The sequence below is a fragment of the Paenibacillus glycanilyticus genome (assembly GCF_023715145.1).
GTDB lineage: Bacteria > Bacillota > Bacilli > Paenibacillales > Paenibacillaceae > Pristimantibacillus > Pristimantibacillus glycanilyticus_A.
In genome coordinates this window covers 459,398-574,740 of sequence record NZ_JAMBNP010000001.1, presented here as the reverse complement: position 1 = coordinate 574,740, position 115,343 = coordinate 459,398, and the positions used below count along the sequence as shown (strand labels likewise).

The window sequence follows — 115,343 nt, the reverse complement described above, 5'->3', positions numbered from 1 at the left end:
AAAGTGACATCTGATGATGCAGAGAATACGGGAAATGACAATAAACCATACAGAAAGTGTCATTTTGATCATACAAAAGCCCCGAAAAGGGGCTTTTTGTATGATCAAAATATAATACAGCTCACACAAGGATGATGATCAGTCACATGAGTTCCAGCGCTTGAAGACCTTGATGAGTGATCGAGAATTTTGGGTGACGAATAGTGTACGGCTGCAGTCTAGACTTAGATCAAAGACTTCTGCCTATTTGTTCTATTTACTTGTGAATGCATGTGGAAACGCTAGACTAGCGCCTACCCCATCTTTCGAAACCAGGCATGGTGAGTGGAGGAACGTGGCAGGGATATGCATGAGATAGGGAGCGTATTATTCGCACACTTGAGACGAAATGGTAAAAAAATGATAACGATCTAAAAAAGTGAAAGCATAGGGATATGGCATGGAGTAAAGAGATGATAATGAAGTAACAAATTGAAGATATACGATTAGTAAAAAATAAAATAGAATTTTAAATGTGTTAGTATTCACACTATATGAGAGGGGTTTTAAGGTGAAGAATAATCAACCGTCTTCAAAAGCAATACTTCTTCTGATATCGCTCATGCTTACAACTGGCTTTATTTCAGCATGCAGCTCCAATTCACCCGAGAAACAAACGAATGCTCCAACTCAAAGTCCTGCCAACAACAGTAGTACGGGCAACGATGAACCGAAGGAAGCGGTTTCCGGAGATGCTGATCCGTTCGGCAAGTATGAAACGCCGCTTGCGATTCGCTTTACTCGTGATGTTGACAATGACACGCAAGATAATATCATACCTAAAACTCCTGGAGAAACGATTGAAGACAACAGATGGTTGAAAGCGTTTACCGAAAAGCTGGGCATTAATGTTACGTATGACTGGACAGTTAGCACCGGTGATGCTTATACCCAAAAAATGAACGTTACGCTTACGTCTGGCGACTTGCCAGATATGCTTCGCGTAACGCCTGCGCAAATGAAGCAGCTAGCCGAAGCGGATTTAATCGAGGATTTAACGCCATATTGGGAGCAGTATGCATCGGATGATCTAAAGGAGCTATATGCTGAACAAGGACCAGCGGTGCTTAATTCTGCCGAAGTTAATGGAAAGATTATGGGGATCGGCAAGGCAGACGTTTACGGTGACGGTGTTTACTTATGGATTCGTAAGGATTGGTTAGACAAATTAAACCTTCCTGAGCCAACTTCCTTGCAGGATGTGTTGAAAATATCGGAAGCGTTTACAACCCAGGATCCGGACGGGAACAAGGTGAATGACACGTATGGCTTAGCCTTGACAAAGGATTTGTACGGCGGTGCCATGGGCTTGGAAGGATTTTTTGCGGGCTACCATGCGTATCCGAATATGTGGATTGATGATGGCTCGGGAAATTTAGTTTGGGGTAGCACGCTCCCTGAAGTTAAGGAATCCTTGAAAGCGCTGTCTGAGATGTATAAGGCTGGTCAGCTGGATAAAGAGTTCGGTGTTAAAGATGGCGGTAAGGTAGCTGAAAGTGTTGCCGCTGGTAAAATTGGCATCGATTTTGGCGCACAATGGAATCCCATGTATCCGTTAATCAGCAATTATCAAAATGATCCAAATGCGAACTGGGTAGGTTATTCCCTTGTTTCGGTAGACGGCAAACCAGCCCTTTCTCCGCAAAGATTCCAAGCCGACAGCTATTGGGTAGTAAGAAAGGGATTCTCTAATCCCGAGGCGCTTATCAAAATGTTCAATTTGCATGTGGAGCTTAACTGGGGCAAAACAGGAGATTTTGACTACTATTACATGCCGGCAGCCAATGATAGTGTAGGGGTGTGGAAGTACTCCCCTGTACAGCCGGCGTCAGCATTTAAAAACATTCGAGCTTTCCAGGAAATCGAAGAGGCTAGAAAAAATAATAGTTTTGACAGCTTAACGGGTGAAGCATTAGCGATTTATCGCAATATTAAGGCATTCGAAGAAGGGGATGCTTCTCAATGGGGCTGGCCTAAGATCTACGGAGCAGAAGGGGTTTACAGGCATGGCGTCAATTATATGGATAATGAACGATTCATGTATGAGAAGTTTGCCGGTCCTCCGACAGAAACGATGGCTGAAAGAAAATCTACATTAGAAGCCTTGGAAAAAGAAACATTCGTCAAAATTATTATGGGTGCAGCGCCTTTGGATGATTTTGATAAATTCGTGGACAACTGGTATAAAGTTGGTGGAACAGACATCACGAAGGAAGTCAATGAGTGGTATGCCACAACCAAATAACACGTTATGGAAAGCAAGGAGCATCCTTGCTTTCCATTTTCTTAATCCATAGGAGAAGGTGATTGAACTGAATATCAAAAAGTTAAAGAGAGAATTGCCGTTAAATCTCATGATTTTACCGGGCTTTATATTCATCATCTTATTTAGCTATGTTCCTATGGCTGGCATTATTATAGCGTTTCAGCGCTTTATTCCAGCTAAAAGGCTCTTTGGCGACCAACAATGGGTTGGTCTTAAGAACTTTAAATATGTGATGAGCCTGCCTAATTTCGACAATATTTTGTGGAATACGTTTTATATTGCTTCTTTAAAGGTCATATTGGGCTTGGTTGTTCCCATCGTAATTGCTTTGCTGTTAAACGAAATGAAGCATGTCCTATTGAAACGCAGCATTCAAACCGCGATCTACTTGCCGCACTTCCTCTCATGGGTCGTATTAGGCGGCATCTTTATCGATATCCTGTCACCTACAAACGGACTTGTTAATACCCTTTTAAATAAGCTTGGCTTGAATTCTATCTTCTTTTTGGGTGACAATAAGTGGTTCCCGTATACGATGATCCTAACCGATACGTGGAAGGATTTCGGTTACGGAACGATTATTTATCTTGCGGCGCTAACCGGGATTAACCCGAATCTGTACGAGGCGGCTCAAATGGATGGAGCGAACCGTTGGAAGCAGACGATACACATTAGTTTACCCGGCATTCAGATGGTCATCGTATTATTGATGGTCTTGAGCTTAGGGAATCTTCTGAACGCGGGCTTTGATCAAATCTTTAATATGTACAGCCCGATGGTCTATGAGAGTGGAGACATACTAGATACGTTTGTCTATCGGATAGGACTATTAGATGCGCAGTTTGGTGTAGCTACGGCAGTTGGTCTGTTTAAATCCGTCATTGCGTTGATCCTTGTCTCAACATCCTATTATTTTGCTTATAAATTTGCGGATTATCGAATCTTTTAGGAGGTATGGGAGTGCGAATCAAAAAAAGGCTGGATTGGTTTATAATGATGAACAATATTTTTCTCATTTTGGTTGCCGCGGTTTGCGTGCTTCCGATGATTCATATTTTAGCGATATCCTTATCATCAAGTGCGATTGCAGCTACCGGTACGGTAACCTTTTGGCCGAAAGAGTTTTCCTTAACCTCTTATGAATTTGTTGCCCAACGCAAAGCATTCTGGGACTCCATGCTTATCTCCTTGCAGCGCATCGCTCTTGGCGGCGCAATTAATGTATTGTTAGCCACGACGATTGCCTACCCGTTATCCAAGGAAAAGAAAGACTTTAGTCTGCGAGCCTTCTACGCATGGGCTTTTTTCATTACGATGATTTTTGGTGCCGGTTTAATCCCAACCTACATGCTGGTGAAGGAATTAGGGCTTATCGATTCGGTTTGGGCATTAATATTACCTGGCGCTGTGCCTGTATTTAGTGTCATCGTCCTTTTGAATTTCTTTAGACAAACGCCAAAGGAATTAAGTGAATCCGCATTTATGGATGGAGCTGGACATTGGAGAACATTATGGAGCATTTATATTCCGATATCTATGCCGGCTATTGCAACGATTTTATTGTTTTCATTGGTTGGTCATTGGAATAGCTGGTTTGATGGGCTGATTTATATGAATAATCCAAGTAATTATCCGCTGCAAAGCTATATGCAAACGGTTGTAGTGCAAAAATCATTTACGACATTAACGCCTGAAGAGGCGAAAGTAATGGCCAAAATTTCCGATAAAACATTAAAGTCTGCACAAATCTTTTTAGGTGCTCTGCCCATTATTTGCGCATATCCTTTTTTACAGAAATATTTTGTAAAGGGAATGGTTTTAGGCAGTGTTAAAGGCTGATGGCGATCAGCCGTCCAAGAGGCCGCTAGCGATGAAACAAATAGTCATGTTTTATGCTATGATTTTTTGTTAATATGTAGGAAAAGAAAAAAAGGAGGGGGTGGCAATTAAATCTAGCATTTTTGTTAGATTAATGGCTACATTTTTAGCCGCAATCTTGGTCATTGTCGCTTTAGGTATTTATATGTACAACTGGAGCCTAAAGACGGTTAAAGATGAGATTTACAAATCAACGACGGCTCAGGTCACCTTTTATTTAGAGGGGCTGGAGGCAGAAATTGATCGAATAAAAATATTGCAATATGATGTTTTAAATGACGAGGATTTAAATAAGCTTGCGATACGATATACGATTATGGACGATTACGAAAAGATGGAGAGTATGAGAAAGCTGCATCATCGCCTGGTATCCATACAAAATAGCAATGCTTATATTTCAAATGTTAGCGCTCATATCTACCCTATACAAAAGACCATTTCCTCCAAGAAATCAGTGGGCGCTTTGAATAGGGACAAATTTGAAGCATTGAGAATTCCGGAAGGGATGAAGGGCGCCCAATTATTAATGTATAATGGGAACCTTCATCTCAGTACATTTCTATCGGGCAACATGGGGTTAAGCCCTTTGTTTATGATCGAAATCGAATTAAATACGGAAGTATTCCGGGAAGCATTAAAGCAGTTCGATACTTATCCCGACAGTCGGTCGATTTTGCTGGATCTAACAAACGGGTTAACGATATATAGCGACGAGGATCACATGTTCGACGATGTCGTTCATTCGTTCGCAAGAAATGAAAGCGAATTCAAAATTGGCGAAGTGGTTAGTCATGGCGACACGTTCATCATCGCGGAGAAATCCGAATACTTAAATATGGTGCTGTTTCGATTCATACCTAAAGATGCTGTACTGGTTCCGACAAAAGGATTTTACGTGTGGCTATGGGTGTTTACAGGTGTGGTACTCATCCTTGTCACGTTTATCTATGCTTACACCTACCAGTTAATTCAACGTCCGATGAAGGAGCTTGTGAAATCGTTCCGCAGTGTTGAGAAGGGTAATTTCAATGTCAAAGTGGAAGTGAATCACAACAATGAATTTGATTACTTAAACAAGGGCTTTAATTCCATGGTTCAAAACGTCTCGAATCTCATTGATCAAGTGTATAAACACAAAATTCTTGAACAAAAAGCCGAGTTAAAGCATCTTCAATCTCAAATCAGCCCCCACTTCTTATACAATAGCTTTTTCTTAATGAACATGATGGCGAAAGTAAAGGATGAGAATTTGATTCCTTTCACCAAGCTATTAGGGGAGTATTTTCAGTTTATTACGAAAAATGATTCCGACTTTATTTCTTTGTATGAGGAAATTGAGCATGCGAGAACCTATGCTGATATTCAGTTAATGCGTTACCCAAGCAAGCTGACGATTGAATTTGAAGACTGTCCGCATTCCTTTAAGGAAATCAGCGTCCCTAGATTAATCGTGCAGCCAATTATCGAAAATGCTTTTAAATATGCGGTAGAGCATTCAAAGGGCCCTGTCACCATTCGGGTTTATTTTCAAACGATAGATGATAAGCTATCGATTTTTGTCGAGGATAATGGAAAGCAATTAACCGATGATAAATTGCTAGATCTAGAAAAACAATTCATGGAAGCAAACAGCAGTGAATCGTCTGGGCTGAACAATATTCATCGAAGATTGCAACTGATCTATGGCGAGGAGCATGGGCTGCAGGTAGCAAGAAGTGAGCTGGGCGGATTATTAGTCAGATTGCAAATTAATGCTAAGCTGAGGGAGTAGCCATGTTAAGACTTTTGATTGTAGATAACGAGGAAATTATAGTTAATCATTTATTTGAGGTATTTAGAGGGATGGACCACTTGTCGCTTGATGTGTATAAGGCATATAGCGGTGAAGAAGCGATAGAGTGGCTGCATCGCACCCGTATGGATATTGTGTTAACGGATATCGATATGCCTAATATTAACGGGCTTCAACTGATGGATGAAATATTTAAGCAGTGGCCGCAATGCAAAATCATCTTTTTAACGGGTCACAGCGAGTTTAGCTATATCTATAAAGCGATCCAGCATCCCGATGTAAGCTATATTCTGAAACTGGAGGATATTGACAAGGTCATACAAGCTGTTGAGGAGACGGTGTTCAAAATCCGTAAGGAAATTAAAACCGGTGATCTCATCAGAGAAGCCAAAGAGAAAATTCACATAGCATTGGAACTATTTCAGGAAGGTTATCTGCTTAACTTATTAAAGGGGAGCACCATGGTAAAGGCAACGAAGGAGCAATTTGACCAGCTTTCTCTGCCCATTACGGATGAAGCCCCGGTTATCCTTGTTGTAGGTAAATTAGATGATCTATCCCTCCAAGACAATAACTATTTAGAGAAAATACAGCAAATTTACTCTGTTCGTCAAATGATAAAGCGATATCTTACCTCAAATTTGAAATGCGTCATCATTTTAGACGATCATTTCAGATTTACGATACTGATACAACCAAAGGAAAATGTAAGTCCGGCAACGGAGGATTATGTTCATACTTTGCACTACATAAAGGGAATGCTTGAGTCCGTCCAGCAAAGCTGTCAGGATAAGCTCAATCATTCTATCAGCTTTGCCGTTGGCAGTAAGCCGGCAACATGGAACGATATCTCGCAACAATATCATGCCTTGCATTCCCTTTTGAATTACCGAATTGGAACAGAGAATACGGTATTATTAGTAGATAATGAAGTGCCCTCTACTGCTCCAGCGGAGAATAAAGCGGAATGCTCTAATGATGAGGAATTTGAAGCAGAGCAAAAATTACTGTCACTTACAACTACGAATTTGTTTACTTTCATAGAGCAATATTTAGAATCGGGGCTGAAGGATAAGTATTTTGAAGAGCTGGAGCAAATTTTGCTGCCTTTAAGCTTGATAAAAAATAAAAATAATCTGGTTGCCCAGCAAGTGTATTGCTCTATTTCGATGTGCTTGCTGTCCTATATGAATCGTTGGGGATTGCGTGACAAGGTTATCGGCAAAATAGGTGAAATCCGGTTTGTTAATCATTATTGTAGTTGGGGCGATGCTGTTACTTATATAAGAAAGCTTTCCGTATGTGTTTTTGAACTTCAAAAGCTAGAGCAAAAAAGAAGGGCTGATAATGTAATCTCGTTTATTCAAAATTTTATAGTTTCACATCTCGGCGAGGATTTGTCTCTTGTTAGATTATCTGAGCAAGTGTATTTAAACCCATCTTATTTATCAAGAATATTTAAGCAAGAAACGAAAAAAAACCTAACGGAATTCATTGATGCAGCCAGGATTCAAAGAGCCAAAGAATTGTTAGTGAATGAAAACATTAAAATACATGAGATTGCCAGACAAGTAGGTTATGAATCAGCTACCTCCTTTACAAGGTTCTTCAAAAGCTCAACAGGCTGCTCACCGCAAGAATATAGAGATTCATACGTGATGAGGGTTAAGTGAGCTCATGCAGATTGGCGGTAAAGCAGCTGAGGTAATTGAGATTCTTGAACTCCATTCAAACGCAGAGTCGCTAAGCGAAAAGGGCAGTTTAGCGTGGAGGCCAACCAACTAAGTGGACGCTTCTCTCAATTGTTGGAAGGAAAGTTCTATTCTTACGCGAATTCATTAGACATGCCGAAGTTACGAATTTCGCAAAAATCGCGGTAGAGAATTGGAAAGAGCATTTTAGTTTTCTATATCTTTATAGAAAGGTGATTACACATGAACCAAAGACCGTCTGAAGAAGAATACGCCGGGGACGTCGGCGAGTATATCCGGTTGGTGCCGGAAGGCAACATCATCGACATTCTGCTCGCCCAGGAAAAGCAAATGACCGAGCTGCTGGCATCGTTGACCGAAAGTCAGGGCGCCTATCGGTATGAGGAAGGAAAATGGACGCTGAAAGAAGTCGTGGGCCACATCGCAGACAGTGAACGCGTCATGACCTACCGCCTGCTCCGATTTGCAAGAGGGGATCAGACGCCTCTGCCCGGTTTCGACCAGGAATTGTTCACTCCTCCTTTCGGAAGCTGGACAACCGCGCAATTGGCCGAAGACTACCGGGCCGTACGGCAATCGACGATCACACTGCTACACGGGTTGCCGGCCGAGGCGTGGTCTAACAAGGGCACAGCCAACAACGTTAGCATTACGGCGCGCGCCCTCGCTTACGGCATCGCAGGACACGAGCTTCATCACATGGGGATCATCCGAAATCGTTACTTGAGTTAGTCGTCCTTAGTTTATGGCCCCCTTCCCGCCCCGCTGACAAAAAAAGATATATTAACACTTATTTGTATTTAATTTGTGGTGGAGAGAGTCGTCAAACAAAGCAATAGACAGCACCAAGAAAAAAAAGGTAAAATTGACATTATAGAATATGGTTCTATAATATCAAACTTGAAGGAAGGCAGAACTCATGCCGATCATCCAGTCGCTCGATCGGGCGCTGTCCATTCTGGACCTGTTCGACGAGCGAAACAGAGAGCTGAAAATCACCGAAATCAGCGCAAAAATGCAGCTTCACAAGAGCACTGTTCATTCGCTGCTCAAGACCCTTCAACTACACCGGTATATCGAGCAGGACGCAGAGTCGGGCAAATATAGGCTGGGCATGCGTCTACTGGAAAAGGGGCAGCTGCTGCTTCAGAGCTTCGACATCCGTGAGATTGCGCGCCCACATCTGATGCAGCTGTCGCAGGAGACGGGGCAAACCGCGCATCTTGTCGTCCTGGACGGCTCGGAAGGCGTATATATCGATAAGGTAGAAGGGGCGAAAGCCGCCATTCGTTATTCCCGAATCGGCGGACGCGTCCCTCTCCACAGCAGTGCGGTCGGCAAAATACTTGCTTCCTATTTGCCTGAGCCCGAACTAGCTCGTATACTTGCCTCTTATCACTATCAAGTCCAGACACCGCATACGATTACGAACGAAGCCGATTTGCGCGCCGAGCTTGAGCTCGTGCGATATAAGGGGGTTTCATACGACTGCGAGGAGAACGAACCGGGAGTGCGCTGCACGGCCGCCCCGGTGTATGATCACAGCGGTCAAGTATCCGCGGCCGTCAGCATCTCTACAATGGTATCCACTGTAAACGATGAGGAATTCGCCAAGTTCGCCGCGCTTGTCGTACGAACGGCTGACAGTATTTCCAAATCGCTTGGCCGATTGTAAGACCGCGTTCTCACGCACATGTGCATGGCATGTGCGGATTTTTGTCCTAATATGAGAACGTAGTTTTATAATATAAAACAATGATGGAGTTGAATGTATGCGTATCGTTCGTTACATGGAATCATCGTTATCCCGATTAGGCGCTTTGACAGATGAAGGGGCCGTCTACCGACTGGAAACGTCGGGCCTCTTGGAATTGGTTGCCGAAGCGAGAGCTAAGGGCTTGTCTCCCGCCGAGCATGTATCCAACCAGATCGCTGGGAAGACGGCAATCGCTTTCTCGCTCGAAGAACTCGAACTGCTGACGCCCGTAGACGCGCCGGAGATATGGGCGGCAGGCGTTACTTATTTGCGAAGCAAAGAAGCGCGGAATTATGAGGCAACGGGAGGAAAGCTGGATGCCACGACGTTCTACGACAAAGTGTATGACGCAGAGCGGCCGGAGTTATTCCTCAAATCGACCCTTGCGCGTACCGTAGGACCAGGACAGCAAGTCTGTCTCCGTAGCGATTCGAATTGGCAGGTTCCTGAGGCCGAGCTGGGTCTCGTGCTGGATCGCGAAGGAACGATCATCGGTTATACAGCCGGCAACGACATGAGCTGCAGAGACATTGAGGGCGAGAATCCGCTGTACTTGCCACAGGCCAAGGTATGGAGCCGTTCCTGCTCGATTGGGCCAACGGTCAGACTGGCCGAAACGGTGACGGATCCCTATGCGCTGCAGATCGTGTGCCGGATTTACCGCAACGGGGAGAAGCTCGTTGACGAGCAGGCAAGCACGGGCTTGCTGAAACGCAGGCTTGAGGAATTGGTATCGTTCCTGAAACGCGACAACGAGCTCTATGATGGAACCGTACTTCTTACCGGTACCTGCCTTGTTCCCCCTAATCAATTTACCCTCGATTCGGGCGACCACATTGAGATCGAGATCGAGGGTATCGGCATTCTGGCCAATACGGCTGTCTATAAGCATGAGCTGAAGCAGCAGTCCTATCAGACCAATTAGGAAAGGGAGAGTGTTCATGAGCGAACAATCCAGAACAATTGACAATTATATTAACGGAGAATGGACGGCTCCACTGTCCGGCAAACGGATTCCGAGCATCAACCCCGCAAAGAAACAAGAAGTAGTGGGCCATGTGTCCGATTCGATTGAGGCCGATCTGGACAATGCCGTAGCCGCTGCCGAAGCGGCTCGAGCTTCCTGGCGGAAGCTGACCGGCGCGCAGCGGGGAGCCTTGCTGTTCAAGGCGGCGGACCTGTTCGAGGCCAGGCAGGAAGAGATCGGAAGAATGATGACGCGCGAGATGGGAAAGACGTTGCCCGAAGCCAAAGGCGAAACGGTGCGCGGCGCAGCGATCTTGCGCTATTATGCTGGCGAAGGCATGCGCAAGATTGGAGACGTCATCCCTTCAACCGACCCCGAGGCGCTCATGTTCACGACACGGGTACCGCTTGGCGTCGTTGGTGTCATCTCGCCTTGGAACTTTCCGGTTGCCATTCCCGTATGGAAAATGGCTCCCGCGCTTATTTTCGGCAACACGGTGGTCTGGAAGCCGGCTACAGAAACCGCTGTCACGGCGTCACTTATTATGCAATGCTTCCATGATGCTGGATTCCCGGCCGGGGTGGTGAACATGATTGTTGGCAGCGGCAGCGTAATCGGCAGCGGTATCGCGTCGCACAATGGCGTTCACGGCGTCACATTCACCGGCTCCAATGCGGTTGGCAAGCGGGTCGGGCAGGCAGCGCTCGCGCGTGGGGCGAAATACCAGCTAGAGATGGGGGGGAAGAACCCTGTCATCGTGGCTGCGGATGCCGACCTTGAGCTTGCCGCGGAAGCCACGATCAGCGGCGGGCTTCGCTCCACCGGCCAGAAATGCACGGCGACCAGCCGCGTCATTGTCGTTAGCGACGTTTATGAAGCTTTCAGGGAAAAGCTGGTGGCCAAGGTAGCGGAGCTGCGGGTCGGCGACGGACTTGAGGAAGGCACCTGGCTCGGCCCATGCGCTAACGAGAACCAGCTCGATACGGTCATGTCCTATATCGGCAAAGGGAAAGAAGAAGGAGCTCGGCTTCTTATCGGCGGTGAACGGCCAAGCCAGCCTGAGCTCGTTGACGGCTTCTATGTAACACCTGCCGTGTTTGACGAAGTGAAGCCGGATATGGCCATTGCAAAAGACGAAATCTTTGGCCCCGTACTATCGCTCATCCGGGTGGGTAGTCTGGAAGAAGCCATCCGAGTCGCCAACGATACCGAATTCGGTCTCAGCGCCTCTATCTATACACGTAATATCGGCAATTTACTGACTTTCGTTCAGGATATGGAAGCTGGGCTGGTCAGGGTCAATGCCGAAACGGCTGGCGTGGAGCTTCAGGCACCGTTCGGCGGGATGAAGCAGTCCAGCTCGCATTCACGCGAGCAGGGGCAGGCTGCGATTGAATTCTTCACCTCCATCAAGACCGTATTCATTAAGCCATAGCCTTCGAGAGGGGCAATTCGGGATGAACGAGCAGATAAGAACCATAATGGGCGGAGACGAAGGGACCTTCTTCTCCGTGAAGACACATGCGCCTGGACCGGAAGGCAAGCTCCCGCTGACGTCGGACCTATTGCTTCATGCGCCGAGTGGCGATCTCTTCGGATTGACACAAAATGTCGGCATGGGCTGGAGCCCAAGCCGTCTCGGCGGGAAACAGGTACTGATCATGGGAACGATGGGAGGCATTCGGAACGAGGATGGGAGTCCCGCGGCGCTGGGCTATCATACCGGACATTGGGAAATAGGGATGCTCATGAAGGCAGCCGCGGACGAACTGACCCGTGCAGGCCATATTCCTTTCGCCGGCTATGTCAGTGATCCTTGTGACGGGCGCAGCCAGGGAACAACGGGGATGTTTGACTCGCTGCCATATCGTAACGATGCGGCGATCGTGGTTCGGAGGCTGGTGCGCTCGTTGCCTACCCGTTCCGCCGTTATCGGAGTGGCGACCTGCGACAAGGGACTGCCTGCCATGATGCAGGCTCTGGCCAGCATGCGCGATCTCCCCGTTATCATCGTACCCGGCGGCGTAACGCTGCCGCCGACATCCGGGGAGGATGCGGGCAAGATCCAGACGATCGGCGCCCGGTATGCCCATGGGGAAATCAGCCTGGAGGAAGCGGCGGACCTCGGCTGCCGCGCCTGTGCTACACCGGGCGGCGGCTGCCAATTCCTCGGAACCGCGGGAACGGCGCAGGTGGTGGCCGAGGCGTTGGGCTTGACGGTGCCCCACGCGGCACTCGCTCCTTCCGGTCAACCTGTCTGGGAAGAGATGGCGCGCCAATCCGCGCGCGCCGCGGCGGCTATGGCGGAGCAGGGCATCACGTCGGCCCATGTGCTGACCGATGCCGCTATCCGGAATGCGATGGCGGTCCACGCCGCATTCGGCGGTTCCACGAATCTGCTGCTCCATATCCCGGCGATCGCGCACGCCGCAGGCCTGTCGATTCCAGATGCAGGTGACTGGACCGAGATCAACCGCAGCGTTCCGCGACTTGTCAGCGTGTTGCCGAACGGGCCGATACCCCATCCAACCGTCCGCGTGTTTCTAGCAGGCGGTGTTCCGGAAGTCATGCTTCATCTGAGGCGTCTCGGTGTCATTGACGATCGGGTACTCACTGTGACGGGATCAACACTGGGCGAAGTGCTCGATTGGTGGGAAGGCTCGGAGCGCCGCCGTCAGATGCGGAGCTATCTGCTGGAGCAGGACGGGATCGATCCGGACAGTGTCATCTACAGCCCGGAACTAGCCAAAGAGGCAGGACTGACCTCAACGGTGACGTTCCCGACCGGTAATCTGGCGCCGGAAGGGGCGGTCATCAAATCGACGGCCATTGACCCGGCCGTCATCGACGGGAACGGCATTTTCCGACATGTTGGGCGAGCCAAAGTATTCACAACCGAGCGTTCGGCCATCCGCGCCATCAAGATGGGCGGGATCGCAGCGGGCGACGTGCTGGTGCTGATCGGCCGCGGACCGTCCGGAACGGGCATGGAAGAAACTTACCAGCTGACATCGGCGCTGAAGCATCTGCCTTACGGCAAGCAGGTATCCCTTCTAACCGATGCCAGGTTCTCGGGCGTATCCACCGGCGCCTGTATCGGTCATATCGGACCGGAGGCGCTGGCTGGAGGACCAGTAGGTCGGCTGCGCACCGGAGACTGGATCGACATCCGGATCGATACGCGCCGGCTGGACGGCACCATCCATATGGTCGGCTGCGGCGACAAACCGGAGACCGAGCTGGTGGGAACCGGGATACTGGCCTCTAGGCCGCAGCATCCCGAATTGGCTGAGGATCCCGCCCTGCCGGACGATACCCGGCTGTGGGCTGCGCTTCAGGCTGTAAGCGGAGGTACCTGGAAGGGCTGCGTATATGATGTGGACAGGATCCTCGAGGTCCTCTCGGCCGGCATGAATGCGCTTTCCCGGGAATAACTCGGCGCCGCATGCGGATTCACGCCATAGACGACATTGGTTTCATTGAAGGCTGCCGTAGTCGGACATGCAGAGGTAACGCAGATTTTTATTGAGATAGTGAAAAGTCAGATTGATACGAACGGGAAACGATAGTTCCATTAATAAAGCTGCAGCCGATCAGAGATCAGTTGCAGCTTTATTGAAGTAAAGGGCAGGTTACGCTAATGATAAATGATATAATTGAAGTAAATGCATGCAAGCGATAATGAGGGAATTATGGATTACAAGGAAGGTGTAAATATGAAACTAGATGAAAATCTAGCCACCCTAAAATTAAATAGATTTATGAGAACAGAATCGGAAATTTTATTATTTGAGAAAGCGTTAAAAGAAATATATAAAGCTAATGATTACCGTATTATTGGTCAATTAATCGATGTTCTAGAAGATGAAACGGAACACTTTGAAGTCATGTGGGGGATAATTCATACAATAGAGTATTTAAGTACAAATTCACCTTACGACGCCTTAAAGATCCAGGTTAATTCGATCCCAGATAACAATGAAAATTGTAGAGAATGGATTGATATAATTCATTACAGGATACTGAATCACGATGAATACAGAGTAACATTTGCAACAGTATTAAAAGATGTGAACAAAGAAGTTCAAAAAAGAGAAATTGCAATATTAAATGATATTAAGAATGAGGACCCTGAAAAATTCGAGAAAAAAGTTAAAGAGGTATTAACAATCTGTATAGCCGAGTAAAAGGCAGACTGATATACGGATTTATTAAGTTAACGGTTAACATTAGGTTAATCCCAAAAGGCTGGCAGCAGGATCCAAGATCTGCTGCCAGTCTTTTGTTGAAGTAACGGGCAGATTACATTAATGAACAGATGCTTAAAAGGATATATTTGGCATGTCACGAATAAGAGATACATAAGACATGCGAGGTGAAATTAATGTATTACTACATTAGTATCCATTCTGATGACTACACGAAAAAAGTAAAGTCAAAGATTCTAGAGCAATACCTAGTCCACATTTTGGAGTTCGAAAAGGAAAGTCACCTAACATTTTCTAAAGAAATCAATGGAGAGCGTATCAAGATAAGAGGGATACCTGCTGATAACGATGGTAACTATGGGTTCGATACACTGGAGGGAATAGAAGAAGTTAATTTAATTGAGATTGATTTGCCCAAATACATTGATGATATTCTGGAGCAGACCATAGCTGAGATTGCTACCGCCATTGCAAAAGAGTTCTCATGGATAATTGACGAAGACCATGGACTAAGCTGACGGAGAACGTTAGTTCAGCCTTCATGTAGCAGTTTGTCACAACGGCAGCTGCTCTTTTTTATTGAAGTAACGGGCAGGATACTTCCAATATCTGTAGAATATGATTTTAGTCTAAATTAAACTGAAATGAGATCTGAATTGAGTTAAAACATTGTTCATATTCTCTTGTATAGGAGTGAGTTTAATATGCCTAAAATTATTAATCTTTTTATTGGGTTTATTGTTGGAGTAATTCTGATGCTTCTACCTCAACCGCATATCTTTATTGTAAGTGAAGTGTTAAATGCATTGAGCGGAGGAGACTTGATAGATGGTCTTATCCATAAAATACTGGGAACAATAGGACTCGTACTTGTATGCCTTTTTGGATATAGAATAGTCAAATTAGTCATGCGAGAAAAATAACTGTAAGTTTTATTACGTTAACTGGGAACTTTAGTGCAATCAAAAAGAGCTGCAGCGGATCGAAGGATCTACTGCAGCTTTTGTTCAAGTAAAGGGCAGGATACTTCCAATATCTGTAGAATATGATTTTAGTCTAAATTAAACTGAAACGAGGTCTGAATAGAGTTTAAACATTGTTAAATTCTCTTGTATAGGAGTGAGTTTAGTTATGCCTAAAATTATAAATCTTTTTATTGGGTTTATTGTTGGAGTAATTCTAATGCTTCTTCCCCAACCGCATATTTTTATTGTAAGTGAAGTATTAGATGCATTGAGCGGAGGAGACTTGATAGATGGTCTTATCCATAACATACTGGGAACAATAGGACTCGTACTTGTATGCCTTTTTGGATATAGAATAGTCAAGTTAGCTATGCGAGAAAAATAACTTAAGTTAAGTAAGTTTTATTAAGTTCAGTTAATGGGTCAGATGTCAGGGGTTATTTTTCTAATTGATGCGGAGGGTCTAATGAAACGTAAAACTAAGCTAAGCGTTGCTTTTATCGGAGTAGCTGCTGTAGTATTTTTATATTACTGGCTGGTCGGTTTTCCAGCTGCATGGACGATGCAAATGGCGGATATCGCAAATAACACGGAGAAGTTTACGGATAAAAACGGTTATGCCGTTCCCGGGGAGTATTCCGTTTCCGTCGATTTGGCAGATTTGGAGAGCAACGTGGGGAAAGAACTGTACAATGACGGGGCGCACCGCATTTTTGTGAGTTGGCTTGATAACGTCGGTTTGCAAGGTGGAGGCTATCGGATTGGCTTTCGAGCAGTCGGAACTTATTCGCGAAACGGAGCTTCATTAATTTCGGGCACACAATACAAGACACAAGGCGAAAATAATTTTTCGATAGAAATGGTAGCGAAAATGAAGTCCGAATATAAGGGAAGCATTTATGAAAGCGCCACATACGGCGGCGGTGGACTTAATTTCAAGGATGGGGATGAATTTTCTTTTTATCTTTTTCCGAATAATGTCTATGAGAAGGATGGAATCACGCTAAATGAAAATGGGATTGTCCGCCTGACAGTTACGGGATTGTATCAAAATCTATGGTCCAGGAAATAGAAATAAGAGTTCGATTTATTCGGCAACCGATTAAGCTAACGTAAGAACGTTAGTTGAATTTTGATAACGAATAAATTAGACATCACAAAAAGGGGAGAAAGTAGAAATGTCCTCTTATTTACCAGTTTATAATAAGTTATTCAAATGCTCTGACGTTTACTCAACAAGACCATTTAAGGCAGGAATTGAAGCTGCTTTTGATTATTCATGTGCTTTGTTACGAGGGGAGATTAAGCCTTCTGAAACACTAGAGGCTAGACATTTGAGGGGGACTCATACACCCTCACTTGTCATCTATACTGGCTTTTCTTTATTGCTACACGATTCAATTATTGAAACGTTCATTCAACAACAAATAACTGGATGGGAATCTTTTTCAGTAACCCTTTATGGAAAAAAAGATGAACTTATTCCCAATTATTCTGGGATTTCCAATACAGGCAGATGCAATCCAGTAGATTATTACCGTAGCGAAATTGTAATAAAGGAACACCCTGGAGTTATCCGTTTTCACCAATGTTTTAAGGGCACATATTTTAAGGATGACGTTTGGGATGGGACGGATTTGTTCATGGATAACGCTGACAAAAGAGGATATACCTTGGATCAGTATGTTTCAGAGAGAGTAAAGAACATTTTTGACAACAATAAAATTAAAAATTTGGAATTTACGAATCTGACAGAGACCGAGACTGATGTAATGCTCATTCCAAAAGAAAGAAGACCAGAACACTTGAAATAATATCTATGTAAGGGCAAACTTACGCTAACGGAGAACATTAGCTCAATAAAGACAGGACGGCAGCTCACAAATTATGAGTTGCCGTTTTCTCAACTAATGGGCGGTGTAACACAACTTAAAGAGCTAGGAGAGATATTGAAGTGCGTCCGACGGAACAGCATAAATCCATCGCTAAAACGATTGCAAAGGTATTCGGTGGAACACCAAAAGTAATTCGATACTACGACGATAACAAAGAAAATTCTGTTGAGGTTTTATCTTGTACGGATAGACCTTGGAATGATGTGGATTCATATTCAACCATACGGTTGTCGGACCATTCTATGGATTTGACAGTAGGCGATGTGTCTTTACGTGTAGAACTTATCGGAGCGTGTAGCAAGGAATTCGATATATTTCCCAACATCCTTGCAAGCTGTGCCTTTAATGTGATCAACACTAGTTTCCCTTGTCATCCTGGAACAATTTATCCCAATGTCGTTCGTTTTTACTTACCTGAAAGTCCATTACGGGACATCATGCTGGTTTCACCGTTTCTATGGGAAGAGAAGCTAACAAGCATCCAGTTCACAGACAAAACGGTTTCATGGCTAATGATTATTCCGATTTCAGAAGAAGAAAGTGCTTATGCAAACAAACACGGTTCTGATGCTTTAGAGGAGTTATTCGAAAAACACCAAATCGACGTATTTGATTTAATGCGGGCATCAACTGTCTGCTAAAACAATTACTCAATCGAGCCCATTGTTCAACTACCATGAAAATTCATTGAAGTAACATCAAAAAAAGACAAAACTAAATAAGGGTGCAGTTCTTTAAATTTTTAAAGTCTAGCACCTGGTACATACTTTTCAAAATAAGGATCAGGAGACATCCGAAATAGAAACGGAATATCCCAAGCTTTCAAGTCTACGCACCGAATTTCTAACCACTGCAGCATGTTTATGTCGTTCAAAATAGTCTTCGCCCAAATCCACGTACATTTCTTTTCGGGTTAGTAAGTAATAAGCGATTCTAAGCATGGCATGAGCGACTACAATAGCCGCACGTTTTCTACCTTTCTTAGCGAGTGCTCGTCGATACATGGCACCAAGATAGTTCTTGGATGCGCCTACTGAATGTGCTGCTTCTGTTAAAGCAGCTTTCAAGTATTTGTTTCCTTTCTTACCTTTAGCCGATTTGCGTTTGCCAGCACTCTCGTTATGCCCAGGAACTAATGCTGCCCAAGAACACAAATGAGCTGCGCTAGGAAACTGGTTCTCAATGTTTGTTCCAAGCTCAGCTAATATCTGTTCCGCCATGCGTGGGGCAATACCAGGAATGGAATCTAATCGCTCTATGTCTTCCTGAAAAGAGCTCACTCTCTGGGCTATCTCTTGATCTAACAGCTCAATTTGTTCTGTCAGAAAATCGATGTGGTTTAGAATTGTCTTGATCATTAAACGCTGATGAGGGTTCACATAACCACGCAGAGCAAGTTCTAGTTCCGCTTTTTTCTTTTTCAGTGTACGCTGGGCTAAGTTTGCTAGTGTTTCAGGATCCTCTTCACCTTCTGCAATGGCACGAAGCATATTCTTAGAAGAAACGCCCATAATGTCTGAAACAACGGAACCGAGCTTAATATTTGCTCCTTCTAGAACTTTTTGAATTCGGTTGTGTTGTCTAGCACGCTCTTCAATTATGCTGCGACGGTAACGAACCAACTCTCTAAGTTCTCGTTGGGCGCGGTTTGGAATAAAACTAGCTGTGAGAAGCCCATGACGTAGAAGCTGGGCAATCCATTCTGCATCTTTGACATCGGTTTTACGTCCCGGAAGTGCTTTCATATGTTGAGCATTCACGACTAAAAACGTAATGTCTTCCGATTCTAAGAGGTTTACAATTGGTTTCCAAAATACACCTGTACTTTCCATCGTTACATGCGTACAGCCATGGTCTTTAATCCAGTCTATTAATTGCAATAAAAAGACTGTCTTAGTAGGGAAAGTACAAATCTCCTTTCCTTCGGGAGTCATTACACAAGCAGTGATAGAGTCTTTATGAACATCCATTCCGCATGCACGTTCAATGAGAACATCCATTAAAAATTTCCTCTCTACGGCTCATTTATGGAGCTGGTGCAACAACCAAATTAGGATTAATCTACCATGAGTGCTTCCCGAGGGAGCGACATTCTGTGATGCACCGTGATCGTTGGAGTCAGACTAACGGATGGGCTCTAACGCACCATAGTTTATCGACCTTCTTCTCCCAGCCGTAGTAGCATTATTAACGGCATTTCTATTTTCATTCTCTGTGGTGCAGCGCTGTTTGTGCGCTGCATGGATGGCTAACGGGCAGTATTGCGTAGGTGTTGACAGCGAGCATGAATGAGAGAGTGAAGTAAAATTTGATCATACGGTGTAATGCAAAGAGCAGGAACGCGTTCATTCCTGCTCACTTATTTCGAATCGTACGGCACATTCACTTTATCGCTGGGCGAAGCTTCTGCAATGTAATTCGCCAACACACGTCAGCCATTATCCATACTGCGAATCCGATTAATCCTCCTAGGACGTTCAAGATGAGATCGTCTACGTCAAAGGAGCCGAGCCGCGTACCTAGCTGGGTCAGTTCGATGGTGAGGCTGACCAGTATCGTCCAGACGATGGTCGTTGAGAAACGCCGCGCCTTAGCGAACAGGATTGGCAGCAGAAACCCAAGTGGAACGAAGAGTAGCACGTTGCCGAAGAGATTAAAGAACCAAGTATCAAAATTGTAATTCGGATAACCGTTGGCGTATTGCAGAATGCTTTGGAACGGAATCAAGTTGGGATGAGGCTGTTCCATGCTGTGTTGTATAAGTCGCGTTTGAGTCAAGAATAGTTGGTAAACAGCTATCAGCGCATAAGACGTGAAGACGAACCACACCAAGGCTTGTATCCATTTTCGATTCTGTGATATTGCCTTGTTAATTAAGCCTCCCACAAGCTCCGAATGTCCGAAATCGGAGATAGCCAACTTAATCGCATGCGCATCTTGCACACCATCAGTGACATAGCTCTTCCGCAATTGTTCCAGATGATCAAGAAACTCTTCGTACAATTCCCTCTTGGTTTCATCTGAGGCATCGATGTTTTGCAGGATTTGGTTTAAATACTCTTCAAAGGAATTCATGCTAAACCCGCCTTCTGCACGATTGAATCAGTGCGTGTACTTGATCCCACGCGTCCAGCTTGTCGTGCAACTCCGCACTACCGGTTTCCGTGAGGCTGTAGAATTTCCTCCGACCACTTGCTTCGTTTTCGATCCAGTAGGAACGAAGTAACCTTTTGGTTTCGAGCCGTTTTAGCGCTGGATAGAGCGTCCCTTGGCTCATTTGGTACGAATCTTGGCTCAACTCCTTCAACTGTTGGACAATCTCGTAGCCGTATGTATCCTTGCGTGCGATGATGGAGAGCAGAAGGATGTCGATGCTGCCTTTTAAAATCTCTTTGTCCATGCAATTCACCTCTTACAAATATTGTATAGCGACATATGTCGCTATACAAGTATACATTTAAAATTTTTTTGTGCTATACGGTCGTAATGCTAACGGGTAACTTTAGTTGAATAAGAAAAGGGCAGCTGATCAGCTGCAATTTGTCATTAATCCTTGCATGATATACTAATGTAGTTTAGTTCTAATATGTCCATTTAGTTTCCCCCACACATATTCTATGGATTCCACCGCCGTTTACTGCGGGTCCTACGAAACTTAGTACTGCTTCTCACATGAACTTCCTGATACACTCGAAGAAACTGTAGGAGTAACTCGTGGGGGGATTATTTTGACTCAGGCAGACGTAACTCAGATGCTTGTTCGCAAACTAGTAGCCGCTTATTTTACTTCTTGGGCAATTTCCCTTTGGTTGTCCTTTCCTAACATAGTTTTTAGAGGAGCCAACTGGAACGCAGCAGATTATTTGCTTTCGGTTCAAGTGATTGCTTTGTACGCAAGTCCCGTCATCTTTATTTATGGAGTCCTAGTTTCTTCAATCCTTGAAGCAATAGCTGTGAGCTTAAAGGTAAAAGGTCTGGTTGCGGTATTAGTATCCGGTTTACTCCATGTCACTTTTGGTCATTGTTTTGGCCTTCTGATTCATTCTCCACAATTAAGCCTCATTGGGGGAGTCGCGTCGTTCCTTTTCTTCAGTTTAGATTTACTCATCGTTCGTTACATCCTGAGTCTTAGATTAAAGACAGGATTAATTTTCTTCGCCTTGCCTATTTTTTCTTTATTGCTTATTGCGGGTACTATCAATGCGATATCGCCTCCGTCGCCTCCGATGCCCCCATTTACGGCAGATGATGCTTTACATTTTGCCACAGCCGGTAAAGGCACATCTATTGACGTTTTCCCTAAGGAAGAGGGAAAAGTTAAGCTGAAAATTGAAAACTATTACATTGAGAGGGAAACGAAAGTTGAGAAATCCTCTCGAAAGGATACTTATAATGTGGTATTCACCGAACGTTGGCGTAAAGGTGAAGAGAATGGTCAATATCAGATGGTTTATGAGGTCAGTCGAGGGAGCATGGAGCTCAAAAGAAGCACTCGACCGAAACCTCCGTATTTGTGATTTAACTATAGCCATCCCAGTAATGATTGTTACTTAATCTATAACGGGCTTAGAGTAGCGCTTAGCAGCTTCGCTTTCGCAACTAAGGTTCAGATGCCCTCTACAATACGTTTTGAACTTACGCGTTGAACTATCGGGAGACTATAGTTCAATGACGGTACGGCAGCTGGTCAAACAATCAGCTGCCGTTTTCATTGAAGTAACGGGCAGCAGTTTAGTTTCAATATGTGGTATTATAATATGGAAATTAGATCCAATGACTGAGGTGAAAAATGACTCCCAAAGAAATGTTTAAAAGAATGTTAACCGAAGATATAGCTCCTCTTTTTAAAGTGAGAGGATATAGAAAGAAAAATGCTACCTTTGTAAGAGAATCTAAAGAGGTTATTCAGATTATAAACTTCAGGGCATCAAGCTATAATTTACCGGATTATTATACCTTTTCAATTGAAATTGCTTTATTTTCAGAATCATATTTTTCAGCATTAAATTTGAATAAACCAACAAGCTGGTTTTCCTATCAGAGTTACAGACCCATCATTGAAACCAGCTTGATGTATCTTAATCATAAGAAAGAAGGAACGCACTTTCCTGATTGTCACATCACAGAAAGTACTGAGATATCCGCTTTATCGGAGAAGATAAAATCCAAGCTAGAGACACTTGTTTTTCCGTATGTTGAAAATATAAATAGTACAAACGATATAATTGTTGAAATCGAGAGACAAGTGTCAGAGGAAGATACAGGGACAAGAGTTGCGCAATATGATTTAATACCTCTTTACTGTATTATTGGAAACCGATCTAAAGCTGAAGAAGCTTTGGTCTACGCATGGAATAGAAAAATATCAAACCCCCATTACACAAAATTATTAAAAGATTTTACTCAGAAATTAGGTTTAAGTGTTTTGCCAGATTAACCGGATTCGGTCGCTCTAATTGTCCTAACGGTAAACTATAGCTGAATTAAGAAGCACGGCCGCCGGCAACATTAATTGACGGCCTTTTCTCAATGGGAGGATAGTTCAAATGATTCTCGTGATTAGAACGTATTATGCAACTACTTCAAAACATGATATTTGGAGGAATGACGATGAAGTTAAATTTCAAATACTCTGAAAGAGAATTTATCAGGGGGATGAATCAGTCAAATGGTGATTCCAAACGTTTGTTAGTAGATTTCATTATTACATTAGCTCTTCTCGGTTTTGGGATTTATCTATACGTGAATGGTTCAAACGGGCTCTTAGTAGCATTTTTAATTGTTATTTCAATTGTATCTATGTTCATCATGTTTGCCCGATTGATTATAGTTCCTAGAGTGATATTTAGGAAAGAACCGAAGTACAAAGAGGAGTATGAACTTGAGTTTCTCGAAGAAGAAATAAGGTTTACAGCTGGAGCACTAAAATCATCAATACCATGGAGCTTTTATAAAAAAATTAAAGAGACAAAAGAGTTTATTTACCTAGTCTATAGTAAAAGAGGATTTGCAATCATTCCTAAGCGGGTGTTTGATACCCCTGAAGGAATGAAAAATTTTTTAAGTCTAATAAGTTCGAAGATAAAGAATTAGGTTCAGCCGATACATTTCAGGATTAAGCTATCGGGAGACGTTAGTAAAATTGAGGAGCGAAGCAAGGAGTAGAGCAATGAAGAGGATTGGTTTTGATTTTCTCATAGCATTCATTTTCATTGGAATTTACATTATTATTAAGCAATTAGGTTGGTTACCTGATCGTGATACTATTTATTCAAATGGTTGGACTATGTTTATTTATATAGGTTTAATACTTACTTTTTTATTATTATCTTGGATAAGAAGAAGGCATAAGAAATAAATTGCCAGTATACCTACATTTACTAATCGTTATAGAGTAACGTTGCGCTAACTGGGAACGTTAGTTCGATAAGACAATCAGACGAGGCGGCTGGTAAAGTTAGCAGCCTCTTTTAGTAATGGCAGGATAGCTTGGTACTAACATTGAATTCATTGGGAGAAAATAATTTAATTGTGAGGTTAATCTAATGACCATTGAGTATCGGACCCCTATGCTGCTTCAACAAATAATGCTTTGGGAGAGAGGGTTTTCCCGAGAAGTAGAGTATTTGGAGACTCTTACGGGGCTTTTCCTAGGCATTGATTTTAATGAGAAGGAAGGGTATTTCTGTACGCCAGTGGATTCTTTTCCGTTTGCTCGTACTGGAGTAGATGGTATACACTACGCCTTGTTAACTGATTTTGGCCTTGTCAAAGACTTGGATGAAGCACCAGTGATACAGGTATCACCAATGGATTTAGATCGCATACAGCTTGTTGCTCGAAATCTGCACGACTTTTTTTCGCTACACATATTTGACGAACAGGCATTACTTAACGATTATCCGAGTGAAGAAGCGTATCTTGAGAGTGTTCGTAAGGGAGAGGCTCAAGATCTGAATTCAAAATGGTTTGATCATGATCGATGGAAACGAGAGAAACAGAAGGTGTTGAACGAAGTTCAAGAAAGATTCAACCTGAAACCAATTCCGAACCCTGTCCAATACCTGCAAGAGATTAGATTTGAACGGAGTCAACAGATAACAACTTTGACGGAAGATTCCCTGGGCATATTGGCCCCGCCCGCAGGAGCAAAGGAGAAAGAAGAATTTTTTGCTTCAGTTCGGAACTTGCAGCATACATTCTCTTCTAACAAGACTATAATTGAGCGCCATGCGAATGAACTTCTTAAAATGGGAAGAACCCATGAGGCGGAGTCGTTGCTCGCTCGATTGTTAAACTAACGGTTGAACGATAGTGGAATAAACAGGAGCTGTTTGTCGCGGCTGAACTGCTCCCTGTTTTCATTAATGAGCGGTTATTAAGTTAGAAGGGTCTAATAAGTACTTATCGAATATGTAACTAACCAAATAGTGGAAGGATGCTGATTCGTGTATAGAGTTGATGTTGCATATTCACTGATTACAAATGAGGAGCAAAACAAGGTATTAATCGTTAGAAATATTCACTCCTCAAGTTGGTCATTGCCTGGTGGTGCAGTAGAGGCCGACGAATCATGGTCATCTGCGGCGATAAGAGAGGCAAGAGAGGAAACTGGTATTGAAGTTGAATTATTAGGTATTAGTGCAGTAAACGAATGCTTTTTTGAAGATAAAGGTGAACATGTAGTCTTTGTAACGTTTAAAGCAAAACCAAAGAATACAGACATAATGATTACGCGACCACATGAAATAGCCGAGTTAAAGTGGGTTGGTTTTGAAGAGGCTGATCAGAAAATGCCGTATTATAAACACGGAATAAGAATACTAGTTGAATCAGATGTAATTCTGTACGATTTTCAAGGGAAACAAACTATAAAAACATACAACTCATTGAAGTAACGGTGAACTATAGATCAATCAAAATAAGCTACAGAAGCTCTACCGCAGTTCAAAGTGTACCTTCGAGAGCGGGAACACCGCCGCCTTAGCCGAGGAACACATTCGATTTAAGTAAGGGAAGCATTACTTTTGGCCTTTGCGCATGAAAAAAGTCATGTGCAATGACCGAAGGCGATGCTTTTTTTTGTGTATACTCATGACCTTTAACAGGTTTTGTACTCCGTTATCCTTGGTAAGATCTAGGTGTAAGAACTAACGTACACTTCGGCTCGCGTACATTTAGCGATTCAATATCAAAAGTGATGGCGGAGAAAAAGGGTTGCACGAACTCCGCACCGCAGTTAGGGGGATGGAAAGACAGCGATTGATTCAAAATGAGGATGTGCGTTGAATAGGCGACTCTGTTCAGCCCAACCATAAAATGTACATAGGAGTGAATGTGATGTTAGGGAACCAATCGAGATGGCCGGCTAAGAGCACGGCGATACTGCTCATTGCGTCATTTATGCTTGTTTTGCTTTCGGCCTGCGGGCAGAACGGCAATCAGCAAGTCAGCGAAAGCGCCGCGGATATCAATCCTAAGAAAGTGGCCTTAACCACTGCAGGCAAGCCAGCCTCAGATAAGCCGAATTCCGACGAAGAGCTGGTCAAAGAGCTTCCAGGCTTCAAGAACGTCTACAAGGAAGCGAATGGCGTCAAGCTTCACTATGTCGAGGGCGGGAAGGGCGAGCCGCTGTTTATCCTGCCGGGCTGGCCCGTTACCTGGTATTCGTTCTCCAAAATGATGCCGGAGCTGGCCAAGAACTATCATGTTTATGTCGTGGAATACCGTGGCATGGGCAGCTCGGACAAACCGCAATCGGGCTATGACAAGAAGACAATGGCAAAGGATATTTATGAACTGGCCAAAGCGCTAGGCTACAAGAGCATTAACATCGCCGGACATGATATTGGCGCGACAATCGCGTACGCTTATGCTGCGAATTACCCGCAAGCCACGAAGAAAGTCGTGTTGATGGATGCCTCCCATCCGAATGAGAACTTTTTGAAAATCCCGATTTTGCCACCGGCGGGAGTGTACGACGAGAGTGATCCCGAACGCGCGAAGTTCTACTGGTGGTTTGCCACTAATACCATCCCGGGCTTATCGGAGCAAATGCTGCAGGGCAAACAGCTGGATCTCGTTTATAATTGGATTTACGATTATATGGGCTACACCAAGAATGCTCTCAGCAAAAAGGAACGTGAGGTTTACCTCGCGGCCTATTCTCAGCCCGATGCGCTCCGAGCCGGGAACGAATGGTACAAATCGTTCAGAGACGATATCGAAACATTTAAATCGTACAAACCTCTGTCCGTGCCCGCGCTTGGCATCGCCGGCGTGTCCGGTTACGGCATGCTGGAGCAGTTCTTAAACGAACATGCGCCGAATTCAAAGACGGTGAAGCTAGAAAAAACCGGACATTGGATTATGGAGGAGAATCCTAAAGCGGCCATTAAGCTATTCAGAGAGTTTTTCCAGTAGATCGGATTCAGCAACTTTTCAGACTTTAAAGTGGAATGGAATGGTTCGATGGGGCATTAGCAGCGGGCGTTCCCTTACGGGACATGCTCATGGTGATGCCTTTTCGGAATGGCTCCAGGATGAACGAAATTCTGCCAGCAACAACTAGTGCTGAGCCCTCATATTGGGAGAACGACAAGAAAGCCAGTCCCGCAGCTAGTTGTTCGACACGAGTTTAGGAACTCGTTAGGGTCGAATTCAATCCCAGAATGGGGAAGTTCAGTACAGATTAGTGGTCGGATTCTGTATTTCCCGATTTAGAACCTTGATAAATCAAGGTTCTTTTTCATTGGTACGTATTTTTATGTCGTATTTTTTGGACGTGAAAATCCCTCTATACTGGGCTGACGACAAGAATAACACGTTATTAAGGGTTATTTGAGCAGGTTGCGTTGAGAAAATGAAGTGTTAGCCAGTCAATACTTCATTACGACTAAAGGGCAGTTTACTTCCGATAATTACATTACTTTTCAATAATACTTTCCTTTGCAAAGTACGTATTAATCGAGCCAAATGGAGTGTGAATAAGGAAATACAATCGCTCTCAAAATAAATCCGAAAATTTGGCAAGAGAGAGCTCCCTCCTTGATTGCCGTGATTACAACCAGTATGGTTATAATGGCATTTGGTATAAAAAATCGCATTCTATTACTCGTAAGTTAAGTATATAAGAGGCCGGTCACTGGTACATGAAACGAAGTGATTGAGAGCTTGAGAATAAATACCATAAGAATTTTTAAAAGAAAAATGAACTTTTGATACCCCAGTATTCTCTTATCTATGAAAGGGGGGAGAACATGTTTGTAAACCGTTTAGTAAGACAAGCCAAAAAAGGAAACAAGGAAGCACTGCTGCAGCTGATCATGGCTGATCAGGACGCCTACTACCGTCTAGCCTATTCCTACATGGGGAACGAGCATGACGCGCTGGATGCGATGGAGGATATGATCGTCACGCTATATGAGAAGATCGATCAATTGCAAAAGGGCGAAGCCTTCTATAGCTGGAGCAAAACGATTCTGGTTAACCGATGTAAGACGATGCTCCGCAGGAAAGAGAAGTATCAGCCGCTCGAGGAGGAGCAGGAAATGACTCTGCCAGCATTAACGGAAGAAAATCCGTATCGCAGCATGGAATCCGAAATGGACATGCAGACGCTTCTGTCACACTTAAATGCTGGACAGAGGGAGGCTATCGAGCTCCGTTATGTCCATGACTTTCCTTATCAGACGATCGCAGATATGACAGGCGTACCGCTCGGCACGATCAAATCAAGAATTTCGCAAGGCATTCAGAAATTGAAAAACATCATCGGAGGTGATCGTTATGAATACGATTGAGGAGAAATTTCAAAGGCACAAACATAATTTGAATCAGATGAAAGCTCCCGCTCAGCTTGAAGATCGGCTGCGTCAAGCCCTTCACCGGCTTCCAGACAAAAAACAGAAGCGAAGCCGAGCTTTTACTTGGACCGTATCGACAGCTGCAGCGCTTATTCTTATTATTACAACGTATCAATATCCCGCTTTGGCTTATTATGGAGGGAAGCTGCTTAGTGGAAGAGATCTGACTTCACTTAATTTCACCGAAGTTGCTGAGCATGGTTATGGTCAAACGATTAACAAAAGCAAGACACTTAAGGACGGCACAGTCATTACGATCGACGGCGTGATCGCTGATGATAATGCCTTTCTCATGTATTACACCATCGATCTTCCTGAGGAGCAAACCTTTACTCCCGGAGAATTTATTAATTATGATGTCTATCGGATAAAAGGATTTCTGACGGATTCTGATAGGATAGAAGGCGGAGGTAATTATAGCGAGGATTGGAAACAGTTTCATGGTATGCAAAAATTCAAGCCAGTAAGTCCTTTCGCACGGACATTAACGGCTCAATTTGGTGAGCGTATGGACAATGGGCAACAAGCCTTATATCCGATCTCCTTTAAATTTGATGCTAATAAGGCTATGAAGAGCATCATTAAAGAGGATATATCGAAATCTGTACCTGTTGATGAAGGAACCGTTGTGTACGACTCAATCACCGCTTCTCCAACTGCAACGGTCATCCGAGGGCACTATGAAATGAACAATGGAGAACATCCGTATTTTCCGGGTACAACAAAGCTTATTATAAATGGTTCCGAAGTCGAATCCTTTGGATATCGATCAGATGGACTCAGTACCAAAGATAAGCCTACGTTTGAGTATAATTATGATGTCCTTCCAACGTCACATATTGAAACTATGGCAATAGTAATGGAGAGCTCAACCGGCTATGAGAAAGTAATGGAGCCGATTCCGTTAACGGCGCCTTCCGATCGTTCCGTCAAGATCAACAATGAAAAGCTATGGATTCGAAGCGTCACCAAGACCGAGACCGGTTATGATATCGTAATTGCAAGAAAAGAATTCACTATCCTGAACACTGAGAATTTAGCTGTACAAGCTGGCGGCAAGCGAGTGCCTGTCACCTCGATCACCTCGTCTCGTCCGTGGGATTTGGGAAATGGGAACATATTAAGGGAGCAGACTTATTCTGTCCAAACAACTGACAAACCCGAGTATCTTCTGTTAGATGGTTTCAAATATCTTAAGAAATATAATAAGACGATTTCTATTCCTGTTACCGAAAAATAAGCGACGAAGAAGTTCCTTCGGATATCCAACAATTAAGAATGGATCGAGCTCCATAGCGATGTTATTGCTTCTCTTGATTCTGTAGCCCCGCCTCGGCATCGAGTGCGTCTTCCATGGTTACGCACTCGACTGTTGCGACCGTTACAAAGGGAAAAGTAGATCAGACTCGCGACGAGGACAAGTATTCGGTGTGCGAGCAATTGCGGTTCAGAATTGCGTAGTTATATTTCAAAGATACAGGTTTCTTCGATCTACATGAGTATTCTTTATTTTATCTCAACACTTCCTTCAAAAGAGATGTGATACGATCTTTTTACTCTCACATATAAGGAGGCGCCGCAGACATGAATCCTAATAGTATAGCTAACGATATTTCTAAAACACATATTGCATTTATCGAATTTGGTTCTTATCCAGTAAGGAACGGTAATAAGATTCGCCCTTTAGTTGATAGTGCCCCTACCTTCAGGCGCATTTGTGAAGCTATTGCTGAAGCGCAGCATAGTGTTTGGTTAACGATCACATTCATGGACCCTGATTTCCAGATGCCAGGAGATCGCGGCACGCTGTTCGATGTGTTGGATCGTGCGGTAGAGAGAGGGTTGGACGTTCGAATTATTTTCTGGCGTCCAAATCCGGAGAGCAGCGGGTATGGTCAAGCTTTCCTGGGATCTGATGCTGACCGTGAAATGCTCGCAGCACGGGGATCGCGCTTTCGCATCCGCTGGGACCGGACTAACAGTAAATATTGCCAACACCAAAAAGCTTGGCTCATGGATGCTGGACATGAATCCGAGACGTCATTCGTCGGTGGGATCAATCCGACGTTTAAGGCTTTTGAACCCGGCCATATCGGTGAGGGACATCGGCATGATGTCTTTGTCGAGGTGACAGGTCCTTCAGCGACCGATGTACATCACAATTTCGTTCAGAGATGGAATGAGGCCAGCGAACGTCTGGTAGTTGATGGCGTATGGGGACATAATGGAGAGGATGAGTTGTTGTTTCCGACGCGCGTATCCACTCTACGGGGACATACCCAAATGCAGATACAAAGACAAGTATCTCCGGGTCGTTACAGCGATAGTTATCCTACCCCAGGAGGATCTCCTTACGATATAGCTACTGGGGAACGATCTGTTTTAGAGCAATACAAACAGGCAATTGATGCAGCTCAACGCACCATTTATCTTGAAAATCAGGCATTACCGGTTCCGGAGATCATAGCGAAAATAGAGGAAGCTCTAAAGCGAGGCGTGGATATTGTTCTCCTGGTCCCCGATCCCGAATCCTATGTTCTTGCATTCCATGGGATGGATGTAAAAAAGTTCTTCGACCAAATGGAGACACTCTGTCGATATGAGAATTTTACTCTTGTCGGTATTGCAGGGCCAAATGGACAGGGAGGGCGAAGTAATATTTACATACATGGAAAGATCATGCTCATCGACGACTCTTGGGCAACGATCGGTTCCTGCAATCTGCACTCGAATTCACTTTATGGTCATACTGAGATGAACGCATCGTTCTGGGACCCTAAAGAAGTGAGGTCAATTCGCTGTCAACTTCTGGACGAACATTTAGGTCAAGACACTCGGCAGCTGGACGATCGTGAGGCGCTTAGACTTTACCGAAACATAGCCCGTAAAAATCAGCTTAGACGAGAAAACGGTGACTTCGATTGGCAGGGTCTTGCTTATCGCATGGACTCCACGAATTATGGAGAAATCAAAAGGGAAGTTACTTGATGAAGTAAGAAATTAAGACCCGATAAATTTACATTTTACATAAAACCACCGAAATCAAGATATGATTCGGTGGTTTTCCATTTTTCTGGGTATTTATAGCGTTAGTTTTACAATTCCTTAGGCTGGGTTTAACGCAGAAGAAACATCCGCTCCTTAATCTATACCTATGGGAACGGTCCCATGTGGGAACGGTCTCACAGCAGTGAAAGGGAGTGCATCGTGGATAATCCGACTATCAAAGAGATCGCCCGGCGCGCCGGGGTGTCCAAATCTACCGTTTCGCGGATCATTTCCGGGAATGGATATTCCAGCCCGGAAGCGCGCAATAAGGTACTTGGGCTGATCGAGGAATTGCAATATAAACCAAACGCAGTTGCAAGAGCGATGGTGTCGCAAAGGACTCATAACATCGGGGTGCTCTTATATAGACGAGATCTTCCGATTGCCTCACATCCCTTCTACGGAAAAATCGTCGATGCCGTCTTGTTGGAAGCAGCACGGTTAAACTACTCGATATTTGTTACTACGGATCACGATATGTCTTATCGTTCGGCCGACTTCATGATCGAGAAGCGGGTGGACGGGCTTATTCTCATCAGCCGGCTGCAGCAAAACGTCATTGACCACATAACAAACTTCGGCATCCCATTCGTTATGGTGAACGGTTCGACGGACGTTGATGGCGTTATCCATATCGTCAATCAGGACGAGGAAGGCGGCAGGATGGTCGCCGAGCATTTGACGCAGACCGGGCATAAGCGAATATTCGTCATCGCCGGGCCGCAGAGCCATCGCAGTCACCATTTGCGCCTGAGGGGATTCCTGACATCTATAAGGCAGTCTGGTATTCAAGAATCCAATGCGTCAATTCAATCTGCGGGGACTTCGACCTTTGGAGAAGGATACGAGATCATGAGACGAGAGTGGAATCAATTTCGGGAGGGCGGGTATACGGCACTTTTCGCCACCAATGACATGCTCGCCATGGGCGCGATGAAATTTCTGCTGGAACAGTCTGTCCGGATTCCCGAGCAAGTATCGGTAGTAGGATTTGATGATGTTGATTTCGCGGCGATGTTCTCGCCATCCTTGACGACGATCAAGGTGGATGCCGGTGATATGGGCACGAAGTCCGTCCATCTGTTAGATCAACTGATCCGGCAGGAACAAAACGTTGAGCATCCCAGTCAATTGGTCCCCCGGCTGATCGTCAGACAGTCAACCAAATAACGATATATGCATACCGAAAGGAGCGATAACCCTTCATGCGCTGGTATTTCAAGGCACTTGGAACAAGGAAAATCATTGAATTTATTGTGCTTGTTATCTTCGTTATCTTCTTTCTAGGACCTCTGCTGAACTTGGCTATTCTAGCTTTCACGGGGAAATGGAACTATCCGGACGTTATGCCAACTGAATGGTCCATGAAATGGTGGGCTTTCGTCTTCAAACAGGAGGACATCCCGCAATCCATCGGTTTATCCTTCATGATCGCTGCTATTGTAACAGGGCTGTCTATCGTGCTGTGCATCCCGGCAGCCTATGCGTTCGCACGCATTCGGTTCCCGTTCAGCCGTTTCTTCCTGTTCTCGTTTCTACTGACTCACGCGTTTCCGAAGATGGGGCTGTATGTCTCGATCGCGGTGCTTTTCTACAAGCTTGGTTTGATGAATACGCTGCTTGGCGTTGTCCTGATCCATATGATCAACGTGCTTATGTTTATGACGTGGATTCCAACTGCAGCCTTCCGGAATGTGCATCAAGCACAGGAAGAATCGGCAAGAGACGTGGGAGCGGGTCCGTTCCGGGTATTTCTCAAAATCACCTTGCCAATGGCACTGCCGGGTATCATCGTAGCTTCTATTTTCACATTCCTTAACTCACTCGATGAAGCGCAGGGCACGTTTCTGGTCGGTATCCCGAATTACAAAACGATGCCAATTGTCATGTATTCCATTATTAGCGATTATCCAGCTTTTGCTGGCGCGGTGTTCTCGATCATTCTAACGGCGCCAACGATTATTCTGCTGCTCGCCGCTAAGCGTTTCGTAAGCGCGGATGTCATGTCCAGCGGGTTTACTTTGAAGTAATGAGGCAACTATTGCAAGACAAAGGAGGCCATTAGGGTATGGTTCAGGGCATTCAAGTCATTCAGGACAAGCAACAAATTCACCAAGTACAGGACAGTCGGGAGATTCAACTCTCCGTTCAACAGTTATCGAAACGTTACCGCACCGGCGAAGGTGTCACCTCGATCTCTCTTGATGTGCATAAGGGTGAGCTCATTACGCTGCTTGGACCTTCCGGCTGCGGCAAAACGACAGTGCTGCGGAGCATCGGAGGGTTTCTCGAGCCGGACTCCGGCGACATTCTCATTGAAGGCGTGAGCGTGCTTAAGTCACCGCCGGAGAAACGTCCAACCTCGATGGTGTTCCAAGGCTACAATCTATGGCCGCATATGACAGTGTTCGATAACCTGGCATTTGGTCTTAAAATACGCAAGATGAAGAAAGCCGAAATCAGTCAACAGGTCAAAGATGTTCTGAAGCTCGTACGATTGCCGGATGCCGAAAATAAATTTCCAGGTCAGTTGTCCGGCGGTCAACAACAGCGCATTGCGCTAGCCAGGTCATTGCTCTTGAAGCCTGCCGTTCTTCTGCTCGATGAGCCGTTCTCGGCGCTTGACGCCAAGCTTCGGCATGAGATGCGGGAGGAATTACGGGAGATTCAGGCGGAAACCGGCCTAACGATGGTATTCGTCACGCATGACCAGGAAGAGGCGTTGTCTATCTCCGACCGCATCGTCGTTATGAATCACGGCAACATCGAACAGATCGCTTCGCCGCAAGAAATATACGATCAGCCAAACACGCTTTATGTCGCCCAATTTATTGGCAAAATGAACTTTTTGAAAGGGGTGGTTTCGGAGGGCCAAGTACTGGTAGGGAAATTGAAGTTTCCAAATTCGAAATCGTTGTCCGGCGGGGTATGGCTGGCAATCCGACCTGAGGATGTCATCTTATCGAATCAAGAACAAGAGGGTCTACCCGGCGTCGTCAAACAGATCATGGTTCTAGGCCATTATGCCGAAGTATCGATTCAATTACCGGAGTATGGCGTTATCCGGGCGTTTCAGCCGCGTGATGCCGTCAAGGAGCTTCATTCAGGCGACCAAATTTATGTCAGCTTCAAGAAAGTCATCACGTATCCGGAAGTCTAAGCAGACTAAATCTCAAACGCGACCAAAAAAACCTAATGCCAAGGAGGCAATTAGCATGTTAAGCAAAAAATCCACCCTAACATTACTGACCGTAACAACCGTTACCGCAGCTCTTCTCGCCGGTTGCGGAAACTCGAATAATTCGGATACTGCGAACGCTGGGGCATCTAACGCCAGCACGACGAATGCGGGAAGCAATGCGGCCTCGGCGGATCCGACGGCACAACAAGTCGAGTTCAGCTTCTACTTCACAGGCTCCGAGAACGTAAAGAATCTTTGGGATACAGTTATCCCCATGTTCGAAAAGGATCATCCGAACATCAAGGTTAAAGAGGTGTATATTCCATCAGGTACCGGCGCGCAACCGACGTACGACCGCATTCTTGCAGCGAAGCAGGCTGGCAAAGGCTCCGGCGGGATCGATCTGTACGAGGACGGGCTAAGCAACGTAACCCAAGGACAAAAGGATGATCTCTGGGAAACGCTTGATCCTGCCAAAATCAGCAACCTCGCTTCCGTTGACGCCAATACGATGAAGGATGTATCCAATCTGGCCATTCCGTATCGTTCGTCCGCCGTGGTACTTGCTTACAACAGCGAGAAGGTGCCAACTCCTCCGAAGACGCTTGACGAGTTGTTCGCTTGGATTAAGTCGAATCCGGAACGCTTCGCGTACAACGATCCTTCCACCGGCGGCGCCGGCAGTTCGTTTGTCACAACAGCGCTGTACGACAAGCTTTCTGAAGATGCGATTCATAACTCCGATCCAAGCATTGAAAAGGAATGGGACAAGGGTTTTGAGACGCTGAAGGACCTCGGTAAATACGTGTATGGCAAAGGCATCTATCCGAAGAAAAACCAAGGCACGCTGGATCTGCTCATCAGCGGCGAAGTAGACATGATTCCGGCTTGGTCAGACATGGCGCTTGAGCAAATCGGTAACGGCCAGCTGCCGGATACGACTAAAATCGCGCAAATTACCCCGGGCTTTAACGGGGGACCGACGTACCTGATGGTACCAAAGCTGTCCGATAAAAAAGATGCTGTTAATGAGTTTCTGAACTTCGTGTTATCGCCGGAAGCGCAAGCGGTTGTCGTGACCAAAATGCACGGCTTCCCAGGGATCGAGCTATCGAACATGCCGCAGGACATTCAGGATTCCTTCAAAGGCGTGGCTGAAGGTTTCCGGACCTTCAACATCGGCGACCTGGGCAACGAGATCAACAAACGCTGGCAAAGCGACGTAGCGGCGCAATGATGAAGAAACAAGTGAAAATGGGGATACTGGGATTGCTTATGGTTATCCCCTCTTTTTTGCTACTGTTCGTCACAGTCGTCATTCCGATCGCAGTCTCTTTCAAGGAGAGCTTAACCAACAAGGAAGGTGGCATCGACCTGTCGAATTACAAGTTTTTGTTCACGGACAAGCTGATGCGCTCCAATATCGTATTTTCGTTGGAAGTGACCGTTATATCGGTCGTAATCGTGCTTATCATTAGTTATGCGCTGGCAGCTTACATGCGTTTCAATAAAGGCAAGTTAGTCGGGTGGATTCGGAATATGTACATGATCCCGATGTTTATTCCTTCGGTTATTGCGACGTACGGCTTGATTCAGCTGTTAGGCAATCACGGCTGGGTAGCCCGGTGGGTGCTGCTGTTTGGCGGCAGCGGAATTCCTCGTATTATTTTCGATATGAAAGGCATTATTATTGCTAATTTGTGGTTCAACATTCCGTTCACGACCATGCTGCTTGGTTCTGCCTTGGCGGGTATTCCAGATTCGGTGATGGAAAGCGCGAAGGACGTAGGAGCGGGGAAACTCCGTATCTTCACCCGTTTTATCGTTCCGCTTACCTACAAAACGCTGCTCGTGGCGGTAACCTTCGTCTTTATGGGCGTTATCGGTTCGTTCACCGCACCGTTCCTGCTTGGACCTAATGCACCGCAAATGCTCGGCGTATCGATGGAACAAATATTCGGCGTATTTCAGGAGAAGGAACAGGCATCCGCGCTCGCGTTCTTCACTTTCCTGCTTTGCTCGTTCATGGGCTATTTCTACATCCGCAGCATGATTAAGGAAGAGGGGGCGCGTTCTTAATGAAACGTCTTGTTCTGGAAGCGGATGGACAGGTGACTCCGGTATGCTCCAAAACGCATATTGCCTATAGTTTTCATCTGGATCAACAAGGCGGCAAGCTTTGGATCGACTTCGCTTACGAACCTAAAAATCTTGATGACCCCGAGCAAGCTCGTCAGTTCATTTCGACTGGCATCAACAAATACACGGAACCGGCGCAGCGCGGTCGATTGCTGGAGAAGTGGGAATCGTTTCTTCCGCTTAAAAACTTGATTACCGTTTCGGTCGACGATCCCAAGCAGCACCGCGGCGCCGGTCATCGACACGATCCTGAGCAGCTGCTGTATATCGGGGGCAAGGATGCGTCTCCTGGGTTCGTCAGCGGCGAGCTGACCGGAGGGCTGTGGCGGGTTACGTTAAGCCTGCATGAGATTGTAACGGACAATTGCCGATACCGTTTGCGAATTCACCATGAGGAGGCTTAACAGGATGCGCTGGATGGCATGCGAGCTGCACAGTCATACGGATCACAGCGACGGCAGGCAATCCCTGCTGGAACTTGCGCAAGGAGCGAAGGCACTCGGCTTTGATTGCGTAGCGCTGACCGATCACAATACGATGACGGGTTTAAAGGATAGGGAAATTGTCGAGCAGGAGACAGGCCTGACCATTATTTCAGGCATGGAATGGACGACGTTCTACGGGCATATGGTGACGATCGGGCTGACTGAATTCGTGGACTGGCGTCCCGCGGGTCCGGGCGATATTCACGAGGGGATCGAACAGGTACATGCGCTTGGCGGAATTGCCGGCATGGCGCATCCTTATCGCATCGGCAATCCGATTTGCACAGGCTGCTTCTGGGAGTTTGAGATTCGCGATTGGAACCAGCTGGATTATATCGAGGTATGGTCGGGAACGTTCCCGTCGATTAAGACGGACAATACCCGCGCGTTTCGTCTATGGACCGATCGATTGAACGACGGCTTCAAGATTGCGGCAACTTCGGGAAGGGACTGGCATGTGCAGGAACAGACGGATACCCCTATATCGGTTACGTATTTGCAACTCGATGAAAGCAAAGGCAGCGTAACGGAACAAGCCGTTCGTGCGCTTGCCGAAGGCAAAGCTTCAGTAACAATGGGACCGTTAGTGACTTTGGAGCTGCGTACAGAGAAGATGATTTACACGATCGGAGATTGCGTGCCGGAGCAGGAACGAAGCAGTAGCTACGAGGCTGTTGTGGAGATCGATTTTCAAGTGAGAGAAGGCTTATGGGAGTTTCCAGAAGCTCGTTATTTGATCACGCTAATGAGCAACCTCGGCGTTATTGGCGAGAGGAATGCGAGCCCGGAACAGGAGCAGTATCGTTTCGAGATTCGCGGTAATGGATTAAAGTGGGTTCGGGCAGAGCTTAAAGGAACGGTGCGTGGTGCACGTACGATAATTGCTTTTACGAATGCGATTTACGCGGAATCCGAATAAACTTATGATTAACTAAAGACGCTAGTAAGGAGTGTGGCAAGAATGACGCGAAGTTTTCCGCTGATTACGGCTCACGCAGGCAGCATGAACACGGAAGCGCATACGCTGCGTTCGGTCCAGATCGGACTTGAGTCCGGCGCCGACGTGGTGGAAGAGGATATTCGAGTGACCAAGGATGGGATTCCTGTGCTGGCACATGATAATGAATGGCTTACCGTTGAACGGTTGAATGCGAATATAGCTGCAATGACTTACTCGGAACTAAACGAATTACTATTGGAAGCGGATAGCGGCAAAGTAACTGGCCTCCTTCGGCTGGAAGATATTTTACCTCTCGTACAAGCTTTCGGGAAAATCGTGAATTTGGACTTGAAGGTGGATGCGGCGATTGAGCCGACAGCGGCGCTGGTCCGCAAATTCGGACTGTCGCAGCAAGCTTTTTTCTCGGGCTGCGAGTTGGGACGTGCGTTACTCGCGGAGCGGCTGCAGCCGGAAATGCGCAAGCTGCTTAACGCCAGTGTCGAGCTGTTCAAGACCTTGCCTTACCGGGAGGCGATGATTCAAACCTGTGCGGATGCCCGCGAAGCTTCCTGCATTGGAGTGAATATTTATCACGGAATCTTGCGGCAAGAGTTTGTTGAATATGCCGCAGGACTTGGAATGCCCGTATACGCATGGACCGTTGAGGATGAAGCGCTCATGCGCCAATACGCCGATTGGGGCGTTCACTCCATCACTACCCGTAATGTTGCGTCCTTAATGCAAGTGAAGCAGGCATTCCAGGATCAGTAACCTTCGGTATAAACTAATCCATACTATTGGCGTCCTTATCATCGAAAGACGCGCGGAAAGTCGGGAGCAGCTGATCCGCTACCCACTTATGCTTTTCCACTGAACCATTGCCAATAAAGATATCGATATAGTATGTCTTCTCCGGTAAGCGGAGGATCCAGAATTGAGAGTACGTGACGGAGAACGGTTCATTATGGCCGGCCACAAAACCGACGAAACTACCGTCGTTCGTCTTCAACGTCCGCTTCAGAACCGTAAACCAGGACGTAAGGATTGGCTTCTTCAATTGTTCCAATGCTTCGTCATCCGTAAATGGCTTCCCGCCGTCATCTGCCCATATCGTAATATTGAAACTAGATTCTGGATTCGCATTTAACGATCCACTCCAGCTCCAGCCTCCCGGATGGGTCTCAAATCCAAACCAACTTGTTGCGGTCGATTCGCTTGGGTTATAAAGTGGTGCCGCGATCGACCAGCTATCCATACTGCTGCCTATACGATGCTTGCCGTCGACAAGAATATCAGCCGCTCTCGTATTGCGAATCGTTGTATTCTTGCTGTCAAACTTTACTACGGCTTCAAGGGATTCGACAAAGACCCGCAATGGAACCATAAATGCGCCTTGCTTCTCTACCGCCGGCTGAGGCAGTTTTACAACTTTCCGTTCACTTGAGCTTCCAGCGCGCCGAGTTTCAGTAAAGCACTGTGCCATTGGAAAGAGGCTGTCTTCAAGGTATGTCCTTGAAGGCAGCCTTATTTGTCTGTAATCGTATAGACTTACTAAATCTGGATATAGGCAGATGCATTAGTAACACTAGCGGAGGTAATTTCATACGTATATCTCATGAATGATCAACGGCGTAGGCGAGATCCAGCTGCCCTAATGGTAAATCTTCAACAAAGCCCGAACCGTTGCCAGAATCTTGATCATATAACGGAGGCAATAGCGATGAATGAATTTAAAAACAATCTTCAAAATTTGAATATTGACCCTTACAAAGCAACCGGTATAACGCCAAACCCCGGTCAAGGCCAAGTTGATCCTAACAATGCACGGCTTTGCATCGGATTTTGCATCGGATTTTGTATCGGTTTTTGTTCCTGCGGAGGCTGTGCCGGATGCGGCAACTGCGTAAGGTGCGGAGGCTGTGCACGCTGCGGAGGCTGCGCTCGTTGTGCCGGCTGTGCGCGCTGCCGCTAATGCATCATAAATAATCAAGCAAATGGACCATACTTAACGCCCCGTGAGCGATTCAGCTCACTGGGGCGTTTTTTCTGCAATAAGAATTGACATGACGGACAAATAGCCATACATACCTTTAAATAATTACAGCTTTTATGTGAATTCACGATAAGGAGGAATGGCATTTGGATCCTTCTATGCGGCTAAAAGTAAGGGGCGACACTTTTTTTCTCCCGAGCTCTGACGGCAGTGTCTATTTTCGAAACAATATCGGTTCGTTTCGTATGGAAGGCAGCACCATCGGTCAATGGATTGAAAAACTAATGCCGGTATTTAACGGTGAGCATTCGATGCATGAACTGACGGATGGGTTGCTGGACCAATATCAAAGGCATGTCTATGAAATCGCGGAAGTGCTGCTTGCGAACGGTTATGTCAGGGATGTAAGCCGGGACCTGCCGCATCAGCTGCAAGAGAGCGTACTGAAGAAATATGCATCTCAGATCGAATTTTTGGACAGTTTTGAAGGCTCGGGCAAGTACAGGTTTCAGCGCTATCGACAGTCAGCCGTACTGGCCATCGGATCTGGCTCTTTTTTTGTTTCGCTTGTGAAATGTTTATTGGAGTCCGGTTTGCCTCGCATTCATATGCGGATTACGAATCCGGAAACGACGAATCGTAAGCGGATATTGGAGCTGGCAGAGCATGCCCGTAGATCGGACCAAGAGGTTAAGGTGGACGAGATTGCTTTTCCGCCAAACGGAGACGTGGATTGGCGAACGGCTGTGCAGCCGTTTGACGCGTTATTGTTCGTATCGGATGAGGGCGGCGAGCCTGAGCTGCGGATGCTGCAACAGATTTGCAAGGAAGAGAATAAGGTGCTGTTACCGGCGATAATGCTGAAGCAAGCGGGCATTGCAGGGCCACTCTTCCATCCGGATTCGGAGGGAGGCTGGGAATCCGCAAGGCGCAGGCTCCATCGACTGGCAATTGACAAAGATCCTAGGCATCACGTTGTCTCTAGCGCGGCAGAAGCGATGCTTGCGAATGTCATCGTCTTCGAATGGCTCAAAACGGCAACCGAAGTTGCGGCATCCGCATTAAAAAATAAAGTGTTCCTGCTTGATTTGGAGACGCTGGAAGGGAATTGGCATCCGTTCCTCCCCCATCCGCTTGCGAACGGCCATTCTTCTGTCAGCCGAATTGAACAATTGGAATTACTGCTGGAAAGAGAGTCTGAAGAGAAGGCCCAATCAACCTTAATGGAAGCTTTCAGTCGATTAACATCTAGAGAAACCGGTATTCTTCACGTATGGGAGGAAGGAGAACTACGGCAGCTTCCGCTGTCCCAATGCCGTGTGCAGCCAACTGACCCGCTGACGGATGGACCGGCCGACTTGCTGCCGGAAATCATCTGCAATGGCATCAATCATGAAGAAGCGCGCAGGGAAGCGGGGCTTGCCGGCATTGAAGCCTATGTATCGAGAATGGGCTTAAGTCCAGCGAATGAGGCTTTCCGTGACGAATACGTTGGCGTTGGAGTGGGGGAGTCGATCGCGGAAGGCATTTGCCGCGGATTGCAAAAGTGCTTGACGGCGGCGCTTGTTCGGAAGATTAACGCGCAAGAGCCATCGGTCCGTTTAGCACAGCTTGTCCAAAATGAGGATGAGCGCAGCCGCTTTTATTGGAGTACGCTAAGGACCATGCAGGGCGAGCCAACGATCGGTTTCGGTGAGGAAATATTCGGATTTCCTGTCGCATGGGTTCGCGCAAACGGCTGCTGGTATGGCGCCGTTGGCTTCAACAAAACGAAGGCGCTGCGTGGCGCATTGCAGCATGCTTTGCTAGAAATCCAAAATGGTGCTGCTTGCGCGACAGCGAATGCGATCAGCACGTCTTCCGTAAACGTGACTAAAGATACTCCACTGAGCGTTGCCATTCCGTCAGGTGAACCAATCAAACATCGCCAGACTTTGCAATCGGCTTTGGATCAAATAAAACGCAGCCGCCAGCAACTAATCGTGTTTGATTTTACCACAGAGGCATTTTTGAAAGAGGAGTTGGCTGGCGCTTTCGGCGTGCTGCTTCGGGAGGAGGATGAAGCGTGAGCGCAATTGTGGCCGTTATAGGGGAGGGTCAGCTCGCAGACTTCGTATGCGGCGAATTAGCCGAAGACCATCAACTGGTAAGGCAGAAGGATTTTTCAACCGAAGTGCCGGAGACTATTGAGCTTGCACTTGTTTTACATGACGGTTATAACCCTTCAGACCATCAATTCGCGGAAGAGGTGTTTCAACGCTCCGGAGTGCCTTGGCTGCGCGGCTTTGTTACATTCGGGGAGGGCGTGATCGGGCCGTTGGTCGTTCCGGGAACGGAGGGATGCTCCGGCTGCGCCGATCTACGGCGCTTAATGGCGGGAAACGACCGTAAGGAAATGTGGGAAATCCAGGAGCAGCACTACATGCACGGAGGTACCCCGCCCGATATCTGGTCATCGCCTATAGGGCTTTTGCACATGGCTCACGTTATTTCGGCCGAGGTTCGAAGAGTGCTTGCAGGCTCCGCTGCGCAAACGGAAAATCGGTTAATGTTGATCCATCTGCAAACCCTGAACAGCTCTCTTCATTTCTTCGTGCCTGACCCGCTTTGTCCAATTTGCGGGCAAGTCGCTGAAGATTCGGCGGCAGCATCGCGGATCATCTTGCAGCCAAGCCCAAAAGCGAGCGAAAACAGCTACCGCAGCCGTTCAATGACGGAACTGAAAGGACTACTCGCAGATGATTATCTGGACGCCCGGACGGGATTTTTGAACGGGAAAATGATCGACCTCTTGTCCCCATTCGCCGATGCGAGTATAAATTTGCCTTTGTTCTCGGGAGATGAAGGCTGCGCTGGGCGTACGCACTCCTATGCGGACAGCGAGATGACTGCCATTTTGGAAGGCTTGGAAAGATATTGCGGCATGTCGCCGCGAGGAAAGAAAACGGCAGTCTATGACAGCTACCGCAATTTGAAGGAACAGGCGCTAAACCCCGTTCTGGTTGGCGTGCATGAGAAAGAAATGTATGAGCGGCCCGACTTTCCTTTCCGCCCGTTTGATCCAGACAGGCCAATCGATTGGGTGTGGGGGTACTCGTTTTTGCGGGAGCGGCCGATTCTTGTGCCTGAGCTGCTCTCCTATTATAGCTCAGGCTGCGGACACGGGTTCGTGTACGAGACTTCGAACGGCTGCGCATTAGGCGGCAGTCTGGAGGAAGCTATATTTTACGGCATCATGGAAGTGGTAGAACGCGATTCGTTCCTTATGACCTGGTATGCGCAGCTGCAGCTTTCGCCATTAGATCCTTATTCGGCAGGAGATCTCGAATTGAACCTAATGCTAGAACGCTTGCGCGAGGTTGCCTTATATGATGTTTATTTATTCGATTCTACGATGGAGCATGGCATTCCAAGCGTTTGGGCGATCGCCAAAAACAGGGCGGATAAAGGCGTTAACCTGATTTGCGCGGCAGGTGCCCATCCGGATCCGGTACGCGCTGCCAAAGGCGCGATCCACGAGCTGGCGGGCATGATGCTGTCATTGGACGAGAAATTGGAGGAGAACCGGGAGCATTACGAGCAAATGCTGCATGATCCGTTTCTCGTCCGGCAGATGGATGATCATTCCATGTTGTACAGCTTGAAGCAGTCGGAGGAGCGGCTGCACTTTTTGCTCCAAAACGGCCGTCCTAGCCGCACGTTTGAAGAGGCGTTTAAGCCAAGGGCCAAGCATGCGGATTTAACCGATGATTTAAAAGACGTCCTTCACGCGTTACGCGAGCTAAGCCTTGACGTGATCGTGGTGGATCAGTCTACGCCCGAGACGCTGCGCAACGGTCTCCATTGCGTGAAGGTGCTGATTCCTGGCATGCTGCCCATGACATTCGGACAACATCTGGTTCGCTTGACAGGCTTGGAGCGGGTACTGCGGGTTCCTGCAGAGCTTGGGTATGCGGAGAAGCCGCTCTCGCCAGATCAGCTTAATGCTTACCCGCATCCGTTCCCATAAGCATGATTGGCATTCAATGCGGCGTTCCCTATGCAAGCTTTTGGGAGGAGAAGGGATGAGTCTGAAGGGATTTCTGCACCAATTGCAATTCGACCCGGATAAGGTGAAATCAAAAGATTGGGAGACCGATTGGGAAGACGCGCCGCTCCCGTATAAGCTCTACCGGGGTTTGCCGTCTTTTCCTCTCTGCGCCGAGGTTCCGCTCACGCTGGCAGGAGAGCGTGAAACGGCGAAGCCGAAGCTTAGGGAGCTTGGCCATTTTCTATGGTATACGTTCGGACTTACGCAGCTTAGCCAATCCGTTTACGGCCCGGAAGCGGGAGACGATTGGGGAAGCTCGCTGCAGCTTTGCAGACGTTTTGTGCCATCAGGCGGCGGACTGTATCCAAGCGAGCTTTATTTGTATTTGAAGCTGGAGGAGCTGCCGTATGGCGTTTACCATTATGATGCGGCACATCATCGATTGATTTTGCTCCGCGAAGGCTCGTTTGACGATTACTTGAGCAAGGCGCTGGGGAATCGGTGCGACGTATCCGCAGCTTTTGGCGTTGCTTTCGTGTCAACGATGTTTTGGAAAAATTACTTTAAATACAATCATTTTAGTTATCGTCTGCAGGGGCTGGACGCCGGTCTGTTAATGGGACAGTTGCTGGAAACAGGAAAAAGATTCGGCTTTGAGGCGAGCGTGTGCTTCCGGTTTCTCGATCGTGCCATTAATCGCCTGCTTGGTTTATCCGAGCATGAAGAAAGCGCGTATGCGGTCATACCGCTCTCGAATAAACCGGTGATGAATGGGTTTTCCAACGAGAAGAGGGGAGATGCCGTTGCGGCGGCCGATTTGTGCGAGGAGCTTGCGGTGCTGCAGCATGAGCACTATATGCGCTCACGGAGAGTATTGGAATTTCCGATGCTACTGAAGCTTAACGAAGCATCCATGCTGGATTGCTCCGATTCCTTTCAACCTATCGGAATCGAGAAGCTCGACACGGATAATAGCGCTGCGTACAAACTACCGAGCGTAAACAGGCTGTCCTATGATTTGGCATCTGTGCTTCAAGAGAGATATTCGCCGGAAAATGAATTCGTTTTGCAGCAGGTTAGCCTATCTAATCTAGCAGCTTTATTGAATGAGGCAATGTTATCCTTTAAATACAATAACGATCTGGACGGTAATCAGACTGGTTACCGCGTAACTTTGTATGGCTCCTTTTATGGCGTTGAGGGCATCGCGAACGGTGCTTATCGTTATGATGGCTCGGAGCATGCCTTGCAGCTGCTTCGTGCGGGAGACTATAGGGGCTGGCTTCAGAACGGAATGTCGCTGGACAACGTAAATTTGCATCAAGTGCCGCTTTGCTTTCATATTGCCGGTGATTTGAATTACTACCATGCGAAGCTCGGTTACCGCGGCTACCGAATCCAGCAAATGGAGGCAGGGATGCTTGTGCACCGGTTGCTGCTTGCGGCATCCGCTTCCCGCATGGGAGGACGTCCGCTGCTCGGTTTCGATGCAAACGTAAGCGATGAACTCTACGGCATGGTTTCCTCCAAACAAACGAGCCTGATTCAAATTCCGGTCGGTCACTGCCGGACTCGCTCTCGGCTGGAGGGGAGCTTGGCGCATTAGCAGTCAAGTCAAAACGGACAGACGGAATGTCGATGACATTCCGTCTGTCCGTTTTGGTTCTGTTTAGTAACGGGGAGAGTTGCCCGCTTATCCTTGCTGGCCTTGCCCGCCTTTGTCAGCCGGATAACAGACGACAGGGTAGCAAATAGGATGATGCATATAATGCGGATGAACATAGGGATGAAACCATGCATGATGATAATCGATCGATGAATATTCCCATCCTTCATGGTGATCCCATGAATCATGCATGGGGTGGTAATGATCCATCATGTGATAGTCATCCATGGGATGGTAATGATCCATTAGGTGGGAGTTATCCATGGGATGGTAATAATCCATTGGGTGGTAGTCATGCATGGGATGGTAATGATCCATCGGGTGGAAGTCGTGCATGTAATGGTAATGATCCATTGGGTGGAAGTCGTGCATGTGATGGAAATCATGGATGTGACTCATATCCACGCAGCAATGGCAATGCGTTTTCGGAGCATTTTCGCTCTTCTCAGGTTTATTTATTTCCGCCTGATTAGGACCTATGGGGTTTTGCTGGTAATACTCCGGCATGGCAGCCATCTGTTGCACATAGGGCTGATTAGGTATCATGGTATGCCTCCTTATTATCATACCTTACAATATGCCTAAATCACTAAAAGGGCACTTATCCCTATAAATTGGGCTTATAAGCAGCAAGCCTATATCCATTCTTTATGACTGTAATAAAAAGACGAAATGAAGAAGGTGAACAATATAAAATGATTACTTGGTCCACCTGTTGTGACGAGAGAGCAAACCGGATTAAACATGCAGTCTGTTTATCCAATCAAGGAGAGTTTGATTTAATTGCATAACTGAAAAATAGTATAGTAAATACCATTTTTATAATTAAATGAATATTATTTCACTTCTTTCAATCATACATAAACTACTTTAGAATGAAGGGGTCTTCTTAGACAGAGGATACTAAATCGATTCGCGAATCAGGAGGGATTCATCATGAAATACCGAAAATTAGGCGGGACAGGCTTGAAGGTGAGTGAAATCAGCCTGGGCAGTTGGCTGACATACGGTGGCTATGTTGAGCGTGAGAATGCAATCAATTCTATAAAAACAGCGTATGAGCTCGGTATTAACTTCTTTGATACAGCGAATGTGTACGAGCGAGGAGCAGCCGAGGAGCTGGTAGGGGAAGCGCTGAAAGCATATAAGCGCGAATCGTATGTGCTGGCGACCAAAGTATTCGGGCAGATGGGTGATGGACCAAACGATCGCGGTCTCTCAAGAAAGCACATTATCGAACAAGCAAATGCAAGCCTGAAACGGCTCGGACATGATTATGTGGACATCTATTACTGCCACCGCTACGATCCGGAGACACCGATTGAAGAGACGCTTCGAGCTTTGGACGATTTGATTCGTCAAGGCAAGGTGCTGTATGTCGGCGTTAGCGAATGGCAGGCTTCACAGATGGCGGAAGCCATCGGCTACGCAGATCGGTTCCTGCTTGACCGCATCGTCGTGAACCAGCCCATCTACAACATGTTCGAACGTTATATCGAGAAGGAAGTCATTCCGCTGGGCGAACGCTCTGGCATCGGCCAAGTGGTATTCTCGCCGTTAGCGCAAGGGTTGCTGACAGGTAAGTATACGTCAGCCTCCGAAATTCCGGCTGAAAGCCGAGCCGCCAAGCTGGAATGGGTTCGCAAAGGCATCACCGATGAAAAGATCGAGAAGGTCCATAAACTGGAAGGTATTGCCAAAGAGCTCGATATCACTGTCGGAAATCTGGCCCTCGCCTGGATTCTTCGTCAAACCAACGTTGCAAGCGCGCTTATCGGCGCTAGCCGTCCTGAGCAAGTAATAGAGAATGCCAAAGCCTCAGGCATTGTGCTTAGCCAAGACATCATCATGCGAATTGAAGAAATTTTGAGTAACTAAACTGTGTTACCGGTGTTAGCCGGGATCGCCTAGTAGATAATATTCCGGAACCGATATTAATACTGCTTGTGGTCAACGATATGGAACAAATTAACCAACTCGCTTTATAGTAGAACCGCCCGAAAGGGTGGTTTTCACTTATAAGATAAATGATCGATAATCGAAGTTCTCTGAAGATTGGAGAGGGTTGGCGAATGATATACGAATTGAGAATTTACAAGATCTATCCTGGGAAAATCGATGCAATCCGGCAACGCTTCTCGGAGCATACGTTTCGGATATTCGAAAGATTAGGCATGCAAGTGTGTGATTTTTGGGAGGAAATGGAGGAACAGCCCAAGCTTTACTATATGATGAAATACGAAAGCATGGAAGAACGGATAAGACAGTGGGAAATGTTTGCTCAGGACAAGGAATGGAATGATGTAAAACAAAAATCCGAACAGAACGGAAAAATTGTCGAACGAGTCGATCAGATTTTTTTAAAACGGGCTGATTATTGGGTTTAGAAAATTAGGAATTGGGAGGAATAGTAAATGGAATATACATACCTGGGGAAATCCGGCATGAAGGTTAGCAAATTATGCTTGGGCACGATGAATTTCGGGCCTGAAACGGATGAGAAAGAATCGTTCCGAATCATGGACGCGGCTGTGGACGCGGGAGTCAACTTTTTCGATACCGCGAACGTTTACGGCGGACAAGGAAACAAGGGTAGAACTGAGGAAATCATCGGGCGATGGTTTGCGCAAGGAGGTGGCCGCAGGGAAAAGGTGGTTCTGGCTACCAAAGTATATGGTGACATGGACAACGTCTCGGATGGACCCAATCGTTCGAGCGGATTATCCGCTTACAAAATTCGACGCCACTTGGAAGAGTCGCTTCGCCGCTTAAACACGGATCATATTGAACTGTATCAAATGCACCATGTAGATCGCAACGTAAGCTGGAACGAGCTTTGGGAAGCGTTTCAAGTGCAAGTGAATCAGGGGAAAATCGGGTATGTGGGATCCAGCAATTTTGCCGGGAGAGACCTGGTGAAAGCCCAATATGAAGCAAAAGAAAGACATGTGTTGGGACTCGTGTCTGAACAGCATAAGTACAGTCTGCTGTGCAGGCTGCCCGAATTGGAAGTGCTTCCTGCAGCTTTAGAGCACGGGATCGGCGTCATTGCTTGGAGTCCGCTCGATGGCGGTTTGCTCGGTGGAAATGCGTTGAAGGCATCGGGCGGCGCGAGAAGCACGCGCTCCCAGGAACGGGTGGAAGCTAACCGGGAGAAGCTGGAACGGTTTTCTAACCTATGCCGGGAAATCGGCGAGAGCGAAGCGAATGTCGCACTGGCGTGGACACTTATGCATCCAGCCATGACGGCGCCGATTATTGGGCCAAGGACCATGGAGCAATTCCAAAATACGCTTCGGGCGGTCGATATCAAGCTTTCGGAAGAAACGATGAAGCATCTGGATGACATATTCCCGGGACCGGGCGGGGACGCTCCACAAGCTTACGCGTGGTAATGGCAACCGCGGGGACGGCGATTAATTAGAAAAGAAGATCAAGCAACAGGGTTCGATGAATGCTGCCAGTTCGTTTCTAAATGTAAAGTATAGGAGGAGTTTGGATGCGATATCGGAATTTGGGGACTAGCGGATTGGAAGTTTCTATATTAGGGTTGGGTACAAATGCATTCGGTGGACGCGCAGATAAGAATACATCGATTCGAGTCCTGCACCATGCTGTTGACAGCGGGATTACGTTCATTGATACTGCGAATATTTATACGGGTACAAAGTCGGAAGAGATCATCGGAGAAGCGTTCGAGGGCCGGCGTCAAGACGTGCTTCTTGCGACAAAAGTGGGTATAAAGCTCGGAGAAGGACCGAACACCAGAGGCGCCTCGCGTCAGCATATTCTAAAAGAAATTGAAGGAAGTTTGCGTCGTTTACGAACAGATTACATAGATCTGTACCAGATTCATGTTTTTGATCCGAAGACTCCTCTTGATGAAACTCTCCGTGCTTTGGATGATCTCGTGACATCGGGAAAAGTGAGATACGTGGGCGCATCAAATTATGCTGCTTGGCAAATGATGAAATCCCTAGCCATTAGCGAAAGTCAACATTTAATAAAGTATGTGTCGATTCAGCCTGGTTACTCGCTGGTCGATCGAGGTGTTGAAAGGGAAATGATCCCGTTCTGTCTAGATCAGGGAATCGGAGTCATTCCTTATTTCCCTCTGGCAGGAGGAATTCTAACAGGCAAGTATTCGGGAGGTTCTGTGCCTAGCGGATCACAGTTGGACAAGAACCCTAACTTTGCTCATAGATTAGTTTCCTCCCGAGTGGAGTTAGGTGATCAGGTGACGAAAATTGCTGCGGAGCTTGGTACTTCCGCTACGGTTCTCTCATTGGCTTGGTTGATGCATCAACCAGCGGTAAGCACGGTCATAGCGGGAGCAACTCGTGAATCGCAGATTGATGAAAACCTGAAGGCAGTAAACCTCGAACTTAACGATGACGTTCTGAAAACGCTCGATGAAGTAAGCAAGGAATTTATCTATTCACCTCCATTTTAAAGCCGGATGTAAATGCCTGGGTGGACCCATTTCGTTAATTGACAGGAAATTAGGAGAGCGCTCTCCCGTTATGGGAAAGCGCTCTCCGCATTTTATTTATTAACTACCTTATTACCATGGCAGTTCGGTGTCCATATGATAGAACTTGCCTGTCGGTCCGTCCGAAGGTAACGTTGCAAGCATTACGCTTGTCTTACCGCCATCTTCAAGATCCATATCAGCATATTTACCGCCCATTGGAGTCTTCACCCAACCCGGATATGCAGAGTTTACTTTGATTGCCGTATCCTTCAACTCATGTGCTAGATGTGTCGTAAAGGTATTCATAGCCGCCTTCGAGGCATCGTAAGCAAGTAGCTTGACATCGTAAATTGGAGCATCGGGATTTGAATGCAGGGTATTCGATCCAAGGGCACTGGATACATTAACAATTCTTCCGGCAGGTGATTTGCGAATTAACGGAAGCAGTAGCTGAGTTAATTCAACCATGCTGAAGAAATTGGAATCAAAGGTTTCGCGCAAAACAGCAGGCGAAACGGTACTTGATTCATTCATGGGCGCAAGATCTTCAATCTCTATCTGTATCCCGGCATTATTAATCAACATATCAAGCTTACCGTACCGTTGTTCAAAGAAACTGTAAGCAGCCTGAAGGTCTTCGCCTAACTTGACGTCCAATTTGATAGATTCCGCTAGAATTCCCTCCGAACGAAGTGTATCCGCAGCAACCTTGCCTTTCTCCAAATCACGTGATCCAATGACGACAGTGGCACCAAGCTTACCCAATTGACGTGCTGTTTCCAATCCAATCCCACGATTTCCACCAGTTACAAAAGCAACCTTGCCGTCTAAGTTGTTTACGTTTATAGTCATTTTTTAATTCTCCTCTGAGATATATTTATACAGCCCTTGGAACTAGCTAGCCTCGATGAGTATTTGAAGTGGCATCACAACCTTTAAAGAATATTGCTTCTGTATTGGGAACGATCATTCTACTAATGGCAAAAAAAATTATGCTAGGACTTCTGAAGTTGTATTGATAGTGCTGCTGCTTCAAATTCTTTGCTTCTCGCCACGCTCCTTCTCACGTCCTTCTGATACTGGCTCTTGTCCGCAAAACCATATTATCATATTGAGAACGATCGGTAAAGAATTGTTTTAGGTTACGACAAAGAGTGATAACGGAAAAATCAGTGGGCTATCTCAGGCTTTAAAGGAAGGAGAAAACGGTCGAGGGTACTTTTAGTAATAACAACTTACCCTGTGTTCAAGCCAAACTAAAACACGCACCGATTGAATACCGGTGCGTGTTGGCGGTTCTACTGATCAAGAATAATTTGAACCAAATCTTCAATCATTTGGCGAAGCTCGGCAGAGTTTTTGGCAACAACTTTAAATCCGCGCGACGCACTTGTTAAAAGATAAGCTAATCTCTGTGGAGATAGGCTATTTTGGCTACTCGTGGGATGAGATTTCAAGATGGAACTAAGAACGACCTCAAGCTTATTGTAGCTCGCATGGAGTGCCTCTTGAGCAAACGTATATGAGCTGTCGGTCATTTCTTTAACTTCCGGTGAGTTCAATGATTGATCGAAATTGTTGATAGACCATACCTCGAACGCATATATAATCTTGTCTTCAGGCGTTATCTTGGAAGAGAGTCCTTCCTTTATCTCTTCAATAAGAAGGTCGCCATAATGAAGAATTGTCGCGTTAAAAACTTCCTCCTTGTTCTTAAAGTACAAATACAGACCCGCACGCGATATGCCGGCGGCTTCTGCTATTTCATTCATTGACACTCGCTTATAGCCAAATTTAAAAAACACGCCTAAAGCAACGGTTAGTATATGAAGCTTCTTTTTATCGTCCATGATGTTATTATTATACACTTTACAAACTTTGTCTAGTCGTATAATATAGGCACATAGACATTATACGTTAATTGTCTAAATATCAAATGAGGAGACCTGTTATGATGACCACAGCGTAAAGTAGAAAAGGGTTGCTAATTGTTTTAGCTGGACTTTGCGGCTATCGTTCCGAAATGGATAGCTGGCACATGATAATAAGCCATATATTATACTCACCATAAAAGGAGAACTTTATAATGACAACTAAGCAAACACCAATCGGCTCCGGATTTGGAGCTTCAGTCACAGCCGAGGAAGTTATTAATGGTATTGACCTTACAAATAAAATTGCCATCGTCACCGGGGGTTATTCCGGACTTGGTCTTGAGACCGTGCGAGTACTGCGTTCTGCTGGCGCCAAGGTTATCGTTCCAACGCGAGACTACAATAGAGCAGCGAACGCCCTTGCAAACATCGATGGCGTTGATATTGAAGTGATGGACCTGATGGACCCTGCTTCGATTAATGCTTTTGCAGACAAGTTTCTTGCCACCGGGCAACCATTGCATATTCTGGTAAACAGTGCAGGCATAATGGCGTCTCCGCTGTCACGAGATTCGAGAGGATATGAATCGCAATTCGCAACGAACCATCTGGGCCATTTCCAGCTTGTTGCACGGCTATGGCCAGCGCTGCGCAAGGCGAACGGCGCGCGGGTGGTGTCAGTATCATCTTGGGGGCATCACTTCTCGCCTGTCGTGTTTGATGATCCCAACTTCGACCGACGCGATTATGATCGTTGGGCAGCCTATGGCCAGTCCAAGACGGCTAACGTTCTCTTCGCGGTCGCGCTGGACAAACGCGGTCAAGCCGACGGCGTGCGGGCTTTCTCCCTTCATCCGGGCAGCATCGTCGGCACCGGACTCGAAAAGCATCTTTCGGAGGAGGAGCTGCGAGCAGCAGGCGTCATTGACGAGCAGGGACAGCCGGTTCTAGACCCCGCGAAAAATCTCAAGACGGTAGGGCAAGGGGCAGCTACCAGCGTATGGTGCGCGACAAGCCCGCAGCTTAACAATATGGGCGGCGTCTACTGTGAGAACTGTGATATCGCTCCTCTGGGGCATGATGCTGAGTCGGACTTTTATTTGGACAACGAATCGACTTTAACGGATTCCGGCGTGATGCCGTATGCGGTTGATTCCGAAGCGGCGGATCGGCTCTGGAGCCTTAGTGAACAACTGACAGGTCAAAAGTTTGAAATATAAAAGCGATTATCCAGCGGATAGAAATGATAGCGAGGAGAAATAAAAATGGAACAGACAAATAAGGTTGTAACCAAAGCAGCGGTTACATTCGCCAAGGATCTCGAATGGTTCGATACGATGCCAGGCGAACAAATGGCTATTCGTATTCACAGCAGTCAAGTTGGCGGAGCGATTACCGTCATTGAAGCGCGTGTACCAGCTTTGATTGGTCCACCGAAGCATATTCATAAGGAAAGAGAAGAGGTATTCGAGATTCTAGAAGGAACTTTCCTATTCCAAGTGGGAGAAGAGGAATTTGAAGCTACTCCGGGAACAAGTGTTGTGGTTCCCCGTGGCGTACCGCATGCGTGGGCTAATATCGGGCTAGATAGGGGACGCATTCTTTTTACCTTTGCGCCAGGCGGAATCGACGATTTCTTCCCTGAAATCGGCCGACATTCAATTGAAGAAATTGGGCGGCTGGCCGAGCAAAATGATACCTTAATTATTGGGCCTCCATTGCTGCCGTAATCCCATTAATCTTATAGATTGGCTATTGGACTTCATAAAATATCCAAAACGGGACAGTCGAGGACAAATTCTGGCTGTCCCGTTAAATAGGCAAGAGGTGTTGATGACAAATGAATTTATCCGTTAACCACGGCGAAGAGCTTCTCACGGAGTTTTGGGCCAATGTTTATAACCTTCCGCAAAATCTCGATGTCATCGACCATCTTTGTACGGATGACTTTATTCTCTCGAATCCGGATGGTGACATTGTGGGTCGCGCTGCCTTTAAGGAGTGGGCACGAACATTCACTTCGAAGATCCGCGACATCAAGTTAGAGAGCCTCGATATGTTCAGCGGCGCCGACGGCAAGCGCGTTGTATCGCGATGGGTAGTCACGGGATATAACCAAGGCGTACTTGGTTCCTTGCCTGATGACCGCTCGATTCAGCTTACCGGCATCGCGGTATGGGAAGTTCGTGATGGCAAGCTCGCTCACAATTGGGTAGAGCGTAGCGCATACGAGCTCTCGAAGCGACTTATGAAGCCCATAAAGTAATAAGGCTGCTAGGCATCAAACAACTGTAAAAACAGCGAAAGTCCGCGTTACGAGGATTTTCATACCATAGGCTAACCAGAATTTTCTGGTTAGCCTTTTTTTTACCTATTAGGATGGGAATAAGCTTACACTCGAAGGATAAGCTACTACATGAGGTGTAAAATGTTGAGGTTTCGGCCGATGAACGAAACTAATATCGTTGCCATCCTGATTATGGTGTTTTAAAGGAGTGCTAGCCCATGATAACTGAGCAAAAACCGCTGCATTCGGGATACGGTCCCGAAACAACCGCACAGGAAATTGTAGCTGGTCAAGACCTTCGTGGAAAGACAGCTATAGTTACAGGCGGGCATGGAGGTATCGGACTGGAAACAACCCGAGCGTTAGCAGGTGCCGGGGCAACCGTTATAGTCGGTGCCCGAAGTGTGGAACGTGCACGAGAAATTCTTGCTCCTCTGTCAAACGTCGAAGTGATTGAGCTCAATCTTCTTGATCCGAGCTCGGTTGAAGCATTTGCCAATACATTTATGAGCTCTGGTCGAGCGCTCGATCTGTTGATATTAAATGCCGGGGCAAGCTTTATGCCTGAAATAAAAGAGGCGCGAGGCTTCGATACTCATTTCGCTACGAATTACCTTGGACATTTTCAACTGACGTTACGCTTGTGGGAAGCCTTGAAGCGTTCGGGTAATGCGAGGGTCGTGGCGCTTTCGTCCATTGGTCACATGACGGGACCGATCGATTTTGATGACCTGCATTTCAATAAAAGGCCTTATGATAAAAACATTTCTTACGGGGAGTCGAAGACCGCGTGTTCGTTGTTTGCCGTAGAGCTCGATCGACGAGGACAAGCATTCGGAGTTCGAGCATTCGCGGTTCATCCAGGCGCAATCTTGTCGGGTTTGGTTCGGCATTTGAGCAACGAGGATTTGGCTGCTTGGGGCGTCACTCGCAAGGAAGATGGCACCTATGCTTCGTCCGGCGGTTTTAAAACTGTCGAGCAAGGTGCCGCTACTTCGGTTTGGTGCGCGGTAAGTCCAATGCTGAACGGCATGGGCGGCGTCTACTGTGAGAACTGCGATATCGCGGAGATCGTACCGGCAGACAGCCAGCTTCAACACGGCGTTCGCCCCTGGGCCATCGATCCGGTGTCAGCAATGAAGCTATGGGATATCAGTGAAAAGCTGCTTAATAGTCCAAAGGACACGATTCCTAGCGCTGGTACTGAGTTGATTCACAACGTTTGATGGATTTAGACTTCGAGGAGCCAAACGTTGACGAATCACCACTCACTAAATTAACAAATGCAAAAAAGGAGCATGCCATACGGCTGCTCCTTTTTTGCACGAGGTACTAAAATAGATTAATATAACTGCATGCTTTTTTGAATAAATCGGATTTTACTTCCACATCATTGCGACAGAAGGCAGTAGTGCTGTTCAATTTCCCCAATGCCTGGCAGATAAGCCTGTTTTGAATACTGTGTTCGGGGAACTGCTCCCTGAGCCAATCGACGGAATGCGGTTCCTTAGAGTCTACTATTCTTCTGAATCGATAGGACCAATTACACCAATCCGCCGGCTTCTCCCGAGCTTCGATAGATTCTTCGCTTCTTAACTGACCGGCATTTGTTGACAAGAATAGTTCGATTCGATAGCCGTTGATCCGATCATCGAACCAGATGAACAACTCCAATTCTCGGATTAAGAAGACTTGCATTCGAGTTTCGATCTCGGGCGCAGGGTCAAGCAGTTGAACGGACATTTCACAATCTCTCCCTTTGATCGCTTACGAGGTTAGCTGTCGGATTCGGACGAGAGAGTCGCCCTACCGGTAGGCGAACTACCGGATTCACCCCTGAACATATCTCTTAAGACATATCCCATGGTTCCCCCGCTGCTTCCTTTGGAAGCACTCAGCGAATACGTTTAAGCCATATGTGGCTCGTCATTTATCATATGCCTATCTAGCTATTCTGTAAAATGTTGCGATATATAAATTAGCGTGTCATTCCGGCATAAATTGCGTTGGCGGATAATGAAAACGGATAAAACAGGTTATTTTGCATGAATTCTCTTTGGTTCTCATTGAATCTTTTACTAGTTTCAATCCCTGGATAGAAAGCGATAACCGATTCCCGGCTCGGTGACAATAAATTTCGGTTGAGTAGAGTCTTCCTCCAGCTTTTTACGCAAATGCCCGATATATACCCTTAGATAGTGGCTTTCAGACTCGCTATGATTACTGCCCCACACTTGCTGCAGTAACTGTCGCTGCGTAACCACTCTCCCGGCGTTAGAGGCAAGGATCTTCAGAAGGTCATATTCGGTTGGCGTTAACTTTATCCGCTCGCCGTTCAATTCCACGATTCTCTGAGCCAGGTCAAGGGTAAGCTCGCCGATCTTCAGAATCGGCTCATTGGCCGATTTAGCGACATGCCTAAGAGCCACGCGTATTCTAGCGACCAATTCTCCCATGCCGAAAGGCTTTGTTACGTAATCGTCGGCGCCGCTATCCAAAGCTAAGATTTTGTCTTCTTCTCGGTCTTTGGCAGTAAGTACAATGACAGGAACGCTCGACCACTCCCGGATGCGCCTCAGAACCTCCATACCGGACATATCCGGTAATCCCAAATCGAGAACAATCAAATCCGGATGAATGAGGGAGGCTTGTCTGACGCCTTCTTCTCCGCCAGCAGCTTCGTGAATCGTATATTGATGGGCATGTAAAGTTACCTTAAGCAGTTTGCGAATTTGCGGTTCGTCATCGACGATTAGTATACGAGCTCCTTGTTCATTCATATTCATCTTGCTCCTTTTCTTCAGGTATCGTATACATTTCATGCCGTTTTTTCAAGGGAAGCGTAATGATCATAACGGTTCCTTGCGGTTCATTGCGACGACCCGAGATCGATCCGCCGTGAAGCTCGGCGATCCCTTGGCAAATGGCCAATCCCAATCCCGTACCGGTCACTTGCTTGGTCGCGCTGGCACGATAAAACTTTTCGAAGATTCGTACGTATTCGTCTTCGCTGAGCCCGATTCCCTGATCGAAGACGGAGATACGAAGGTTATCACTATCCACCGACACCTTAATGTCAATGTCGCTGTAATCCGGACTGTATTTAATCGCATTGCTGACGATATTGACCAGCATTTGCTCCAATAGCACTTCATCGCCTATTACCATCGGAGTGTTTTCCGGCAAGTGTACGCGTAGTGTTCGATGTTCCTGAAAATCTTTGACCTGAGCCAGCGTAACCCCGATTAGATCCTCTACGTCGCACCAATTATTTCTCAGACGCAGCATGCCGCTTTCCAATTGCACCATGCTGAGCAAATTGATGACCAGACGATTCATGCGAAGCGCGCCATCCCGAATGGTGGTGAGCAGCTCCATCCGATCCTCCGAGGTGAAGAGGTGATCGCTCTCGATCAGGCTGGTTGACGAGCCGATAATCGCCGCGAGCGGAGTACGCAGTTCATGGGATACCGAATCCAAAATAGCCGTGCGAAGCCGTTCCGATTCAGCCGATAAATGAGCGATTTTGGCTTCCTCGGCCAGTTTTACGCGCGCGATGGCGCTAGCCGCTAAACCGCCGATCGCCTCCAGCATCTGATACTGCTCGGCCGTGAGCCCGCTTTTCAATTCCTTCATATTAAGCGCAAGCACCCCGTATATACGGTCTTCGGTTTTCAGCGGAAGGTAATAGCCTTGAGAGTATCTTAATATGTTTGACCCGTATCCGGCCGCTTCGCCGTCTTCGAAGGTCAGGATTGCAATTACGGCTTCTGCCTCGCTTTTTCCCCAGTCGCTAAGATCGTCCGAGCGGTGCGTCAGCACTAACTTGTTCCGGTCGTCAGGCAAATAAATTACACTCTCCGCACCGATGTTTTGCGATACGTGACGAGAAACGTTATCCAGCAATGCGTGGATATCGGTAAGAGCACTCATCTGGCTGCTAAGCGCATAGAGGGAGGCGGTTTGCGCTTCCTTTTGTTTGGAATAAAGCAATTGTTGTTTCAGCCTTGCCGCCAGACTGGAGATCAACACGGCTACCGCCAAGTAAACGCCAAATGAAATGAGATAACGCAAATCTTCTACGGTAAAGCTAAGCTCTGGCGGAACAAAGAAAAAATCGAACGCCAGCACCGCTACGATTGCCGAATAGATGGCAGGGCGGAAACCCCAAAAAACGGAGCTTATGAGTACCGGAAATAAATAGATCAGCGCTATATTCACCAAATCGACTTCAAGTATGAACGGATGCAAAATGGCCGTCATGAGACTGATTAACAGCGTAATGCTTGCGTAGGACCACCACGGTGTCCATAAAGACTTGCCCACGACTTAATCACTTCCTGCCTGTCCGAATTCTGTCTCTTACTCCTTAAGATTACTGTAAAAAAAGAATAAAATAAACCATTCTAGGGTGTAAAAATACTATAAAAATGATTAAAAAATCGTGATATATAGAGTTTTGTATAGAAAACCAAAGGATTTATACAAAAGTTTTATGAAAATGAACATAAGAGACCAAATTCAACTGAATTCAGTCTTTGATTCGATTTACAAGTTTTTTAGCAGGGGGTAAGATACCTCCATGTTTATAACCAAAATGAACTTGATTCATGATTAGGAGGAAGCGATGAAACTGATAAGTATAGATTACATATTGCGGGCGATAGTTATCCATAATTAGGGAATTAAATTAAGACGCGCCGCGATATGCCAGGCTCGGACGTTAAACCGAATAACCGTAAAGGACGTGTTGACATGATGGATATTTGGATGATTGTAAGCTTGATCGTCTCCTTCGCGCTTGTCACTGGCTTTATAGTCTGGTGCGATAAAACGATCGACGAGAAGGGTGAGCGCTCATGACGGTTATATTGATTTTCACGGGTATTTTGTTCGTCTATCTCGTTTATGCTCTGCTTCACCCCGAAAAATTTTAGAGATGCTTCGCGCAGTCGATCGAGTCTTGAGGAGGAACGGCAATGGATATCCTGCAAATTATTATCGTGATCGGCATTCTGATGCTGATTGCCAAACCGCTCGGGAATTATATGTACCACGTATTCTCGAACGAATCAAATCGAACGGACAAGATATTCGGTCCGATTGAAAAACCGATCTTTTGGATCATTGGTCTGAAAAAGAGGGCAGGGATGAGCTGGAGAAAATACGCTATCAGCTTCGTTCTTACCAATGTCATGCTAGTCGCGGTCAGTTACGTGCTGCTGCGTGTACAAAGCGGCCTCCCTTTAAATCCGAACGATATCGGAAATATGGAGCCGACGCTCGTCATGAATACGGTGATCAGTTTCATCACCAATACGAATCTTCAGCATTACAGCGGTGAAACCGGGTTAACGTATTTCTCGCAGATGGCAGTCATCATGATGATGATGTTTACGTCCGCGGCGACCGGTCTGTCGGTTGCGGTCGCTTTTGTCAGAGGGATCACCACCAAGGGCAGTACAATCGGCAATTTCTTCGAGGATTTTGTTAAAGCGCACATCAGAATTTTTTTCCCGTTATCCATCCTCATTACCTTGGTACTGGTTGGCATGCATGTGCCGCAGACGCTTGATCCGACTTTGTCGGTAACGACGCTGGAGGGCGCAACTCAGCAAATCGCGATAGGACCGGTAGCATCGCTGGAGTCCATCAAACATCTGGGAACGAACGGGGGCGGGTTTTTCGGAGTGAATTCGGCGCATCCGTTCGAAAATCCGAACGGGACTACGAACGTCATCGAGATTTTATCGATGTGGGCGCTTGCGGCCGGTCTTCCTTTTATGTACGGCAGATTTGCCAAGAGCAAGAAGCAAGGCTGGGTGATCTTCTCGGCTATGATGATCTTGTTCCTCGTATTCCTCACGATTGCTTACACAGCTGAGAAAAGCGGCAATCCGTTGCTCAATGGTCTTGGAATCGATGCGTCGCAAGGCAGCATGGAAGGAAAAGAAGTCCGTTTCGGCATTGCCCAGTCTGCCTTGTTTACGACCGTGACGACCGCGGCAACCACGGGAACGGTAAATAATATGCACGATACGCTAACGCCGCTAGGCGGTTTAGTCCCTCTTGCCGAAATGATGCTGAACGTCGTGTTTGGCGGCAAAGGCGTCGGATTGGTTAACATGCTCATGTACGCGATTCTCGCCGTGTTCATCAGTGGCTTGATGGTCGGCCGGACGCCGGAATTCCTGGGACGGAAAATCGAATCCCGAGAGATGAAACTGATCGCCATCGCCATATTGACGCATCCGTTCATCATCCTCGCGCCGACGGCGATCGCTTTCTTGACTGACCTCGGCAAAGGGGCGATTACGAATCCCGGCTATCATGGGATTTCACAGGTGTTGTATGAATTCACGTCATCCGCAGCCAACAATGGCTCCGGATTCGAGGGCTTGGCAGACAATACGCCGTTCTGGAATATCTCGACTGGCCTAGTCATGTTCTTCGGCAGGTATATCTCCATGATCGCTTTGCTGGCGGTTGCCGGTTCGATGAACCGCAAGCAATGGGTGCCGGAGACGCTCGGCACGTTCCGGACGGACAATGCATTGTTCACCTTCTTGTTGCTAGGCACCGTTATTCTGATCGGTGCACTGACCTTCTTGCCGGCCATCGTTCTGGGTCCGATCGCCGAGCATTTGACTATCCGCTAATGGAAACGGGGCGAAACCGCAATGAACGATAAACGTAAGAAAAGCTTATTTTCGGGACCGTTAGTGTTCCAAGCGATAAAAGCAAGCTTCATTAAACTCAATCCTGTCAGCATGATGAAAAATCCGGTCATGTTCGTCGTTGAAGTCGGTACGTTAGTCGTGCTGCTAATGACCATATTCCCGGGATATTTCGACTCGGAGGACCGTATCGGATTTAATTTGACCGTGTTCTTGATTCTTCTGTTCACCGTGCTTTTCGCCAACTTCGCCGAAGCGCTGGCGGAAGGCAGGGGCAAAGCGCAAGCCGATACGCTGAAGAAGACGAAAAAAGAAATTACGGCTAACAAGGTCGTCGGCAGCGCAGTCAAGACGATTCCCTCCACGGAGCTTCGCAAAGGGGATATTGTCATCGTAAAGCAAGGCGAAATGATTCCCGGTGACGGGGAGGTTATTGAAGGCCTGGCTTCCGTAGACGAGTCGGCGATTACCGGGGAATCCGCGCCGGTCATTAAGGAGGCGGGCGGAGATTTCAATTCCGTTACCGGAGGTACCCGGGTCGTCAGCGACAGCATCAAGGTGCGCATCACCAGCGATCCCGGAGAAACGTTTATTGATCGGATGATCTCTCTAGTCGAAGGCGCGAAGCGGCAGAAAACGCCGAACGAAATCGCGCTGAATACGTTGTTGATCAGCTTGACTCTTATTTTCCTTATTGTTGTCGTAACGCTTGGACCGATCGCATCCTATGTTGACGTCGAGTTGGAAATTCCCGTTCTGATCGCGCTGCTCGTCTGTCTGATTCCGACAACGATCGGAGGTCTGTTGTCGGCGATCGGCATCGCGGGGATGGACCGGGTTACCCAATTCAACGTGCTCGCGATGTCCGGGAAAGCAGTCGAAGCCGCTGGGGACATCAATACGATGATACTGGATAAAACGGGGACAATTACATTCGGTAACCGGATGGCGAGCGAAATCGTCCCCGTCGGGAAAGCAAGCGGCGATGATGCAGCGGCATGGGCAGCGATCTCTTCCCTGCATGACGAAACGCCGGAAGGCCGTTCAGTGCTCGATTGGATGAAGAGAAACAACAAATTATACGATGCCGCGCTTGGCGAAGGCGGAACCTTCGTAGAGTTCAGAGCTGAAACCCGAATGAGCGGCATCGATTTGAAAGACGGACGTCAGGTTCGTAAGGGCGCCGTCGATTCGGTTCGCAAATGGGTCATCGCTCAAGGAGGAGCGATTCCCGACAATTTGGGCAAAGAAGCGGAACGCGTCGCTTCACTGGGCGGTACACCGCTGGCGGTAGCCGTCGACAAGGAAATATTCGGTCTAATCTACTTGAAGGACACGGTAAAACCCGGCATGCGGGAGAGGTTTGATCAACTTCGCGCCATGGGTATTAAAACGATTATGTGTACAGGCGATAATCCGCTGACGGCAGCGACTATCGCGAAGGAAGCCGGCGTTGATGATTTTATCGCCGAGAGTAAGCCAGAGGATAAGATCGCGGTCATCCGCCGCGAGCAGGCAGAAGGCAAGCTTGTGGCCATGACAGGCGACGGAACAAACGATGCGCCGGCACTCGCTCAAGCTGACGTCGGACTTGCGATGAACAGCGGGACGACGGCGGCCAAGGAAGCGGCCAACATGGTCGATCTGGACTCTGACCCGTCTAAGATTATAGAAGTGGTAGCCATTGGCAAACAGCTTCTGATGACCCGCGGAGCTTTGACCACCTTCAGTATCGCCAACGACATTGCCAAGTATTTTGCGATTATCCCGGCGATGTTCATGCTGGCGATTCCGGAGATGAAGGCTTTGAACGTCATGGGCCTCGGATCGCCGTTATCGGCTGTGCTGTCCGCTCTTATTTTCAACGCAATTATCATCCCGTTGCTCATTCCATTGGCAATGAGGGGCGTAGCTTACCGTCCGATGAAAGCTTCGCGGTTGTTGAGCCGAAATCTGCTCGTCTATGGATTAGGCGGCGTGATCGTTCCGTTTATCGGGATCAAGATAATTGACCTGATCGTTCATGTGTGGATTTAACCGCTGAATACTCGTCATGCAAAAGAATCGAATAGGAAGAAGGAATCAACTATGTCGACCATAACGAAAGACGGCCAAGCGGAGAGTTCCTCCGTCGGCTCGATATTGTGGATGGCCTTAAGAATGAGCATATTGTTTATTATTCTGTGCGGCATTGCTTATCCGTTCATTAGTACGGGGCTGGCGCAGCTTCTGTTTCCGGCGCAGGCAAACGGAAGCTTGTTGAAAGACAAAGAGGGGAACGTCGTCGGCTCCGAATTGATCGGGCAAGCCTTCACGGATCCGAAGTACTTCCAAGGTCGTGTCTCCAGCATTGATTATAAGGCGGAGGCATCCGGCTCCAACAACTATGGGCCATCCAACCCTGATATGCTGGAACGTACGAAAGCTTCGATCGAGCAGTGGAAGAAGGACAATCCCGACGTTCCCATCGATCAGCTTCCAATCGCCTTAATTACCAATTCGGGCTCCGGACTTGATCCGCATATTACTCCGCAGTCTGCGAGCGTGCAAATTCCGAGGATCAGCAAGCTGACCGGCATTTCGGAACAAGAGCTGCAGAGCTTGGTGGACGAATATACGGAAAATCGGGATCTTGGTATTTTTGGCGACAAACGGGTTAACGTTCTAAAGATTAATCTTGCTTTGAGAGAAGCTTTAAAATAAGGAAACGAAGCCCTATTCGCAAAACATTTGCGGATAGGGCTGATCCGTTGTTTGAGAGGTGTTACATTTGGCAGTCGCACAGGTCAACCGAACTTCTATTTATTACGAGACGTACGGAGCCGGCTTTCCAATAGTTTTTGTTCATGGGCATGGATTAACGCATGAGATGTTCAAGCCGCAAATCGAGTATTTTTCAAAAGAATATCAAGTGATCGTCTGCGACCTTCGCGGAAACGGGAAATCCGGCAAACTTACGCAAGCTCTTGGCGATATCATCGAAACGCAATGCCTGGACCTTATCTTGCTGATGAACGAGCTTCGAATCGGCCAAGCGGCTTTCGTCGGCGTATCGTACGGAGGATTAATCGTACAGCATCTGGCCAAGTATTATAAGGAACGGGTGCATTCCATTATTATCAGCGACAGCTTCTGCAGGATTGAATCTTCGACCTTGACGGGCAAGATGCAATTGGCCGCTGCCTATTGCAGTTGGCTGGTCTACTTCTCCCCTGGCGAGCTGATGCTTCCGGCTACCCGCTTGTCCTATCAGAGATGGAGCCGGGCATACAGCGAAGTTAGAAAAGGAATGCTCGATAAACGGCCTATCGAATTGTATAAACAAAGACTGGCGGCAAGTCTTGCCGATTACTCCGAGCATCTGAAAGCGATAAAGCAGCCGGCTCTCTGCTTGGCTGGAGACTTCGGATCATTCGGTGTCGATTGCATGAAGGAAGTTGTTTCGCGATTGCCGGGAGCCCGAATGAAGATTATTCCGGATGCCTGCGATCCGAGTAATTTGTGCCAGCCTGACGTTTTTAACGAGGTTGTCCGGCAATTTTTAGCGGAACAATTAAGGCTTCAAGAAGAGAATGCGGGGGATTCTGCCGGAGAGAGGAGGTTCGGGTAGTTGTCGACATATAGACGGAAAACGCCGGAAGAAATCTTGTATTCCATTTCAAAGCTGCATCGGGGTCGCCTGAAGATCATCATTGGGTCGGTTAGTGGGGCCGGAAAAACGTATCATATGCTGCAGGAAGGCAATCTGCTGAAAAAACAAGGCATTGACGTTGTCATCAGCGCCGTTTCCACGATGCAGCGGTTAGAAACGGTGCAGCAGACGCTGGAGCTGGAAAGGGTGCCTAGCATCCATTGGATGAAGGACGGCAAGGAGCAGAAGGATCTGCCGCTGGACGACATCTTGGCTCGAAATCCGGAGGTTCTGCTTGTGGATGGCCTGGCTCACCGCAACCGCAAGGAGGCCAAATTTCAGACGCGGCTCGAGGATATCAAATATTTAATGAGTCATGGAATAAGCATTATTACCACTATCAATGTCTACGAGCTGGAAAGCGCGGACGAATTCGTCTATCGAATGACCGGGATCCGCGCGGAAGAAACGGTGCCCTCCGATACGCTGGAATTGGCGGACGAAGTGAGGTTGATCGACGTATCTCCCGAAACGATGCTGAAGAGGATCGATGAGGGGGTTCTTGGCGACAAGACGCATCCGGCGATTTCCCGCCGGGGGAATCTCGGCGTTCTCCGCGAGCTTGCGCTCCGATTGATGGCGGAAGGCGTGAATGATTCTTTGGAGAAACACCGGGAGGAGCTTGGGCTCGTCGGGCCTTCCGGCGCGGCGGAGCGGATTCTTGTTTCCGCCAATTATCATTGGAACGGATCTCTTCACGTACGCAGAGGGCAGCAGATTGCCAAGAGACTTAACGGCGACTTAATCGTCGTGACCTTCGTATCGTCAAAGCATAGCTTAACCCAAAATCAAATCCAGTTTAAAAATTCAATCAAAAAACTGGTTGATAAAGTTGACGCGACCTTCGAGGAGCTCCCCTTGCCTCATGCTCGAAAGTTGCCCGGTATGCTGGTCCGCTATGCCGTAGCAAGCAAGGTTACCCGAATCGTGATGGGCCATTCGAAAAAGAACCGTTGGCAGGAGCGTTGGCAAGGTTCAATCGTTAACCGGGTTTTACGAAGGGCGCGCAACATCGACGTGTTCGTCATGGTAGACCGCGCGGAGCATGAAGGAGAGAGGGTATTGCCGGTCAAAGCAAAGCCTGAGCAAAGCAGGGATTCGTTCCGCCGGTTAACTTCTATGGAAATTGAGAGAAAGATCGAAACGATCCGGCATGGTACCTTCAAAGTTTATATCGGTGCGGCGCCCGGCGTCGGGAAAACCTATAAAATGCTGCAGGAAGGCAACGCTCTTCTAAATAAAGGCATAGACGTGGTCATAGGCTTGTTGGAGACGCATGGTCGAAAAGAGACGGCAGAACAAGTAGGTACGCTAACAACGGTTCCTCGGGCGAAAATTAACTACCAGTCGACCGTTCTTGAAGAAATGGATACGGATGAGATCATCGCGCGTCATCCCGAGGTTGTGCTGGTCGACGAGCTGGCTCATACCAACGTGCCGGGAAGCCGAAACAAAAAAAGATACGATGATGTTCTTCGTCTGCTGGAGAGCGGGATATCCGTCATTTCAACCGTTAACGTGCAGCATCTTGAAAGCCTTAACGACGCAGTTGAGCATTTGACCGGTGTTCGGGTCCGAGAAACGGTGCCGGACGCGATACTGAAGATGGCGGACGAGGTTGAACTGATCGACATCACGCCGCAAATGCTGCAACAAAGGATGAGGGACGGCAAGATCTACGCCATGGAGAAAGTGGATCAAGCACTAGGTTCCTTTTTCAAAGTCGGCAATTTGATCGCGCTTAGAGAACTTGCGCTTCGTGAAATCGCGGACGACGTGGACGAACGATTGGAAGCATGGAACCAGAATAATTCGATACGAGGACCATTGCGGCGGCGAGAAGTGATTTTCGTATGCGTCGATTTGAGTCCGCGTTCCGAGAGATTAATCCGGCGCGGATTCCGTATCGCGCACCGTTTGAAAGCGGAATGGCATGTATTCTACGTAAATTGCAGCGCAAGGATGTCGGAAGAGGATCAGAAGCGGCTGGATACGCTGAAGCAATTATGCGAACGTTTAGGCGGCAAGATGGAGACGGCTGAGTGTGCTAGCCGTAAAGGGATACGGGAAACATTGCTTCGACGGATCAACGAGGTTCAAGCCACTCAACTCATCATCGGCCAATGCCGAAGACCGCTTTGGTACACCTTTTTCAAAGAGACCGTCGTGCATTATATGCTCCGAGCGGCCAGGCACACGGATATATTAATCGTAGCGGACTTCGATCCAACGGTTACTGAGTAATGTTTTCTCTTAAAGCTATTTAGAACCTTGATAAATCAAGGTTCTTTTTCGTATGATCATTTTTTCTTTTCGTTTTTTTTTTGGATATAAAAATCCCTTTGTACTTTAAAGAAAGTGTGGAATTCTTACGGTCCTTTATGAGTGTTGCAATGTCCAGGCCAACTACCCGTAATAAACTTCTTAATACGCACGGACAGAATAGCACTAATGATTATAGAGAATTCTTTGGAATACATTTACGAAATGGATATGCTGTATGTGCTAATATCAAACTTATAATGGTAAAAATCATACTATTGCAAGTGAGGTATTAAGATGAAATTTTTGAAGAAACATAAAACAATTATTTATGTTTGTTTGATTCTTATTCTTTGGATTAGTTCTAGCGCAATTGCTGGTGAGAGGGTCCTAGATAACTCTAATTATATGTCACAAGAATATAATGACATGGAACCTGGACTCGGCATACTAATCGGAAACAGTGCATTTTTTATTATTCCTTTATTAACGAGTGCAAGTTTACTCCTGATTGGAGTTTATCTACTTCTGTACAAAGTAGTTAGGTCTGAGAAAACACCATTGCTAATAACTATCATCTTGTATTTTTCACTACTATTTTATGCTTTTAATGAAATTGTAAATGCATATCATCAAATCCAGCACTTTTATTTATTTAAATTATATTGGTCAATAATAGCATGCATCTCATATTCATTATTTGTAATTTATTCAGTATATGAACTGGGATTAATCCTGATTAGAAGATTTAAGTTTTATCATGGAGGACGTTGACTTTTGTGGAAGTTGAATCTAGTAGACTGCAAACACAATCAAAACGAAACGCATTAAAGCTAATAAGGAATGTTAGGTCAAAAATGTGGCGATTCGTTCAGTTCGAGTCGTTATGGAGGTTCTTGCAGAACGCAATGACAAGAGCCTTACAAAAACATCCTCTCCTGTGCAGGAGAGGATGTTTTTGCAAGCTTAGATAAACTGTCTTACATCATTGTTGCGGCTGAAGCGGAAGATAGCGACCAGCGTGAATACGGCAGCGAAGGCGACAAGTATGGCCAAGTTGAGCCCGAGACTTCCGATTGCCTGACCGTCCTGCAGCTTCGTAATCGTATCGAGGAGCCAGTGCTGCGGGAGGAAGCTCGAGATTTTTTGAACCGTATCGGGCATAATCTCCGCCGGGAAGAAGCAGCCGGCAAGAAGACAGGTAGGGGTAATGATTAACGTCTGCATAGCGTTGGCACCTCTGCTGTTCTTCGAGAACGCGGTGAGCAGCAGGGCGAGGGCGATAGCAACGAGCGAGAAAAGAAGGAGCGTGCCCAGCATTTCTCCGAACGGAACGCCGGAGTCGATGCCGATGGCGTACTTCAGGACCAGCAGAGTAACAACGATCTGCAGCACCTGGATGATGAAGGTAACCAGCACGTTTCCGAGCACGAATCCCCGGGCCGACAGCGGCGAAGAAAGCAGGCGTAGGAAGGTGCGATTCTCTCTCTCCTTAAGAATAAGGCTGCTCATGTTGACCGCGGAGAAGAGAAGGAACATCAGCAGGAAGCCGATCGTCTGATACGTCATGTCCTTAAACTTCGCTGTATCTTCAAGCGATTCGGAGTCGAACTTGAAGCTGGACTTTTTGTAATCCGCATAGATGGCGTCGAACGCATCCGCGTCGTTCTTCGTTGCTTGGCCGATCGAGGCGACATTACCGATGTGGCCTTCAAGCAGTGCCTTTACGTAAGAGGTCACTTCCGCGCCTTTGGCGGAGACAATGCGAATATGGGCTGGTTGACCGTTCCGGACGCTGTCCGCGAATCCATCCTCAAAGATAAGGCCGCTGTCCAGCTTGCCGGAAGCGATGTCCTTGTTCATGGATGCTTGATCCTCCACCGTGATTTTCACGTTGTTCAGCTCTTCAACGAAATGAATCGCATCTTGCGTCAACGTTTTGTCCCCGTCTTGGTTGAGGACACCGACGTTTAGGGTGCCGCCGCTGGAGCTTCCGTAGATCAGCATAGAGAGAAGGATGGCGGCGATCGGCAATCCGAAGTAGACGATCCAGCTTGATCTCTTGCGGAAGGTCGAGTGGAGCTGCTTGCGAACGATCCAAAGAATGTTATTCATGTCAGAACGCCTCCCGTTTGCGCATCGTAATGGCGACGAATGCGAGGAACGCTGCCGCTATAGCGGTATTAAGCCCCATGACTGGGAACACGGCTTGCAAGTCGTCGTTATAGATCAGGTTCATTAATGCTTCATTCGCCCAGCGAAGCGGCGAGAGGTTCGCGATTCCGGCAAAGAAGCCGGATGCCTCGTCGACAGGGAAGTAGGCGCCGCCGAACATCGATGCCAACTGAACGAAGATCATCATCACGCCGTTAACCGCAGCATCGTCTTTGAATAAGAAGGCGATGCCGAGGCCGAAGCTGACCGCAAGCAGAACTTCAGTGAACAGCAGGAGGAACACGGGGCCGAGGTGATCGCCCCAGTTGGCGTTAAATACGAATTTACTGAACAGAACGACTACGAGAATGCACAGGAAGTTGATAATGGTGCTAGCGATTACCTTGCCCGCGAAAATCTCCAGCTTCCCGACGGGGGCCGCGGCCAGTCGAAGCGCCGTCTTCCGCTTTACCTCACCGCGAATGAGCCAGCTGGCCGACATGCAGGCATAGAAGGCGATCATTGTCGATTCCACGATTGCATAATAATCGATGGAGCCCGGTTTACGGTCCGGGTCGAGCGAGGACTCCTGAATAAACGAACCGGGCGCCATCTCTCCCGCGATAATGGCATGCGCCGCTTCGGGATCGTTTTTTACCGCTGCCGCAGCCAAGCTGTACTTGTCGGCGAACGAGGTTAGCATGCCTTGGATAATATTGCTCGAGATCGTCTCACGGCTGCTCCCGTAGAAGTGGATGCCATTGTCGTCTATCTCCGCGTATGCCGTATATTGATTATCCTGAACGGCTTTCTTGCCGTCGATGCCGTTCGCAGCGGGCGTCAACTCGACGCCTTCTTTGCCGATCGCTTGAGCGAAGCCGTTCCAATAGCTTTGCAGCTGCTGGCTCTGTGCGGTGTTTTTAACTAACAGCTTCATATCTCCGAGTTCTACTCCGTTATGAAAGGCGTTTGTGAGAGCCGTTCCGAGGATCAGTATAAGCACGATCGGAAAGGCAAGCATAAAGATCAGCGTGCGCTTATCCCGCAGGTCCTTCTTGATCTCGAATAAAGCTATGTTCAGCACGTTCACGTTCTTCGTCCTCCTTTAGTCGCGCAGGTTCCGGCCGGTTAAGGTCAGGAACACCGTCTCCAGATTTGGGGCTTGCTCTTCGACCGAACTAATCTCGACTTGATCTCGAATCAACACTTGGATAACCCAGTTGAGATTGTTGATCTCGCCTCTGGACACGATCTTGACCGTCTGTTCTTCCAACCGGACGGAGTTGACGCCGGAGATTTGCTTCAGTGCGTCCAGGTCAAGACGATCGGCGTTCTTCACGCTGATCCAAGTCTCCTTCGTATCGGTGATGATTGACTTGAGCTGCTCTTTCGTGCCCTCCGCGATGATCTTGCCGTGGTCGACGATCGCGATTCGTGTGCAGATCTCCTCGACCTCTTCCATATAGTGGCTCGTATAGATAACCGAGCAGCCCATCTGATTCAGCTTCCTGACCGAGTTTAGAATGTAGTTGCGCGACTGAGGATCGATACCCACGGTTGGTTCGTCCATGATGATCAGCTTCGGGTGATGGGCGATTGCGCAGGCGATGTTGAGGCGCCGCTTCATGCCTCCGGAGAAACTCTTCGGCAGAGCTTTGTGCTTGTCGCCGAGACCGACGAACTCCAGTGCCTCCTCCGTGCGTTCCTTAAGCAGCGCGCCGCGGAGACCGTACAGTCCGGCGAAGAAACTCACATTCTCATAGGCGGTCATCTCTTCGTAGATCGCAAGATCCTGCGGTACGATGCCAATGTTCATCTTGGTGAATTTGCTCTCCTTTACGATGTCTTTGCCGAGCAGCCGGATCTCACCCTTCGTGATTCGCAGCAGGGAGGAGATCATGTTGATCGTTGTGCTCTTGCCTGCGCCGTTCGCTCCGAGGAAGCCGAAGATCTCTCCTTCGCGAACACTGAGATTCATGTTGTCGACGGCGATGAAGTCGCCGAATTTTTTGCTCAAGTTGCGGATTTCCAATACGTTCATCCGTATCACTCCGTTTTCGTTAATGTTTATGGTTTTATTCTAATAAAAAAGGATGACCTCATGTCAGTGCATAAGTTCATCCTTTGTATATGAGAAATCTCATGTTCGAAGCGTGAGTTCTTTCATACGCCCTTCTGGAAGGGAAGAAGAGTGGTCACGCGAAAGCCCTTCGTGCCGTCGACAATGACGGTTCCCCCCGCTGACGCGGCTCTCTCCTCCATGCCAACGATGCCCAGTCCTTTGACGACTTTGTCAGCGCCTCTGCCGTTGTCGGCAACGACGGACTGGATCATGCGGTTCAGCACGCGAATCTCGAACTCGATGTTGGACGCTCCTCCGTACTTCAGCGAATTGGTGACCGACTCCTTCGCGTTCTCATGGACAATCTTCCATTGTAGAGGCGTGATCACATCCAGATCTCCCGCATGCGTGACGGAAACATTTACCGAGTGATTGGCGGATAATTCGTCCGCGAACAACCGAAGCCGGTGGATGCCAAGCTCCTCCGACCGGGGCTTCATATCTTTAAGCGTCAGGCGGATCTGCTCCAGTCCCTCCTTGGAGATGGCGATTGCGTTGCCGAGCAGCTGGGATGACTTATCCGGATTCGCATGAAGCAGGCGCCTGGAAGCTTCCATCTGGATGAGCGCTCCGGCCATCGAGTGGCCGACCTCGTCGTGGATCCTCTGCGACAGCCGATTGCGCTCCTCCAGCTTGATCGTGTATCCGGATTGGCGAATATACTCTTCGTTCGTGCTAAGGGATTGCTTCAGACGCTGCAGCTCGAGGCGAAGCGATTCCTTCTCCTCACCGATCTTATCGAGCTTCTCCGTATGAACCCGCATGCCATAGTAGAGAAGTAAGCTTAAGGAGGCTGCAAGAAGATAGATTGGGGCCTCATCGTCCGGGATGAGGAACAGCGGCACAAGTCCAAGAAGCAGCGCGAAGCGATTCCTCCCTCCAGACATCAGCACAATCTCATATAGATTGACGGGCAGCAGAAGGATAAAAATCGTGTTTATACGAAACGCGAATAAAGCGACGAGTACGGCAGAAGCGACCGATGCCAGCAGTTGAAGCCGTTTTTGCTTCCGTAGTACCGGAATGGCCATGTTCGCGCATAAGTAGGACAAGAAGGCTAGTATCACCCAGGGAGACGCTCCGCGCACGACTGAATAAGAGACGAAGATAACGTAGAAGAGCAAGGCAGCCTTGTTGCCGATAATCCAAAATTCCATGTCGAGGCTCCTAATCATCCGATGGCTTGATTTCGCCCGTCAAATAATAGATTGCGATCTGCGTCCTGTGTTCAAGTCCCGTCTTGTTCAGGATGGAGGTGATGTAATTAGCCGTTGTACCTTCGGAGATGAACAATTTCTTCGAGATTTCCTTGTTGGAGAGCCCTCTAGCGATCTGTGCCATGATCTCGAGCTCCCGGTCGGTAAATAGGCTGCGGTCAATCCGATCCGAACCGGAGGAAGGAGCGGCAGAGGGTTGAAGCGAATCGAAGGCGGCTTGCGGTTCGCTTTTGGCCGGAGGATGAAATGGCGCGCCAGACACTAGATTAGATTTAATTTTGTTCAGGACGACGTCCTGGAGAACGTGATGGTCATGGTAAACGCTCTTTATGGCGTCCCTTATTCTCTCGGGGTCATTATTTTTGAGGAGGTACCCTCTGGCTCCAGACCGCACCGCCTCGAGAATATATTCGTCGTCATCGAACGTTGTAAGGATCAGCGGCTTGGCCTTCGTCTGCTCTGTCAGGAGACGGGTTGCCTCGACGCCGTTCATGTTCGGCATTCGCACGTCGAGAAGCGCGACGTCCACTTCGTGTGAGCGGCAATAATCAACGGCCTCCGCTCCGTCGCCGACGGTGGCGACTACCTCGAACTCATCGAAAGTAGTGAGGATAATCTTCATTCCTTCGCGGATAAATGAATTATCGTCCGCGATTAGCACTTTTATCTTCAATGGATATGCCTCCTCATGAACTCGCTTCGCAGGGTATGCATTGATACAAGAATATACCAATTGAGACCATCCGACAATCCGAGTAAGCGTAAGAAGATCATTCAAATAACAAGGTGGAAATTTACAATAACAAATGAAATTTTTAACACATCAGGCGATTTTCTCTCGCGTTTAGTTAATGTTTCATAGATAAAATAAATTGTTAATCGAAAGGAGAGTTGTAGAAAACAATCATTTATAAAAAAATAAGAGGAGAGTCATCATGAGAAAGTTTATTAGAAACAAAAAATGGCCGGCGATGGTGCTGGCACTCGCGACGGTACTGAATTTATCCAATATTGGCGCTATGACGGCCAATGCAGCTCCGCCGGGCGTAAACGTCCTGAAAAGCGAGAAGATTTCATCCGGCGTCCACTTTACCTCGGAGGAATACAATAACTACTATAAAGAGAACAATCGAGTGGTCGTTAACCGTCTGGATATTAATCCGGCAGACTCGAATACGAGGATCATTACCGCCAAGGCATACGATACCATCAGCGCCGTGGAAACGGTCGGCGATCAGGCAAACCGGGAAATTTTGAAGGGCAATCAAGTCATTGCCGGAATCGACGGCGATTTTTACGATATCGATCCTGCCTCCGGAAGTCCGCTAGGGCTAATGATGAAGGACGGCGAGCTGATTATCAGCCAGGCTCCGGACGAAAACGCAGCTAATTATCGCACCAGCTTTTATATGGATAACGCAAATAAGCCCGGAATTAACCAAGTTCATGCGGAAGGTAAAATCTCGGTTGCGGGGACCGACTACGATGTAAACCTGCTGAACCGAAACCAAAAAGTGACGGACGGTTTGGTCATCCACACGAGCAAAATTACGAAAACGCGCAAAATGACGCATAACTACGCTGCCGATAGAGGCAAGTCAGCTTTTGCGTTGATCCGCGTCAATAACAATTTCGACGGCGTTCATCCAGGGCAGAATTACACGGGTACCGTCGTTAATGTTACCACCACGGAAGGCTTCGATATTCCCGACGATTCCGTCGTTCTGGAAGGCGTAGGCACATCGAAATCGATCGTCGAGGCGTTGCAGACTAACGCCGAGGTGAGCTTTAAGTACGATTTGTACGCAGGCAAGGATGCGAACAACAACGATATGATGAACAATGATATCGTGACGTCAATTACCTTTAACACTTGGCTTGTGCGTGACGGCGTAGCGCTGTCGACCGGAGACACGGCCCCTAACGCCCATACGGCATTGGGCATGAAGGCGGACGGAAGCTTAATCGCGGTTACCGTAGACAAGCCAAGCTCCAGTTATACCGGCAGCATAGGGACTAGTCTTGACGATCTCGCGAAATATCTGCAAGAGGCGGGAGCCGTCAATGCGCTTAATCTGGACGGCGGCGGCTCAACGGAGATGATCGTGCGCCAAGCCGGCAGCGATCGTCCGGTAACGATAAGCCATCCGGGCGATGTCAACGGATCCAGACTCGTATCCAGCTCGTTGCTATTCGTCAGCACGGCGACAAAAGGAACGACGGTCGGCAACGTGGTCGTCGACAAGAACGTGACGCTCTATACCGGCTCGAAATACGATTTCTCCTATCGTTTGGCGGATGAATTCGGCAATCCGATCTCCAGCGGCAACGGTCCCGCAACTTGGGCATCGACCATCGGAAGCGTCGACCCGGCCGGCCATTATGTCGCGAATGCGGGAATCGGCGCAGGGGAAGTAACCGCGACGGTGGACGGCGTGAAAGGCAGCGCACAGGTAACGGTCGTGGATACCGTCAACAATGCGGCCTTTACGAGCAACAACGTGGTTATGATGAACAAGGAGAAAAAGCAGTTCGGATTCACCGCGGTCGACGGGTCCGGGAATCAGGTGTACATTGATCCTTCCGTCGCGACTTGGAGCCTTTCCGGAGGCATCGGGGACGTAGACGCAACCGGTCTCGTCACGACGAACGAGAACGGCGGCACGGGCACGCTTACCGCAACGTTCGGATCGTATACGATAACGACCAATGTTACGGTCGGACCCAAAGAGCAGATCATCGACAACTTCGATACCGTTTCGGATAGCAACGGAATCAGTCCGAGCAACTTTCCGATTCAAGGTTATCATTTTAGCGGAACAGCCTATCCTGCGAACACGAGTACCGCAAGCAGCCCTTATTTCAGTTTCTCAACGGCGATCAAGCATTCGGGAGACCGAAGCTTTAAAATGGATTACGATATGGCCAATTGGAGTAAAGCCGCAAACGGCACTTTAAATTGGATTCCGCATTGGTATAAGGGCCCCAATTGGAGCGATAGCCTTGCCGAATCGATGGATAAATCCTATAAAACCGATATCTATCCGAAGAAGTTCGGGATTTGGGTATACGGAGACGGTAAAGCTCCTTGGTTGAGAGTCATTTTTAAAGACGGTACCAACACCAACAAAACGCTCGATCTGACTACCGAAACTCAAGATATCGATTGGGTAGGCTGGAAATATCTCGAGCTCAATATTCCTCAAGGCTGGGCATTGCCGATTCGGCTGAATTACGTGTACATGGCCGAGACAACGAAAACAAAGCCTAACTATTCCGGTTCGATCTATTTCGACGATATGAAATTTATTTATACCGACGAGGTTCAAGACATCAGCGGTCCCGTATTCTCGAATACGTCCCCATCGTCTGACGGCTGGTTCGACAGCACCCTGGATTTCTCGACGACGATTACCGATAACCTCTCGGGCGTAAAAGAGGACAGCATGATCGTCAAAGTGAACGACGCGCCTCAGACTTATACTTACGACAAAGCTACGGGCCGTCTGAGCTTCAAGCTGGAAAATCTGGTTCAGGGAGATTACAGGGTATACGTTGAAGCCAAAGACGGAGCTGGCAACCAGTCCGTACCTTGGATCGATAAAACGTACCATGTAGATTTGACTCCGGACGAAGAGGCTCCGGCGATGACGGACGTAACGCCGACGAAGGACGTCAAAGTCAAAATTCCGACGCCGAGGGTCACGTTCAAGCTGTTGGACAGCAAATCGCAAGTGGATCCGGCGAGCATTTCCGTTAAGATGAATGATATCGAGCTGCCGGTGTATTACGATGCCAAGACAGGTTGGGGATATGCCGAACCGGCAAGCAACTTGGCGAATGGCGCTTATACCTTAAGCATCAATGCCCGGGATAATGCGGGGAACGCCATGCCGACCTATAAGGATGAATTGACGCTCGAAGCCATAGCCCAGCCTGCTGACGGCCATAACTTCAGCATCTCGGTAATTCCCGATACGCAAGGCAACGCTTTTACCCAAAAGCTGTTTAGCCGTGCGGCGGCCGACGATACTTCCTTGGTTATGCACATGGGCGACATCGTCGACGACGGCTCGCAATTGCAGTACGATCAGGCGGACGATTTCACGAAGCTGTTCGGTAGCAAGCCGTTCTTCGTGCTCGCGGGCAATCACGAGGCCTTCAAGAACACGCTGGACATCTTTTACAAGAAATTTGGTTCTCCGACGCAGCATTTCGAATACGGGGACACGCAGATCATTATGTTGAATTCGGCTTATATTCAAAGCATTACCGAATCGGATTCGACCCAATTCCATTGGCTCGAAGACGTTCTGGCCAAGAACACGAAGAAGAACGTGCTCGTATTCGACCATGTTATTACGAGGGATTCTTTCGGTACGGCTCACCAAATGGATCCAGAGGATGCTAAGAAATACGAATCCATTCTCGGCGAGTATAAAAAGGCCCATCCGGACACCGAGATTTACAGTTTGTTCGGACACCTTCATACGCTTCAAACATGGGACGTAGACGGAGTGAAATACATCATCACCGGTAATGGCGCGGATAAAACCTATGTCTCGCACGGAGACGGGGATATGCTGGGAAGCGGCAAAATAACGCTTACCGACGGCAAGATGAAATTCACCTACGATCCGCTTCTCACGAAGACGTATATTAAAAACGAAGCCATCATTGGCAACAAGATGAGTGCGGTCATCGGTTCCAAAGTCCAATTGGATATGTTCGGCGATTTCCGAGAGTATCCTGCCAATTACGTGACCCAAATTAACAATCACGATCTAGTCGGAATCAAGTGGAGCTCGAGCAATGAAGCGGTCGCTTCCGTGGACGAGAATGGCGCGGTCACATCCAAGACAAGCGGTTCTACGGTTATCACGGGAGTATCCGGAGGAAAAGCCAGCTCCATCACGATCGAGACGGTTAAGCCTACGGACGTCAAGCCGGTCAAGCTGAATTTGTTCGTCCCTGAATCCATACAGGTCGGCAATACGTTCATCCCAACGATTAAAGCGACCAACGCTTACGGCGCGGTTTACGCCCTGGACGCGAAGGACGTTACCTTCAGCTTCAAGAACGGAAAGGCACACCTGCAAGATGATGGAGTAATCATCGCAGATGCCGAGGGCGACGAAGAAATTACGGCTGCGTTTAGCGGTTTGAAGGCGACGGCCATCGCGACAATCGTTGCTAAGCCGACTACGCCTCCAGGTCCGGGCAATGGGGGTCCGGAAGAGACTAAACCGGATGTCGATCTGACCAAGGACAGCGTCGTGAAATCCGACGTCTTCGCGGAACTCGCGAAGGACAAGAACGCGACGATGACGTTTGCGGGCAACGGCTACAAATGGAAGGTTAACGGCTCGGACATCACGAATCCTAACGCTAGCGTAGATTTAGGCGTTACCATCAAAAATCAAGCTCCCGTAGGGAAAGTTTCGACCCCTGTGCAAGTGAATAAACAGAAAGTTGTTATGGGCTTGTCTCTCAACCATAAAGGAGCTCTTCCGGGGAAAATGACGCTTGAAATCCCGACGGGCAATGCGGGCAAAAAGCTGTTCTTCTACGCGGTAAATTCCGCCGATCAGGCTCCTGTGCTCGTATCTGAGCTTACCCTGGACGAAAACGGAACGGCAGCGATTCCTTTCACTTCCTCGACGTCGGCCGAGTACGTGCTAACGACGCAGAAGATCTTGGATTTCAAAGACGCCGACGCTCACTGGGCTAAAGCGGACATTTATTATCTGGTGGGTAAGGATATTATCAGCGGCGCTAACGACAGCCAGTTCTTGCCGAATAACGCGATCACGCGCGGCGAATTCGTCAAGTTGATCGCCGGAGCCGCCGGAGCGGACGTGTCCGCGTTCACGAGCAGCTCGTTTGCGGACGTCAAGCCAGGCGACTGGTACTCGCCATATGTAGAATGGGCGAAGAAGAATAACATCGTGCTAGGAGTTAAACCGGATGCCTTTGCTCCTAACGAGAAAATTTCGAGGGAACAAATGGCGGTTATCCTCGTAAGACTGTCCGACTTGCTCGGATACACGCTCAAGAACAGCGCGCAGCCTATCCATTTCAAGGACGAAGCCAACATTTCCGCATACGCGCGCGAAGCTGTGAGAAAGGCGCAGCAAGCCGAGATTATTAACGGCCTGCCCAATAAACAGTTTTCGCCAGCGAAGATCGCAACTAGAGGCGAAGCGGCCAAGATGCTAGCGACTTTGCTCAAAGCCATGGAAAAGTAAAATAAATAAAGCCTTAAACAAAGCGATCGCTTTCCGGCATTTTGGATGCCGGGGAGTGATCGCTTTTTGCTTGCTAATCTAGCGGACCGAATTATTTTTACCGTATTTTTACCGTTTATTTGATATACTAACCTATTATTTCGAATGTAGCGGCGGTGAGCGTAAACGTGAATATTTTATTGGCGGAAGATGATAAGAAGCTTGGCAAGCTTGTTAAATACATGTTGGAGAAAAAGGGAGGATATCACGTCGATTGGGTGGAGAACGGCGAGGATGCGCTTGCTTATTCCTATGGCTCGGCTTATGATGTGCTCATCCTGGACTGGATGATGCCGCTTATGGACGGGGTCGATGTCTGCAAGCGGCTGCGGAGCAACCATTATGGACAAGCCATCGTCCTCTTGACGGCGAAGGATTCGCTGCAGGATAAAATTTTTGGCCTCGATGCGGGAGCCGACGATTATCTGACTAAGCCATTTGAGATGGAGGAGCTGCTCGCCCGTCTTCGTGTGCTGGCTCGGCGAAATTTTGCGCCAAGGCAGTTGGATATTGTGAAGTTCGGACCGTTCACGCTTAATCGCACCTCACACCAGCTGTCGCGGGACGGCGCAGAGGTCCAGCTTAGCCCGAGGGAGTATCAGCTGCTCGATTTTTTCCTGCAGAACACCGGCAATGTGCTTACTAGAGAGGCGATTCTCAATCGCATCTGGGGGCTAGGCAGTGATGTTTCCTACAAGAATGTCGATGTTACCGTGAAGATGCTACGGGACAAGCTGAATGATTCGAATGGGGAGACAGTCATTCACAGCATCAGGGGGGTAGGCTACCGGTTTGAAATGGACGCTTAAAAAAGGGAAGAAGCCCGACATATTCCAATACACGCAGAGGAAGCTTACCGTTACCTACACGTGGCTCATCATTCTGTTTCTTGTATTATTCTCGATCATCGTATCTCTCTTCTTTATCTTCATGACGTATCAGGAGCAGAGCAATTCGCTTCGCTCAACCATGTACGCAACCGAGGAAGGACGTGTTGTCGTTCCGAATTTGGTGAACAGCCGCAGCGATAATCTGTACTTTTTCTATGTGCTGGATAAACGTGGTCAAGTGCTTGCTCAGAGCGATGCAATCCCGCAGCTTAGCGAGCGAAATAGGGAAGAGATTAGAGAGTGGCAGCCGGACCAAGATAAATTCCGGTTGCGCTGGCAGCCTGAACAGCAAGAACGCTTTGGGGATTTTATAATCAGGACGGATACCCGACTGCTCTTTATTGGCGCTCATCCGATAATGACGACGAGTGGGCCGGCCACAATCTATGCAGCGAAGGATGTCACGTTTTATTGGGATATCCTCCGCAATCTTCTCATTGTGTTCGTTATTATTCTTATCATTTTCATTATCGCTGCCATCAAGCTCAGCTCTTCGATGTCCCAAAAGGCGATGATTCCAATCCAACTAACCTTTAAGCAGCAGCAGCAATTTCTGGCGGATGCATCACATGAACTGAGGACGCCGCTCAGCATTATGAATACATCCCTCGACGTGATTGATCTGGAGAACGGAGATACCCTTACGCCTTATTCGAAGGAAGTCGTTACGGATATGAAGGAAGAGATTGGCCGGATGAGCCGGATGGTGCAGCACTTACTGATGCTTGCCCGATCCGACGCTGGCTCAGTTGAGTTCGAGATGAGCGCTTTCGACATTGCGCCAAAGCTCCGCCAGTGGGTGCTTGCCTTCGATAGTGTTGCTCAGAAGAAAGAAATTGCTCTTCGGACGATGCTGCCGGAGACCCTGACCGTGAAGGGAGATCCGGAGCGATTGAAGCAGTTGGTCTATATCCTCTTGGATAATGCGATCAAGTACACGCCTGAGAAAGGCAAGGTCGACGTTGGCCTTGATCCTAATCCGAAGCAGTGGCGGATCATTGTCAGGGACAGCGGCATCGGCATTGCCGAAGCGGATCAGCCGCGCATCTTTGACCGGTTTTACCGTGTCGAGAAACATCGCTCTCGTGAGGAGGGCAGCGCGGGGCTTGGACTTGCAATTGCGAAGCAGATCGTTATAGCTCATCGGGGCTCGGTCGTTCTCGAGAGTTCACCTGGCAAAGGAAGTACATTTTCAATAGAGTTTCCTGTATAGCACACAAAAGTCGAGCAGCCCTTTCTCTTAAATAATGAAGAGGAAGGGTTTTTTTTGTCCTTTACCATACTTTTACCATAGCGCGATATAGTTGCTACTGTAGTGACAAGAACACAGTTATGAGAGGATGATTCATGCGTGAGACGCACGAGACCTTGGGTAAAAAAAGCGGTGCTGGCAACTGTTATCCTTGCAGCTGTCGGAGCCGGCTTAAGTTTTGCGGTTGGTGAGCACGGGCGTGATGCCATGAAAGTTGTAAGGGTTAGTCAGGAATTTCATGGCAGGCCTGCAGGCAGCATGAAGATTGAAATGAAAAATGGCGAGGACGCGGCTGTGCCAGCGCTGCGCGGTGAAGATGCAGCTCTGTCCATACCGGCGCAAGGGCCGATGATCGGAGGGCGCAGCGTACATATCGAGCCGGGTCTTGAGCACGGCATTGGATCCGGAGTAGCAGTGGCCGGAACGATTCTAGTCGTCGGACTTTTATGGTTATGGGTGAGAAGGCGAGGCAAACGGTCAAGAGTAGCCGAGGGGTCTAGTGTACTTGCAGGCATTCCGACGGCCTCGGATTTCCTGGATCAATGGGAAATTCAACAAAATCAAACGAAGGAGTCGAAGTAAGATGGGGATCTTCACGCGTGTCAAAAACGTGTTTTTAGCCGAAACGAACGTACTGATCGATAAGTGCGAGAAGCCGCTTCATATGGTGAATCAATATATGCGGGAATTTAGTGTTGAGCTGGAGAAAGGGCAGCGTGCGCTGGCTCATCAGCTGTACATTGAGAAGAGGCAAGCGGCGCTGATAGCGAATGCCGAAACGGCAGTAGAGAAGCGGGACCGCCAAGCAAGATTGGCGGTGGCCCAAGGCGAGGATCAGATCGCGAAGCTGGCGCTGCAGGAGAAGCTGCTGCAGGAGAAGAAGCTTGCCGTTTATCACGAGCAATATGCAAAGATCCGGGAACAAACAAAGGTGCTTGAGGAGCGTATCGCCCAGCTGCAAGCGCAATCAGAGGAATATAATCATCGCCGGCTGCTGCTTGAATCCCGGGTTAATGTGGCAAGCTCCCTGAAGCAGCTGAACCAGAGTATCGTATCGTTCCAAACGGACGGCATGGTCAGAGGATTCGCTCGCGCGGAGGAGAGAGTGCTGATGATCGAGGCGGAGCTGGAGGCCATGAATCATTTCAATGTATTGTCTAAACGATCCGCGCCGCAGTATCTTGATCCGTCGCTTACGCCGGAGATCGAAGCATCACTGGCAGAATTGAAGCAGTCAGCAGAAGAAGCAGTAGAATAGCATGCTTACCCTTCTTCTACCGCGTACTTGTTCTGATTACGAAGAACAGGGAAAAGCCCATACATCCAGATGACGGCGACGGCTAGTGTCCCAATGCCGCCGATAATGGTCGCTGGTACGGCGCCAACGAGTCCGGCCATCGTGCCGGATTCGAATTCCCCAAGCTGATTCGATGTGCCAATGAACAGCGAATTGACGGCATTAACGCGGCCCTGCATCTCCTGGGGCGTGTTAACCTGTACGAGCGTCGAACGGATAACAACGCTGACGACGTCGGAAGCGCCGGTGAGAAACAACGCGAAGAGAGATAGCCATAAATTACGGGAGAGTCCGAACAAGATCGTCGCTAATGCGAAAATCACGAGAGAGGCAAACAGCGTCTTGCCAATAGCCTTCTCAACCGAATAACGCGTTAGAATAAGAGAAACGACGATCGCGCCGACTGCCGGCGCGGAACGAAGCAGGCCAAGACCAAGCGAACCGGTCTTAAGAATATCCTCTGCAAAGATAGGCAGCAACGCAGTCGCGCCGCCAAGCAGAACGGCGAACAGGTCAAGCGAGATGGTGCCGAGGATGATTTTGCGTGCGAATACGAACCGTATTCCGCTGAAGAAGGTGTCCATGTTGATGGAATCCAGCTTCTTCACAAAGTGAACGGTCTTGACGAAGAAGATCAGTATGGCCGATACCAGGAGCGCGATCAACGTGGTCATGTACGCAAAAGAAACGCCCCAGATGACAAGTACGCCTCCGAGTGCCGGGCCGACAATCATTGCCGTCTGCATCGCCGAAGCGGACCAGGCTGCTGCTTTAGGCAATTGCTCGCGGTCCACGATATCCGGAATTAGCGCGGCTGAAGCCGGTCCTTCAAAGGTACGGCAAGCGCCAAGAAGGGCGGCGGCAATTAACAAATGAATGGCATCCAGCCAGCCCTGCAAGCTGCCGATGACGAGCAGGACGACGACGGCGCTCTCTATCAGTTGGCAAAGATAGACGATAGAACGGCGATCGTAGCGGTCCGCAGTCTGCCCCGCCGGCAGAGTCAGCAGCAGCATGGGCAAGAACTGAGCCAGGCCGACGAGGCCGAGCTTAAAGGCGCTGCCCGTCAGATCGTACATTTGCCAACCGATAGTGACGGACAAGATTTGAAAAGCACTAGCTGAGAAAATCCGTGCGATCCATAAGCGCAAGAACGAGCGGTTATGGAGCACGGACGAGCCTTTTACATGCAAGATAAGCCATCCTTTCTAGTTGCGAAGCATTTATTCGTGTACCGCTTGTGATACGTTGCCGAGTACATCCGATACTTGTCTTGCTTAACACTGCGGCCGCTGAATACATCGGTCAATAAATCCGGCTCATGTATTCCGATGGAGAGCAACCAATATGCTTGCTAAATACCCTGCTGAAATAAAAGGGGTTTTTAAACCCGAGCAGCTCGCTGATCTCCGATACATTTCGATGCGAATCCTTCATCAGTCCGATTGCTTTATTCATGAACAGCCGGGCGTTGTACTGGTTAATCGTGTTACCGGTTTTCTGCTTGAAGATTTCGCACAGGTAGCTGTAATTCATATCGAGACTAGCCGCAAGCTCCTTGGAATCTATGTCATAGCAGATCTTATGCTCGAGGTAATCAATAATCCGCTGTACCGTACGGTCGGATTTGGTTGGCTGGTGTTCTTGCATGGAATCTTTGTATAGGTTCATATACATCTCCATGGATTGCAAGCTCAGGGTAATTGTCCGGAAAGGGTCGCTTGAATGAAACAATTGAACGAGGGCAGCCAGTCTATTTTCCATTATTTTAGGCTGAGGTAGCGTTCCATGTTTGGGCAGAGTGATGAACTTCCGATATCCTTCTTGAGAGTTCAAGACGGCTGGAGAGGAATTCATATTGATATTCAATTCCTGCAAAGCCTCCATATTCGAATGACCGATAAAATGACTCCAATACCAGGATGTGCCCGCTGGCGTTTTTGGCTCTCCCCAGTGAGCTAGTCCGCTTCTCAAAAACAGGAACTGCCCTTTTTTGATAACATACTCAATGTCGTCTTCCCATACTTCCATGTGGCCCTCAGCGACATAGAGAAAGACATCCCAGTCAAGCCTTCGACTCGGATGCGCGTACTGGCTACTTGTCGTGTGAAATCCAAATTCTTGTATGGTTAGAATTTGATCAAACCGTAATTTTAAATTATTCACAGTTTCAATCTCCTTCATTGTCAGTGATATTGCTAATTGTAAGTTGTCTTTATTGGAGATGTCTACTAGTATTGAAAACCCAAAAATAATATATGCAATCCAAAGTGTGTGAATTCAAATAGTGGAGTATCCGCTATAAAATAGAGTTAGCGCTTACATCAGAAACCGAAAGAAAGAGGTGCTTGCTATGCTAGGCAATTTTAACTTAGATGAAGTCAAACTGACTGACAAAGTGTTTGCTAGTCGAAGAGAACTCGCAAAAAAATATCTCATTGAATTTGACGTGGATCGCCTCATGCATACCTTTAAGCTCAATGCAGGTATTCCCTCGAACGCCGAGCCCTTGGGTGGATGGGAAGACATTCACTGCGGACTAAGAGGGCATTTTGCAGGTCATTTCCTTTCAGCGTGCGCGAAATTCTCCAATGCTGATGGAGACAAGCTGTTGGCGAATAAAGCTTTTGAGATTATCGGCATGATGGGATTATGCGCGCAGCCAAACGGTTATCTAAGCGCGTTCGAAGAGGGAAAACTGGATATTTTGGAATTCGAAGAAAATCGAAATGTATGGGCGCCTTATTATACCCTTCACAAAATTATGCAAGGTCTGGTCGATGGTTATCTCTATTTGGGCAGCTCCAAGTCATTGACTCTTGCCTTAAATCTAGCCCTTTATATTCATCATCGATTCTCCAAGCTCTCATACTGGAAAATCGACGGAATTCTCCGGTGCACGAAAGTGAATCCAGCGAATGAGTTCGGGGGGATCGGCGATACTGTCTACACCTTGTACGAATTGACAGGGGATTCCCGACTGTTGGAGCTGGCGAACCGGTTTGACAGGACCTATTTTGTCGATCAGCTTGGTTCTGGACACGACGTGCTTGAGAATCTGCACGCCAACACGCACCTTCCCATGGTCATTGCTTCTATGCACCGGTATTCCATCAGCGGAGAGGCGAAATACAAGGAGATGGCCTTGAATTTCTATTCGTTTTTGCAGGGAAGGACCTTTGCCAACGGTAATAACAGCTCAAAGGCTACAGCTTATGTTAAAGGCGGCGTATCCGAGAAGTCGGAGCATTGGGGAGGTCACGGTAAGCTAGGGGATGCGTTAACCGGTGGAGAAAGCGAAAGCTGTTGTGCCCACAATACGGAGAGGATTCTGGAGAGATTGCTTGGTTGGTCCGGGTCGATTGAATATCTGGATCATCTGGAGACGCTGAAATATAACGCGATACTGAATAGCGCGAGTGCGAAAACAGGACTCTCTCAATATCATCAGCCTATGGGCAGCCGTGCGGTCAAGAAATTTAGTGATCCCTATGACTCTTTCTGGTGCTGTACCGCGTCCGGAATCGAAGCAATGAGTGAGCTGCAGAAAAACATCTGGTTTAAAAGCGAAGGCACGATCATGCTTAATGCTTTTATTTCTTCAACGGTTATATGGAGAGAGCAGAATGTGGTCATCTCTCAAAACAGCGAATTCCCCGACAGACCGATATCTAGACTCGACATCAAAGCTGCCAGTCCTACGCCACTAAAACTATTACTGAAGAAAAAAGCCGTTAAAGCGGTAAAAATTAATTCCGTTCCTATTAATTTAATAGAAGACAACGGATATATCGTTATTGAGCGCATTTTTGAGGATTGCGATATCATCGATATCCATATCGATGCCGGCTTGTCTCTAGTTCCTCTTCAAGGCTCCGAAGGCGTATCGGCGGTCATGTACGGCAGCATTTTGCTCGCTATGGTTGGGCAGGATCGTCTGCCGGAGGGTGTTCTCGAGAGTAATCTCCTCGAGAAACTCATTAAACTTCCAACGGAGCAGTTGGAATTTGCCGTCGATGATGATCGAGACAGCCAAGTAAGATTCATCCCGTTATATGGAGTAGAGGAAGAAGAATACACGGTCTATTTGGATTGGAAGTCTGAAGGAATGCCGCAATATAGTAGTTTTTCAGGCGCAAAGGACGGCAGCTCGGCCTACGAGGCGGAATCGGTAGCCTTAAATGGATAGTGACATGAACCTCCATATCATTCACCCATTTTTCTATAAATAGATTCTAGTCTAGTCAATAGGTAGCTATTCGTCCATGCTGAAGAAAAACAACTCACGTACACTGTACAATCTTTATAGGAGGTGTCATGGTTGAGTTGTTCCGATACAAAAAAACGGTGCAAAAGAAAACCCAATATCGTATGCCATCCGAAAGGAAAGAAAAAGAAACGTCATCCGCATAGAAAGCATGTTTGTATAAAGTGTCCCCCGCTTAACGGACAGCAATTATTAAGTGGACTTGCCGAAGCAATTGTAGAGGTTGGGCCTCAAGGACTTGCGGGAGCTCTTGGACCTCAAGGATTAACTGGACTTGTGGGAGCAATCGGCGCACTTGGACCTGAAGGACTTGCAGGAGCACTTGGACCCCAAGGAGCAGCAGGCCTTGCAGGAGCGATTGGCGCGCTTGGCCCCCAAGGACTCGCAGGAGCACTTGGACCCCAAGGAGTAGCAGGCCTTGTAGGAGCGATCGGTTCACTTGGACCTGAAGGACTTGCAGGAGCACTTGGACCCCAAGGAGCAGCAGGCCTTGCAGGAGCGATTGGCGCGCTTGGCCCCCAAGGATTAGCGGGGCTTGCAGGTGCAATTGGCGCAGCTGGAGCGACGGGTCTAACAGGAGCAACAGGTCCAACGGGACCAGCGGGACCAGCGGGCCCTGCAGGACCAGCAGGGCCCGCAACCGGTGTATTAGGCTTTGCGGATTTCTTTGCCTTGATGCCTCCTGATAATGCGGCAACTGTGGCTCCTAATACGGACGTTAGTTTTCCGCAAGACGGTCCAATTAGCGGGACAGCAATTACTCGCTTAAATGCGAGCTCATTCAACCTGGCTGCAATTGGCACATATCAGGTTTTGTTTCAGGTAAACGTAAACGAAGCGGGTCAATTGCTTTTAACGCTTAATGGCGCTGACCTAGCTTATACGGTGGTTGGACGTGCAACTGGAACTTCTCAAATAGTAGGAATGGCGCTTGTGCAAACAACGGTCATTAATTCAGTAATCACAGTTCGAAATCCCGCAGGTAATGCAGCGGCACTCACAATCACTCCATTAGCTGGAGGGACCAGGTCGGATTCTGCACATCTGGTTATTATGCAGATTGCGTAGAGGGTAAAAATCTTCATAAGGATCCTTTGCTTCTACGATACGAATATAGTTGCTTAGTAGAACGGTAAAACAGGGATGTTTTCTATCTGAGATAGAGAACATCCCTGTTTGATATTTAGTTAGAAAAGGTACATAAATGAGGTGTTATCCAATAATTTTTTGGAGTGGTTGTTTAAGCTAACTTGGGACTTTATTGCAACACGCGAAACGCCTCGGGTTCGACGGAATCGAGCTTCATGGCGCTCGCGGTTGCTTGATCGATCAGTTCTTCTGGTCAAAAACAAATCGCCGCACGGACCGCTACGGCGGCGATTTGTCGGCACGCAACCGTTTCGCAGAGAAGGTCATCCAGGCTTGCCTTAAAGCGGTCGGCCCGGATTTTCCGATCGTGCTTCGCATATCGCAGTGGAAGGCGGACAACTACGACGCGAAGCTTGTCGATACGCGGATCAGCTCGCGCAATGGTTGACGCCGCTGGCGCATGCAGGCGTGGATATGTTTCATTGCTCGACTCGCCGATTCTGGGAACCGGAGTTCGAGGGCTCAGACTTGAGGCGGGATGGGTGAAGAAGGTAACGGGCAGACCAACGATTTCCGTCGGCTCGGTCGTTCTCGAAGCGGATGTTCTTGGTTCCGCGAATGACGGCAGCCCCTATGCACGGCTTGATGCGTTGAATGATCAAATTTAAGCCAACAGGAACTTCGCCGGATAGAAAAAGTAACCATTTGCATTTACGGGCATATGAGACTATTATATGCTTATAACCAATCAAGCACGCAAGGAGGATGGAGGTGAAACGGATATCCTAATTACCAAATAATAAGTACGTTTCGACGTCGGTGAAGTCAATAAGCATCGTCGATTGTTATCCGATCAATACGGGCATATGAGACTAATATTGGTGTAATATTTGTTCTTTTTACAAAGGACATACTAAGAAAAGAATCAGACAAACGGACGGGGGAAATCCATGAAAACAATAAATGCAAATTTTAAAGAGCATCGTATCGATCGAGGATTAGGCAGCATCTATGTTCGCGACTACGCGGGTAAAGATCCAGCCTACGTCCTCATGCATGGATATCCGGATAACCTGCATATATACGATGATTTGGTCCCTCACCTGATAGCAGGCGGTAGGCGGGTAATTGTGTTCGACTTCCTCGGGTTTGGCGCTTCGGATAAACCCGCAGGTGCAAAATATAGCTTCGAGCAGCAATTAGACGATCTCCATGCGGTAGTGAAAGCCTTGAAGCTCGATAAGATTGTGCCCGTAGGGCATGATTCCTCCGGTCCTGCAGCAATCAACTATGCGATCGAATATCCGCAGCACGTCGATTCGGTTTGCCTGCTAAACGCTTTTTACATGGAATCCCCAACAGCCAAATATCCGGAGTTCATCGAACTGTTTGCGACGACTAGCCTGAAAGCCCTGACACAAGCCATTCTACGCAGCCCGGAACAATTCGCATGGGTGCTTAACTTCCAAAGAAGTCTGTTTCAGGAGCATTTGACAGAGGAGCAAAAGGAATATTACTCGAAGTTCCTCGGTCCAATCATTGACGCCAACTTCCGGCAGCAGCCGAGCTCAGGTCCGGCGTTCGCGCAAATGACATCACAACATTTCGATGAGTTGGCAAGAAACACAAAACGAATAAATAAAATGTGGCAGCTTCATATCCCAGTCAAACTAATATGGGGCGAAACCGATCCGTATCTTAATTATGGCATCGCGCGGCACCTGGCAACGCTTCTGAAAAAGCCTGAATTGCATGTGCTGCCTGCTGGGCACTGGCTGCAAGTAGATATTCCGGATCAAGTTGCTGCGATTATGTTAGAACATAATTAAAGAAAAGTTTGAAGATTAATTCCTTGAATCTGTTCAAAATAAAAAGATAATGAATGGGAGAGCATGCGAAAATGAATAAAATTGAAAAGAAACTATACACGGCTACTGTAAACGTTCAAGGCGGAAGAGAGGGAAAAGCTGTTTCCAATGATAACAGGCTGAACGTGGACTTGCGATATCCAAAGGAATTAGGCGGTAATGGAGAGGGAACTAATCCGGAGCAATTATTCGCCGCAGGATTCGCGGCATGCTTTGAAGGCGCGATGGGAACCGTACTTCGCTTGAAAAAAATCAAATCGGATGGTATTTCCATTGTTTCTAACGTCACGCTCGGCAAGGATGTGAACGACGGCTATGTGCTCTCAGTGACGCTGGACATTACGATTAAAGGCGTAGATCGCAGCATCGCACAAGAGGTCGTTGATGAGGCGCATAAGGTATGTCCTTACGCGAAAGCGACTAGAGGTAATATTGAGGTCATCTCGAACGTCGTCGATTAGTAACCTTTATGGAATGGGCTCGGATAACCGGGCTCATTCCTTATTACTCTCGAAGGTCGGCCATACAAGCGTCGGGGGGACGGAACAAATGGATAAGCGATTGGACAGACCCCTCAACGCGGAAAAGCTTTCAGTGGTTTTAATCGGAAGAGCTGGCATCAAAAGGGGTGCGGAGCGAGCTGGATATTGTATTGCGCGACGCACAAGCTTCTCGCCGGATGTATTTGGCTGTTGTTGACGGAAAAGCTAAGGAAGTGCTGGAGAAAAGTTTCAGCTCTGAAAAGTTTCAGACAGAAGGTATCGACCCGCTTGGTTTGGGAGATTTCGTTAGGAGCAAGACGAGAAATTGGAATGAAGAGAAGTGGAAAAGAGAATATGGATTGTTAAACGTAAAAGTGAATGTGAAGATGGAAATTGAAGAGACCGGAATCACGCAGTAATATCATGCGGCAATATTCATGGCTGATGCAGAAATTACAACTAGTTTTGTAAGAGAGTGGATTCCATATGGTTTGAAATAAATGATTTACTTACATCAAAGTAACTAGATGAAGTTTTTTTCAGTACTACTGGTGAAAAGGCTGAACTGATATACTTAAACTGATTATTCGTTACTATTTTTGGAAGCTTAAAAACTATCTCTAAGGAGGTTGTACCATGACAATGCAACAACGTAAGCTAGGTTCGACGGGAATAATCGTAGGGGAAATCGGAATGGGCGGAATGCCGTTGTCCGTTAATGGACGCCCTTCGGAGGAAGACGGCATCAGAACGGTGCATGCCGCATTGGAGCAAGGCATTACCCTGTTCGATACGGCCGATTCGTATTGTTTGAATTCGACCGAAAACGGTCATAACGAACGTCTGCTGGCCAAAGCTTTACATAATCGGCCCGAAGCGGTCATCGCGACAAAAGGCGGCCACATTCGTCCGGATGGACGATGGGAAACCGACGGCCGTCCTGAACACTTGCGTCAAGCGTGCGAGGACAGTTTGCGTGCGCTTGGCGTGGAAGCAATCGCACTCTATCAATTCCACCGTCCGGATCCTAAGGTTCCGTTTGCGGAATCCGTGGGAGCAGTCGCGGAATTGCAGCGGGAAGGGAAGATCGTTCACGTGGGGCTGTCCAACGTTTCCGTTGCACAACTCGAAGAAGCTCGCGAAATCGTAACAGTCGCGTCTGTTCAAAACCGTATGAATTTGTTTGACCATTCGTCCATGGAAGTACTGAAGCGCTGCGAAGAGCTCGGTATTGCCTTCCTGCCTTACAGCCCTCTAAACGGCATGGGTAACGCGCAAGGCATCGGCAGCAACGAGAAGCTTTCGCGGATTGCCAGAAGTTATGATGCGTCGCCGCAACAGATCGCGATTGCATGGCTGCTTCAATTGTCGCCAGTCATTCTGCCAATTCCCGGCGCCAGCAAAGCGGTGAATATTGTTAACTGCGCCGGTGCATCCAACTTGAAGCTATCCGACGAAGACGTAGCCGAATTAAACAGCATCGCGGCTCAACTAACGGCATAATTGCCACTTTCAGTATTCTACCGGCATTAGAATTCAATAATGAAAAATGGTCGCGCCTTAAGGTGCGACCATTTTTATGGATATGTTATTGTTTCGGAGTTTTAAGTCTATTGCTTTATTCGCTCAACATTTAGAGCTGCTTTGTGGTGAGCCATATTATGGCGTAACACGAATAGAGTCAAGCAACATGTACGTACCGGACTTCTTGACGGCCTTTAAAGTATGATTGCCGCTAGTCAAGCCCGTTGCCTGGTAGACAACTTGATTAACCTGCCGTGCGGTGCTTGACGTGTTGACCGTCGTCTGGAACACGTTGTCGATATAGATGTCCACGTTGCCCTGAGACGCGTCCTTCTCCGTGATGAGCTGCACGCCAGTACCCGTGAAAGCGAATTGGAAGGAATCGTTGTTCGTCTGCGTGAAATGAACGTCATTGTTGTAATCGCCAAAGCCGCGGTTGCTATTCAACGACCAAGAGCCCGTGTAGGTGATACCGGAATCGGTGTCGTTGTATTGGATGAGCGGACTTTTTATTTTTAACTGATCGAGCAGCATGTAGGTACCGGATTTTTTAACGGCTTTGATCGTATGAATGCCGCTCGGCAGTCCGCTTATGCTGAATACCGTTTGCTGGACGAGGCGCGAAGGGCTGTAGGTATTCACGGTTTGCTTGAATACGTTGTCAATGTAAATATCCATATTGCCTTGAGCTGCGTCTTTCTCCGTGACGAGGTCGACACCAGTTCCGTTGAAGGTGTATTGCACGGAGTCGTTGTTCGTCTGCGTGAAGTGGACGTCATCCTGATAATCGCCGAAGCCTCTGGCGCTATTAAGTGACCAGGCGCCCGAATATACAATACCCGGATCCGTATCGTTCACGGCGAGCGGCGACGCCACGAAGAAGCGCAGCTTGTCGAGCAGCATGTAAGCGCCGGATTTTTTGACGGCTTTGATCGTATGCGTCCCGTTCGTCAGTCCGCTCGCGCTGTACACGGTCTGTTGGGTCTGCCTTGTAGCGTTATAGGTGCTGACCGTTCCTTTGAAGACGTTATCGATATAGACGTCGATATTCCCTTGATCGGAAGATTTCTCCGTGATCAGCTCAATCCCGGTGCCCTGGAAGGTATATTCAAAGGCATCGTTATTCGCCTGAGTAAAATGCACGTCATCTTGATAGTCTCCGAGTCCGCGGTTGTAGCTGCGCTGCCAGGCACCCGTATACTTGACGCCGGTATCATCGTCGTTAGCGGTTACAGAACCGCCGGCGGCCGTCACCTTGAGCAATCGCGAGGCGTGCGGCGGCAAATTGACGGAGGTGTAACCCGTATTGAAGGAACCGAGATCGCTATGGTTCCACAGATCGCGGACAGATGCGGTGCCGTTCAGGCCGATATCGTTCCAATTGACAGTCACCGACGAGGCGGAGGCACCGAGGTTGAACAACCCTACGGTATACGTACCGTCGCCGTTGTTCGCGTACCAGACTTGTTGGTTGGTCGCCATGGAGACGGGATGGGCAGGCCGGCCCGCTTGGTTGACGGCGATCACTTCGTCGTTTGTAAGCAGCGATAAACCGAACTCGTCCAGGTTGGTCAGATCGTTGCCCGTGTACAGCTGCGCAGAGGACATTGCCCACAGCGACATTGCCGTCCGCCGCTCGTCCTGCGTCAGTCCGTCCATAGCGCCGTTGCCGACGTTAAGCGAGTCGAAGTCGTTCCAGCCGCCAGGACCGGCGTCCCGCCACCAGATTGCGGCGTCGGGGAATAGCCGCGCAATGTTCGGCCAACTCGTCAGCGCCGTATTAACGCAATAGCACTCCACGTCCCAGTCCACGCGCCAGCCGTTGGCGTACTGCTTCCAGGTGTCGACGTAGTTGTGGTCGAGCGCCCATGAAATCTCAAACCAGATTCCGCGCGCGCTCAAAGCCTGTGACCAGGCGGCCACGTCGCCACGGGCGTCGATGGACGTATCGTTATGCCCGGATCCCGGGGTAACACTGTCGAATTTCACGAAATCCACGCCCCAGGAATCAAACAGATCCGCGATGGAATCAATGTATTTTTGGGCACATGGGTTGCCAAAATCAATTTTGTAATCCAATCCCCAATAATCCGCGGTAGTAAGTGGTTGGACGGCAATGTCCCGCATCGAACAGCCTTGTGCGCCGTAGATCGGCAGATCGGCGTCATAAGCTTGCGGGGAGAGACCCGGAATCATGTACAGGCCGAACTTTTGTCCATTGGCATGTACGTAATTTATGACTTCCGTCAGTCCGTTCGGATAAAGCGTTGTGCTCGGCACGGGCCGTCCGTAGCCGTCCAGGCTGCCGTTCCAGCCCGCGTCTACGTTGATGTACTCATACCCGTGCGACTGCAACTTCTGATGCATCGCATCCGACTGCGCTTTAATTTGCGCCGCCGTAATCCATGCGCCGTTGCCGGAATACACCTGCATGCTGTAACTGCTCCAGCCCATCAGCGGCTTTAGCGCCAACCCGTTGTTTGCAGCCTCCGCGACGCGTGGCGCCAGTATGCCGTAGCCGCCGAAGACGGCAGTCAGCAGGAGGGCAATACCCAGGATAATGGCGCCTACCGGTTTGAACGAGACAAACAACTTTGCAGCAATTTTTGGTTTGTGCAATGCTTTCATAAATTTCACTCCTTCGCGTAAATAGGATGCAATCAAGAACGCACTGCCCGCATATTGGAGAAATAGCGGAAAAGACAGCGCTTTCTTTGTTCAAATCATAGTGTGAAAGACGAATATCGAACAAGGTACAGTTAAGCGCTTTCAGGTACGAATTTCCTTGTTTTATTGCATAAGGATGAATTTTCGAAGAAAGCACTCTCTTTATTGCTTTCAAATGGTAGATAAATGGATTATCCTGCTCCATATTGGAGATAGAGAAGCAATCTCATAACTTCAGCAAAAGGAGGACCGCGCTATGCGCGTGCTTTACGAAGCACCTACAGAAGATGGTCTAGATAGATTTGTCGTTGGCGACGTAACGGAGCTCTACGGCAAGAAGGGGAATTTCCGAGTGCTGCAATTTTCGGATGAGGCCATGCAAGGAGCGCTTGACCTAGACGATCCACAGAGGATCGTGTTCGAGTATCCGCGAGCGATCGTCCATCTGCTAGAGCATAACCATCAACGGCTGGAGCATATTTTTCAGATCGGGCACGGGATAGGAACAATCGCCCGGCATTTCCGGAGAGCTCGGTTCAAAACGGCGGAACTCGACGCGCGGATCGTCCAAGCGAGCGAACAGTATTTTGGATACGACGGGGAGTCTATCGCTATCGGCGACGGCCGTCGCATTTTGGAGGGCGAGGAAGCGGAGACCTATGATGCCATTATTGTGGACGCCTTTACCGAGAGAGGCGTGCCTCGGCATCTGACAACGGATCTTTTCTTTTCAAGTGCGGCAGGCAAGCTCGAGGCAGGAGGGACGATCGTGCTGAACGTGACGGGCAAAGGACCTAATGACAGGTTGATTGGCGCTCTTCACGCCACACTCCGCGAATCGTTCACTCACGTACTAGCCCTCATGCTGCCCGCGGATGGGGCGTCCGAGACACGGAATATACTGCTTATTGGACGGAATCGCGGAATCGATTACCGAGCGCGGGATATGGCCGGATTCGTTCTATTCGAGCCTGCTCCGGGCCATGTAATTATGGAGAAAGGCTGAAGGATTGAACCAGCCAGCGAGACAGGGAGACAATAAAAAATAAATCCAGGTTGTATGGAAATACAGAGCAACCTGGATTTGATTAAAAAAACTATTGAGGTCACGGATGACCAGTTGTAATTCTATAGAAAATTCATTAGATGATAGTTCAATCCTTCGGCAATCGATCGGCTAAAAATCTTTTAATTAAAGCAACGCTTGCTTCCAAATCCTCCTCCAACGGAAAGTGTCCCGTATCGAGCAAATGAACTTCCGCATCTTTTAAATCTTTCTGAAACGCAAGCGCACCGGCAGGACCAAAAAAGATGTCGTTTTTGCCCCAAGCGACTAAGGTTGGCGGTTGATAAGAACGGAAGCTTTCGTGCCAAACGGGGTATTGTTTAATGTTGTTTTGATAATCATAAAAGAGCGCAAGCTGGATCTCGCTATTGCCAGGCTGATCGAGGACAAGCTGGTCCATTTTATAAGCGTCCGGGCTAATGGCTTCGGGATTGCGAGTGCCGTTTACATATTGAAATTTAGTCAGTTCAGGCTTCAACAAACCCAGCATCTGATTTCGGTTCGTTTCATCGGCGGCATCTCGCCAGTATTCCATAATTGGTTTAAATGTGGCCTCTATAAGACCCTCTTCGTATGCATTTCCGTTTTGCGTAATAATAGCTTGAACTCGCTCCGGATGCATAACCATTAATCGGAAGCCAACAGGAGCTCCGTAATCGTGCACATAAAGACTGTACTTGTTCAAGCCAAGCTGCTCCACAAAGCCGTTTATTACGTGAGCAAGGTTGTCGAAGGTATAGTCAAATTCCGTTGTGGATGGCTGGTCACTGTTGCCGAATCCCGGATAATCGGGCGCAATAATATGATAGCTGTCTGCAAGCCTAACGATTAAATTCCGGAACATGTGCGAAGACGACGGAAATCCATGCAGTAAAAGAATCGTTGGCCGATCCTTGCTGCCTGCTTCTCGGTAAAAAATATTTAATCCATTAACTGTGGCTGTCTTATGCAATACAATCATGTCTGTCACCTCTCGAATATGGGTTGTTGTCGGAAAACTCTCGACACCAGAAATTATACATACAGGTCTGTATAGTTTCAAGCGTTTTTTTTTAGGCGATATTTGCCTAATGGTTTAGTGACGGAGTATACTATAAATACAGGTCTGTATATAATGCTGTGTTTCAATCGAATGGAGGGAATCTGGTGGCGAATAAAAGCAAGAAGGAGCACATTCTTAAAATCGCCTCTGGCCTTTTTAATAAACAAGGCATTCGCGCGACTGGTGTTGATCAAGTTGTGTCGGAATCCCAAATTGCGAAGATGACGCTATATAACCATTTTCAATCAAAAGATGAACTGGTGCTTGCCTATTTAAGGGGACAGGACGAACAATGGAGGAAATGGTTTGAGTCAAGCGTCAACAAGCAGGGTACGAACCCATCCGAAAAATTGCTGGCTATCTATGATGTGCTGGGAGAGTGGTTCGAAGACCCGGATTTCAATGGATGTACTTATATTAAGACGGCATCCGAGTTTTTGGACCGCTCGCACATTTACTTTGAGGCAGCTCATCACTATAAAATGTTTATGCGCGAGTTCATTGCTTCCCTTGTTGAAGAGCTCGAGACATCAAATCGCGAAGCATTGACGAACCGTTTATTTTTGCTGGTGGAAGGCGCAATTACGACCAGAATGATGCAAACCGACTTAGAGTCCGCCCGGCATGCGCGAGAAACGGCAGAAGTCATACTTGAAAAATTTATTCAAAATAAGAGACAACCAACATAGAGAAATGTTCAAGCCGCCTCTTCACATTGAAGGGCGGCTATTTTCGTTTGCTCATTTATTGCCTTTGAGCAAAAGTTAAGAAGAGCTATTATGCAATTATCAGTGACGAGTCATTGTAGAGGGCATGGTGCTGCAGTAAAATATTGGATAAGCGTAGGTGGCATGTAAGCAAGGGGGAGAGACGGCGGTGGATATTTCGTTACTTGTTGCACTAAGTATTTCGTTTGTCATTGTGACGGTGTTTACTCCTGTCTTGATCTGGGGGCTGCGCAGCCTGAAGCTGCTTCAACCTATTCGGGTGGAGCTGCCGGCGGACCATCAGGCCAAACGCGGCACGCCGCTGATGGCTGGACTCATTCTGCTTACCGGAGTGTTTACCTCGATCTATTTTCACCCTAAGCCGCTTGTGCTTTTTCTGGGCGCAACGTTTATACTGTTTAGCCTGGTTGGTTTTATGGATGATATGAAGAAGGCGGCCTTTCAGGATCCTTCGGGTATTTCCGGGAAAACAAAGCTGGTATTCCAGTTTGCATTTACGATTCTATTGCTATATATTCTGTTGACGCAATTCCATTTGAGCTCCGATATTCTGTTGTTTCGTGATTTAGCGATTCATCTGCCGATTTGGTTATACTTGATTCTGATGATGCTCTTTATTGTCGGCTCCGCGAATGCGATCAACTTTACCGATGGACTCGACGGACTGCTGATTAATGTCTCCATTCCGACCTATTTTTTCTTTTTTATGATTTCGGACAAGACGGAAGTTAAAACGTTCTCGTTGGTCATGATCGGTTGTTTGCTGGGGTTATTCCTATACAATATTTATCCGGCCAAAGCTTTTATGGGCGATACCGGCTCGCTGGCGATTGGCGGGTCGCTTACCTTTCTAGCTGTCATTGAGAAGGTAGAAATTCTTATTCCGTTATTATTCTCCGTCTATATAGCCGAGCAGCTATCGGTCATTTTGCAGGTCTGGTATTACAAGAGAACGAAAAAGAGATTGTTCCGGATGGCCCCGTTTCACTATCATTTCAGTTTGAAATATGGCTGGAGCGAGAATAAGATCGTCATCATTTTTGGATTTGTATCTTGGATCTCCGCTTTGATCTGCTGGATGTTATGGAAGTATATGCGATAAGCACTGACTCCTTAGAGGGTCTGTGCTTTTTTTATGCGTGAATGACGCATCATTTCTATCGGCTCGTCTCCTGATCTCAAAGCTTTCGACGAATGAAAGCGTTGACAATCCGGTCAGGCTGGCGTCAAACTTGATTGTAGTTGCCATCATACGTACAAGAGGGGATACCGATGAGGATCAAGTGGGCCAGAAATGCTTTGCGGGGAATCGTCCGCCCGTTTCAAATCAGCCTTCGGTACAAGCTAATGCTGCTCATGGTGCTGATCGCCGTGCTTCCGCTGTCGCTCGTTACGCTGTTCGCGACGAAAACGACGAAGCATTCGCTTGCATCGGAGGTCATCCGGTCGAATGAATCCCGGATGGAATGGGCGGCCAAATATTTTGAAGAGAAGTTTGATCAATTGCAGGCGGTGTCTTATTCGCTTCTTCTCGACAGCACGTTGTTTCCTAATGCGACCGGAGGCACGGTTCAGAGCGAGGGTACGCCGTCGTTCGTAAACCAATATACGATCGATAAGCTGAAGTCGTTGTACAGCGCGAACAACAAGAACATCGCCCAGGTTGCGCTATATCTGAAATCTCAGAATCGACTCTATGTCGTCGATAAGGACGCGGGCATTACGACTGATCAGCTGAATACGCCGCAGGTGGATTGGGGGAAGATCGGGCAATCGCACGAGAGCTTGAATTTACTGCTCAACAACGGGCAGAACACTTTCTCCATCGTCCGCAGCATGAACCGGTTCCCGGACCGGGAGGTGCTCGGAGGCGTCAGGCTCGAGGTGCGGTGGAAAATGATGAATAGCGTGCTCGACATGGTCCGCTCGGAATCGAACAGCGAGGTATTCGTGGCGGATGCGGACGGCAACGTCATGTACAATCCCTATTCCAAGCGGATCACGACCGATCCGGAGACGGTGAAGGCGGCGCTGGCAGGACCGAACGGACCCGGCTACACGGAATCCAAAAGGGGCTTCCTGTTCTATCAGCCGAGCGTGTCAGGCCAAGTCTGGCTCGTGAAATTCATTCCGATTGAATACGTGACCGAAGGCACGTCCTCCACGCTGAATTTCAGCTTGTTCACGGCGCTGGTATTCGCGGTCGTGGCGATTGCGGCCTCGGTGCTCATCGCGTACATTACGACGCGGCCAATTATCCGGCTGACGCAGTCGATGAAGGCGGTTGAAATTCAGAATTTCGATGTAGACATCCGAGAGCCGAGAAGCGACGAAATCGGCACGCTGGAGCGACGTTTCAACTCCATGCTCGGCCGGATCAAGGAACTGATCCAGACAGAGTACAAGGCCACGATCGAGAAACGGACGGCCCAGGTGAAGGCCATGCAGGCACAGATTAATCCGCATTTTCTGCATAACGCGCTGCAGGCGATCGGAGGTATCGCGCTGTCCCGGAACGTGCCGGAGATCAATGACCATGTCCGCGCGATTAGCGATCTGTTCCGGTATACGATCCGGATGAAATCGGACCTGGTCACGATCGCGGACGAGCTAGAGCATGCCCGGAACTACCTGCAGATTCAGAAGCTGCGCTTCCAGAACATGATCGAGATTCGAATCGATGCGGACGAGGAATGTCTGGGCTGCAGTATTCCGAAGTTTTCGCTCCAGCCAATCGTGGAGAACTGCTTCTTTCACGGCCTGGAAGGGAAAATGGATGCCTGGACGATATCCATTCGGGTGGAGAAAGTGCTGGACGAGATTGAAATAGACATCGCCGATAATGGCATGGGCATCGATGAAGCGCGTCTGGCTGAAATCCGCCGTCAGCTCAGCCAGCCGGCGGATGGGCAGGAGAACGGGGAGGGCATGGGCATAAGCAACGTCAACGCGCGGATCAAGCTGCTCTTCGGCGACGAATACGGACTGTTCATCTCAAGCGCGTTGAATGCGGGAACGACGGTGAAGCTGCTCATACCCGCGCAAGAAGAGGGGGAGAAGACATGAAGGCGGTTATCATAGACGATGAATTCTGGACGCGCGACAGCATCAAGCGACTCGCGGATTGGGAGCGATTCGGGATCGAACAAGTGGAAGAAGCGGAAGAAGGGTTAAGCGGACTGCGCATCATCGACGAGATCCACCCGGAGATCGTCATCACGGATATGCGCATGCGCGGAATGGACGGGGCGGAGCTGCTGAAGAAGCTGACGGAGGATTATCCCTTCATCCGAAAGATCGTTATCAGCGGCTTCGACGATTTCGCGTACACGAAGCAGGCGATCCTCTCCAGGGTGGATGAATATATCCTGAAGCCCGTGCAGGCGGAAGAATTGAACCGGGCGCTGGAGAAGGCAGTATCGGAGCTGCGGATGGCGCGGGGACTTCATGCCGCGCAGCCCATGGACAAAAACCTAATGAACGTGGTAACCGAATATAAGGAGCAGATCTCGCGGCAGTTCCAGGAGCTAAGGGCCGAGGCCGTCCGCGAGTCGTTCGAGTCGCTCGAAACGCTGCTGCGATCACAGGCAAACACTGCTCCTGGGCTGCATCATTTACTGTACAAGCATTTCATGCTGCTGCTGGACGAGCTGATGGCGAAAGCCGATATTGATTCCGCCAGAGCGCTTCCGGAGCAGGCAGCCTCCTTCTTCGTAACCGACTTCACGCCGCTCGAGCAATGGATGGGCATGCTCCGCTCTTCGTACGGAGCGGTGTTGGAGCAGACGATTCAGCTCCGCCAAAGCAAGCATCGCATCGATATCGAGCATATCCGGCAGTTCATCAACCGTTCATTCGCAGAGCCGATTACTCTGGAGTCAATCGCGGGCCTCTACTTCGTAAGCAAGGAGCACCTGTCGCGGACATTCAAGCAGTCGACGGGCTCGACGGTTATGGACTACATCGTTATGAAGAGGGTAGAAGAAGCGAATCGGCTGCTGCAGTCTTCCGCATCGATCAAAACCGCGGCGGAAGCGGTGGGGTATTCCGACCTGACCTATTTTCACCGCATCTTTAAGAAAGTTACGGGTATCACGCCAGCCCAGGCGAGAAAGGAATCGGCGGAGCAGTGAAAGTGAATGTGCGGTCCGGGCGGATTCGAAGCGTCGATCAACATGCTAAATATCAATATCGTCCATAAAAACGCGCAAATGCGGTCCAATGCCAAAGGTAATGCCTCCCGTTATACTCATAACGTAAGCGTTATCATTACTTAGGGAGGTCTTGGAATGAGAAAAACGATTTCAATATTGACAGCGGTTACAGTGCTGGGACTAACGGCTGCCTGCTCGTCCGGTGGAGGCAACGCGAATAACGGGGCAGGCGCCAGAAATGCGCAAGGAAGCGGGGCGAACAACGCGCCTGCAAATACGGTGGCCGAAGCGCCAAAGAAAGTCGAGTTGAAGATTTTCCTTGGCGGCCTAGACCGTTTCCGGGAGCAGTTCGACGGCTACTTCGAGAAATTCGCGGAGAAAGAGAAAGCCGAGAAAAACATCGAAGTCACGTTCAACTCCGAATATCCGGGCGCGGACAACGCCCCGCAGATTTTGAAAACCCGTCTCGCCACGGGCGACGTGCCCGATGTATTCAGCCTCCATGCCGGCAACGATATGCCTACCTTTTATAAAGCCGGCTACCTGACCGACCTCTCCGACCAGCCGCTCGCGGGCAAGCTGATCGACGGCATCAAGGACCTTGTATCCATGGACGGCAAAGTCGTAGCGGTGCCGATGGAAAGCTTGTCATGGGGCTACCTTTACAACAAGAAGATTTTTAGCGATCTCGGCATCACGCCGCCTAACACGCTAACGGAAATGAAGGCGGTTGTGCAGAAGCTTAAGGACAACAAGGTAACGCCGTTCCTGCTCAGCTACAAGGAAAGCTGGATTCCGCAATTGTTCCTGCCGCTGACGGTAGGCGGCCTCGTCAACAGCAGTCACCCGGACTTTATGGATAAAATGAATAGCGACCAAGGCAGCTTTGCGGACATCAAGGAGATGTTCGACATTATCGATCTTGTCAACGCGAACGGCACGGATCGCGCCTTCGAGAAAGGCAACGATGATGGCGCGGCCGACTTTGCGAACGGCAAAGCGGCGATGTGGGTACAAGGCACATGGGACGCGGACAGCATCCTGAAGATGAACGACAAGGCGGAATTCGGCGTTGCGCCGCTGCCGATAAACGACGACCCGGCTTCGCTGCGCATCAACGTTTCGGTGTCCACAGCCCTGTCGGTTCCACCAAACAGCAAGAACAAGGAAGTCGCAATCGACCTGCTCAACTTTATCCTTGACGACCAAGCGTCAAACGACCTGTACCAAAGCCTCAAATTCAACCCGGTTTCCAAGAATCATACCTTCAAGCCTTATCCTTGGGTAGAAGACGCCGCCGTTTACGTGAACAAAGGACAATCCTACAGGGACCCTGCGATTCCGTCCGCGGTGAAAGACGAATCGGGCAAAGCGCTGCAATCCTACTTCGACAAGAAGCTGTCCAAAGAAGACGTCATCGCGGAATTGGACAAAGCCTGGAAGGAAGCCAACGCGGCAGCCGCCAAGTAACCCGGACCCGTATCAAAACGAGCGTATTCCGTTTCCGCAGGGCTTCCCTTGGGAGCAGGCGGAAACGGGAGATGTCTCTCCTAAGGAGTGAATGCAATCATGACGAGCCGACGTTACAGAGCATCCTTGTCACTTATTTTGTTCGTTCTGCCCGCCTTCGTGCTTTATCTGCTGTTTCTGGTCATCCCGATGATCCAAGGCTCGTACTACAGTTTCACGGATTGGAACGGCCTGAACAAGACCTATGACTTCGTTGGCATTCAAAATTTCGTCGAGGCGCTGAAAAGCGACCGTTACTTCCGTTCCGCCATTTTGTTTACCGCCAAATACGTGATCTTGGCGGTCGTCTTCCAGAATGTGCTCGCCCTGCTGCTGGCGATGCTTATCGAATCCCGCACGCGGGCAAAGGGGCTGTTTCGGACAATCTTCTTCCTGCCGAACATGCTAAGCGTCATCATTAGTACGTTTATGTGGGTATTCGTCTTCTCAAAGGTCATTCCAGCCCTTTCCGAGTATGCCGTGTTCAAATTCCTGGATCTGTCCTGGCTTGGCGATCCCCAGGTATCGTTCTGGTCGATTCTGCTCGTGTCCTTATGGGGCGGGGTCGGCACGCTGATGCTGATTTATATGTCGGCCATTCAGGGGATTCCGCAACACTTGAAAGAAGCGGCGATCATCGACGGGGCGACGCCATTCCATATGCTCCGGTATATCACGCTGCCGCTGATCGCGCACGCTCTGACGATCTGTATCTTCCTGACCTTGAACAGCTCGTTCAAGGTGTATGATCTGGTCTATGCCTTGACCGGCGGAGGTCCTGGACGGGGGACGCAGGTTATCACGATGAATATTCTCGAGGAAGCGTACCAAGGCAACAACCGGTACGGATATGCCAGCAGCAAAGCGATTATTTTATTCCTGATCATCCTCGTTATCACCATGATTCAAGTATCGATCATGAAGAAGCGGGAGGTGGAAGCATGAGCAGACGCGTCTATTCCGTTCTGGCCTGGGTCGTGCTCGCCGTGCTGGCGGTCTACTTCCTCTTTCCGATTTACATGGCCATCGTCAATTCGTTCAAGACGGAGGGCGAGGTATACAACTCCGTGTTGGGCTTGCCGCCTACCTTGAAATTCGATAATTACACCGAAGCGTTCAAGAAAGCGAGCATGCTGCGAAGCGGCTGGAATACCATCATCGTGACCGTGACGGGCATTGTCGGCATCGTCGTGTGCAGTTCCCTGGCTGGCTATAAGTTATCTCGCACGCGAAGCCGTCTGAGCGGTTGGATCTTCATGCTGTTCGTCGCCTCCATGCTCATTCCGTTTCAGACGATCATGGTTACGCTAACTCGAATGGCTCGAGATCTTGGGTTACAGGGCTCTCCGTTCGGACTTGGGGTAGTCTGCGCGGGACTTGGCGTCAATATGGCGATTTTCCTCTATCACGGCTTCGTTAAAGGCATCCCCCGTGAACTGGACGAATCAGCGAGTATGGACGGCTGCGGCGAATGGAGAGCGTTCTTCCTGATCATTTTCCCGCTGCTTGTGCCTATCACATTCACGATCATCGTGTTGAATCTGCTCTGGTTATGGAATGACTTCCTGTTGCCGGTACTGCTGTTGAACGATTACCGCAAATACACGCTCGTTCTGACGATCAACATGTTTTTCGGCAAATACAGCCGGGACTGGGCGCTCATTCTCGCTTCGCTGATTCTCTCGTCAATTCCGATCGTAATGATCTTCGCGTTCTTCCAGCGGTGGATCATTCAAGGGATTACGGAAGGAGCGGTCAAAGGGTAAACCCCGTAAGCGAAGCAACCGTTCCCTTTTATTCGAACTCAAAACTATTCGCAAAACACGACAGCAGCCGATAATTGACAGGCTCCCAGAGGAGCACATCAATATCGGCTGCTGTTTGTTGCGTTATCGTGCAGTCGGCCACCCGTAACCACCCAATGAGGTGGTTTTCTGTATAACAGCTTCCATTCACCAGCGCTTCTTCTCGGATTTTCTTGAAAACGGAAACGACAACCGCCGCACGCGCGTATATGCCCAATAATGGTTATTTCTTCATGTTCTTATAGGGTTGGACGAATTTGCTAGAGATTAAACGATCATCCATAAATTTCTAGCCCCAAGATTTAACATTGTTGTACAATGAAAATGAAACGGGAAGGGCAGAGGAGGGGGAGAATGAACGTAACCGGATACATAAAGCTGCTAGGCTTGACACTAGGTGTCGTAGCGTTGAATATTGTCGTTTTCTCCCGCGGATTTATAGGGATCGAGATTGGCGACAATGCTCTTTCTTCGGCAATCGGCGTGACTATTCTTGTCGCCAGCGCCATTACGCTGACCTATGGGTGTTACTTTCTCCTATTTAAAGGCCCGGCAGCCCTGCCGGTGAAGGAGATTAAGACGCATGACGATTATGTTGTGGCATTAACGCGCTTCAAGGGCATTAAAATTTTAGAAGAAGATATCGGTTTGGCTTTGCGTCAGCTGGAACGAATGCGGAAGAAAAAGAACACGCTGCTCGAGGTCTTGAAGCAGCGTTTCGATCCCGCGGAATTGAGCTATAAGAAGTTTTCTACCGTCATCCGCGAGGTGGAGAAGCTCTTCTACCTGAACGTCAGGAGCATCCTCAATCGGCTGCATACATTCGACCCGTCGGAGTTCGAAAGCGTTTCGGGCCGGAAGCCGCCGCCATTGCCGCAGGAGCTATTGCAAGCCAGGAAAAACGTGTACGGCGAATACCTTTCCTTCACGAAGCAATCGCTTGGCACAAACGAGGAAATCTTGTTAAAGCTGGATCAGCTCATGCTGGAGATCTCCCGCTTGGACAGTTTGGAGCCGGGCGACATCGACAGCATGCTTTGCATGCAGGAAATCGACACGCTGATCAAACAAACCCAATACTACAAGAATTAAGAGGTGGCCTCGATGCAAAGAAAAAGTAGTTTTATGCTAATCTCCGCTGTTCTTCTGGTGGTCGTCTTCGGGCTTGTTTATGCCGGGGTAACCTTGACCTCCAACCTGGGCAAATCGAAAGCGGAGGTGACGACCGAGAATGCCGGGGATCGGTTGAGCAAGCTGTACAAGAAAATTTCCCCGACTACCGAAACGCCCGTGAAAGGCCAAATCGATCTGGACCCCGTCGATGTGGCCGCGTCCTTGCCCGACATCGGCAAGTTTCCCGTCACGGTGAACAATACGAACGACAATTACGTCGAGATTTTCTCGTCCACGGAAAAGTCGGGAACGGGCGTCGACGGATGGCTGACGGACGTGGCTACCGAGTTTAACAATGCGAATATTACCGTGAACGGGAAGCCCGCGTCGGTAAAAATTCGCAATATCGCCTCGGGTACGGCCGCCGACTACATCAAATCCGGCAAGTATGTTCCCGATGCGTTCACCCCTTCGAATGAACTATGGGGCGAGATGGTTCAGGCAAGCGGAGTTAACGCGCAGCTCGTGGCCAAACGTTTAGTCGGCAATGTTCCGGGAATCGTCATTGCCAAAGCCAAGTACGACGAGATGATCGACAAGTATGGCTCCGTCAATATCCAATCCGTCACGGAAGCCATCGCGAATAACGAGCTTTCCATGGGGTATACCGATCCCTTCGCCAGCTCCACGGGCCTGAATTTCCTCGTAACGGCACTTCATACCTTCGATAATACCAATTTGTTGAGCGATCAGGCAGTGCAAGAGTTTGAAAAATTTCAGTCCAATGTACCGTTCATCGCCTCCACGACCATTCAGATGCGAGATGCGGCAAAGTCGGGCGCCCTAGACGCATTCGTCCTTGAATATCAAACGTACGTCAACGCCGCGGATCTGAAGAGCGGGTACGTATTTACGCCGTTTGGGTTCAGACACGATAGTCCGCTTTATGCATTAGGCGATCTGCCGCAGGAGAAGCTGGATATTCTCAAGAAATTTGCCGAGTTCGTGACGCAAGACAAGTATATGAAAACCGCGCAGGAAAGAGGATTTAACGGTCTTGAAACCTACAAATCGGAGCTAGCCCCCGTGGATGGCGACCTGCTTATATCCGCGCAGAAGGTGTGGAAAGAGAAGAAGAACGGCAGTAAGCCAATTACGGCGGTATTCGTCACCGACGTTTCCGGCAGCATGGACGGCGAGCCGATCAACCGTTTGAAAGAGTCGCTCTTGAAGGGGCAGAAATACCTCGGCAGGGATAACAGCATCGGACTCGTCTCGTATTCGGATGGCGTTACCATCAAGCTGCCGATCGCGAAGTACGACACGAATCAGCAGTCCTTGTTCGTCGGAGCGGTGAATAGTCTGCAGTCCGGCGGCGGGACGGCCACCTTCGACGGGATTGTCGTAGCGCTGAAGCTGATCGAAGATCAATTGGCTATTGACCCCAACACCAAGCCCATCATCTTCGTCCTAAGCGACGGCGAGACGAATCAGGGTTATACGCTGCAGGACATCAAGGGATTGATCGAGACATACAAGATCCCGATCTACACGATCGGCTACAACGCTAATATCCAAGCGCTGCAGAATATCTCCAGCATCAACGAAGCGGCCAGCATTAACGCGGATACGGACGATGTCGTGTACAAAATCGGAAATCTATTCAATGTGCAAATGTAACCAATTCGAGGGGGGATTTCAATGGCATTCTCGATGAACGTATCTAGTACAGAGGAGCTGAAGGCCGAGATTGAGCCTACCATACAGCCATTGCCGGAGGAAGAGGCAAAGCTGAAAGAAGAAGCGGATTCAAACGTCAAGATGATTATGGCGATGGATGTCGAGTCATTGGAAGAGCGCAAAGAGATTCTTCAATCGATCGACGCTTACGGTCTGAATACCATGAAACGGTCTTCCGACAAAAACACCCTGCTGCAGGTCTCGGTCGGCAATCTTGCGAAATCGGGCGAGGAAGGCGGCCCGGTTGCCAAGGGACTGGCCGAATTGCACACGCAGCTGAAGGATCTGGATCCGAGCATGATCGACTTTGCCAAGAAGGGATTTCTCGGCAAGCTCTTCAATCCGCTCCGGTCGTACTTTATCAAGTTCGAGAAGGCCGACGAGGTAATTGCCGATATTGTGGTGTCGCTGGATAAAGGCGGTGCCGTGCTCAGAAACGACAATACGACGCTGGTGCTCGAACAGCATGATATCCGCAAGCTAACCAAAACGCTCAAGAAGGAAATTCAGCTCGGGATGCTCATGGACGAATCCATCGAAGCCCAGATCGAAGCGGCCAAAAGCCGCGGCGAAGATCCTGAGAAAATTCGGTTCATAACCGAGGAAATTCTATTCCCGATGCGCCAGCGCGTCATGGATTTGCAGCAAATGCTGGTTGTCAATCAGCAGGGGATCTTGGCCTACGAGGTTGTCATCCGCAATAATAAGGAGCTCATTCGCGGCGTGGACCGAGCGAAGACCGTCACGATCTCTGCCTTGAAAATCGCGGTTACGGTGGCGAGCGCTCTATATAATCAAGGCATCGTACTCAAGAAAATCGAACTGTTGAATCAGACCACAACAAATCTTATCGCCGGAACGTCCCGAATGCTCAAGGAGCAAGGAGTCGCCATTCAGCAGCAAGCGATTGAAGCCACGGTTTCGGTCGATACCTTGAAACAAGCGTTTGCGGACGTACTATCCGCGTTCGATTCTATTAGCTCGTACAAACAGCAAGCACTTCCGAAAATGAGAGAAACCATCAACCAGTTCAGAACATTAGCCGATGACGGCGAGAAGCATATTACGCGGCTCGAGAAGGGCAATGCTTTGGGACTGTAAAGAAGTAACCAAAAAAGCGATCGTAGCGGATCGCTTTTTTGCGTGCTCCTGCTGGATGAGAATGACCTTGCTCTTAATCCCGATTAGGTCAAGAGGAGTCGTGTTGTGAATAAACATGTAAACGTACTAAACGTATCTCTAGGCACCCGTATACTCGCGTTTTTGTGGGATTATGTTATCATTGCGGGCTACATCAGTTTTCTGATCGGCGTGTCTTTTCTTATACGCCCTTTATTATTACCGCTTTTCACGACAGATCCAATATTGGCGGAGATTACTGGGTTCCTGCTCATTACCCTGCCTGTATATCTTTATTTCGCCGTATGCGAGGGATCCAAATCGCATGCGACATGGGGAAAACGAAAAATGGGGCTTGTGGTGACTGGCATTTATGGCCAACCAATCGGACTTGGTTCCTCGCTTTTTCGCTCTGCCCTGAAATTCCTGCCTTGGGAGCTTGCTCATTTCACCATCTGGCACATGGTTATTCCTTCTAATTACTCCGACTCGCTATATTATTCTTTATTGGGAACAGTCTATGGCCTGGTATTCCTATACTTGTTAAGTCCATTATGGAGCAAAAACAAACAAACGGTATATGACTTTATTGCGGGGACCGTTGTGAGCTATAAGGAATAATTAAACAAGATAGCAGCCGGTACATGAAGTACGGCTGCTTTTGTGTTGAGCGATAGTGCAGTTAAATTAATGAATCTCCCTTGAGTAAAATCCCAAACTATTCGTTCCATTGGTTATGAAGAACACAGTCGCAGAAACTCGGGCGTTTGTATCCTGGCAGCAATAGCTCGCATACATCGGATTTGATATTGCCAAACGTCGTTTCCGGCTTATGCTTGAATCCTTCCAAGAACGCATGCAGAATTTTTTGTTTGAAGTTGTTGCGAGGGAATGCGGCAATGACCTGTTCCCGTACCTCCGTCGATAGTGCTTCGTAATTCTCGCCCATAACGTCATAACCGACACCCGAATAGATCAACGCAACTTCCGGCTCCTTGTACTGAGCGACCCCTATCGTCGTGTGAAGCGCGATCGCGTCCCACACAAGGCGAACGGATTCTTCCGGTACGCCTTGCGACCGCAGGAAATCGCGGGCTGCATTCGCTCCGTCAACCTCGAAGCGTTTGTCTGGACTGCTAAATTTCTTAGTTAAACCCAGATCGTGAAACAATGCACTGATATATAGTAATTCAGCGTCGAATTTTAGGCCAGCCTGTTGTCCTTGAAGAGCGCCAAAAAGGAATACGCGGTTGGAATGGTTCCAAAGCAACTCGTCTCCATGATCACGCAGCAGCTCCGCTGCCTGAGTGGCCAGCCGACTATCCGGTATTACAATACTTGCAATGGTATTCGTCATAATGATTAACCTCCCAAATTGGATGATGTCTTGCACTATCATTGTAAGTGTTTGAAATTTCATAGATCAATCCAATTGTTTCTATAAAAACGATAGATATTTTTGATCAATTTGAGGAATGTTATAGCTGCCTATAGGCACCATTAGCGCTCCCATGTCTCGTATGATTTATTTCATCTATGATTTCTATAGAAATGTTAAGATTGATCAATGGTGCTGGATTTCATAGAATGAAGTTGGCTGATCGGAGAGAAGAGCCTGAAGCCAGACATCCGTACATCCGGGCATTAAAGAAGGCAGTACAATTGAAGAGGAGGATATATTATGGACATAATTTCCTTAACAACCGAGAATTTTCGGAGTCAGATAGATCACGGAATTACGCTCGTTGAATTTGTTGAGCCTGGATGCGATTCCTGTCGAGAACAGCTTCTTATTACGGCGGAGTTAACACATGAACTGAGACACGAAGCTGCATTTTTTAAAGTGAATATCGAACAAGAAAAAGAAATCGCAAATGAATATGGCATAATAAGCGTCCCGACTATAATGCTGTTTAAAGATGGTTATCAAGTGGAAACCTTAATTGGTATACAAAGTAAAGAAAAACTGCGCCAGACCATTCTTCGATATGCAGCTATGGGCGATACTTGCTGACTTTCATTGCGATGTAATGAATCATCAGTTCCTAGAGAGCGAATATGTAGTCTCATCTTAATTTCAAAATCCCGATCAGAAACCTCTGATCGGGATTTTTTTGCTCTTGAAGTTTTCAAAACATGTAAATGGCAATATATTCATTTTCTTTCGAGAATAATAAACGTGTCCGGGATAAAAAATAATCAAGCATGTACTCTAAATGAAAAGGGGTAAGAAGATGAAGAAGTGGTTAGCGCTTTTAGGTCTTGCAGCATGCTTGATGATGTTTTCCGCTGTTCCTGCTTTTGCCGATAATATGGCAAGGACGGACAATACGCCGGGTGACGAGATTCGTCATGAAGTCAATAAAGGGATTAACACAACAAACCGCGCGTTGGGGACGGATATCCATCGCATCAATAACGGCAATACGGTAAGCGCGAATAATTATCGCGCCAATGCTACTGACGATAATGATTTTGATTGGGGATGGCTTGGTCTTCTTGGCTTGATTGGACTTGCCGGCATGAGAAACCGAGGCCGCGATCGCGCATAACGATCTGATTGCAACTAACAATAAAGGAACTCTTCAGAAGAGAATTCCTTAGTGTGTACGAAGTTGAAGGCTGCCGGTAACGGCGGCCTTTTTAACGTTTGCGGTTCCTGATCATATTCACCAATCTAAGTCTTCAAAAACGAAGAATCCACTCTTGCGATGGGAATAGAAGCGGGTAGTGTCATTGCCAGCGTGGTGATTATAACTTGGGGTTACGGAAGAACCCCAAACCTCTGCAGATAGGTAAAGCATTTCTTTTGCTAAAATAAAGGGCATTTAATTAAGTTCCTTGACGAGAATATTCCCTATAAGGTATATTCTTTTTGTGGAATATGATTTGCCTGGTGCTTACTACTCCATTACCTCATCAGAAAGGAGGAATCAATAAATGAATCAAGAGGTCACATCTTTTATTCAAAATTTAAATCAATCATGGCAGATTGACATTTGCGATAAGCTTCGCCATATGGTTCATGAGACTATAACTGATGTTGAGGAACGGATTCAATACAAAAAACCTCATTTTTTGAAAAATGGCCATTACGCTGCTGTGATCTCCCCTTCAAAAGATGCCATTGCGTTTATGATTATGAATGCCGTCAGCGTGGAGTTTCCAAAAGGTTTTGAAGGTCCAGCCGAGCGGAAATGGCTCAAAATACGAGAAGGGGATTCGCCAGACTACATCCTGTTGTCTCAACTGCTTGCACAGGCATCCGGCACTCTTTAAAGTATTGAATCGGGGAGGGGAGAGGAAGATATAAATACGGCAACTTTGAGCGCCCTCGCCGAACCCAACCGATTACAAATGGTCGAATTGCTTCGGGATGGCCCCATGACCGTGGGCGATATTGCTGATCGGCTCTATATTCGGCAGCCCCAGGTTTCAAAGCATCTGAAAGTTCTCAATGATGCTCGAATTGTCGAGGTGCGTCCGCTTGGCAATCGCCGGTTCTACCGTCTCCGGCCAGAGCCTCTTCAGGAAATCGACTCTTGGCTGCAGACATTTCGCAGCATGTGGGAGGATCGGCTTGATCGTCTGGACGATTATTTAAGTGAACTTCAAGGCAAGAAATAAGGAGGAAATAAAATGACAGATACGCAAGACTACGGCTTGGTGCTCACGCGCACATTCGACGCTCCAAGAGAACTCGTATATAAAGTTTGGACAGACCCGGAGCATTTCGGAAAGTGGTGGGGACCGCAAGGCTTCTCCCTGCACGTTGAGAAAATGGATGTTCGAACAGGGGGGATATTTTTAGGCAGCCAAAAATCTCCTGAAGGACACGTCATGTGGGGCAAGTTTTTTTATCAGGAAGTGACGCCTCCCGAAAAACTCGTATATATACAATCCTTCTCCGATGAATCAGGCAACACAATTCGTGCACCATTCAATGAGAACTGGCCATTGGAAATCATCAATATCCTGACGCTCGTAGAAGAGAACGGGAAGACTACGCTAACGCTGCAAGGAGGCCCTATTAACGCGACAGAAGAAGAGCGCGCGGCGTTTGAGCAAATGCGTCCGATGGTACAACAAGGTTTTGGCGGCACGCTGAATCAACTCGAAAATTATCTTGAAAGCCAGAAATAATCATTTAGACGCGACAGCAGCCGGCAGACCTAGCCGGTTGCTGTTTTGTTGAACGATAGGGTAGATTAATGTTGCTGACTATAGCTTGATCGAGCGCGGTTTTTGTTTGCCTCTGACGTTTGGCAGCGCGTTCTCAACAAAGGGCTTTGCTTGCCCGCCAGCAAGCGTAGCATTGACCTCCCCGCCCAAAATGATAATATTGGAGCTGATATACAGCCAGATCAGCAGGATGATAATGCCGCCGATGCTTCCGTACGTTTTGGAATAGTTGCTAAAGTTGTTAATATAGAATTGGAACAGCAACGAGGATGCAATCCAGCCAAAGGTCGCAAACAGCGCCCCCGGAATGGCTGATTTGAAACGAATTTTGCGATTGGGCACAATCCAGTAGAGCAGCGAGAAGACAACAATCATGAACGAAATGGGAAATACATATTTCAATGTGCCCCAGATGAGTCCAAAGCCTATCGGAGAATCAAACCAATCAAATAGAAATTCACCGATTACCTCACCAAAAATGAGCATAACGATCGCCAGCAAAATAGACAGGGCTAACACGACCGTCGCCGCAAGCGAGATCGCTCTCACCTTCCAGAACGGACGGTTTTCTTCGACATCATAGGCCTTATTAACACCTTTAATGACCGCGTTAACACCATTGGACGCTGACCAGAGCGTAGCGATCATACCGATCGATAGAAGCGTACCCCTGCTGTTGTCCGTTACCTCCTGCAGGATAAGTTGAATTGCTTCACCGGTTTGCTCTGGCAGCAGACGAATGAGCTCAGCGACGACGTTATCTCCGGATAACTGAACAAAACTCATCAAGCTCACCACAAAGATAAGAAACGGAAAAAACGATAAAATAAAATAATATGTAAGCTGCGCCCCTAAAGCAGGAACATCATCATCACGATAACGGCTATACAAATTTTTGGAAAACGGAAGAATCTTAGATACTCGTTTCATTGCTCTCACTCCTCTTAGTTAGAAGGTAAACAAGAGAAGCCTATCTTTAAACAGGGGACAAGAAATCGATGAGACAAAGAGGGGGAAACGGAAATGAAGACGATTAAGAGCATGATGGAGCACCTGTACTGGGCGGACGGACGGATCTTGGACGCGCTTGAGGAGAGTGAGACGAAGAACATTGACCTTCTGAAGCTGGTTCGGCACGTCGCGGTCGCGGAACGAGTGTGGCTGTCCCGATTGCAGGGCAAGGGCAGCGCGCAATATTCGTTATGGGAGGAAACGGACAGCCTGACGGAGATCCGGACGATGTTCGAAGAAAACGCCGGGCAGTATCGCGTCTATATCGAAGGTCTTGAGGAATCCGAGTTGGACAAGATGATCGACTATGCGAACCAGAGCGGTGATCCGTTCCGAACATCCGTCCGGGACATTCTGTTGCAGGTCCTCTTACATGGGCAATATCACCGGGGACAGATCAATCGGGCACTTCGGATGGAATCGGCAGAGCCTGTCCAAGTCGATTACATCACGTTCGCGAGGCTCTGATAGGGCCATTACTCGGAATCAGACGATATGAGAAGTAACAAGCTCCGTTCCTTGAGAACGGAGCTTGCTGCATAACCCGCTATTCAGGCTTTCCATGCCGTAATCACAATACTGCCCATCACATTGGAGAAGCTGCTCATCAGGCGTTCATTTTTCATCATCATGGCAACTACGTCTGGTTTCGTGAATAGCTCGTGGTCGATTACCCGTAAAGGGTCGTGATCGTTGGTCATCTGTTTCATCTGCGAAAAAGGAGAAGCGGAGTATTTATGAAATTTTGATTTGCTCATCAGCTTCAGCCATTCCGGAACGGTTCGCAGATGCTGAAGTCCGTAAAACGACTGCAATGTTTTCTTTTGCGCCGTGGTTAATGATTTGGCAAATGCCAGCTCGCGATCGTAGAGGACTCCTGTCGGCTTCAGCACTCGCCAGTACTCATGTATAGCGGTACTTCCTTGCGTAAAAGCCGTAACCGATTCCGTAAAAACGGCATCAAACGTCTCATCCGGAAAAGGCAGGGAAGAGGCATCCGCCTGCATGAAGCGAATCGGAAGTCCGCTCAGCCTCGCACGGTGTGTCGCTTTTTGAATCATATCTCCGTTCCGGTCTATCGCTGTCACGCTTACGCCTAAGCCGGCTAAATAACACGCGGTCCGGCCAGTTCCGCATCCTGCCTCCAGCACTTTTGTGCCTCTCGAAAAGTTGATTTGTCCGATTAATTCCTTCGTCGCTTGGAAACCTCCCGGATGCGCGCTTCCTTCGCCGAGCCGGGCTAATAAGGTATGGTAATCCAATGCCTTCTCACCTCTTCCGATATAGTATGCATAACCTTCGTTCTGACTGCACCCATTCTTCGCTGCTTCCGGTATCTTGTTTTTTTTCAAATAGAAGACATTCGTACAAACCTTATAGCAGATATTTTCATAGTCTAAGATATACGAGCATCAGGTTAGGAGGAATGAGGTTATGCAGGAAGTTTATCCGGTTTCCCATAGGACGGTTTATCCGTATATCGGGCGGAGGGTTAGCGCGGTCACCTATGACGGAAAGCATATTATCGGAACGATAAAAGGAGTCAAAGACGGTCAGTTAATATTGGAAGACTGTACTTTTGACAAGATGTCGGTAACGGTGTCGTCCGTTCGGAAAGGAAAGCAATCTAGAAAACAAACCCGCTCCAAGCATAAAGCGAGACTGTCC

Annotated in this window: 104 protein-coding genes, 1 pseudogene and 1 riboswitch (1 of these 106 cut by a window edge); of the genes and pseudogenes, 83 read left to right on the top strand and 22 right to left on the bottom strand. The window is 48.1% G+C overall.

Annotated features, from left to right (window positions below; all coding sequences use genetic code 11):
• Positions 1–550 precede the first annotated feature (550 nt).
• The 17 genes from M3194_RS02650 to M3194_RS02570 all read left to right on the top strand — a co-directional run bounded on the left by M3194_RS02650 (position 551) and on the right by M3194_RS02570 (position 18,119).
• Positions 551–2,284 (top strand): extracellular solute-binding protein, encoded by a 1,734-nt coding sequence (locus M3194_RS02650; protein WP_251651471.1) that lies wholly within the window; start codon positions 551–553, stop codon positions 2,282–2,284.
• Positions 2,285–2,393: 109 nt separating this feature from the next.
• Positions 2,394–3,254 (top strand): ABC transporter permease, encoded by an 861-nt coding sequence (locus tag M3194_RS02645; RefSeq protein ID WP_251652104.1) that lies wholly within the window; start codon positions 2,394–2,396, stop codon positions 3,252–3,254.
• 5 nt (positions 3,255–3,259) lie between these two features.
• Complete coding sequence (locus M3194_RS02640; protein ID WP_091181105.1) at positions 3,260–4,144, top strand: carbohydrate ABC transporter permease; 885 nt, start codon at positions 3,260–3,262, stop codon at positions 4,142–4,144.
• A 100-nt stretch (positions 4,145–4,244) separates the two neighbouring features.
• Positions 4,245–5,954, top strand: a complete 1,710-nt coding sequence (locus tag M3194_RS02635) for a sensor histidine kinase (RefSeq protein WP_251651470.1) — start codon at positions 4,245–4,247, stop codon at positions 5,952–5,954.
• Between the two features lie 2 nt (positions 5,955–5,956).
• Complete coding sequence (locus M3194_RS02630) at positions 5,957–7,648, top strand: response regulator transcription factor (RefSeq protein ID WP_251651469.1); 1,692 nt, start codon at positions 5,957–5,959, stop codon at positions 7,646–7,648.
• Between the two features lie 261 nt (positions 7,649–7,909).
• Positions 7,910–8,419, top strand: coding sequence for a DinB family protein (locus tag M3194_RS02625; protein ID WP_251651468.1), 510 nt, complete (start codon positions 7,910–7,912; stop codon positions 8,417–8,419).
• Between the two features lie 187 nt (positions 8,420–8,606).
• The gene (locus tag M3194_RS02620) at positions 8,607–9,362 is read left to right on the top strand and encodes an IclR family transcriptional regulator (protein WP_251651467.1); all 756 of its coding nucleotides are present in this window, start codon (positions 8,607–8,609) and stop codon (positions 9,360–9,362) included.
• Between the two features lie 97 nt (positions 9,363–9,459).
• Positions 9,460–10,368, top strand: coding sequence for a fumarylacetoacetate hydrolase family protein (locus tag M3194_RS02615; RefSeq protein WP_251651466.1), 909 nt, complete (start codon positions 9,460–9,462; stop codon positions 10,366–10,368).
• 16 nt (positions 10,369–10,384) lie between these two features.
• Positions 10,385–11,845 carry an alpha-ketoglutaric semialdehyde dehydrogenase GucD gene (gene gucD, locus M3194_RS02610; RefSeq protein ID WP_251651465.1) on the top strand — a complete coding sequence of 487 codons (1,461 nt, stop codon included), beginning with the start codon at positions 10,385–10,387 and terminating at the stop codon, positions 11,843–11,845.
• 22 nt (positions 11,846–11,867) lie between these two features.
• On the top strand, positions 11,868–13,844 hold the full coding sequence (locus M3194_RS02605) for a YjhG/YagF family D-xylonate dehydratase (RefSeq protein WP_251651464.1): 1,977 nt from the start codon (positions 11,868–11,870) through the stop codon (positions 13,842–13,844).
• 258 nt (positions 13,845–14,102) lie between these two features.
• Positions 14,103–14,597, top strand: coding sequence for an Imm30 family immunity protein (locus tag M3194_RS02600; RefSeq protein ID WP_251651463.1), 495 nt, complete (start codon positions 14,103–14,105; stop codon positions 14,595–14,597).
• Between the two features lie 197 nt (positions 14,598–14,794).
• Positions 14,795–15,136 carry a hypothetical protein gene (locus M3194_RS02595; RefSeq protein WP_251651462.1) on the top strand — a complete coding sequence of 114 codons (342 nt, stop codon included), beginning with the start codon at positions 14,795–14,797 and terminating at the stop codon, positions 15,134–15,136.
• 186 nt (positions 15,137–15,322) lie between these two features.
• Complete coding sequence (locus tag M3194_RS02590) at positions 15,323–15,541, top strand: hypothetical protein (protein WP_251651461.1); 219 nt, start codon at positions 15,323–15,325, stop codon at positions 15,539–15,541.
• Between the two features lie 208 nt (positions 15,542–15,749).
• Positions 15,750–15,968 (top strand): hypothetical protein, encoded by a 219-nt coding sequence (locus M3194_RS02585; protein ID WP_251651460.1) that lies wholly within the window; start codon positions 15,750–15,752, stop codon positions 15,966–15,968.
• Between the two features lie 81 nt (positions 15,969–16,049).
• Positions 16,050–16,655, top strand: a complete 606-nt coding sequence (locus M3194_RS02580; RefSeq protein WP_251651459.1) for a hypothetical protein — start codon at positions 16,050–16,052, stop codon at positions 16,653–16,655.
• Positions 16,656–16,761: 106 nt separating this feature from the next.
• The gene (locus M3194_RS02575) at positions 16,762–17,397 is read left to right on the top strand and encodes a hypothetical protein (RefSeq protein WP_251651458.1); all 636 of its coding nucleotides are present in this window, start codon (positions 16,762–16,764) and stop codon (positions 17,395–17,397) included.
• Positions 17,398–17,537: 140 nt separating this feature from the next.
• Positions 17,538–18,119 (top strand): suppressor of fused domain protein, encoded by a 582-nt coding sequence (locus M3194_RS02570; protein ID WP_251651457.1) that lies wholly within the window; start codon positions 17,538–17,540, stop codon positions 18,117–18,119.
• 141 nt (positions 18,120–18,260) lie between these two features.
• Here the strand turns inward: M3194_RS02570 and M3194_RS02565 are convergent, their stop codons facing one another.
• The 3 genes from M3194_RS02565 to M3194_RS02555 all read right to left on the bottom strand — a co-directional run bounded on the left by M3194_RS02565 (position 18,261) and on the right by M3194_RS02555 (position 20,878).
• Positions 18,261–19,478 (bottom strand): IS110 family RNA-guided transposase, encoded by a 1,218-nt coding sequence (locus M3194_RS02565; protein WP_251651456.1) that lies wholly within the window; start codon positions 19,476–19,478, stop codon positions 18,261–18,263.
• Positions 19,479–19,860: 382 nt separating this feature from the next.
• Positions 19,861–20,553: a VanZ family protein gene (locus tag M3194_RS02560; RefSeq protein ID WP_251651455.1), complete on the bottom strand. Its 693-nt coding sequence runs from the start codon at positions 20,551–20,553 to the stop codon at positions 19,861–19,863.
• Position 20,554: 1 nt separating this feature from the next.
• Complete coding sequence (locus M3194_RS02555) at positions 20,555–20,878, bottom strand: PadR family transcriptional regulator (RefSeq protein ID WP_251651454.1); 324 nt, start codon at positions 20,876–20,878, stop codon at positions 20,555–20,557.
• A 328-nt stretch (positions 20,879–21,206) separates the two neighbouring features.
• Here M3194_RS02555 and M3194_RS02550 point away from each other — a divergent pair, with 328 nt between their 5' ends.
• The 17 genes from M3194_RS02550 (at position 21,207) to M3194_RS02470 (ending at position 38,907) form a co-directional block, all read left to right on the top strand.
• On the top strand, positions 21,207–21,995 hold the full coding sequence (locus tag M3194_RS02550; RefSeq protein ID WP_251651453.1) for a hypothetical protein: 789 nt from the start codon (positions 21,207–21,209) through the stop codon (positions 21,993–21,995).
• Positions 21,996–22,267: 272 nt separating this feature from the next.
• Positions 22,268–22,915 (top strand): DUF4304 domain-containing protein, encoded by a 648-nt coding sequence (locus M3194_RS02545; protein ID WP_251651452.1) that lies wholly within the window; start codon positions 22,268–22,270, stop codon positions 22,913–22,915.
• A gap of 173 nt (positions 22,916–23,088) precedes the next feature.
• The gene (locus M3194_RS02540; RefSeq protein ID WP_251651451.1) at positions 23,089–23,571 is read left to right on the top strand and encodes a YcxB family protein; all 483 of its coding nucleotides are present in this window, start codon (positions 23,089–23,091) and stop codon (positions 23,569–23,571) included.
• Between the two features lie 452 nt (positions 23,572–24,023).
• Entirely contained in the window at positions 24,024–24,779 is a 756-nt protein-coding gene (locus M3194_RS02535; RefSeq protein ID WP_251651450.1) for a hypothetical protein, read from the top strand.
• Positions 24,780–24,926: 147 nt separating this feature from the next.
• A complete protein-coding gene (locus M3194_RS02530) occupies positions 24,927–25,376 on the top strand; it encodes an NUDIX hydrolase (RefSeq protein ID WP_251651449.1) in 450 nt (149 codons plus the stop codon).
• A gap of 442 nt (positions 25,377–25,818) precedes the next feature.
• Positions 25,819–26,901 (top strand): alpha/beta fold hydrolase, encoded by a 1,083-nt coding sequence (locus M3194_RS02525; protein ID WP_251651448.1) that lies wholly within the window; start codon positions 25,819–25,821, stop codon positions 26,899–26,901.
• An 836-nt stretch (positions 26,902–27,737) separates the two neighbouring features.
• Positions 27,738–28,280: an RNA polymerase sigma factor gene (locus M3194_RS02520; RefSeq protein ID WP_251651447.1), complete on the top strand. Its 543-nt coding sequence runs from the start codon at positions 27,738–27,740 to the stop codon at positions 28,278–28,280.
• A complete protein-coding gene (locus M3194_RS02515) occupies positions 28,267–29,583 on the top strand; it encodes a DUF4179 domain-containing protein (protein ID WP_251651446.1) in 1,317 nt (438 codons plus the stop codon). The genes M3194_RS02520 and M3194_RS02515 overlap by 14 nt, the downstream gene beginning before the upstream one ends.
• A gap of 344 nt (positions 29,584–29,927) precedes the next feature.
• On the top strand, positions 29,928–31,331 hold the full coding sequence (locus M3194_RS02510; protein ID WP_251651445.1) for a phospholipase D-like domain-containing protein: 1,404 nt from the start codon (positions 29,928–29,930) through the stop codon (positions 31,329–31,331).
• A gap of 219 nt (positions 31,332–31,550) precedes the next feature.
• Positions 31,551–32,561, top strand: a complete 1,011-nt coding sequence (locus M3194_RS02505; RefSeq protein WP_251651444.1) for a LacI family DNA-binding transcriptional regulator — start codon at positions 31,551–31,553, stop codon at positions 32,559–32,561.
• Positions 32,562–32,596: 35 nt separating this feature from the next.
• Positions 32,597–33,421, top strand: a complete 825-nt coding sequence (locus M3194_RS02500) for an ABC transporter permease (protein WP_251651443.1) — start codon at positions 32,597–32,599, stop codon at positions 33,419–33,421.
• A gap of 38 nt (positions 33,422–33,459) precedes the next feature.
• A complete protein-coding gene (locus M3194_RS02495; RefSeq protein WP_285889060.1) occupies positions 33,460–34,551 on the top strand; it encodes an ABC transporter ATP-binding protein in 1,092 nt (363 codons plus the stop codon).
• 55 nt (positions 34,552–34,606) lie between these two features.
• Entirely contained in the window at positions 34,607–35,809 is a 1,203-nt protein-coding gene (locus M3194_RS02490; protein WP_251651442.1) for an extracellular solute-binding protein, read from the top strand.
• Positions 35,809–36,651, top strand: coding sequence for an ABC transporter permease (locus M3194_RS02485; RefSeq protein ID WP_251652100.1), 843 nt, complete (start codon positions 35,809–35,811; stop codon positions 36,649–36,651). Before M3194_RS02490 ends, M3194_RS02485 begins: the two co-directional genes overlap by 1 nt.
• A complete protein-coding gene (locus M3194_RS02480; protein ID WP_251651441.1) occupies positions 36,651–37,115 on the top strand; it encodes a hypothetical protein in 465 nt (154 codons plus the stop codon). Before M3194_RS02485 ends, M3194_RS02480 begins: the two co-directional genes overlap by 1 nt.
• Positions 37,116–37,119: 4 nt before the next feature.
• A complete protein-coding gene (locus M3194_RS02475; RefSeq protein WP_251651440.1) occupies positions 37,120–38,115 on the top strand; it encodes a CehA/McbA family metallohydrolase in 996 nt (331 codons plus the stop codon).
• A gap of 42 nt (positions 38,116–38,157) precedes the next feature.
• Positions 38,158–38,907: a glycerophosphodiester phosphodiesterase gene (locus tag M3194_RS02470; RefSeq protein ID WP_251651439.1), complete on the top strand. Its 750-nt coding sequence runs from the start codon at positions 38,158–38,160 to the stop codon at positions 38,905–38,907.
• Between the two features lie 13 nt (positions 38,908–38,920).
• On the opposite strand, the gene M3194_RS02465 is transcribed toward M3194_RS02470, so the two are convergent.
• On the bottom strand, positions 38,921–39,619 hold the full coding sequence (locus M3194_RS02465) for a stalk domain-containing protein (RefSeq protein WP_397334261.1): 699 nt from the start codon (positions 39,617–39,619) through the stop codon (positions 38,921–38,923).
• A 132-nt stretch (positions 39,620–39,751) separates the two neighbouring features.
• On the opposite strand from M3194_RS02465, the gene M3194_RS31585 reads away from it, so the two are divergent.
• From M3194_RS31585 to M3194_RS02450, 4 genes are all read left to right on the top strand, one after another.
• Positions 39,752–40,108, top strand: coding sequence for a heterocycloanthracin/sonorensin family bacteriocin (locus M3194_RS31585; protein WP_397334260.1), 357 nt, complete (start codon positions 39,752–39,754; stop codon positions 40,106–40,108).
• A 167-nt stretch (positions 40,109–40,275) separates the two neighbouring features.
• A complete protein-coding gene (locus tag M3194_RS02460) occupies positions 40,276–42,198 on the top strand; it encodes a putative thiazole-containing bacteriocin maturation protein (protein WP_285889059.1) in 1,923 nt (640 codons plus the stop codon).
• The gene (locus M3194_RS02455; RefSeq protein WP_251651437.1) at positions 42,195–44,138 is read left to right on the top strand and encodes a TOMM precursor leader peptide-binding protein; all 1,944 of its coding nucleotides are present in this window, start codon (positions 42,195–42,197) and stop codon (positions 44,136–44,138) included. Before M3194_RS02460 ends, M3194_RS02455 begins: the two co-directional genes overlap by 4 nt.
• A gap of 55 nt (positions 44,139–44,193) precedes the next feature.
• Positions 44,194–45,765 carry a SagB family peptide dehydrogenase gene (locus tag M3194_RS02450; protein ID WP_251651436.1) on the top strand — a complete coding sequence of 524 codons (1,572 nt, stop codon included), beginning with the start codon at positions 44,194–44,196 and terminating at the stop codon, positions 45,763–45,765.
• A gap of 87 nt (positions 45,766–45,852) precedes the next feature.
• On the opposite strand, the gene M3194_RS02445 is transcribed toward M3194_RS02450, so the two are convergent.
• Positions 45,853–46,371: a hypothetical protein gene (locus tag M3194_RS02445; protein WP_251651435.1), complete on the bottom strand. Its 519-nt coding sequence runs from the start codon at positions 46,369–46,371 to the stop codon at positions 45,853–45,855.
• A 390-nt stretch (positions 46,372–46,761) separates the two neighbouring features.
• On the opposite strand from M3194_RS02445, the gene M3194_RS02440 reads away from it, so the two are divergent.
• From M3194_RS02440 to M3194_RS02425, 4 genes are all read left to right on the top strand, one after another.
• Positions 46,762–47,703, top strand: a complete 942-nt coding sequence (locus tag M3194_RS02440) for an aldo/keto reductase family protein (RefSeq protein ID WP_251651434.1) — start codon at positions 46,762–46,764, stop codon at positions 47,701–47,703.
• Positions 47,704–47,897: 194 nt separating this feature from the next.
• Positions 47,898–48,212 (top strand): NIPSNAP family protein, encoded by a 315-nt coding sequence (locus M3194_RS02435; RefSeq protein WP_251651433.1) that lies wholly within the window; start codon positions 47,898–47,900, stop codon positions 48,210–48,212.
• 27 nt (positions 48,213–48,239) lie between these two features.
• A complete protein-coding gene (locus tag M3194_RS02430) occupies positions 48,240–49,220 on the top strand; it encodes an aldo/keto reductase (protein ID WP_251651432.1) in 981 nt (326 codons plus the stop codon).
• Positions 49,221–49,324: 104 nt separating this feature from the next.
• Positions 49,325–50,278, top strand: a complete 954-nt coding sequence (locus M3194_RS02425) for an aldo/keto reductase (RefSeq protein ID WP_251651431.1) — start codon at positions 49,325–49,327, stop codon at positions 50,276–50,278.
• A gap of 111 nt (positions 50,279–50,389) precedes the next feature.
• Here M3194_RS02425 and M3194_RS02420 read toward each other — a convergent pair whose 3' ends face one another.
• Together M3194_RS02420 and M3194_RS02415 are read right to left on the bottom strand one after the other, a co-directional pair.
• A complete protein-coding gene (locus tag M3194_RS02420; protein WP_251651430.1) occupies positions 50,390–51,151 on the bottom strand; it encodes an SDR family oxidoreductase in 762 nt (253 codons plus the stop codon).
• A gap of 446 nt (positions 51,152–51,597) precedes the next feature.
• A complete protein-coding gene (locus M3194_RS02415; RefSeq protein WP_251651429.1) occupies positions 51,598–52,149 on the bottom strand; it encodes a TetR/AcrR family transcriptional regulator in 552 nt (183 codons plus the stop codon).
• Positions 52,150–52,385: 236 nt separating this feature from the next.
• On the opposite strand from M3194_RS02415, the gene M3194_RS02410 reads away from it, so the two are divergent.
• The 4 genes from M3194_RS02410 (at position 52,386) to M3194_RS02395 (ending at position 55,686) form a co-directional block, all read left to right on the top strand.
• Positions 52,386–53,393, top strand: a complete 1,008-nt coding sequence (locus M3194_RS02410; protein WP_251651428.1) for an oxidoreductase — start codon at positions 52,386–52,388, stop codon at positions 53,391–53,393.
• 45 nt (positions 53,394–53,438) lie between these two features.
• Complete coding sequence (locus M3194_RS02405) at positions 53,439–53,903, top strand: cupin domain-containing protein (protein WP_251651427.1); 465 nt, start codon at positions 53,439–53,441, stop codon at positions 53,901–53,903.
• Positions 53,904–54,013: 110 nt separating this feature from the next.
• Entirely contained in the window at positions 54,014–54,439 is a 426-nt protein-coding gene (locus M3194_RS02400; RefSeq protein ID WP_251651426.1) for an ester cyclase, read from the top strand.
• A 239-nt stretch (positions 54,440–54,678) separates the two neighbouring features.
• Positions 54,679–55,686: an SDR family NAD(P)-dependent oxidoreductase gene (locus tag M3194_RS02395; RefSeq protein WP_251651425.1), complete on the top strand. Its 1,008-nt coding sequence runs from the start codon at positions 54,679–54,681 to the stop codon at positions 55,684–55,686.
• 106 nt (positions 55,687–55,792) lie between these two features.
• Here M3194_RS02395 and M3194_RS02390 read toward each other — a convergent pair whose 3' ends face one another.
• The 3 genes from M3194_RS02390 to M3194_RS02380 all read right to left on the bottom strand — a co-directional run bounded on the left by M3194_RS02390 (position 55,793) and on the right by M3194_RS02380 (position 58,786).
• Positions 55,793–56,203: a hypothetical protein gene (locus M3194_RS02390; protein WP_251651424.1), complete on the bottom strand. Its 411-nt coding sequence runs from the start codon at positions 56,201–56,203 to the stop codon at positions 55,793–55,795.
• Positions 56,204–56,208: 5 nt separating this feature from the next.
• Positions 56,209–56,370: riboswitch (cyclic di-AMP (ydaO/yuaA leader) on the bottom strand.
• 174 nt (positions 56,371–56,544) lie between these two features.
• On the bottom strand, positions 56,545–57,246 hold the full coding sequence (locus tag M3194_RS02385) for a response regulator (protein WP_251651423.1): 702 nt from the start codon (positions 57,244–57,246) through the stop codon (positions 56,545–56,547).
• A complete protein-coding gene (locus tag M3194_RS02380; RefSeq protein WP_251651422.1) occupies positions 57,233–58,786 on the bottom strand; it encodes an ATP-binding protein in 1,554 nt (517 codons plus the stop codon). Before M3194_RS02380 ends, M3194_RS02385 begins: the two co-directional genes overlap by 14 nt.
• A 533-nt stretch (positions 58,787–59,319) precedes the next feature.
• Between M3194_RS02380 and kdpF the strand changes: the two genes are divergently transcribed.
• The 6 genes from kdpF to M3194_RS02355 all read left to right on the top strand — a co-directional run bounded on the left by kdpF (position 59,320) and on the right by M3194_RS02355 (position 67,072).
• Positions 59,320–59,397 carry a K(+)-transporting ATPase subunit F gene (gene kdpF, locus M3194_RS31580; protein WP_397334277.1) on the top strand — a complete coding sequence of 26 codons (78 nt, stop codon included), beginning with the start codon at positions 59,320–59,322 and terminating at the stop codon, positions 59,395–59,397.
• Positions 59,398–59,439: 42 nt separating this feature from the next.
• On the top strand, positions 59,440–61,119 hold the full coding sequence (gene kdpA, locus M3194_RS02375) for a potassium-transporting ATPase subunit KdpA (protein WP_251651421.1): 1,680 nt from the start codon (positions 59,440–59,442) through the stop codon (positions 61,117–61,119).
• Positions 61,120–61,140: 21 nt separating this feature from the next.
• Entirely contained in the window at positions 61,141–63,174 is a 2,034-nt protein-coding gene (gene kdpB / locus M3194_RS02370) for a potassium-transporting ATPase subunit KdpB (RefSeq protein WP_251651420.1), read from the top strand.
• 51 nt (positions 63,175–63,225) lie between these two features.
• Positions 63,226–63,840 (top strand): potassium-transporting ATPase subunit KdpC, encoded by a 615-nt coding sequence (kdpC, locus tag M3194_RS02365; RefSeq protein WP_251651419.1) that lies wholly within the window; start codon positions 63,226–63,228, stop codon positions 63,838–63,840.
• 67 nt (positions 63,841–63,907) lie between these two features.
• Positions 63,908–64,747, top strand: coding sequence for an alpha/beta fold hydrolase (locus tag M3194_RS02360; RefSeq protein ID WP_251651418.1), 840 nt, complete (start codon positions 63,908–63,910; stop codon positions 64,745–64,747).
• A complete protein-coding gene (locus M3194_RS02355; RefSeq protein ID WP_251651417.1) occupies positions 64,748–67,072 on the top strand; it encodes a universal stress protein in 2,325 nt (774 codons plus the stop codon). It abuts the gene before it with no gap.
• Positions 67,073–68,056: 984 nt separating this feature from the next.
• Here the strand turns inward: M3194_RS02355 and M3194_RS02350 are convergent.
• The 5 genes from M3194_RS02350 to M3194_RS02330 all read right to left on the bottom strand — a co-directional run bounded on the left by M3194_RS02350 (position 68,057) and on the right by M3194_RS02330 (position 73,256).
• The gene (locus tag M3194_RS02350; RefSeq protein WP_251651416.1) at positions 68,057–69,205 is read right to left on the bottom strand and encodes an ABC transporter permease; all 1,149 of its coding nucleotides are present in this window, start codon (positions 69,203–69,205) and stop codon (positions 68,057–68,059) included.
• 1 nt (position 69,206) lies between these two features.
• A complete protein-coding gene (locus M3194_RS02345; RefSeq protein WP_251651415.1) occupies positions 69,207–70,334 on the bottom strand; it encodes an ABC transporter permease in 1,128 nt (375 codons plus the stop codon).
• Positions 70,335–70,349: 15 nt separating this feature from the next.
• Positions 70,350–71,285 carry an ABC transporter ATP-binding protein gene (locus M3194_RS02340; RefSeq protein ID WP_251651414.1) on the bottom strand — a complete coding sequence of 312 codons (936 nt, stop codon included), beginning with the start codon at positions 71,283–71,285 and terminating at the stop codon, positions 70,350–70,352.
• A 122-nt stretch (positions 71,286–71,407) separates the two neighbouring features.
• Positions 71,408–72,523, bottom strand: coding sequence for a sensor histidine kinase (locus M3194_RS02335; RefSeq protein ID WP_251651413.1), 1,116 nt, complete (start codon positions 72,521–72,523; stop codon positions 71,408–71,410).
• A gap of 10 nt (positions 72,524–72,533) precedes the next feature.
• Positions 72,534–73,256, bottom strand: coding sequence for a response regulator transcription factor (locus M3194_RS02330; protein ID WP_251651412.1), 723 nt, complete (start codon positions 73,254–73,256; stop codon positions 72,534–72,536).
• Between the two features lie 262 nt (positions 73,257–73,518).
• Here M3194_RS02330 and M3194_RS02325 point away from each other — a divergent pair, with 262 nt between their 5' ends.
• The 5 genes from M3194_RS02325 (at position 73,519) to M3194_RS02305 (ending at position 82,270) form a co-directional block, all read left to right on the top strand.
• Positions 73,519–78,831: an S-layer homology domain-containing protein gene (locus M3194_RS02325; protein WP_251651411.1), complete on the top strand. Its 5,313-nt coding sequence runs from the start codon at positions 73,519–73,521 to the stop codon at positions 78,829–78,831.
• Positions 78,832–78,998: 167 nt separating this feature from the next.
• Positions 78,999–79,679 carry a response regulator transcription factor gene (locus tag M3194_RS02320; RefSeq protein ID WP_251651410.1) on the top strand — a complete coding sequence of 227 codons (681 nt, stop codon included), beginning with the start codon at positions 78,999–79,001 and terminating at the stop codon, positions 79,677–79,679.
• Positions 79,663–80,973 (top strand): sensor histidine kinase, encoded by a 1,311-nt coding sequence (locus tag M3194_RS02315; RefSeq protein ID WP_251651409.1) that lies wholly within the window; start codon positions 79,663–79,665, stop codon positions 80,971–80,973. Before M3194_RS02320 ends, M3194_RS02315 begins: the two co-directional genes overlap by 17 nt.
• A gap of 138 nt (positions 80,974–81,111) precedes the next feature.
• Positions 81,112–81,594, top strand: a complete 483-nt coding sequence (locus M3194_RS02310; RefSeq protein ID WP_251651408.1) for a hypothetical protein — start codon at positions 81,112–81,114, stop codon at positions 81,592–81,594.
• 1 nt (position 81,595) lies between these two features.
• On the top strand, positions 81,596–82,270 hold the full coding sequence (locus M3194_RS02305) for a PspA/IM30 family protein (RefSeq protein ID WP_251651407.1): 675 nt from the start codon (positions 81,596–81,598) through the stop codon (positions 82,268–82,270).
• A gap of 5 nt (positions 82,271–82,275) precedes the next feature.
• On the opposite strand, the gene M3194_RS02300 is transcribed toward M3194_RS02305, so the two are convergent.
• The gene (locus M3194_RS02300; protein ID WP_251651406.1) at positions 82,276–83,502 is read right to left on the bottom strand and encodes an MFS transporter; all 1,227 of its coding nucleotides are present in this window, start codon (positions 83,500–83,502) and stop codon (positions 82,276–82,278) included.
• A gap of 112 nt (positions 83,503–83,614) precedes the next feature.
• Positions 83,615–84,475: an AraC family transcriptional regulator gene (locus M3194_RS02295; protein WP_251651405.1), complete on the bottom strand. Its 861-nt coding sequence runs from the start codon at positions 84,473–84,475 to the stop codon at positions 83,615–83,617.
• Positions 84,476–84,662: 187 nt separating this feature from the next.
• On the opposite strand from M3194_RS02295, the gene M3194_RS02290 reads away from it, so the two are divergent.
• The 7 genes and pseudogenes from M3194_RS02290 (at position 84,663) to M3194_RS02260 (ending at position 91,518) form a co-directional block, all read left to right on the top strand.
• A complete protein-coding gene (locus M3194_RS02290) occupies positions 84,663–86,498 on the top strand; it encodes a beta-L-arabinofuranosidase domain-containing protein (protein ID WP_251651404.1) in 1,836 nt (611 codons plus the stop codon).
• 354 nt (positions 86,499–86,852) lie between these two features.
• A complete protein-coding gene (locus M3194_RS02285) occupies positions 86,853–87,644 on the top strand; it encodes a collagen-like protein (protein WP_251651403.1) in 792 nt (263 codons plus the stop codon).
• A gap of 202 nt (positions 87,645–87,846) precedes the next feature.
• Positions 87,847–88,262, top strand: a pseudogene (locus tag M3194_RS02280) (oxidoreductase); the annotation flags it as partial.
• Positions 88,263–88,615: 353 nt separating this feature from the next.
• Positions 88,616–89,494, top strand: coding sequence for an alpha/beta fold hydrolase (locus tag M3194_RS02275; RefSeq protein ID WP_251651402.1), 879 nt, complete (start codon positions 88,616–88,618; stop codon positions 89,492–89,494).
• 71 nt (positions 89,495–89,565) lie between these two features.
• The gene (locus M3194_RS02270; protein WP_251651401.1) at positions 89,566–89,994 is read left to right on the top strand and encodes an organic hydroperoxide resistance protein; all 429 of its coding nucleotides are present in this window, start codon (positions 89,566–89,568) and stop codon (positions 89,992–89,994) included.
• Between the two features lie 152 nt (positions 89,995–90,146).
• Positions 90,147–90,434 (top strand): Ger(x)C family spore germination C-terminal domain-containing protein, encoded by a 288-nt coding sequence (locus M3194_RS02265; RefSeq protein WP_463674781.1) that lies wholly within the window; start codon positions 90,147–90,149, stop codon positions 90,432–90,434.
• A gap of 217 nt (positions 90,435–90,651) precedes the next feature.
• Positions 90,652–91,518 carry an aldo/keto reductase gene (locus M3194_RS02260; protein ID WP_251651399.1) on the top strand — a complete coding sequence of 289 codons (867 nt, stop codon included), beginning with the start codon at positions 90,652–90,654 and terminating at the stop codon, positions 91,516–91,518.
• A gap of 156 nt (positions 91,519–91,674) precedes the next feature.
• On the opposite strand, the gene M3194_RS02255 is transcribed toward M3194_RS02260, so the two are convergent.
• Positions 91,675–94,167 carry a glycoside hydrolase family 27 protein gene (locus tag M3194_RS02255; protein WP_251651398.1) on the bottom strand — a complete coding sequence of 831 codons (2,493 nt, stop codon included), beginning with the start codon at positions 94,165–94,167 and terminating at the stop codon, positions 91,675–91,677.
• A gap of 295 nt (positions 94,168–94,462) precedes the next feature.
• Here M3194_RS02255 and M3194_RS02250 point away from each other — a divergent pair, with 295 nt between their 5' ends.
• On the top strand, positions 94,463–95,212 hold the full coding sequence (locus tag M3194_RS02250) for a spermidine synthase (RefSeq protein WP_251651397.1): 750 nt from the start codon (positions 94,463–94,465) through the stop codon (positions 95,210–95,212).
• A gap of 148 nt (positions 95,213–95,360) precedes the next feature.
• Here M3194_RS02250 and M3194_RS02245 read toward each other — a convergent pair whose 3' ends face one another.
• Positions 95,361–96,233 (bottom strand): alpha/beta fold hydrolase, encoded by an 873-nt coding sequence (locus M3194_RS02245; RefSeq protein ID WP_251651396.1) that lies wholly within the window; start codon positions 96,231–96,233, stop codon positions 95,361–95,363.
• A gap of 185 nt (positions 96,234–96,418) precedes the next feature.
• Here M3194_RS02245 and M3194_RS02240 point away from each other — a divergent pair, with 185 nt between their 5' ends.
• From M3194_RS02240 to M3194_RS02190, 11 genes are all read left to right on the top strand, one after another.
• Complete coding sequence (locus tag M3194_RS02240; RefSeq protein WP_251651395.1) at positions 96,419–97,003, top strand: TetR/AcrR family transcriptional regulator; 585 nt, start codon at positions 96,419–96,421, stop codon at positions 97,001–97,003.
• 187 nt (positions 97,004–97,190) lie between these two features.
• Positions 97,191–98,144: a phospho-N-acetylmuramoyl-pentapeptide-transferase gene (gene mraY, locus M3194_RS02235; RefSeq protein ID WP_251651394.1), complete on the top strand. Its 954-nt coding sequence runs from the start codon at positions 97,191–97,193 to the stop codon at positions 98,142–98,144.
• A gap of 170 nt (positions 98,145–98,314) precedes the next feature.
• On the top strand, positions 98,315–100,108 hold the full coding sequence (locus M3194_RS02230) for a sensor histidine kinase (protein ID WP_251651393.1): 1,794 nt from the start codon (positions 98,315–98,317) through the stop codon (positions 100,106–100,108).
• Positions 100,105–101,175: a helix-turn-helix domain-containing protein gene (locus tag M3194_RS02225; RefSeq protein ID WP_251651392.1), complete on the top strand. Its 1,071-nt coding sequence runs from the start codon at positions 100,105–100,107 to the stop codon at positions 101,173–101,175. Before M3194_RS02230 ends, M3194_RS02225 begins: the two co-directional genes overlap by 4 nt.
• A 156-nt stretch (positions 101,176–101,331) precedes the next feature.
• On the top strand, positions 101,332–102,666 hold the full coding sequence (locus M3194_RS02220; protein WP_251651391.1) for an ABC transporter substrate-binding protein: 1,335 nt from the start codon (positions 101,332–101,334) through the stop codon (positions 102,664–102,666).
• A gap of 99 nt (positions 102,667–102,765) precedes the next feature.
• The gene (locus tag M3194_RS02215) at positions 102,766–103,650 is read left to right on the top strand and encodes a carbohydrate ABC transporter permease (RefSeq protein ID WP_251651390.1); all 885 of its coding nucleotides are present in this window, start codon (positions 102,766–102,768) and stop codon (positions 103,648–103,650) included.
• Positions 103,647–104,471 (top strand): carbohydrate ABC transporter permease, encoded by an 825-nt coding sequence (locus M3194_RS02210; protein ID WP_251651389.1) that lies wholly within the window; start codon positions 103,647–103,649, stop codon positions 104,469–104,471. The genes M3194_RS02215 and M3194_RS02210 overlap by 4 nt, the downstream gene beginning before the upstream one ends.
• A 393-nt stretch (positions 104,472–104,864) precedes the next feature.
• On the top strand, positions 104,865–105,602 hold the full coding sequence (locus tag M3194_RS02205) for a hypothetical protein (protein ID WP_251651388.1): 738 nt from the start codon (positions 104,865–104,867) through the stop codon (positions 105,600–105,602).
• A gap of 12 nt (positions 105,603–105,614) precedes the next feature.
• Entirely contained in the window at positions 105,615–107,303 is a 1,689-nt protein-coding gene (locus M3194_RS02200; RefSeq protein WP_251651387.1) for a vWA domain-containing protein, read from the top strand.
• Positions 107,304–107,324: 21 nt separating this feature from the next.
• Positions 107,325–108,464, top strand: a complete 1,140-nt coding sequence (locus M3194_RS02195; protein WP_251651386.1) for a toxic anion resistance protein — start codon at positions 107,325–107,327, stop codon at positions 108,462–108,464.
• Between the two features lie 105 nt (positions 108,465–108,569).
• Entirely contained in the window at positions 108,570–109,103 is a 534-nt protein-coding gene (locus M3194_RS02190; RefSeq protein ID WP_251651385.1) for an RDD family protein, read from the top strand.
• 97 nt (positions 109,104–109,200) lie between these two features.
• Here M3194_RS02190 and M3194_RS02185 read toward each other — a convergent pair whose 3' ends face one another.
• A complete protein-coding gene (locus tag M3194_RS02185) occupies positions 109,201–109,839 on the bottom strand; it encodes an HD domain-containing protein (RefSeq protein WP_251651384.1) in 639 nt (212 codons plus the stop codon).
• Positions 109,840–110,163: 324 nt separating this feature from the next.
• Here M3194_RS02185 and M3194_RS02180 point away from each other — a divergent pair, with 324 nt between their 5' ends.
• The 5 genes from M3194_RS02180 (at position 110,164) to M3194_RS02160 (ending at position 112,625) form a co-directional block, all read left to right on the top strand.
• A complete protein-coding gene (locus tag M3194_RS02180) occupies positions 110,164–110,496 on the top strand; it encodes a thioredoxin family protein (RefSeq protein WP_251651383.1) in 333 nt (110 codons plus the stop codon).
• 220 nt (positions 110,497–110,716) lie between these two features.
• Entirely contained in the window at positions 110,717–111,034 is a 318-nt protein-coding gene (locus M3194_RS02175) for a WGxxGxxG family protein (protein WP_251651382.1), read from the top strand.
• A 388-nt stretch (positions 111,035–111,422) separates the two neighbouring features.
• On the top strand, positions 111,423–111,761 hold the full coding sequence (locus M3194_RS02170; protein ID WP_251651381.1) for a DUF1801 domain-containing protein: 339 nt from the start codon (positions 111,423–111,425) through the stop codon (positions 111,759–111,761).
• 30 nt (positions 111,762–111,791) lie between these two features.
• A complete protein-coding gene (locus M3194_RS02165; protein ID WP_311289640.1) occupies positions 111,792–112,109 on the top strand; it encodes an ArsR/SmtB family transcription factor in 318 nt (105 codons plus the stop codon).
• Positions 112,110–112,121: 12 nt separating this feature from the next.
• A complete protein-coding gene (locus tag M3194_RS02160; protein ID WP_251651379.1) occupies positions 112,122–112,625 on the top strand; it encodes an SRPBCC family protein in 504 nt (167 codons plus the stop codon).
• Positions 112,626–112,703: 78 nt separating this feature from the next.
• Here the strand turns inward: M3194_RS02160 and M3194_RS02155 are convergent, their stop codons facing one another.
• Positions 112,704–113,594 carry a YihY/virulence factor BrkB family protein gene (locus tag M3194_RS02155; RefSeq protein WP_251651378.1) on the bottom strand — a complete coding sequence of 297 codons (891 nt, stop codon included), beginning with the start codon at positions 113,592–113,594 and terminating at the stop codon, positions 112,704–112,706.
• A gap of 93 nt (positions 113,595–113,687) precedes the next feature.
• Here M3194_RS02155 and M3194_RS02150 point away from each other — a divergent pair, with 93 nt between their 5' ends.
• Complete coding sequence (locus tag M3194_RS02150; RefSeq protein ID WP_251651377.1) at positions 113,688–114,143, top strand: DinB family protein; 456 nt, start codon at positions 113,688–113,690, stop codon at positions 114,141–114,143.
• Positions 114,144–114,226: 83 nt separating this feature from the next.
• Here the strand turns inward: M3194_RS02150 and M3194_RS02145 are convergent, their stop codons facing one another.
• On the bottom strand, positions 114,227–115,027 hold the full coding sequence (locus M3194_RS02145; RefSeq protein ID WP_251651376.1) for a class I SAM-dependent methyltransferase: 801 nt from the start codon (positions 115,025–115,027) through the stop codon (positions 114,227–114,229).
• 82 nt (positions 115,028–115,109) lie between these two features.
• On the opposite strand from M3194_RS02145, the gene M3194_RS02140 reads away from it, so the two are divergent.
• On the top strand, positions 115,110–115,343 hold the 5' portion of the coding sequence (locus tag M3194_RS02140; RefSeq protein ID WP_251651375.1) for an LSm family protein. Its footprint extends 153 nt past the window's final position; the window shows 234 of its 387 coding nt (coding positions 1–234); its start codon is at positions 115,110–115,112; the stop codon falls past the right edge of the window.

Bases quoted from the DNA above. Each gene is read 5' to 3' on its own strand.
- M3194_RS02645 (WP_251652104.1), top strand. From the start codon at position 2,394: ATGATTTTACCGGGCTTTATATTCATCATCTTATTTAGCTATGTTCCT.
- M3194_RS02640 (WP_091181105.1), top strand. From the start codon at position 3,260: ATGGGAGTGCGAATCAAAAAAAGGCTGGATTGGTTTATAATGATGAAC.
- M3194_RS02630 (WP_251651469.1), top strand. From the start codon at position 5,957: ATGTTAAGACTTTTGATTGTAGATAACGAGGAAATTATAGTTAATCAT.
- M3194_RS02625 (WP_251651468.1), top strand. From the start codon at position 7,910: ATGAACCAAAGACCGTCTGAAGAAGAATACGCCGGGGACGTCGGCGAG.
- M3194_RS02620 (WP_251651467.1), top strand. From the start codon at position 8,607: ATGCCGATCATCCAGTCGCTCGATCGGGCGCTGTCCATTCTGGACCTG.
- M3194_RS02615 (WP_251651466.1), top strand. From the start codon at position 9,460: ATGCGTATCGTTCGTTACATGGAATCATCGTTATCCCGATTAGGCGCT.
- gucD (WP_251651465.1), top strand. From the start codon at position 10,385: ATGAGCGAACAATCCAGAACAATTGACAATTATATTAACGGAGAATGG.
- M3194_RS02605 (WP_251651464.1), top strand. From the start codon at position 11,868: ATGAACGAGCAGATAAGAACCATAATGGGCGGAGACGAAGGGACCTTC.
- M3194_RS02600 (WP_251651463.1), top strand. From the start codon at position 14,103: ATGGATTACAAGGAAGGTGTAAATATGAAACTAGATGAAAATCTAGCC.
- M3194_RS02595 (WP_251651462.1), top strand. From the start codon at position 14,795: ATGTATTACTACATTAGTATCCATTCTGATGACTACACGAAAAAAGTA.
- M3194_RS02590 (WP_251651461.1), top strand. From the start codon at position 15,323: ATGCCTAAAATTATTAATCTTTTTATTGGGTTTATTGTTGGAGTAATT.
- M3194_RS02585 (WP_251651460.1), top strand. From the start codon at position 15,750: ATGCCTAAAATTATAAATCTTTTTATTGGGTTTATTGTTGGAGTAATT.
- M3194_RS02580 (WP_251651459.1), top strand. From the start codon at position 16,050: ATGAAACGTAAAACTAAGCTAAGCGTTGCTTTTATCGGAGTAGCTGCT.
- M3194_RS02575 (WP_251651458.1), top strand. From the start codon at position 16,762: ATGTCCTCTTATTTACCAGTTTATAATAAGTTATTCAAATGCTCTGAC.
- M3194_RS02565 (WP_251651456.1), bottom strand. From the start codon at position 19,478: ATGGATGTTCTCATTGAACGTGCATGCGGAATGGATGTTCATAAAGAC.
- M3194_RS02560 (WP_251651455.1), bottom strand. From the start codon at position 20,553: ATGAATTCCTTTGAAGAGTATTTAAACCAAATCCTGCAAAACATCGAT.
- M3194_RS02555 (WP_251651454.1), bottom strand. From the start codon at position 20,878: ATGGACAAAGAGATTTTAAAAGGCAGCATCGACATCCTTCTGCTCTCC.
- M3194_RS02545 (WP_251651452.1), top strand. From the start codon at position 22,268: ATGACTCCCAAAGAAATGTTTAAAAGAATGTTAACCGAAGATATAGCT.
- M3194_RS02540 (WP_251651451.1), top strand. From the start codon at position 23,089: ATGAAGTTAAATTTCAAATACTCTGAAAGAGAATTTATCAGGGGGATG.
- M3194_RS02535 (WP_251651450.1), top strand. From the start codon at position 24,024: ATGACCATTGAGTATCGGACCCCTATGCTGCTTCAACAAATAATGCTT.
- M3194_RS02525 (WP_251651448.1), top strand. From the start codon at position 25,819: ATGTTAGGGAACCAATCGAGATGGCCGGCTAAGAGCACGGCGATACTG.
- M3194_RS02520 (WP_251651447.1), top strand. From the start codon at position 27,738: ATGTTTGTAAACCGTTTAGTAAGACAAGCCAAAAAAGGAAACAAGGAA.
- M3194_RS02515 (WP_251651446.1), top strand. From the start codon at position 28,267: ATGAATACGATTGAGGAGAAATTTCAAAGGCACAAACATAATTTGAAT.
- M3194_RS02510 (WP_251651445.1), top strand. From the start codon at position 29,928: ATGAATCCTAATAGTATAGCTAACGATATTTCTAAAACACATATTGCA.
- M3194_RS02500 (WP_251651443.1), top strand. From the start codon at position 32,597: ATGCGCTGGTATTTCAAGGCACTTGGAACAAGGAAAATCATTGAATTT.
- M3194_RS02495 (WP_285889060.1), top strand. From the start codon at position 33,460: ATGGTTCAGGGCATTCAAGTCATTCAGGACAAGCAACAAATTCACCAA.
- M3194_RS02490 (WP_251651442.1), top strand. From the start codon at position 34,607: ATGTTAAGCAAAAAATCCACCCTAACATTACTGACCGTAACAACCGTT.
- M3194_RS02485 (WP_251652100.1), top strand. From the start codon at position 35,809: ATGAAGAAACAAGTGAAAATGGGGATACTGGGATTGCTTATGGTTATC.
- M3194_RS02480 (WP_251651441.1), top strand. From the start codon at position 36,651: ATGAAACGTCTTGTTCTGGAAGCGGATGGACAGGTGACTCCGGTATGC.
- M3194_RS02475 (WP_251651440.1), top strand. From the start codon at position 37,120: ATGCGCTGGATGGCATGCGAGCTGCACAGTCATACGGATCACAGCGAC.
- M3194_RS02470 (WP_251651439.1), top strand. From the start codon at position 38,158: ATGACGCGAAGTTTTCCGCTGATTACGGCTCACGCAGGCAGCATGAAC.
- M3194_RS02465 (WP_397334261.1), bottom strand. From the start codon at position 39,619: ATGGCACAGTGCTTTACTGAAACTCGGCGCGCTGGAAGCTCAAGTGAA.
- M3194_RS31585 (WP_397334260.1), top strand. From the start codon at position 39,752: ATGAATGATCAACGGCGTAGGCGAGATCCAGCTGCCCTAATGGTAAAT.
- M3194_RS02450 (WP_251651436.1), top strand. From the start codon at position 44,194: ATGAGTCTGAAGGGATTTCTGCACCAATTGCAATTCGACCCGGATAAG.
- M3194_RS02445 (WP_251651435.1), bottom strand. From the start codon at position 46,371: ATGATACCTAATCAGCCCTATGTGCAACAGATGGCTGCCATGCCGGAG.
- M3194_RS02440 (WP_251651434.1), top strand. From the start codon at position 46,762: ATGAAATACCGAAAATTAGGCGGGACAGGCTTGAAGGTGAGTGAAATC.
- M3194_RS02435 (WP_251651433.1), top strand. From the start codon at position 47,898: ATGATATACGAATTGAGAATTTACAAGATCTATCCTGGGAAAATCGAT.
- M3194_RS02430 (WP_251651432.1), top strand. From the start codon at position 48,240: ATGGAATATACATACCTGGGGAAATCCGGCATGAAGGTTAGCAAATTA.
- M3194_RS02425 (WP_251651431.1), top strand. From the start codon at position 49,325: ATGCGATATCGGAATTTGGGGACTAGCGGATTGGAAGTTTCTATATTA.
- M3194_RS02420 (WP_251651430.1), bottom strand. From the start codon at position 51,151: ATGACTATAAACGTAAACAACTTAGACGGCAAGGTTGCTTTTGTAACT.
- M3194_RS02415 (WP_251651429.1), bottom strand. From the start codon at position 52,149: ATGGACGATAAAAAGAAGCTTCATATACTAACCGTTGCTTTAGGCGTG.
- M3194_RS02410 (WP_251651428.1), top strand. From the start codon at position 52,386: ATGACAACTAAGCAAACACCAATCGGCTCCGGATTTGGAGCTTCAGTC.
- M3194_RS02405 (WP_251651427.1), top strand. From the start codon at position 53,439: ATGGAACAGACAAATAAGGTTGTAACCAAAGCAGCGGTTACATTCGCC.
- M3194_RS02400 (WP_251651426.1), top strand. From the start codon at position 54,014: ATGAATTTATCCGTTAACCACGGCGAAGAGCTTCTCACGGAGTTTTGG.
- M3194_RS02395 (WP_251651425.1), top strand. From the start codon at position 54,679: ATGATAACTGAGCAAAAACCGCTGCATTCGGGATACGGTCCCGAAACA.
- M3194_RS02390 (WP_251651424.1), bottom strand. From the start codon at position 56,203: ATGTCCGTTCAACTGCTTGACCCTGCGCCCGAGATCGAAACTCGAATG.
- M3194_RS02385 (WP_251651423.1), bottom strand. From the start codon at position 57,246: ATGAATATGAATGAACAAGGAGCTCGTATACTAATCGTCGATGACGAA.
- kdpF (WP_397334277.1), top strand. From the start codon at position 59,320: ATGACGGTTATATTGATTTTCACGGGTATTTTGTTCGTCTATCTCGTT.
- kdpA (WP_251651421.1), top strand. From the start codon at position 59,440: ATGGATATCCTGCAAATTATTATCGTGATCGGCATTCTGATGCTGATT.
- kdpB (WP_251651420.1), top strand. From the start codon at position 61,141: ATGAACGATAAACGTAAGAAAAGCTTATTTTCGGGACCGTTAGTGTTC.
- kdpC (WP_251651419.1), top strand. From the start codon at position 63,226: ATGTCGACCATAACGAAAGACGGCCAAGCGGAGAGTTCCTCCGTCGGC.
- M3194_RS02350 (WP_251651416.1), bottom strand. From the start codon at position 69,205: ATGAATAACATTCTTTGGATCGTTCGCAAGCAGCTCCACTCGACCTTC.
- M3194_RS02340 (WP_251651414.1), bottom strand. From the start codon at position 71,285: ATGAACGTATTGGAAATCCGCAACTTGAGCAAAAAATTCGGCGACTTC.
- M3194_RS02335 (WP_251651413.1), bottom strand. From the start codon at position 72,523: ATGGAATTTTGGATTATCGGCAACAAGGCTGCCTTGCTCTTCTACGTT.
- M3194_RS02325 (WP_251651411.1), top strand. From the start codon at position 73,519: ATGAGAAAGTTTATTAGAAACAAAAAATGGCCGGCGATGGTGCTGGCA.
- M3194_RS02305 (WP_251651407.1), top strand. From the start codon at position 81,596: ATGGGGATCTTCACGCGTGTCAAAAACGTGTTTTTAGCCGAAACGAAC.
- M3194_RS02290 (WP_251651404.1), top strand. From the start codon at position 84,663: ATGCTAGGCAATTTTAACTTAGATGAAGTCAAACTGACTGACAAAGTG.
- M3194_RS02275 (WP_251651402.1), top strand. From the start codon at position 88,616: ATGAAAACAATAAATGCAAATTTTAAAGAGCATCGTATCGATCGAGGA.
- M3194_RS02270 (WP_251651401.1), top strand. From the start codon at position 89,566: ATGAATAAAATTGAAAAGAAACTATACACGGCTACTGTAAACGTTCAA.
- M3194_RS02260 (WP_251651399.1), top strand. From the start codon at position 90,652: ATGACAATGCAACAACGTAAGCTAGGTTCGACGGGAATAATCGTAGGG.
- M3194_RS02255 (WP_251651398.1), bottom strand. From the start codon at position 94,167: ATGAAAGCATTGCACAAACCAAAAATTGCTGCAAAGTTGTTTGTCTCG.
- M3194_RS02250 (WP_251651397.1), top strand. From the start codon at position 94,463: ATGCGCGTGCTTTACGAAGCACCTACAGAAGATGGTCTAGATAGATTT.
- M3194_RS02245 (WP_251651396.1), bottom strand. From the start codon at position 96,233: ATGATTGTATTGCATAAGACAGCCACAGTTAATGGATTAAATATTTTT.
- M3194_RS02230 (WP_251651393.1), top strand. From the start codon at position 98,315: ATGAGGATCAAGTGGGCCAGAAATGCTTTGCGGGGAATCGTCCGCCCG.
- M3194_RS02225 (WP_251651392.1), top strand. From the start codon at position 100,105: ATGAAGGCGGTTATCATAGACGATGAATTCTGGACGCGCGACAGCATC.
- M3194_RS02220 (WP_251651391.1), top strand. From the start codon at position 101,332: ATGAGAAAAACGATTTCAATATTGACAGCGGTTACAGTGCTGGGACTA.
- M3194_RS02215 (WP_251651390.1), top strand. From the start codon at position 102,766: ATGACGAGCCGACGTTACAGAGCATCCTTGTCACTTATTTTGTTCGTT.
- M3194_RS02210 (WP_251651389.1), top strand. From the start codon at position 103,647: ATGAGCAGACGCGTCTATTCCGTTCTGGCCTGGGTCGTGCTCGCCGTG.
- M3194_RS02205 (WP_251651388.1), top strand. From the start codon at position 104,865: ATGAACGTAACCGGATACATAAAGCTGCTAGGCTTGACACTAGGTGTC.
- M3194_RS02200 (WP_251651387.1), top strand. From the start codon at position 105,615: ATGCAAAGAAAAAGTAGTTTTATGCTAATCTCCGCTGTTCTTCTGGTG.
- M3194_RS02195 (WP_251651386.1), top strand. From the start codon at position 107,325: ATGGCATTCTCGATGAACGTATCTAGTACAGAGGAGCTGAAGGCCGAG.
- M3194_RS02185 (WP_251651384.1), bottom strand. From the start codon at position 109,839: ATGACGAATACCATTGCAAGTATTGTAATACCGGATAGTCGGCTGGCC.
- M3194_RS02180 (WP_251651383.1), top strand. From the start codon at position 110,164: ATGGACATAATTTCCTTAACAACCGAGAATTTTCGGAGTCAGATAGAT.
- M3194_RS02175 (WP_251651382.1), top strand. From the start codon at position 110,717: ATGAAGAAGTGGTTAGCGCTTTTAGGTCTTGCAGCATGCTTGATGATG.
- M3194_RS02170 (WP_251651381.1), top strand. From the start codon at position 111,423: ATGAATCAAGAGGTCACATCTTTTATTCAAAATTTAAATCAATCATGG.
- M3194_RS02160 (WP_251651379.1), top strand. From the start codon at position 112,122: ATGACAGATACGCAAGACTACGGCTTGGTGCTCACGCGCACATTCGAC.
- M3194_RS02155 (WP_251651378.1), bottom strand. From the start codon at position 113,594: ATGAAACGAGTATCTAAGATTCTTCCGTTTTCCAAAAATTTGTATAGC.
- M3194_RS02150 (WP_251651377.1), top strand. From the start codon at position 113,688: ATGAAGACGATTAAGAGCATGATGGAGCACCTGTACTGGGCGGACGGA.